Consider the following 115343-nt stretch of genomic DNA (forward strand, 5'->3'; position numbering starts at 1 on the left):
CCCATCGACCAGATTGCCGCCGGAACGTGCAGATAAATAATGCGATAGCTCTGCCCCTGCTGATAGTCTGCAGGCGCAAAACCAAAGCCCCAGATCCATCCCGTTATCAGTACCACCGCGCTGGCAATCGCCAGCCACGGGATAAACCAGCCACAGATCTGATAGAGCCGAGGGGGCATCGCCAATTGATGAAGTGTTTTCCACATAGTTCAGTCACCAGACTCCATAAATTAAAATCCGTTGTGCCGGAGCGCCTTGCCCGGCCTGCACATCTAATTCTCGTTACTGCACGCTTATCCGTAACGCCGCGGCTGTGGCAAACGGGCTTAACGTGGCGCTGCCGACCAGCAACGCACCCAGAATCGCCATGTACCCTTCAACCGGTAAGTGCATAGAAGCCGCATCCATCGCGGCGGTCGCAAAAATCAGTAAGGGTATGGTGAGCGGGAGTACCAGCACGCTTAACAGCACGCCGCCGCGCTTTAAGCCCACCGTCAACCCTACACCCGGCGCGCCGAGAAAACCCAGCGTCGGCGTTCCGAGTAACAAGGTCAGCGCCATAATTTTCCAGCCGTACATATCCATGCCCAGCAGCAGCGCGACCAGCGGCGAGAGGATCAGCAACGGCAGACCTGTCACGACCCAGTGCGCCATCACTTTCGCCAGCACCACGGCCGGTAGCGGTAACGGCAGCAGCATCAGTTGCTCAAGGCTGCCGTCCTGCAGATCATCACGAAACAGGCGTTCCAGCGCCAGCAATGACGCCAGCAGCGCCGCAACCCAGATGATGCCCGGCGCTATGCGCGCCAGCAGCTGTGGCTCCGGCCCAATACTCAGGGGGAACAGCGTAATAACAATCAGGAAGAACCATAAAGGATTAGCAATTTCCGCACTATGACGAAACGCAACTCGCAGTTCTAAACGAAAGATTCGCCACATCATTGCGTTGCCCTCTCACTGGTCAGCGCAATGCGTCGCACTTTATCGGTCTCGACATTGAGCGGTTGGTGGGTGGTGAGAATAACAATACCGCCCTGCTCCGTATGCTGCGCCATACGCTGAGTCAGTCGCTCAACGCCGTTCACATCAATGGCGGTAAAGGGTTCATCGAGGATCCACAGTCGGGCGCGGGTCAGCCACAAGCGGGCCAGCGCCACGCGCCGCTGTTGTCCGGCGGAAAGTTGGTTCACTGGGATATCTTCATATCCGGCAAGTCCCGCCTGCGCCAGCGCAGCCAGACACTGCGCGATGTCGCCGTCATGATGGAAGAAACGCAGGTTCTCCAACGCCGAAAGCCGGGTTTTTATCCCCGGCTGATGTCCGATCCACAGTAGTTGCTGATGGTAGCTGTCCCGCACGTGATGCAGCGGTTGCTCTTGCCAGCAAACCTCCCCTGCGTCGGGACGCGCCAGCCCGGTAAGCAACCGCAGCAGAGTGGTTTTCCCTGCGCCGTTGCTGCCGGTAATTTGTACCCATTCCCCTGCGTTGACGCGAAATGACAACTCGCTGAACAGTATTCTGTCATCCCGCTCGCAAAGTAATTCTCTGGCTTCAAGCATACCTGGTTATCTACATCCTGTTAAAAGCCCGGTTTGACTTCACGCATATCAGGCAGTTTGTGCGCTATCCCTTTATGGCAGTCAATACAGGTTTGCCCGTCTTTCACGGCCTGGTCGTGCATTTTGGCCGCGACGCCTTTCTGGGCGGTTAAATCCATAAACTCGAAGTTGTGACAGTTTCGACACTCTTGCGAATTGTTATCTTTCATACGCCGCCACTCATTTTGCGCCATCGTTAAACGATGATCTTCAAATTTCTGCGGTGTATCTATTAACCCCAGTGCTTTCGCGTACAGCTCTTTACTGGCCTTGATCTTACGGATCATTTTCGGGCCCCACTCGTGTGGGACGTGGCAATCAGGGCAAGTCGCTCGCACACCACTGCGGTTGTTGTAGTGTACGGTTTCCATGTATTCCTGGTACACCGTATTGCGCATTTCGTGACAGCTAATGCAGAACTCTTCTGTATTGGCCTTTTCCATACCGGTATTAAAGCCGCCCCAGAAAATAATGCCGCCCACAAAGCCGATTAACAACAGCGTGCCGAGCGCCAGACGGCTGGGGCGACGCCACCATTGCCAGACGCGCTTAATCCAGCCTGGTTTACGGTTAGAATTTTCCATAATGACCTCTTATTTCCCGTAACCTTTCGAGGGGGTGAAGGTATTTTCAACAATCGGCGCGGCGTCAGCCTGCGGAACGTGACATTGCAGGCAGAAATAACGACGCGGCGCAACCTCAGCCAATACCTTGCCGTCGCTGTCCATAAAGTGCGTCGGACTGATGCGCGGCGCACCGGTGGTGCGATAGCTTTCCACACCGTGGCATTGCAGGCAGCGGTTAGTGTTCGTCGTCACCTGATACCCTTCAACGCTATGCGGAACCATCGGCGGCTGATTCACATAGTTCAGCGGCATGCGCTCTTGCTCTTTCGGCATGCGAATCGCCCCTTCCTGTGTTCCTGAGACTTCCGGTGACTGGCTCAGATCCACTCCGTTTGCAGCCCAAACTGCCCCACTGACTAGCAAGGCCAGCGCGGCCATCCATTGACTCAGCGCTTTAATCAGGTCATGGCTTTTCATGATTTCGCTCCCGAACTCCATCGTGTTGTTATTGTAAAAACATCCTCAGAACAGACATCCACACAGCGACCGCAGGCCATGCAATCGCGACTGGTTACCTGCACCGGACTTTGCTCATCCAGCACCGGCGCACGTAGCACATGCGGTTCCGGGCAAACATGAAAACAATCCATACAGCGGTTACATCTGTTACGTTCTTTTGCCGAAACGGTTAATGCACCTTTGCTTCCCACCACGCTATACAGCGCACCCAGTGGGCAGAGATGCCCGCACCAGCCATGCTCAACGACCAGTAAATCAAATAAAAACAGCGCGAGGATCAGCAACGCTCCGCTACCGAATCCCATTACCAGGCTACGTCCCAGCAAAGAAACCGGGTTTATCCACTCCCACAGCAGCGTACCAGTCAGCGCTGAACCGACCAGAATGACCACCAGCAGGACGTACCGTATATGGCGCGGCAGGGTCGCAGACTGATTCAGGTCAAACCTTCTGCGCAACCAGCTGGCTAAATCGGTGACCGGGTTCATAGGACAAACCCAACTGCAAAACAGTCGCTTACCGGCCAGGGCATACAGCACCGTAATGATGGCTGCCCCCGTTAACGCCACCGTCGCTGGCAGATGCCCGCTGGCCAGGCTTTGCAGAGTAATCAGCGGATCGGTGAACGGGATAGCGCCCAGCAACAGGCTGCTACTGTAGTTGCCATGCAGAATCCAAACACCAAGCCACGGGCCGCTAAGGAACATCGCCAGTATCAGAAACTGACTCAGACGACGCAGCAGCAGCCAACGATGACTCTTCCACCATCCTTTTTTTGCCTGCGCTTCACGCCCGGCATCACGTTTACGATTTGCCATTGTTCCCCTCCAGCCAACCGAAGCGGTAATGGTGTCCTAACTCCCCTTTCGCCAGCGACAACGGCAGCACTTTTATTGCTGGCTGCTCCAGTACGCAGACTTTTTCGCATTTCCCACAGCCGGTACAGGCATCGCTGTGCACGGTAGGAATAAACCGCGCATGCTTGCCGGTACGCATGTTACGGTCCAGCTCCAGGGTGATCGCCTCATCGATTTTCGGGCACTCGCGATAGCAAACATCACAGCGTAATCCCTGGTAGTTGAGGCAGTTTTCGTGATCCAGCAGTACCGCCAGCCCCATACGCGAATCGTCAATGGATTCAATTTCTCTGTCCAACGCGCCGCTGGGGCAGACTTTGGCGCACGGAATGTCCTCACACATTTCGCAGGGAATATCACGGGCGATAAAATATGGCGTACCAGCCGCCAGCCCGGAGGCCAGCGTCGCCAGCTTCAGCGTGTCATACGGACATGCCTGAACGCACTGACCGCAACGTACGCAAGCGCTGGCAAATGCCTCCTCGCTCAGTGCACCTGGCGGGCGCAACCGCACGCCGGTTGCGCGTGCGGTTTGTTGTTGCAACCCCAGCGCCACGCCAACGACGGCCAGCCCGCCCGCTGCGCGAACCATATCGCGCAGAAAGCGGCGGCGGCCATTTTGGGGTTTTGCTGACCGGGACATAACGCGTTACACCTTCGCCAGTTTTACGGCGCACTTCTTGAAATCCGTCTCTTTTGAGAGCGGATCCGTCGCATCCAGCGTCAGGTTGTTCACCAGCTGTGCGGCGTCGAAGAACGGCATGTACACCAGCCCCTGCGGCGGACGGTTACGACCGCGTGTTTCAACAATCGAAATCACTTCGCCACGACGGGAAATCACTTTGACCTTATCGCCACGACGCAGATCGCGTGCTTTTGCATCCAGCGGGTGGATAAACAGCACAGCTTCCGGGAAAGCGCGGTGCAGTTCAGGCACACGACGCGTCATACTGCCGGTATGCCAGTGTTCCAGAACACGTCCGGTGGATAGCCACAGGTCATATTCTTTATCCGGCGCTTCAGCAGCAGGCTCAAACGGCAGCGCGAAGATAACCGCTTTACCGTCCGGTTTACCGTAGAACTTGTAGCTTTCACCTGCTTTCACGTAAGGGTCGTTGCCTTCGCTGTAGCGCCACTGGGTCTCTTTGCCTTCAACGACCGGCCAACGTAAACCGCGGGCTTTGTGGTAATCGTCAAATGGCGCAAGGTCATGCCCGTGACCGCGACCAAACCAGGCGTACTCTTCGAACAACCCTTTTTGCAGATAGAAGCCCAGCTCGCGGGATTCATCATTCAGTTGATCTTCAGCCAGTTCAGTCACCGGGAATTTTGTCACTGTTGGCGTGGCAAACAGCACGTCATACAGCGTTTTGCCACGCAGCTCCGGTTTTTGTGCCAACAGCTCTTCGGGCCACACTTCTTCTGTTTTGAAGCGACGAGAGAACTGCACCAGTTGCCACAGATCCGACTTCGATTCGCCCGGTGCTTTAATCTGCTGACGCCAGAACTGTGTACGGCGTTCAGCGTTACCGTAGGCACCTTCTTTCTCTACCCACATCGCAGTCGGCAGGATCAGGTCAGCAGACAAGGCACTGACCGTCGGGTACGGATCGGAGACGATGATGAAGTTGCGCGGATCGCGCCAGCCCGGCATACGCTCCTCATTGATGTTCGGACCAGCCTGCATGTTGTTGGTACACATCGCCCAGTAGACATTGAGCTTGCCATCTTTCAGCGCGCGGTCTTGTGCCACGGCGTGCAGACCGATTTTTGCCGGAATGGTCCCTGACGGAATATTCCAGTGCTTCTCGCAGATATCGCGGTGTTTTTCGTTTGTCACCACCATGTCCGCAGGCAGACGATGGGAGAATGTACCGACTTCACGCGCGGTGCCGCATGCGGAAGGCTGGCCGGTCAGAGAGAACGGGCCGCAGCCTGGCTGGGAGATTTTGCCAGTCAGCAAGTGCAGGTTATAGACCAGGTTGTTAGCCCATACGCCGCGGGTGTGCTGGTTAAAGCCCATCGTCCAGTAGGAGATGACTTTTTTCTTCGGATCGGCATACAGCTGTGCCAGCTGTTCCAACTGATCTTTTGGTACGCCGGTCATTTCGGCGGTTTTATCCAGCGTGTACTCAGCAACGAAGGCTTTGTAATCCTCAAAGCTCATCGGTTCAGAGGCATCGGATCCCGGGTTTTTCGCCGCTTTTTCCAGCGGATGGGTCGGACGCAGACCGTAGCCGATGTCCGTCACGCCTTTACGCAGGTTGACGTGCTTGCTAAAGAAATCCTGGTTAATCGCATTGTTTTGAATGATGTAGTTCGCGATGTAGTTGAGGATCACCAGATCGGTTTGCGGCGTGAAGACCATACCGTTATCCGCCAGCTCAAAGCTGCGGTGCTGGAAAGTGGAGAGAACCGCGACGTTGACGTTAGGATCGGACAGACGACGGTTGGTGATGCGCGACCACAGGATCGGGTGCATCTCTGCCATATTCGCGCCCCACAGGACGAAGGCGTCTGCATGTTCGATATCGTCATAGCAGCCCATCGGTTCATCCATACCGAAGGTACGCATGAAGCCGACTACCGCTGAGGCCATGCAGTGACGTGCGTTCGGGTCGATGTTATTGGAACGGAAACCCGCTTTAAACAATTTGGCAGCGGCATAACCTTCCCAAATCGTCCACTGGCCAGAGCCGAACATGCCGATAGATTCCGGGCCTTTCTCTTTCATCGACGTTTTGAATTTCTCTTCCATCACGTCAAAAGCCTGGTCCCAGCTAATCGGGGTGAACTCGCCTTCTTTGTGATATTTGCCGTCTTTCATGCGCAGCATCGGCTGCGTTAAACGGTCTTTCCCGTACATGATTTTCGGCAGGAAGTAACCTTTGATGCAGTTAAGCCCACGGTTAACCGGCGCATCCGGATCGCCCTGGCATGCCACAACACGCCCTTGCTGCGTTCCGACCAATACGCCGCAGCCCGTCCCGCAAAAACGGCACGGGGCTTTGTCCCATTTGATGGCTTCTTGCTGACCGACTACCGCGCGGGCAACGCCCGGCACGCTTAACCCGGCAGCCGCCGCAGCGGCCGCAACGGCGTTAGCTTTCATAAAGCTACGACGACTGAGTTTCATGGTGTTTCCTCACCTTGCTCATCCTGCTGGTGATAAACCAGCGACACCGCCAGCACGCCCGCAACGTTGCGCACTGACTCAATTGTTTTCATTAGCGTTTCACTTTGCTCAGCTTCCACCACCACAATCAACTGACCACTTTCCACATCGCTGAGGGCAACTTCGCAACCGGGAAAGGAACGCAACTGCGTGGCGATATCGTTGATATGCTGGCTTTTGGCCTGAACGACCAGGCTGCAGACCTGCCAGTTATTGTCCATGGTTGTACTCCGCATTAATGGCTGATACCGGGCAGATAGCGACACAGGCGCCACATCCGTTACAGTCCTGATTGTCGAGCTGCGGCTGATAAATGCCGGACAGCGTGGGGCGAAAGGTTATTGCCATGGGCTCGCAGCTATCCTGACAGCGGTGACATTCAACGGACTGATGTGCGAGACAGTTTTCCCCAATCGTAAAGTTCAGATCCCATGCCCTGGTGTGGCGCGGAAGAAAAAGTGATTCGGGACAGGCTTCTGCGCAGGCATAGCAAAAGCTGCACTCGCCGTGTTTGAAATTTACGCTCGGGTAACCACCCTGGCCTCGCTGCAGGATGTCGGTTTCGCACGCCTGGATGCAGGCGTCACAACGGAGGCAATGGGCCAGAAAGTGAGAGTCTTCCTTGCTCCACGGCGGACGGATCCCTGCACTGGCGTTTCGCCAACTGCCTGTCAACATGCCTCGACGGGATAAATCAACCATGACATTGTCCTTCCATAATGACGCCCTCCCTCGGCGGGTTGAACGACATAAAAAAACTGCACTATTTATGAGTAGTTATTTTTAGCCGTAAGATATTTCAGGATGTGTTAGAGGTGCATACCCCAATTGGGGTAAATGCTGTTGCCGGATCAAAGGAGTGTTGAGTTGGCGGGAAAAAATGCGCTTTTGCTCACATTTCAATGAGTTATATAACAACGTATATAGCGACTCATTCAAAAAGATAAAGATTTCAACATTAGGATGATTCCTGGAATATATCGCTATATTGATAGTAAAGCCCTATCTAATACACCTTAAATATAAGTAAACTCAGATTAATAGATTATCTAAATATGTTAACCTGCTACAGACTCGTTCATAAGACAGAAGAAAGGAAACACTGTGAACAATAAGATGAAGACAATTGTCCCTGCCGTACTTTTCGCCGCCTTTGCCAGCACCTCTGCGTGGGCCGCCAGTAACGATACCGGCGCTCAGCCGCTGGAAAAAGTCGCCCCTTATCCTAAGGCGGAAAAGGGTATGAAGCGCCAGGTTATCCAGCTTACCCCTGAGAAAGATGAATCTACTCTGAAAGTAGAACTGCTGATCGGACAAACGCTGGAAGTTGACTGCAACCAACACCGCCTTGGCGGCGAACTGGACAGCAAAACGCTGGAAGGTTGGGGATATGACTACTACGTCTTCGACAAAGTCACATCTCCGGTTTCAACCATGATGGCCTGCCCGGACGGTAAGAAAGAGAAGAAATTCATTACTGCGTATCTGGGTGATGACGGCATGCTCCGTTACAACAGCAAGCTGCCGATTGTGGTCTACACCCCGGAAAACGTGGACGTTAAATACCGTATCTGGAAAGCAGAAGATAAAATTCAGGACGCAGTCGCGCGCTAAGTCAGGATGTGCCGGATGGCGGCGTACCGCCTTATCCGGCCTACAAACGCATAAAACAGGCCGGATAAGCGCAGCGCCATCCGGCATTGTATTTACAGTGCGATATCCGCGACGGCTTTCTGTTCAGGCTGCGGTTGTGCCTGAGGTTTCAGCTGTGGTTTCGGTGCTTCATCAGCAACCTGCGGCTTGTCATATTTCAGACCCAGAACCTCACTGGTGTACTGCAACTCTTGTTCGGTAGCCTCAACGTTACCGTTCAGCTTAGTACCATAAGACGGAATGATGGTTTTCAGCTTCGCCTGCCACTCGGGGCTGGCCACTTTATCTTTAAACACTTTTTCCATCAGATGCAGCATGATCGGTGCCGCGGTTGATGCGCCCGGAGAAGCTCCCAGCAGCGCAGCAATCGTGCCTTCTTTATCGCTGACGACTTCAGTACCCAGACGCAACACGCCGCCCTTCTCCGCATCGCTTTTGATGATCTGCACACGCTGGCCCGCCTGCCATAAACGCCAGTCTTCTTTTTTCGCCTGCGGATAGTACTCTTGCAGCGCAGCAAAACGGTCGTCGTCGCTGAGCATCACCTGGCTCACCAGATATTTCACCAGATCGAAGTTATCCAGACCCACGTTGACCATCGGCATAAAGTTCGACGTGGTGGTCGAGCTGAGCAGATCCCACAATGAACCGTTTTTCAGGAACTTGGTGGAGAATGTCGCGAATGGCCCAAACAGCACAACGCGCTTGCCATCAAGGATACGCGTGTCGATGTGCGGTACGGACATCGGCGGCGCGCCAACGGAGGCCTGACCGTACACTTTCGCCAGGTGGCGGTTGACTACGTCCGGATTGTCCGCAACCAGGAACTGCCCGCCCACCGGGAATCCGGCATAGCCTTTCGCTTCCGGAATGTCGGTTTCCTGCAACAGCTTCAGCGCAGCGCCACCGGCACCGATAAAGACAAACTTCGCCTTGATATCATGTTCCGCTTCGTTATTTTTCAGATCGGCGACCGTGACCGTCCAGCTATTGTCGGCATTACGCTTAAAACCGCGCACTTCGGTGCTCAACTGCAGCGCAAAGTTGGGCTTTTTCTGCAATGAGGTAATCAACTGGCGCGTGATTTCGCCGTAGTTCACGTCAGTACCAATCTCGGTACGCGTTGCTGCGACTTTCTGTTTTGGATCACGACCTTCCATGACCAGCGGCGCCCACTCTTTAATCTGCGCGTGATCTTCAGAATAACGCATACCGCGGAATAACGTGCTCTGTTGCAATGCGGCGTAACGGGCACGCAGGAAGTTGACGTTCTCGTCACCCCAGACAAAACTCATGTGCGGAACGGTAGTGATAAACGAGCGTGGTTCATGCATCACGCCATTATTAACCTGATATGCCCAAAACTGGCGGGAAATCTGGAAGGCTTCGTTAATGTCGACTGCCTTTTCAATGCTGATGCTACCGTCTGCCTTTTTAGGCGTGTAGTTCAGCTCCATCAGTGCGGAGTGTCCCGTTCCGGCGTTATTCCAGCCATTTGAGCTTTCCTGCGCTACACCATCCAGTCGCTCAACCATGGTCATTGACCATTGCGGCTCCAGCTCCTGTAAATAGGTTCCCAGCGTGGCGCTCATGATGCCGCCGCCAATCAACAGTACATCCGTTTCCTGCTCTTCCGCCGCTTTCGCTTTTGCCGCCATCGAGACAACATTCAGCCCTACAGCCATGGTGAAGAGCATGGCAGTCACTTTTTTCATAATGTTAATGCCTTACTTTTAGTATCGCTTTTTTGCTTTTAATGCAGGTGAAAATCGAGCGGTATCAACGGTAACACTTAAGTAAAAATAATTAAATATTGTTTATAAATTATATTTAATTATTAAAAATGTTATTAATACGTTGATAGTTTATATGGTTATTGACAATCATTTCTGGAAACCAGTCCGTCAGACGGGTACTATGCTGCGCTTTGCTATTCACCGCACGGATGCCTGTCGGTCTGCTGTATCAGGCCATTTTTGACCTGAGTGTAACTATGTCTGCAACTCAACATTCCTCTGTCGCAGTCGCGGAAAACGCGACCCGTGCCGTGCTCCGCCAACCCCGTCTGCTGGTTCGCGAAACACTGGCCGGTGTGGTAACCGCCCTGGCGCTGATCCCGGAAGTGATTTCGTTTTCCGTTATCGCAGGCGTTGATCCTAAAGTCAGTCTGATCGCCTCCGTCGTACTGTGCCTGGCGATGTCCTTTTTAGGTGGTCGTCCCGCAATGGTTACCGCCGCTGCAGGATCGGTTGCGCTGGTGATTGGTCCGATGGTGCATCAACACGGCGTGCAATACATCCTGCCTGCAGTGGTGCTGGCCGGAATGATTCAAATCCTGTTTGGTGTATTGGGAATGGCACGTCTGATGCGATTCATCCCTACGGCCGTGATGACCGGATTTGTCAACGCACTAGGTATTTTGATTTTCTTTGCCCAGGTCCCTCATTTCTGGGGGAAAAGCCCGCTCATCTGGGGGCTGTTTGTCCTGACGCTGCTGATTGTGCTGTGGGCTCCGCGGTTTATTAAAGCAATCCCCGCACCGCTTATCGCCATCGTGCTGCTGACCGTGTTCACTGTCACCAGTGGGCAACTGTTACCGACCGTCGGTGACGAAGGTTCGATGAGCGGCGGCCTGCCGGGTTTCACCCAGTTGTTGGTTCCGCTCAACCTGCAAACGCTGGCAATTATCTGGCCCTGCGCGCTGAGTATCGCTTTTGTTGGTTTGATGGAGTCACTGTTAACCGCCCGTCTGGTGGATGACCTGACGGTGACGCCGTCGAATAAAAATCGCGAGAGTGCCGGGCTGGGGATAGCCAATATTCTGGCCGGGTTTTATGGCGGCATCGCCGGGTGCGCGATGATTGGTCAAACCATCGTTAACGTCGAGATGGGCAAAGGACGCAGCCGCGTCTCGACGGTTGCCGCCGGACTGATATTACTACTGTTAGTCACTGGGTTAAGCGAAGTGATGGCAGAAATACCCATGTCGGTGCTGGCGGGAATTATGGTGATTGTGGCGGTAAAAACCTTCAGTTGGCACAGCATCCAGCCCGCCACGCTGAGGAAACTCCCCGTCACTGAAACGCTGGTGATGCTGATGACCGTCGCTGCCACGGTGTCCACCGGCAACCTGGCGATTGGCGTGGTTGCCGGGGTGATTGCAATGCTCATTCTGCCGCGTATCGTCAGAGGCAAACGCGCGACTACATCAGAAACAGCGTTGCCAGACCGAGAAAAATAAAGAATCCCCCGGTATCGGTGATAGCCGTAATCATGACGCTCGAGCCGACCGCCGGGTCGCGCCCGAGCTTCACCATCGTCATCGGAATGATGACCCCCATTAATGCTGCCATCAACAAATTAAGCATCATCGCCAGGGTCATTACTCCGCCGAGCGCCATGTCATCGTACAGCCACCAGGTAATACCGCCCATAATTCCGCCCCATACGAGGCCATTAATCACTGCCACGCCCATTTCGCGCAGGATCAAAAACGTCAGGTTCCCCGGCTGAATATTTTGTAGCGCCAGCGCTCGAACGATCATGGTGATGGTTTGATTCCCGGTATTGCCGCCAATTCCCGCCACAATTGGCATCAGCGAGGCCAGCGCCACCAGTTGCGAAATCGTATGTTCAAAACCGTCGATCACCCGCGAGGCGATAAAGGCGGTACAGAGGTTAACGGCCAGCCACGCCCAACGGGTTTTTACCGCTTTGGTAACGGGCGCAAACACATCCTCTCCGGCGCTTAAGCCCCCCATTCGACGCAAATCGGTATCAGTTTCTTCATAAACCACATCGACGATCTCATCGATAGTTAAGCGGCCCATCAGCTTGCCTGAAGGGTCAACGACTGCAGCACTGACCAGGTCGTCACGTTCGAAGGTACGTGCAGCGTTTTCAGCGATATCGTCCGGAGAAAAGGTGAGCGGGTCATCTTCCATCACCTCGCTGACTTTGCGTTGCACATCATTGAGCAGAATACAGGTTAGCGTCAATTCGCCAACCAGCACTTTATTGCGATCGGTCACGAAGAGTTTATCGGTGTTCTCCGGCATTTTGCCCAACCGTCGCAGGTAGCGTTGCACCACTTCCAGCGTCACGTCCGGACGCACGGTGATGACTTCGAACTCCATAATCGCGCCGACGCGATTCTTCTCGTAATGCATTACCTGGCGGACACGCGCCCGCTCTTCGGCTGGTAACGTCGCCAGCAACCGTCCAGTGAGGTTACGCGGGAGATGCTGCACCAGATAAATCTGTTCATCGATATCGAGATATTGCAGCGCATCCAGTATTTCGCGGTCACTCATCTCATCGATCAGGTCGTCCCAGACGTTTTCAGACGCCTCAAGCAGGACGTTACCACGCTTTTCACTTTCGACCAGTCGCCACAGGGCGTGACGCTCTTCTGAAGGTAATGCTTCGAGGGTATCGGCTAAATCGGGAGGCGGCAGGTGGGCGACCAGCGCCCCTACCTCAGCAATATCGTCGGCTAACGTACCGACGTCATATTGCTCAGCCAGGGTAAGCTTGCCCAACAGTGTTGAAATAATGGCTTTATCAGTGGTCAGCAGCCAGATAAGGCGCGCACGCTCTTCATCACGCAGCCTGGCGCTGTTTTTGTTTATTACGGACATTAATCATAAATCCATGATATGAAATATCATTAATCATGATGCCGATTTATGTAAATAACAATAAACAGTGCCGCCGGGTGGCTAAAAAACCGGCGGCACGTGGGATCAGGCTGTGCGAGCCACCGCGTCACGCGAGGCGGCTTCACGTTCATCGCCCAGCAGTTCACTCAACTGTCCGTTACGCATTTCCAGCAGACGATCGGCGTGAATAAAATAGTGATCGTCGTGGCTAATGGCGAAAATGGTTTTGCCCATTTCCTGCATCAAAGGCAATAGCACCTGATAGAACTCCCGGCGGAAATGGGGATCCTGATCGGCAGCCCATTCGTCCAGCAGAATGATGTCGCGCTCCTCCGCCAGAGCCAGCAGCAGCGCCACGCGTTTCTTCTGCCCTTTCGACAGTTTCAGATTGAGGATACGGCCATCGCTCAGCTCCAGCTTGTGCCCCATCTTCAGATGTTCCAGCCACTTCGCCACCAACTGCGGATTAGCCTCTTTACCTTCCGGCCCCAGCAGTTTGTCGAACAGCCAGACGTCAGTAAACACGGCGGAGAATAGCTTGCGGTAGTCTTCCGGTTTTTCAACGGCAACGGCCTTACCATCAAGCAATATTTCGCCTGACTGCGGCTGGTATAGACCGGTCAGTAACATCGCCAGCGTAGATTTCCCGCTACCGTTACCGCCAATCAGAAAGATCAGTTCACCGCGATGAATCGTCAGATTCACTGGTCCAACGGAGAAGGCGTTATCCTGATAGTGGAATACCACGTTACGTAACTCCAGCGTCTGCCAGTTCGGAAACGCATTTGGACGCGGGAATTCGGCCTTAAAGGGCGCCAGGGCAAACCTGTTCAGCTTGTTGAAGGCCACCTGCGCGGTGAGCAGCGTCGGTAGCGCGCCAACGGCAGAGAGCAGCGGCGTGCGCAGAAATAGCAGGGTCAGAGAATAGGTCGCCGCCACGGCAGTATCGGCCCATCCCAGACTGTTGGCCATCCAGAACACCAGGCCAATGGCGCCCAGCATCATAATGTTCGACCAGTTTACCGCGCTCAGGTGGAAAGTATCGGCGCGAATAATATGGTGACGGTACTCTTTGGCATCCGGGACATACATCTGATTAAAGATATGCTCGGCACGCTCACGGTTGAGCGTCAGCTCTTTGCGCCCTTCCAGTACCGTCTGATAATCGTTGTACAGTTTGTCTTCGGTTTCACGCAGGGTGGCCATGTGTTTATACACCCGCGCCACCAGCACAAATCCGCCCCAGATGGTGATTGCCATCCAGATTGCCGTCACCAGCAGCATTTTAGTCGACAGCATCGCCAGATACGCCGCCGACCCAACGGTCAGAATAATTCCCTGCACCAGTTCAGGCAGACGAACAAAGGCGATGGTGATGTTGCGGATGTCGCTGGTTAAACCCGCCAGCAACGAGGCGCTGCCAAGCTGTTCGATACGCTCGACGTGGGTGTCCAGAATCCGTTTGATAAATTCGCTACGCAGTCGGTAGACAAAGTGGTGTCCCAGCGTGGTGAGCGCCAGTTGTGAACCGAGGGTGACGGCCATCAATAACAGCAGCAGGCCAAGAAACTCCGGTAGCACCATCAGAGTGGTGTCGACCGTTTCAATCAAACGCTGGTTGATAAACGCAATCAGCCCAATCCCCAACGCGGCGCTGGCGAGGCTGAGCGCCATCACGCTGATAAATGGCCAGCGATACTGCCGCCAGACAAGAAGTAAAAGTTCCATGCGAACAACCCGGGCAAGTAATAACAGCCCGCAGTTTAAACATCTCTTCGCTGACAGCAATAATAATTCTTATTTTTATTCTTTTTTACCTGCCTGACGAAACGTCAGATTGTAACGACAGTCTCCGGTCAACGGATGATACCCCGTTTTAAGCGGCTGGATCCCATGATAAAACAGCCGCGAATTACCGCCCCACACCACGACATCGCCATGCTCCAGCAGCAAACGCTTTAAAGGGTCATTACGGCGCAATCCGCCAAATTGAAAGATGGCCGGTAGCCCCAGCGATACAGAGACAATCGGCGCCCGCAGGTCGGGCTCGTCTTTATCCTGATGTAAGGACAGTTTTGCCCCTGGCGTGTAGCGGTTAATCAGGCAGGCATCGGGTTGAAAATCAGCATAGCCCGCCGCCGTCGCCGCCTGTTGACACAGGTCAGCAAATGCATCCGGCAGCGGCGGCCAGTGCACGCCGGTGAGTGGATCAAACGGAGAATAAAGATAGCCATGCTGATCCGTCGTCCAGCCCAGATGGCCGCAGTTGGTCATTGCCACCGACATCGTATAGCCGCCGGGCGTTACCATCTGACGAAACGGCGACTGTCTGGCGACAGCCGCTATCGCCTGCAGTAAAGTGGGTGCAGAGTCAAAAGCGAAACGTCGCAGAATAACCGCACCTGAAGCCAGCGGCTCCTGCCAGGGTTTAGCATCCGCAAAAAGATCGAGCATTATGTTTCCTCGCCAGTAGTTTCCCGTTGCAGTAACTGCGCCTTGCGCGCAATACCCCATCGGTAGCCCGAAAGTGCGCCATCACCACGGATCACCCGGTGACACGGTATAACAATCGCCAGTTTGTTGGCCCCACAGGCACTGGCCACCGCGCGTACCGCCTTCGGTTTGCCGATGGCGCTGGCCAGCTGTTGGTAGCTCATTGTTTCGCCGCACGGAATTGCGCGCAGCGCCTGCCACACCTGCTGCTGAAATGCGGTGCCCCGGATATCCAGGGGTAGCGATAGCGACGCATCACGCGAGTTGATCGCGGCGATCACTTCGCGCACGTGCTGCTGAAAATCGGCATCTGCAGGAACATCCTGCGCGGCGGGAAACAGCTCATGCAGATCCGCAACTAACGTGGCGTCATCATCACCAAGTAAGATCGCACAGATACCCCGCTCGCTTTCTGCCACCAGACAACGACCCAGAGCGCAATCTGCGAGGGTATAGCGTACAAAAACGTTGTCGCCACCTTTACGAAATTGCTTTGCGGTCATGCCTAATGTCTGATCCGCTTTGCGGTAATAGCTGCTGCTGTCGGGGAATCCGGCGTTGAGAATCGCCTGCGTAACCGGAACACCTTTCGCCAGAGCATCGCGCAGACGGCGGGCACGCCAGGACTGCTGCCACGCTTTCGGGGTCATGCCTGTCGTAGCTTTGAACAAGCGATGTAAGTGATACGGGCTCATTGCCACCTGTTGTGCCAACTCGTCCAGCGTAAGAGGTGACTCTTGCTCCAACAACTGGTAGGCGCGGGCAATTTTGTCCAGTCGATGCTGTTGCGCGCTGTCTTTATCCGGCTGGCAGCGCTTACAGGGGCGAAACCCGGCAGCCTGCGCCTGCTGAGCATCAGAGAAAAAGCAGACATTTTTGCGCAGCGCATGTTTTGCCCGACAGGACGGACGGCAGAAAATACCGGTGGTCTGGACGGCAAAAACAAAATGACCGTCGGCGTCGGCGTCACGAGCCAAAACGGACTGCCAACGGTCATCGTCAGTGATGCGTAAACGATTTTTCATTTCGGACTCCTTTGTTAAGCATAGCGCTTAGCGTCAGTGTGTCCCCATAGCCGGATACAAAAACCCGCAATCTTGCTTTTTAATTTTTTCCGCTGACCAGAAAGCTTGTGAACTGCGGCGACATCCAGGTGTTAAACCCTTCGCCCTCTTTCATAATCATATAGACCGCCAGCCCTTCACGACGCACAACTTCTTTGGCCTTTTCCGGGCCGAGCACCATCAATCCAGTATCCCAGCCGTCAGCTTCCAGCGCCGTTGGCGCAATGACCGTTACGGACACCAGGTTGTGTTCAATCGGACGACCGGTTTGCGGATCGATAACATGGGAAAGACGCTTGCCATCCAGCTCATAATAGTTACGGTAGCTGCCGGAGGTGCTAATGCCATGCCCGTTAATGTCTACAATCGCCTGCACCGCGTTTTCACGATCGGTCGGTTTCTGAATTGCGACACGCCACGGATGCCCTTCAGCATTCATACCGCGGCTGTTTAGCGCGCCGCCAACTGAAACCAGATAACGGGCGATCCCTTCCTGCTCCATTAATCGAGCCAAATGATCGGCGGCGTACCCTTCGCCAACGGTAGAGAGATCCACATACAGATCCGGCAAGTCTTTTTGCAGGTAGTTCTGATGCGCTTCATTCACGACCTTCAGATGTGAAAGTCCGGTTTGCGCTTTTGCAGCGTCAATTTGCCCTTGGGTGGGAATATGCAACGGTTGCTGATCCGGGCCAAAGCCCCACAGGTTGACTAACGGCCCCACGGTGATATCCATAGCCCCATCGGTTTTTGCACCAATGCGTAGCGCCGAGGTCACGATATCCGCCATGGCGTCGCTAACCGGCCATGGTGACAAACTATTCGATAAGTTAAAGCGCATCAATGCAGAGTCATTTTTATAAGTGGAGAGCAGTTGATCATCGGCATCAAGCTGAGTCTGGATCTTCACCTGTAGTTCTGCGGCGCGTTTTGCATCGACGCCCACGACACTGACCCGCCAGAAAGTGCCCATGGTTTTACCTTCCAGAACGGTGGCTGGCGTTGTGGTCTGAGCAGGTTTCGGGGCTTCATCGCACCCGACAAAAAAAATCGTCACCGCCAGCAGCGCTGCGCGATAAAATTTCATTTCCATACGTAATTATCCTCATGCGAACGCGCGCAAGAGTACACCAAAAATCGTTGTTTGTACGGCGGAAAAACAGCATTAAAAAAGGCCCCGCAGGGCCTTTGATAACAATAAATGTAGATTAGAACTGGTAAACCAGACCCAGCGCTACGATATCATCGGTACCGATACCTGCGTCACGGGTGAACTGATTGTCATCCAGCAGGTTGATTTTGTAATCAACATAGGTGGACATGTTTTTGTTGAAGTAGTAAGTCGCGCCAACATCAACATATTTCACGATGTCTTCGTCGCCATAGCCACGGCCCAGGTCTTTACCTTTAGACTGCAGGTAAGCCACGGACGGACGCAGACCGAAGTCGAACTGGTACTGAGCAACCGCTTCGAAGTTCTGTGCTTTGTTAGCCCAACCCAGGGAGCCTGCACGCGTTGCGTTGTAGGTCTGAGTGTACTGAGTTGCAAAGTAGAAGTTGTTCGCGTCGTATTTAATACCACCGGTATAGGTTTCAGCACGGTCGCCGGTACCGAAGTTCAAACGGTTCTGTTCGTCGGTACGTTTGGAACTGGTGACTGCAGTACCCAGAGAGAAGCCTTCGCCGATATCATAAGTGATAGATCCGCCAACGCCGTCGCCATTCTGACGCAGTGCTTCACGACCGTTGTTGGTCACGCCAGTGAAAGTTCTGCCGGTATCGTCTTCGCCACTCACGCTACCGTTTTTACCCTGGTACTGAATGGCAAAGTTCAGGCCATCAACCAAACCGAAGAAGTCGGTGTTACGGTAGGTCGCGAAGCCGTTACCACGCTGCTGCATGAAGTTGTCAGAACCGTAGGTGTCGCCGCCGAATTCCGGCAGAACGTCGGTCCAGGACGTTACATCGTAAACTACGCCGTAGTTACGACCGTAGTCGAATGAACCCACGTCTGCGAATTTCAGACCCGCAAACGCCACACGGGTCCAGGCGTTGTTTTCATTTTCTGCGGAGTTACCCTGAATCTGGTATTCCCACTGGCCGTAACCGGTCAGTTGGTCATTAACCTGAGTTTCGCCTTTGAAGCCGATACGCATATAGGTTTGGTCACCGTCAGCGCTTTTGTCATTGGAGAAATAGTGCAGACCGTCGACTTTGCCGTACAGGTCTAATTTGTTGCCGTCTTTGTTATAAATTTCAGCCGCATTCGCTGCGCCTGCTACCAGCAGTGCTGGTACCAGGAGGGACAGTACTTTAACTTTCATGTTATTAACCCTCTGTTATATGCCTTTATTGCTTTTTTATGCCACTGCATACTGATTAAGGTCATTAACCAGTCGGCAACTTCATTCTCCGCAAAAACACAGAATAATCCAACACGAATATGATACTAAAACTTTTAAGGTGTTTCATTTATCTGCATAGATGTTTCAAAATATTAATACAAGGGAACTTTTTTAAAATCAAAAAATAGGCAAAATAAGCACAAATAATCAAGAATCATATTGATGCTATTTAAAATCAACAAGTTACAAGAAAAAATCTTATAGCACTGAATGACAAAAAAAAATCTTCACTCGCAACTAAAATAGACCCGCTATCATCATTAACTTTATTTATTACCGTCATTCATTTATGAATGTCTGTTTACCCCTATTTCAACCGAATGCTCAGCGTTCGGTTTTTTTTTACCCTTCTTTACACAAAACTTACCTTTCTGTGCTACCGATGCAAAACTATAACGACTATTAACTATCTCATAGCACTGCGCTCAGATATAAGCCTGACAAATAATTGATTGTTATTTAATGCTAAATGTATACTTTCCGTACGAATATTTGTACCCGCCGTTATCCACTGTACACCTTTGCACCGTCACGGGTGCAACCAAATGAGGCGTAAAAAATGCAACCTCTGCCGCGCGGTGTAAGTGTGGTAATTCATACATTACCCTTTATACTGCCCCTTCATCTTTCGCGTCGTTTAACAGGTCATAAACACGAATGAGTCAGTCTGACACAACGGTTTCCACCCGATTCTCCCTGTTGCCAGGAAGTATTACCCGTTTCTTCTTATTACTGATCGTTGTGCTGTTGGTGATGATGGGTGTTATGGTCCAGAGCGCCGTCAACACCTGGTTAAAAGATAAGAGCTATCAGATCGTCGATATTACCCATGCCATTCATAAAAGGGTCGATACCTGGCGATACGTGACCTGGCAAATCTATGACAATATTGCCGCCTCAACCAGTTCGCCGGGTGCAGAAGGGCTGCAGGAAACGCGTCTGAAACAAGATGTCTATTATCTTGAGAAGCCACGCAGAAAGACCGAGGCGCTGATTTTCGGCTCGCATGACAGTTCTACATTGGAAATGACCCAGCGCATTTCAACATATCTGGATACGTTGTGGGGCGCAGAGAATGTCCCATGGTCAATGTATTACCTGAATGGTCAGGACAACAGCCTGATCCTAATCTCGACGTTACCGCTGAAAGATCTTACCTCCGGTTTTAAAGAATCGACGATTGGGAATATTGTCGATTCCCGGCGCGCTGAGATGCTGCAACAGGCTAATGCGCTAGATGAACGTGAAAGCTTCTCTTCATTACGCCGTCTGGCCTGGCAGAACGGGCATTACTTCACGCTACGCACGACCTTTAATCAGCCAGGACATCTGGCAACGGTTGTCGCCTTTGACCTGCCGATTAATGACTTGATCCCGCCCGGTATGCCGCTGGACAGTTTCTATCTGGAACCTGATGCCACCTCAACGACCGAGCACCTGAATGAAAAAGAGTCGCCTGACAGCGTCAGCATTAATTTCAACAACAGTAAAATTGAGATCTCTTCGGCGCTAAACTCAACGGATATGCGGCTGGTATGGCAGGTTCCGTTTGGCTCATTGCTGCTCGACACATTGCAAAGCATTCTGCTACCGCTTTTGCTGAACATTGCGTTGCTGGCCCTGGCGCTATTTGGCTATACCACTTTTCGCCACCTCCCAGTCCGTTCCACCCAAGTGGCGCCAAACCTTGCGGCAAATAATGAACTGCGCGTTCTTCGCGCAATCAACGAAGAGATTGTTTCCCTTCTGCCGCTGGGATTACTGGTACACGATCAGGAAGCAAATCGTACGGTTATCAGCAACAAAATTGCCGATCACCTGCTGCCGCATTTAAATCTGCAAAACATTACCAACATGGCAGAGCAGCATCAGGGAATCATTCAGGCCACCATCAATAATGAACTGTATGAAATCAGACTGTTTCGCAGCCAGACCTCCCCGAGAACGCAGATCTTTATCATTCGTGACCAGGACCGCGAAGTGCTGGTCAATAAGAAGCTGAAACAAGCGCAGCGGCTGTATGAGAAAAATCAGCAGGCCCGCGCGGCCTTTATGCAGAATATTGGCAGCGCGCTGAAAGACCCCGCGAAAACGTTGGCTGCCAATGCCGCCGCGCTCAATACACCGGACAGCCAGAAACTGGCAAATCAGGCCGACGTTCTGGTGCGAATGGTGGACGAAATCCAGCTAGCCAACCTGCTGGAGAACGATGCCTGGAAAGGTGAATCCACACTGTTTTCCGTGCAGGCATTAATTGACGACGTAGTTCCGGAGGTTCTGCCAGCCATTAAGCGTAAGGGGCTGCAGCTACTGATTAAAAATCACCTTAGCGCCCATGATGAACGCCGTGGCGATCGCGATGCCTTGCGCCGTATTTTGCTGCTGTTGATCCAATATGCGGTAACCACCACGCAGATTGGTAAAATCACGCTGGAAGTCGACCAGGATGAGTCAGAGGCTGAACGCCTGACCTTCCGCATTCTGGATACCGGGCAAGGCGTCACATTGAATGAAGTTGATAATCTCCATTTCCCGTTCATCAATGACACGCAGGGCGATCGGTATGGCAAAGCCAACCCTCTGACGTTCTGGTTGTGCGATCAGTTAGCCCGTAAGCTTGGCGGACACCTTAATATCAAAGCGCGGGAAGAACTTGGAACACGTTATATCGTCCATGTTAAAATGCCGCTGCACGATCAACATGCTGATAGTGAAGAGCGCCTGTTGGATGACGTCTGCGTAATGGTTGATGTCACCTCAAATGACGTACGTAGCATTGTATTACGTCAGTTGGAAAACTGGGGGGCAACTTGCATCACGCCCGATGAACGGTTGAATAGTCAAGAATATGATCTCTTTTTAACGGATAATCCGTCTAATCTTACTGCTTCAGGCCTACTTTTAAGCGATGATGAGTCTGGCGTGCGGAAAATTGGCCCTGGCCAACTGCGCGTTAACTTTAATATGAGCAATGCTATGCAGGAAGCTGTCCTTGAGCTGATTGAAGAGCAACTGGCGCAAGAAGGGTTCCAGGAACTCCCCCTCGGCGGAGATGAAAACGCCGAACTTCATGCCAGTGGTTACTACGCTCTCTTTGTAGACACAGTACCGGATGATGTTAAGAGGTTGTATACTGAGGCGGCTATCAGCGATTTCGCTGCGTTAGCCCAAACGGCCCATCGCCTGAAAGGCGTGTTTGCCATGCTTAATCTGGTACCCGGCAAGCAGTTATGTGAAGCGCTGGAACATCTTATTCAAGAGAAAGATGCTCCAGGTATAGAAAAATACATCAGCGACATTGACGTTTACGTCAAGAGCTTGCTGTAGCAAGGTAGCCCAATACATGAACACTATGAACGTAATTATTGCCGATGACCACCCGATTGTACTGTTCGGTATTCGTAAATCACTTGAGCAAATCGAGTGGGTAAATGTTGTCGGCGAATTTGAAGACTCCACTGCACTGATCAACAATTTGCCTAAGTTGGATGCGCATGTGTTGATTACCGACCTCTCCATGCCGGGAGATAAATACGGTGATGGGATCACGTTAATTAAATATATCAAGCGTCATTTCCCGAGCCTGTCGATTATCGTTCTGACCATGAACAACAATCCGGCTATTCTGAGCGCGGTACTGGATCTCGATATTGAAGGGATCGTACTGAAGCAAGGTGCGCCAACCGATCTGCCTAAAGCGCTTGCCGCACTGCAGAAAGGTAAGAAATTCACCCCGGAAAGCGTGTCTCGTCTGCTGGAAAAAATCAGCGCCAGCGGCTACGGCGACAAACGTCTGTCACCGAAAGAGAGTGAAGTTCTGCGTCTGTTTGCCGAAGGTTTCCTGGTTACTGAAATCGCGAAAAAACTCAACCGCAGTATTAAAACCATCAGCAGCCAGAAAAAGTCGGCAATGATGAAACTCGGTGTGGAAAACGATATCGCCCTGTTGAATTACCTCTCTTCCGTAACGCTGAGTCCCTCAGACAAAGAGTAATTCTTTTAACACCAAAGTGCCTGATGGCACGCCGTTTATCAGGCCTACGAATGACACTGCGTGGTGCGTGTTCCGTAGGCCGGATAAGGCAAGCGCCGCCATCCGGCATCTGTTATTCCCGCGCCTTCCTCACCCTTTCCGCATAGACCGTCAGCGTTTGCTTCAATACATCCAATGTCACTGGCTTAGACAGACAGCTATCCATACCCGATTCCAGGCAACGCTGCTTCTCTTCGGCCAGCGCGTTGGCCGTCACGCCGACAACCGGCAGCGTTAACCCTAACTGGCGGATACGCTGGGTCAGGCGATAACCATCCATGTTTGGCATGTTGACGTCACTCAGCACAATGTCGATATGATTTTTGCTGAGCACATTGAGCGCATCCACACCGTCATTCGCGGTTTTACACTGATATCCCAACGATCCCAATTGATCGGCCAGTAAGCGCCGGTTTATAGGGTGATCGTCAACAACCAGGATCATCATGTCATCGTTCGTCGCACCGGCTTTATCCGGGGTTGGCAACGCCGTGGAGAGCTCTTCACTCCCCAACTCTACACTGTAGATATGTGCCAACAGCGCAGGCAGTTCGTGCGGTGACGCCACGCTGTGTACCCATTCTCCAGGCTCTCTTTCCAGCGGAATGCCAATATGTCGGCGGCAGAAAATCACCGCTGCTCGCCCCTGCCAGGCCTGTTCCAGCACATCGTCGGCCACCAACAGGTCATCCGCATCGGGCTGTTGTCCCTCATATCGCAGCACCGTCATCCCATTGCGCGTCAGGCTGGATTCGAGAAAATGGTACAGTGACGCATTACGTACTGCCAGCCAGCAACGCGTGCCAGCCAATCCTTCAACACCCTTTTTCAGCGGATACTGTGCGCCATAAAGCGGAATACGCAGCGTAAACTGGCTCCCCATTCCCGGCTCGGAATCGACGGAAATATCCCCATCCATCATGCTGATCAGTTTTTCACAGATCGCCAAACCAAGTCCCGTACCCTGGAAATTACGCTGTACGCCAGTCCCCACCTGGAAGAAAGGATCGAACAACCGAACCACCTCTTTGGCAGGGATCCCTACACCCGTATCACGCACTCGAATGCTCAGGTAGTCGCCGCTGCACTGCACGTGCAACACAATACAACCGGTATCGGTAAACTTGATTGCGTTACTCAGTAGATTAGAAATCACCTGTTGTAAACGCATCGGATCGCCATTCAGCGCCACAGGCACATCCGGATCGATAAAGCAGTACAACCCCAACTGCTTGCGGACCACCAGCGGCAAATAGTTAGCCGTAATATGGTTCATAACTTCACGCGGTGAAAACTCTCGCGGTTCAATCTTCAGCTGTTCAGATTCAATCTTTGAGAAGTCGAGAATATCGCTGATAATTTTCAGCAGCAGGCTGGAAGAGTTATTCATCGCCGTTACCAGACGATCCACCCCACTCGGTAACTCTTTGGTTTGCAACAAATCAAGGTTACCGATAATGCCATACAGCGGTGTACGTAGCTCATGGCTCACCGTCGCAAGGAACATCGATTTTGACTGGCTAGCCTGTTCCGCCGCCTGTGCCATCTCCTGCAACGACTCTTCCATTTTAACGCGCGCACTGACATCAACAAGGACACAAATTGCCACGTTTTCATTACGATAGCGCGAGTGCACAAAGCTGATTTGCAGATTGGTATTGTTGCTGGTCAGCACATCAACAAAATTGACCTGTTGGCCGCAAATAATTTGCGTTAACCGCTGACGGTCTTCATGCGTCAGCATGTTCAGATAGGTGTGCGCCAGTTCGTTACTCAGGATATTAATGCCATCCATCGTGCGCAGAATACAAATACCTACCGGCGCAGAAGCCACGATTTTACGGTTAAACTGCTCATGTTCTTCCAGCCGCTGAGCATCACTTTCCGCTGGAATAAAAATGCGCCGTTCATACATGCGCGTGAGCATAAACAATGCCGCCCCGACCAGCACGTTCAGCAAGATAGCGTTCAGGATCATCATGCGGATCCGCTCCAGTACCAGGTCGACAGGAACGGAGTACACGATGCTCAGGGAGGACGGAGGCAGATTTTTCTTCAATACCAGCTCGCGGAAACCCGGCGTGTAACCAAACCAGGAGCGCTCCTGCATCCAGTGGGGCTCAGCCTTAATATTCCCTTCAGGGCCGGTGAGAGAAATTAGCGCATGGCCATTTTCGTCGAAGATGGTCACGCCCATCGGTAAACTGCCCGGCGTGAAGAAATTCTCCATGCGAATAGGTTGCTCTACGCCCAACAGCGCCTGGAGACGATTGGCGAGGTAAACCGGCGTCAGTGCATAGAAATACCCTACTCCCGGACGCGGTCCCTGGCTAATCCAGAACAAGTTGTTGCCGTTTTCTTCTTGCGTAGCATTGCGATACTTAATAATGCGCTCATGCAGAGCCTTCAGGGCCTCGTCTCGTTCGACGGGCATATCACGCAAACCAAAATTGGCCATACAGAGGTTGTCGCTGCCGATCAGGAACACTCGATTTAAATCATAAGCGGCGGAAAAGTTGTCGCGCCAATAGCGCATAAACCATGCCAGTGATTCCAGAGAACCTCGCCAGGCGTTGCCCATTACGGAACAGTCGGAGTCGGCAAACAGCGGCTCAAAATTAGGCACGACGGTTTTATCGTCTCGCGCCCGCAACGACATCACGCCGTTTTCCGCCGTTAAGCGATTTTCGGCAATATATTTCAGCTCTTTAATCACATCAGAGGTGCGCTGAATGTAACGTTGGGCCTGATCGGAACTGAGATTAAGCTCCTGATGGATTTCAGACTCTCGCTGGTGCAGCGCATTCACAATGTAGAACACGGAGGCAAACGCAATCAGACACCAGATAACGAGCGCCAACGCTCTGAACAGGTAGCGTGAGACTTTTAGGGTTGAATGAACGGAAGCAAGGTATTTCAAAGGGGCGAAGCTCCGCCTCAGGGCATTAATAGAGTGTGGTTAAGGTAGCGGTAAATGTCCGGCGTCGCAATGCCCTCTCTTTACGGGAATATGATACACCGCTCTGAAACCATTGTCTTAACCCGTGATAATCGTCGTTTGCCTGAAAAACACTGCACGGATGTCAGAATGCGCGACCTGAGATGGCTGGCTCGTCGGTTATACCCACGACGATTACGCAACCAAATGATCATGATGGCCATTCTGATGGTCATCATTCCGACGATATCTATAGGCTATATCGTAGAAACTGAAGGCCGTTCAGCAGTCTTATCTGAAAAAGAGAAAAAACTTTCATCGGTGATAACCCTGCTAAACGATGCGCTAGGCGACCGCTTCAGTCACTACCCTGACCTGCCGCGTGAAGCGCGTATTCGCGCGCTTAATCATGAGTTGGGCCCCGTCACCGAACGGATTACGCAGGCGTTTCCCGGCATTGGCGCAGGGTATTACCACAAAGCGCTGGATGCCATTATCACCTATGCCCCCTCTGCGCTCTACCAAAGCAACGTCGGTATTACCATCACCGAGGATCATCCCGGACGCGAAGTGATGAGTAGCAACTCGCCAGTGGTCTATTCAGGGCGACAAGTACGCGGCGATATACTCAACTCCATGATCCCCATAGAGCGCCAGGGTGAAGTTATTGGCTATATCTGGGCCAATGAACTGACGGAAGATATCCGCCAACAGGCCTGGAAAATGGACGTCAGAATTATTGCTGTCCTGGTTGCCGGGCTCATCTGTAGCCTGCTGCTCATCGTGCATTTTTCACGCCGCCTCAGTGCGAATATCGACATTATCACCGATGGACTCTCAACGCTGGCACAAAAAACGCCTGCCCGATTGCCTGAACTCCCCGGCGAGTTGGGACAAATCAGCCGTAGCGTCAATGCGCTGGCGCAAACGCTACGAGAAACCAAAACCCTTAACGATCTGATTATTGAAAATGCTGCCGACGGCGTGATTGCCATCGACAGACAGGGTGACGTCACCACCATGAACCCGGCGGCAGAGCAGATAACCGGCTATACGCTGCATGAACTGGTTGGACAGTCTTACGCGACGCTCTTTGCCAACACGCAGTTTTATAGTCCGGTACTGGACACCCTTGAGCACGGTACTGAACATGTAGCCCAGGAGATTAGCTTTCCGGGACGTGAACGCACTATTGAAATCAGCGTCACCACGAGCAGGATCCATAACGCCCACGGCGAGCTGATTGGCGCACTGGTTATTTTCTCCGATTTAACCGCGCGTAAAGAGACCCAGCGTCGGCTGGCGCAAACTGAAAGGCTTGCCACCTTAGGTGAGCTGATGGCCGGCGTCGCACATGAAGTGAGAAATCCGCTGACCGCAATCCGTGGCTACGTCCAGATCATCCGCCAGCAAACCTCTCTGCCGGAGCATCAGGAATATTTATCTGTTGTGCTTAATGAAATTGATTCCATCAATAAAGTTATTCAACAACTGTTAGATTTCTCGCGACCGCGACAAAGCCAGTGGCAACAGATCCAGCTCAATGCGCTAATTGAAGAAACGCTAATTCTGGTGCAAACCGCTGGCCTTCAGGCACGGATCGCCTTTATAACGGAATTAGATCCCAGCCTGCCGCCGATCGTCGCCGATCGCGAGCTTCTCAAACAGGTGGTCCTCAATATTTTAATCAATGCGGTACAGGCGATCGCTGCACGAGGAGAAATTCGCACCTGGCAATACTCTGCCTCGCAACAGGCCGTGATGATTGAAGATAATGGCAACGGTATCGAACTCGCCATCCAGAAGAAAATATTCGATCCCTTTTTTACGACAAAAGCATCCGGCACCGGACTTGGACTGGCGCTGAGCCAGCGCATCATCAACGCGCATCAGGGGGATATCCACGTAACCAGCCAGCCTGGCTGCGGGGCGATATTCACCCTGATGTTGCCTCTTAACCCGCAGGGAAATCCGTCAGAATGAAAACGACCTACCGTATTCTCATCGTGGATGATGAAGACAATGTTCGCCGTATGCTTGCTACAGCATTTTCCCTGCAAGGGCATGAAACGCATTGTGCCAGCGACGGGAAAGCTGCGCTGAGCCTGTTTAGCGAAACGCAGCCAGATGTGGTGCTGATGGATATTCGTATGCCGGAAATGGATGGCATCGACGCACTGAAAGTCATGCGTGCGCAGCAACCACGGATCCCCGTCATTCTGATGACCGCCTACGCCGAAGTGGAAACCGCAGTAGAAGCTCTGCGCAGCGGCGCATTCGACTACGTGATTAAGCCCTTTGATCTCGACGAGCTAAGCATGGTGATTCAACGCGCATTGCAACTGCAGGAGATGAAACAGGAAATCCGCAATCTGCATAAAGCGTTGAGCACCAGCTGGCAATGGGGACATATTCTGACCAACAGCCCACGAATGATGGATATCTGTAAAGACACGGCGAAAATCGCCCTCTCACAGGCAAATGTCCTGATAAGCGGTGAAAGTGGCACAGGAAAAGAGCTGATCGCCCGCGCCATTCACTACAACAGCAAACGCGCCAACGGCCCGTTTATCAAAATCAACTGTGCCGCCCTGCCGGAATCGCTGCTGGAAAGCGAGCTGTTTGGTCACGAAAAAGGCGCGTTTACCGGGGCGCAGACGTTGCGCCAGGGGTTGTTCGAACGCGCTCATCAGGGAACGTTATTGCTTGATGAAATTGGTGAGATGCCGCTGGTGCTGCAGGCCAAACTGCTGCGTATTTTGCAGGAGAGAGAGTTTGAACGCATCGGCGGGCACCAGACCATTCGCGTTGATATTCGTATCGTCGCCGCCACTAACCGCTGCCTGCAAACGATGGTGAAGGAAGGAACGTTTCGCGAAGATCTGTTTTACCGACTCAACGTTATCCATCTGACTTTGCCTCCCTTACGCGAGCGTCGGGAAGACATTGCCTTATTAGCGAACCATTTTTTACAAAAATTCAGCTCTGAAAATCAGCGAGATATTATCGAGATCGACCCGACGGCGATGTCGATTCTCACCGCCTGGCCCTGGCCGGGTAATATTCGCGAACTGTCAAACGTCATCGAGCGTGCAGTTGTGATGAATACCGGCGCGGTGATCTTTGCCGACGATCTCCCCGACCCGTTCCGCAGCCCGGTTAGCGCAATGACAGAGACAAAACCAACTTACTCCGGGGAACGCAATCTGAAAGAAGAGATTAAGCGTGAAGAAAAACGCATTATCCTCGAAGTCCTCGATAATCAGGACGGCAATCGTACCCGCACGGCGTTGATGCTGGGGATTAGCCGTCGCGCTCTGATGTATAAATTACAAGAGTACGGCATCGACCCATCGGGTTCCTGATACGCTAATTTGCTATGCAGAATTTTGCACACTGCGCAAAACTCTGCATAGTCCCCTCATCTTCCCCCCAGCAAAATAAGAAAAATTATCATTTAATTTCAATGCGTTAAATAATCTCATTTCACCTTTATCATTCTGGCACCCTGCTTGCAATTCCCTGAACGTACCCAAAATGGAGTATGCAAAAAGGGAAACATAATGAAAACAAAACTGATTACCTTACAAGACGCTGCGGGCTTCTTTCGTGACGGCATGACCATCATGGTCGGTGGTTTTATGGGGGTTGGCACACCACCTCGTCTGGTTGAAGCCCTGCTGGAATCCGGCGTCCGGGATCTGACGCTAATTGCTAACGATACCGCCTTTGTCGATACCGGTATCGGCCCCCTGATCGTCAATGGGCGGGTCAGCAAAGTGATTGCCTCACACATTGGCACCAACCCGGAAACGGGTCGCCGCATGATCGCCGGTGAAATGGACGTTCAACTGGTTCCGCAAGGTACCCTGATCGAGCAAATCCGCTGCGGCGGCGCGGGTCTTGGCGGCTTTCTGACGCCCACCGGCGTCGGCACCGTCGTGGAAGATGGCAAACAGACCATGACGCTCGAGGGTAAAACCTGGCTGCTTGAACGCCCATTGCGCGCCGATTTAGCGCTTATTCGCGCCCACCGGGCTGACATGCTTGGCAACCTCACCTATCAGCTCAGCGCCCGTAACTTTAACCCTCTAATTACTCTCGCCGCTGACATCACGCTGGTTGAACCGGATGAAATGGTTGAAACAGGTGAGCTGCAGCCTGACCAGATTGTTACCCCCGGCGCCGTTATCGACCATATCGTCATTCCACAGGAGAGCTAATCATGGATGCTAAACAACGTATTGCGCGCCGTGTGGCGCAAGAGCTTCGCGATGGCGATATCGTTAACTTAGGTATCGGCCTGCCAACCATGGTAGCCAATTATTTGCCCGCGGATATTCACATTACGCTGCAATCCGAGAACGGTTTTCTGGGACTGGGTCCTGTCACCACCGCGCATCCTGACCTGGTGAACGCGGGCGGTCAACCGTGCGGTATTTTGCCGGGCGCGGCGATGTTTGATAGCGCCATGTCATTTGCGTTGATTCGCGGCGGTCACGTTGATGCCTGTGTGCTTGGCGGGCTGCAGGTCGATGAGCAGGCTAACCTCGCCAACTGGGTGGTTCCCGGAAAAATGGTACCCGGCATGGGTGGCGCAATGGATCTGGTAACCGGTGCGCGTAAAGTCATTATCGCCATGGAACATTGCGCGAAAGACGGCTCAGCGAAAATCCTGCGTCAATGCACCATGCCGCTTACTGCGCAACATGCTGTGCACATGCTGGTCACTGAGCTTGCCGTATTTCGCTTTATTGACGGCAAGATGTGGCTGACTGAAGTCGTCGAAGGATGCGACATCGCCACGCTGCGTGAAAAAACCGAAGCCCATTTTGATATTGCCGACGATCTTCGCATCCTGCGAGGTGACGCATGATTGGCCGCATCGCTCGCTTTATGACGCGGGTGGTCAGCCGCTGGCTGCCCGATCCGCTGATTTTCGCCATGTTGTTAACGTTGCTGACCTTTGGCATCGCGTTATGGTTAACGCCGCAGACGCCCATCAGCATGGTGAAGTTCTGGGGTGACGGTTTCTGGAACCTGCTGGCGTTTGGTATGCAGATGGCGCTGATCATCGTAACCGGCCATGCGTTAGCCAGTTCCGGGCCGGTGAAAAGCCTGCTGCGTACGGCGGCATCTGCCGCCAAAACCCCCGCACAGGGCGTAATGTTGGTCACTTTTTTTGGTTCGGTGGCCTGCGTGATTAACTGGGGATTTGGTCTGGTGGTCGGGGCGATGTTCGCCCGCGAAGTCGCCCGTCGGGTACCGGGTTCCGATTATCCGTTATTGATTGCCTGCGCTTATATCGGGTTTTTGACCTGGGGTGGCGGTTTCTCTGGCTCAATGCCTTTGCTGGCGGCAACGCCCGGTAACCCGGTCGAGCACGTAGCGGGCCTGATTCCTGTCGCGGATACTCTCTTCACCGGCTTCAATATCTTCATCACCGTGGCGCTAATTGTGGTGATGCCGTTCATTACACGCATGATGACGCCAAAACCTTCAGACGTGGTGAGCATCGATCCAAAACTGTTACTGGAAGAAGCAGATTTTCAGAAGAAACTGCCGCCAGATGCGCCACCATCTGAAAAACTGGAAGAGAGCCGCATTCTGGCGCTGATCATCGGGGCATTAGGCATTGCCTATCTGGGCATCTACTTTGCCGAGAAAGGTTTCAACATCACCATCAATACCGTCAACCTGATGTTTATGATTGCCGGTCTGCTGCTGCACAAAACGCCGATGGCCTATATGCGCGCGGTCAGCGCTGCCGCACGGAGCACCGCCGGAATTCTGGTGCAATTCCCCTTCTACGCGGGCATTCAGTTGATGATGGAGCACTCCGGTCTCGGTGGGCTCATTACCGAGTTTTTCATCAACGTTGCCAACAAAGATACCTTCCCGCTGATGACCTTCTTCAGTTCAGCACTGATTAACTTTGCCGTGCCATCCGGCGGTGGCCATTGGGTTATTCAGGGACCGTTCGTCATGCCTGCCGCTCAAGCTCTGGGTGCCGATCTTGGCAAATCTGTCATGGCCATCGCCTACGGAGAGCAATGGATGAATATGGCACAGCCGTTCTGGGCACTCCCTGCTCTGGCCATCGCCGGATTGGGGGTACGCGACATCATGGGGTACTGCATCACCGCCCTGCTCTTCTCCGGCGTCATTTTTGTTATTGGATTGACCTTGTTCTGACGGCAACCTCTTATTTAAAGGAACTGAAAAATGAAAAACTGTGTCATCGTCAGCGCGGCTCGTACCGCAATCGGCAGTTTTAACGGCGCACTGGCAACTACGGGGGCCGTCGAGCTTGGAGCAACCGTCATTAGAGCCGCTCTTGAACGCGCTCACCTTGACCCACAGCGCGTGGACGAGGTGATTATGGGCAACGTGTTGCAGTCAGGGCTCGGGCAAAACCCGGCGCGTCAGGCATTATTAAAAAGCGGTCTGTCCGACACCATTTGCGGCTTTACCGTTAACAAAGTGTGCGGCTCTGGTCTGAAAAGCGTGGCGCTTGCCGCCCAGGCAATCAAAGCGGGACAAGCCCAGGCGATCGTCGCGGGGGGGATGGAAAACATGAGCCTGGCCCCCTACCTGTTAGACGCGAAAGCCCGTTGGGGATATCGCCTTGGCGACGGGCAATTGTCTGACGTCATTCTGCGCGATGGACTGATCTGCGCCGAGCATGGTTACCATATGGGGATCACCGCAGAAAATGTTGCCAAAGAGTATGGCATCAGCCGCGAAATGCAGGATGAACTGGCTCTGCAGTCACAGCGTAAAGCCGTTGCCGCAATCGAATCTGGCGCATTTCAGGCTGAAATCGTGCCCGTGAGCGTGTCATCACGGAAGAAAACCATAATTTTTGATCGTGACGAATTCCCCAAAGCTGACTCGACGGCAGAAGGTCTCGCCGCCTTACGTCCTGCCTTCGATAAAGCAGGAAGCGTCACCGCAGGTAACGCTTCAGGGATTAACGACGGCGCGGCGGCATTAGTGATAATGGAAGAGTCTGCGGCACTGGCGGCAGGGTTAAAACCGCTGGCGCGGATCAAAGCCTGGGCCAGCGGCGGCGTGGCACCTGCTATGATGGGAATGGGGCCGGTTCCAGCCACCCAAAAAGCGTTACAACTGAGCGGGCTGCAACTGTCCGATATCGATCTTATTGAAGCCAACGAAGCCTTTGCCGCGCAGTTCCTTGCCGTCGGCAAAACGCTGGGGTTCGATCCGCAAAAGGTTAACGTCAACGGCGGGGCAATTGCGCTGGGACATCCTATTGGTGCCAGCGGTGCGCGAATTCTGGTTACGCTGCTACATGCGCTACAGGCACGGGATCAAACGCTTGGACTTGCCACGCTGTGCATTGGCGGCGGTCAGGGAATCGCGATGATCGTGGAGCGCATGAACTAAAAAAAAGGGCCGGAGTTCTCCGGCCCTTCTTATTACGTTTTAATTACTCTTCAGCGTCATCCGCTGCATCGTCATCGCTTTCCGCTTCAGGCGCGATATCCTCGTCACCTTCAGCTGCACTTCCGTCAATGGAGTCGAGCTCTTCATCATCAACCGGTTCAGCAACGCGTTGCAGACCCACAACGTTTTCGTCTTCCGCAGTACGGATAAGGATAACACCCTGGGTATTACGCCCTACCACGCTGATTTCCGACACGCGAGTACGTACCAGCGTACCTGCATCGGTGATCATCATGATCTGGTCGGTATCTTCAACCTGTACTGCGCCAACAACGGAGCCATTACGCTCGGTGACTTTGATGGAGATAACACCCTGCGTGCCACGAGACTTGGTTGGGTATTCGCTTTCCGCTGTACGCTTACCGTAACCGTTCTGCGTGACGGTCAGGATTGCCCCTTCACCGCGTGGAACGATCAGGGAAACAACGGAGTCTTCACCGGCCAGTTTGATCCCGCGAACACCGGTCGCCGTACGACCCATCGCGCGAACTGCGTTCTCTTTAAAACGCACCACTTTACCGGCAGCAGAGAACAGCATAACTTCGTCATTACCGGACGTCAGATCAACGCCAATCAGTTCGTCGCCTTCGTTCAGGTTGACGGCGATAATACCGGCAGAACGCGGACGGCTGAATTCGGTCAATGCCGTTTTCTTCACGGTACCGCTGGCGGTTGCCATGAAGACGTTGACGCCCTCTTCGTACTCGCGTACCGGCAGAATTGCGGTGATACGTTCGTTCGCTTCCAGCGGTAGCAGGTTAACGATTGGACGTCCACGCGCACCACGGCTCGCTTCCGGCAGTTGATAAACCTTCATCCAGTACAGACGACCACGGCTGGAGAAGCAGAGGATCGTGTCATGGGTGTTGGCCACCAGCAGGCGGTCGATAAAGTCTTCTTCTTTAATGCGTGCTGCAGATTTGCCTTTACCGCCACGACGCTGCGCTTCGTAATCGGTTAACGGCTGATATTTCACGTAGCCCTGATGAGACAAGGTCACGACAACATCTTCCTGGTTAATCAGATCTTCGATGTTGATGTCAGCGCTGTTCGCGGTAATTTCGGTCCGACGAGCGTCACCGAACTGTTCACGAATCAGCTCCATCTCTTCACGGATAACTTCCATCAGACGATCTGCGCTGCCCAGAATGTGCAGCAGTTCAGCGATCTGTTCCAGCAGCTCTTTGTATTCGTCGAGCAGTTTTTCGTGCTCAAGGCCGGTCAGTTTCTGCAAACGCAGATCCAGAATAGCCTGAGCCTGCTGTTCAGTCAGATAGTACTGACCGTCACGCACGCCAAATTCCGGCTCCAGCCATTCAGGACGCGCGGCGTCATCACCAGCACGTTCCAGCATGGCGGAAACGTTGCCCAGTTCCCACGAACGCGCAACCAGCGCGGCTTTCGCTTCTGCCGGGGTCGGCGCACGACGGATCAGTTCAATGATCGGATCGATGTTCGCCAGCGCAATTGCCAGCGCTTCAAGGATGTGCGCACGGTCGCGGGCTTTACGCAGTTCAAAAATAGTACGACGAGTTACGACTTCACGGCGGTGACGTACGAACGCGGCAATAATATCTTTCAGGTTCATGATCTTCGGCTGGCCATGGTGCAATGCAACCATGTTGATACCGAAGGAAACCTGCAATTGGGTCTGGGAGTAAAGGTTGTTCAGAACCACTTCCCCGACCGCATCGCGTTTCACTTCAATCACGATGCGCATACCGTCTTTGTCAGACTCGTCACGCAGCGCGCTGATGCCTTCTACGCGTTTGTCTTTTACCAGTTCGGCGATTTTCTCGATCAGGCGCGCTTTGTTTACCTGATACGGAATTTCGTGGACGATGATGGTTTCACGACCCGTTTTGGCATCTGCTTCGACTTCCGCGCGTGCGCGAATGTACACTTTGCCACGACCGGTACGGTAGGCTTCTTCGATACCACGACGACCGTTGATGATCGCTGCAGTCGGGAAGTCCGGACCCGGAATATGTTCCATCAGCCCTTCAATGCTGATGTCTTCATCGTCAATATATGCCAGACAGCCGTTGATCACTTCAGTCAGGTTGTGCGGCGGAATGTTGGTCGCCATACCTACCGCGATACCGGACGAACCGTTCACCAGCAGGTTAGGAATTTTGGTCGGCATGACATCAGGAATTTGTTCGGTGCCGTCGTAGTTATCGACGAAATCAACCGTTTCTTTTTCCAGGTCAGCCATCAGCTCATGGGCGATTTTCGACATACGGATTTCCGTATAACGCATCGCCGCTGCGGAGTCGCCATCGACAGAACCAAAGTTACCCTGACCATCTACCAGCATGTAACGCAAGGAGAATGGCTGCGCCATACGAACAATGGTGTCGTAAACGGCGATATCACCATGAGGGTGGTATTTACCGATTACGTCACCAACGACACGGGCAGATTTTTTATAGGCTTTATTCCAGTCGTTGCCCAATACGTTCATGGCGTAAAGTACGCGACGGTGAACCGGCTTCAGGCCATCTCGGACGTCTGGCAGCGCACGGCCAACAATGACCGACATCGCATAATCCAGATAGGAGCTCTTCAGCTCTTCCTCAATGTTGACCGGTGTAATTTCTCTCGCAAGGTCGCTCATCTAACCGCTATCCCTCTACTGTATCCCGGATTCAAAGGTCGCAAATTATAACACATACGTGAAGATTCAGGTAAATGGATTCCCCCTGACAGAGGCTTTATTCATCCCGTCAGGCTGATATACTCATTTGCATCGCAAATTTAGGAGTAGAAGCCCCAATGAATGCCGAAAAACCCCCGGTTACTCACAACGTTGACCATGAAGAAATTGCCAAGTTTGAAGCAGTCGCGTCACGCTGGTGGGATCTTGAGGGTGAATTTAAGCCACTGCACCGTATTAACCCGCTGCGTCTGGGCTACATTACTGAACGCTCAGGCGGCCTGTTTGGTAAAAAGGTTCTCGATGTCGGCTGCGGCGGCGGCATTCTGGCGGAAAGCATGGCGCGCGAAGGCGCAACCGTCACCGGGCTGGACATGGGCTTTGAACCGTTACAGGTCGCAAAACTGCATGCGCTGGAGAGCGGCATCCAGGTGGAGTACGTACAAGAAACTGTCGAAGAACATGCGGATAAGCATGCGCATCAGTATGACGTTGTGACCTGCATGGAAATGCTGGAGCACGTACCAGATCCGCAGTCGGTGGTCAGGGCCTGCGCCAGACTGGTTAAACCGGGCGGCGAAGTCTTTTTTTCCACGCTTAACCGCAACGGCAAATCCTGGCTGATGGCGGTGGTCGGAGCGGAATATATTCTGCGGATGGTGCCGAAAGGCACGCATGATGTGAAAAAATTCATTAAGCCCGCTGAACTGTTAGAGTGGGTTGACCAGACCGTGTTGAAAGAGCGTCATATGACCGGCCTGCACTACAACCCCATCACCAACACCTTCAAACTCGGTCCGGGCGTTGATGTGAACTATATGGTGCATACCACCGCCAAAAGCGAATAAACCTGCGCTCATGGCCTTATGACGCTGGATTGTAGGCCGGATAAAGCGCGCCAGCGCCGCCATCCGGCACGACTCCGGGCTTTGACGCCTGATGGCGTTTCGCTTATCAGGCCTGCGTTATTACGCATCGCCTACTAATCCTGAGTAGTACCGGTACAGCAATTTTTGCGCCAGATCATAAGAACTTTCCTTACCTTAGATGAAGAAATCAGCACTCGATCAAAATTTCTATTTTTTTTCTCAATTATTGACATCCCCGCCAGGCCTTATAAGACGCGCACTTAGCGATTCTCACCCTTTTGCAACCTCAATTTAACCTCAAAATCAACTCTTGTGCTGAAAAGAATCCCTACTAGAATACTCACCATATAGCGTCTATTTTATCAAACAACCCCTACATATAGTATTTATCCACAGACTTAGTCACAACATGACTCTGTGGATAATATGGGGGATATTTTTTCTTTCACGGACAGGTAAAAAACCACATGAATCAGAGTCTGCTGGTGACAAAGCGTGATGGTAGTACAGAGCGCATCAATCTCGACAAAATCCACCGAGTTCTGGATTGGGCGGCAGAAGGACTGAATAACGTATCGATCTCTCAGGTCGAGCTGCGCTCCCACATTCAGTTTTATGACGGTATCAAGACCTCCGATATCCATGAAACAATCATCAAAGCTGCCGCCGACCTGATCTCCCGCGAAGCGCCGGATTATCAGTATCTGGCCGCCCGTCTGGCGATTTTCCATCTGCGCAAAAAAGCCTACGGCGAGTTTGAACCGCCAAAACTGTTTGACCATGTCGTGAAAATGGTTGAAATGGGCAAATACGACAATCATCTGCTGGAAGACTACACGGAAGAAGAGTTCAAGCAGATGGACTCGTTCATCGTACACGATCGTGATATGACCTTCTCCTACGCTGCGGTGAAGCAGTTAGAAGGCAAATATCTGGTGCAAAACCGTGTTACCGGTGAGATCTATGAAAGCGCACAGTTCCTCTACATTCTGGTAGCAGCCTGCCTGTTTTCTAACTATCCGCGTGAAACACGTCTGCAATATGTAAAACGTTTCTACGACGCTGTTTCTACGTTCAAAATCTCGCTGCCGACGCCGATTATGTCCGGCGTGCGTACCCCAACGCGTCAGTTCAGCTCCTGCGTACTGATCGAGTGCGGCGACAGCCTTGACTCCATCAACGCAACCTCCAGCGCGATTGTGAAATACGTTTCTCAGCGTGCCGGTATCGGCATTAACGCCGGTCGCATCCGTGCGCTGGGTAGCCCGATTCGCGGCGGTGAAGCGTTCCACACTGGCTGTATTCCGTTCTACAAGCATTTCCAGACTGCGGTGAAATCCTGCTCTCAGGGTGGCGTACGCGGCGGTGCAGCCACGCTGTTCTACCCAATGTGGCACCTGGAAGTTGAAAGCCTGCTGGTCCTGAAAAACAACCGTGGCGTCGAAGGCAACCGCGTTCGTCACATGGACTACGGCGTACAAATCAACAAGTTGATGTACACCCGCCTGCTGAAAGGCGGCGACATCACCCTGTTCAGTCCGTCCGACGTTCCGGGCCTGTATGATGCGTTCTTCGCCGATCAGGACGAATTCGAACGTCTGTATACCCAATATGAAAACGACGACAGCATCCGCAAACAGCGCGTGAAAGCGGTTGAGCTGTTCTCACTGATGATGCAGGAACGTGCCTCTACCGGCCGTATTTACATTCAGAACGTGGACCACTGCAACACCCACAGCCCGTTCGATCCGGTTGTCGCGCCAGTGCGCCAGTCCAACCTGTGCCTGGAAATCGCCCTGCCGACCAAACCGCTGACCGACGTTAACGACGAAAACGGTGAAATCGCTCTGTGTACGCTGTCCGCATTTAACCTGGGCGCTATCGAAAGTCTGGACGAACTGGAAGAATTGGCCGTACTGGCGGTACGTGCGTTGGATGCGTTGCTCGATTACCAGGATTATCCGATTCCGGCCGCCAAACGCGGTGCGATGGGGCGTCGTACGCTGGGTATTGGCGTTATCAACTATGCCTACTGGCTGGCGAAAAACGGTAAACGCTACTCTGACGGCAGCGCCAATAACCTGACTCACAAAACCTTTGAAGCGATTCAGTATTACCTGCTGAAAGCGTCTAACGAGCTGGCGAAAGAGCAAGGCGCATGCCCGTGGTTTAACGAAACCACCTATGCGAAAGGCATTCTGCCGATCGATACCTATAAAAAAGACCTGGATGCTATCGTCAGCGAATCCCTGCATTACAACTGGGAAAGCCTGCGCGAATCAATTAAAACTCACGGTCTGCGTAACTCCACGCTCTCCGCTCTGATGCCGTCCGAGACCTCTTCGCAGATCTCCAACGCCACCAACGGTATTGAACCACCACGCGGTTACGTGAGCATCAAAGCATCGAAAGATGGAATTCTGCGTCAGGTCGTGCCGGACTACGAACACCTGCACGACGCATATGAACTGCTGTGGGAAATGCCGAACAACGACGGCTACCTGCAGCTGGTAGGTATCATGCAGAAATTTATCGATCAGTCGATTTCTGCCAACACCAACTACGATCCGTCGCGCTTCCCGTCCGGAAAAGTACCGATGCAGCAGTTGCTGAAAGACCTGCTCACCGCCTACAAATTTGGTGTCAAAACGCTGTATTATCAGAACACCCGTGACGGTGCGGAAGACTCTCAGGACGATCTGGTACCGTCCATTCAGGACGATGGCTGCGAAAGCGGCGCATGTAAGATTTAATCTTTTGCCGGGTGGCGTAGCGCTTACCCGGCCTACAAATTAATTCGCGGTATTGTAGGCCGGATAAGCAAAGCGCATCCGGCAGTACATTCCAGACAGGATTCACATCAATGGCATACACCACTTTTTCACAGACGAAAAATGATCAGCTTCTGGAACCGATGTTCTTCGGCCAGCCGGTGAACGTCGCCCGCTACGATCAGCAAAAATATGACATCTTTGAAAAACTGATCGAAAAGCAACTCTCTTTCTTCTGGCGTCCGGAAGAAGTCGATGTTTCTCGCGATCGTATCGATTTCCAGGCACTGCCGGAACATGAAAAACATATCTTCATCAGCAACCTGAAGTATCAGACGCTGCTGGACTCCATTCAGGGACGTAGTCCAAACGTCGCGCTGCTGCCGTTAATCTCGATCCCTGAACTGGAAACCTGGGTGGAAACGTGGGCGTTTTCTGAAACAATCCATTCCCGCTCCTACACTCATATTATTCGCAATATCGTTAACGATCCGGCGGTGGTGTTTGACGATATCGTCACTAATGAGCAAATCCAGAAACGCGCAGAAGGTATTTCCAGCTACTACGACGAATTGATCGAGATGACCAGCTACTGGCATTTGCTCGGTGAAGGTACGCATACCGTTAATGGCAAAACGGTTGTCGTAAACCTGCGTGAGCTGAAGAAGAAGCTGTATCTGTGCCTGATGAGCGTCAACGCGCTGGAAGCGATCCGCTTTTATGTCAGCTTCGCCTGCTCCTTCGCATTCGCCGAACGTGAACTGATGGAAGGCAACGCGAAAATTATTCGTCTGATCGCCCGCGACGAAGCCCTGCATCTGACCGGTACTCAGCATATGCTGAACCTTCTGCGCAGCGGTGTAGACGATCCGGAGATGGCGGAAATTGCCGAAGAGTGCAAACAAGAATGTTACGACCTGTTCGTACAGGCCGCGCTGCAGGAAAAAGAGTGGGCGGACTATCTGTTCCGTGATGGCTCAATGATTGGCCTGAATAAAGACATTCTGTGCCAGTACGTTGAGTACATCACCAACATCCGTATGCAGGCTGTCGGACTCGATCTGCCATTCCAGACACGCTCTAACCCGATCCCTTGGATCAATACCTGGCTGGTGTCTGACAACGTCCAGGTCGCACCGCAGGAAGTGGAAGTCAGCTCTTATCTGGTCGGCCAGATCGATTCGGAAGTTGATACTGACGATCTGAGTAACTTCCAGCTCTGATGGGCCGCGTGACTTTGCGCATCTCTGGCACACAACTGCTGTGCCAGGATGAACATCCTTCCCTACTTGCCGCACTCGAGTCGCACGATGTTGAAGTCGAATATCAGTGTCGTGAAGGCTACTGCGGCTCCTGTCGTACCCGCCTGGTGGCGGGACAGGTTGACTGGATTGCAGAACCTCTGGCCTTCATTCAACCGGGTGAAATATTGCCCTGCTGTTGCCGGGCAAAAGGCGATATTGAAATAGAGCTGTAGTGTTTAGTGGACTTCATGCGCGGAGACCAGTACCACGTTTCCGCGTTTTTTCATCTGTATGATATACAGCGCCCCAGCCAGCACCACCAGTAAAGCCCCAACCAGATAAATCGCCCGATACCCCACGCCTTCAACCATCATCCCCATGATAAACGCCCCAATCGCCATTCCCGCGTCCATCGCATTGAAAAACAGCGAATTGGCAACACCGATTTTGTGCGGTTCCACTGAACTAATAATTTGTGTCTGAAATACCGGCGTAACCGAACCGTAACCAATACCGATTAATCCACCGGAAATAATCATCATGATGCTGCCGTTGGTATAGCCCAGCGCTACCAGCCCGGCAGTAAAGGCGAACAAGCACGGATAGACCACGTATTTCGGCCCTTTTTTATCACAAATATTGCCGGTAAAGGTTCGACAAATCATCAGGCAAATGGCGTAGCACAGCAGGAAGTTACTGGCCGCCGCCATCAGATCTAACTCCCGGGCATACAGTGCCAGGAAGGCTGAAACGCCTGCGTAAGAGAAGGTCATGAAAAACGTCACCAGTGCGAAAGGCAGCGCGGCGCGATCAAACATTGCCGCAAACCCGAGCTTCGGTTTAGAGCCGTCAGCATGGCGAATGACCGGCGGCACCGCGACAATAAAAGACAGAATGATACCCAGTGCGGCAACCGCGCTACACAGCCAGAATGCCTGAGTAAAAGCCTCCCAGCGCGCCATGTTCAGGCCCACCCACGGCCCCACAACCATTGCCAGTCCCATTGCTAGCGAGAAAAAACTGATGCCCTCCCCACGTCGGGAGGCCGGTATCAGCCGCGTGGAAATCGTTCCTTTTACCGTGGTAATAACGCCAAACGTCACACCATGAAGCACCCGAATAAACAGCAGTGATTCAATTGATTGGCAAACAGGATACAGCGCGGTGACCACCAAAAAGGCCAGAGAAGAGAGCATCAGAATCGTTTTATTCGAATATTTTCCCACCCATTGTCCCGCAAACGGACGTACAACAATTGCGGCCCCCAAAAAGAAGGTGACGAGCAAGCCTGCCTTATCAGGGGTGGCATGCAGGCGATCCGAAATATAAATCGGTAATAGCGTGAGCAAAACATAAAAAACGAAGAATATAATGAAGCTGATAATCGTTATTGCCCAAAAATCCTTCGTCCACAGTTTTTCTTTCATATTCGACAACCTTGTCCAGACGGCGCACGCAGGCAACGCTCAGCACAACTGAACGACGGACAAGTGCGTCAAAATGTGAGTTAAACACCAGAACATTAGTATAAATAGGCTCATGATATTAGAGAAATTAATCGTTTTAATATTGTTAATTAGAAGAAACTAATGACACTAACCCAGATCCACGCCTTGCTTGCCGTGCTTGAGTTCGGCGGTTTTACCGAAGCCAGCAAGCGGCTGTACATGACCCAGTCCGCCGTGAGTCAGGCAATTTCAGCACTAGAGGAAGAGCTGGGCGTTGATATTTTAATCCGCGAACGCCGCAAAGACATTCAACTCACCCCGGCGGGAAACCGGATCGTGCCACGCCTGCGAGCCATCGTGTCAGAAACCAACGCGGTGAAAGAAATTGCCGAACAGGAACGACAAAACCCAGCCCGAACCCTACGTATCGGCTGTTTTCCCAGCGCCTGCGCCTGCATTTTACCAGGCATCATCCGCCACTTTGAACAGCAGCATCCGCACATCAAAATTATCCCCTTCGAAGAGAACAGCCCGGCGATCGTTGATTCCCTGCGCAGCGGGGATATCGATGCTGGATTTGTGCATTTCCCGGTAAATGGCATGTACTGCGTACCGGTCTACCGCGATAAATTTACCGTGGTGGTTCCCGAAAGCCACCCGCTGGCAGTCACTAGCACGATTTCAGTGGAGCAACTAGTGGGAGAACCGCTGATTATCAGCAAAGGTCGCTATGAATTAAGCATCATGACGCTGTTTAAAGAGAAAGGAATTGAGCCGGTCATTAAATACGAATTTAACCATCCGGATACCGCGATGAGTTTTATTCGTCAGGGACTGGGTATTGCGTTATTACCGGAGTTAACGCTGAAAGCCGTTGGCGGGGAGATACGCTCAGTGGCGCTGGAGCCGACGTTCTATCGACAGATATCGTTACTGGCAAAAGAGCCGCCAGTGGACGGCAGCCCTTTATTTCTCCTGCAGGCATGTAGGAAAACGTTAACAGTAGACGGCCTTATCTAGCAGTTAATAACGTTTCGTCCAATAAGGCCTGTGACCGGAGGTGCATCACAGGCCTTATGCCATTACTCTTTATTCAGGAATTTCACTGCTTTGTCGGGGAAGTCGGTGAACAGCCCGTCAACACCCGCTTTGTTATAAAGAATGTCATACAGCTGGTTTACGTCAGTGGTGTAATCCGGCAACTGATCGGCGCGAACGGTATAAGGATGCACCACCATCTTATTCTGATGTGCGTCCTGCACCATGCCAGTTAACGAGATATTGCCCTTCTTCGACTTCTCATCAATCAGCATGTGGTAGTCCGGCCCAATGCCGTCCGCATACTGCGCAACCTGCTTCATGGCACCCGGTTTAAACATCCAGTCGTAGTTGTAATTAACCCAACTGCCGTCTGGCTTTTTCTCCTGAGTTTCATTCCAGTCAGTGTACGCAATCAACTGTACCAGATTGAGATCCATCCCCATCTTCGGTTCCAGTTCATTCTTAATGCGCTTTAACTCTGCGACATCAAAACACTGCAGATAGACCTTATCGTTCTTGTCGGTGTACCCGTACTTTTTCAGTACTTCCAGCGTTTTAGCCGCAATGTCTTTCCCTTCCTGATGATGGAACCACGGCGCTTTCATTTCCGGGTAGATGCCGATGTTTTTACCGGTTGAATGATTTAATCCCTGAACGAACTCAATCTCTTCTTCGAAAGTGTGCACACGGAAATCAGATTTACCCATCGGGAAACGCCCCGGGTAGGTCTGGACCTTTTTGCCATTTTCGATATCAAAGCCTTCGGTAAATTTCAGCGACTTAATCTCATCCAGCGTAAAGTCGATAGCATAGTAACGCCCATCTTTACGCGCACGATCCGGGAAACGCTCGGCAACATCGGTGACGCGGTCAAGATAGTGGTCATGCAGGACGACCAGATGGTCGTCCTTAGTCATCACCAAATCCTGTTCCAGGTAATCCGCTCCCTGAGCATAGGCCATCGCTTTCGCAGGTAACGTATGCTCCGGTAGATAACCGCTGGCGCCACGGTGCGCAATCACGATTTTATCTGCGGCAAGCGCCGCGCTGCTCACAACCATACCTGCCAGCATCAGCGCCACGCTGAGACTTTTCAATGTGGTTTTCATCTATTAGCCCCCGTTACGCTTGAGCTGCATCTCTTCGTGATGGCGTTTTTCGCCAATCATGACGACTACCAGCAGAATAACCGCCAGCACGCTACCACCAATCATCACCATAAAGCCGCCGTCCCAACCGAAGAAGTCAACGGTGTAGCCGACAATGGCGCTCGCAGCCACAGAACCGCCGAGATAACCGAACAGACCAGTAAAGCCAGCCGCCGTACCTGCCGCTTTTTTCGGTGCTAGTTCCAGCGCATGCAGACCAATCAACATGACCGGGCCGTAGATCAGGAAGCCGATGATAATCATACAAGCCATATCTACGTTCGGGTTGCCTGCCGGGTTCATCCAGTAAACGATGGTCGCAATCGTCACCAGCGTCATAAAGAACACGCCGGTCGCACCACGGTTACCACGGAAGACTTTATCCGACATCCAGCCACACAGCAGCGTGCCCGGAATCCCCGCATATTCATACAGGAAGTAGGCCCAGGATGATTTATCCAGTGCAAAATGCTTCACTTCTTTCAGGTAAGTCGGCGACCAGTCCAGGATGCCGTAGCGCAGCAGATAAACAAACACGTTGGCGATAGCGATGTACCACAACAGTTTGTTCGGCAGTACGTACTGCATGAAGATCTGCTTCGCAGTCAGCTCTTCTTCCGCTTTCTCGTTGTAATCGTCCGGATAATCGTTCTTGTACTCTTCGATTGGCGGCAGACCACAGGACTGCGGAGTGTCACGCATCAGAGCAAAAGCAAACAGCGCGACGACGATCGCACCGAAAGCAGGCATGTACAGCGCCGCTTTCCAGTCATTGAACCAGGCCATACCCAGCAGGAATAACAGAGGAGGCAGACCGCCACCCACGTTATGCGCACAGTTCCAAACGGAAACGATGCCGCCACGCTCTTTCTGCGACCACCAGTGCACCATGGTACGACCACACGGCGGCCATCCCATCCCCTGGAACCATCCGCAGAGGAACAGCAGCACAAACATAATCGCAATGCTCGATGTCGCCCACGGTACAAAGCCCATAAACAACATCACTGCCGCAGCCAGTATCAGACCCGCAGGCAGGAAAACGCGCGGATTCGAGCGATCCGAAACGGACCCCATAATGAATTTCGAAAATCCGTAAGCAATGGAGATACCGGACAACGCAAAACCCAGATCGCCACGCGAGAACCCCTGCTCAACCAGATACGGCATCGCAAGGGCAAAGTTCTTACGTACCAGATAGTACGCGGCATAACCAAAGAAAATCCCCAGAAAAATCTGCCAACGTAATCGACGATATGTCGGGTCGATCTCCGCTGCAGGTAAACGCGCCGTGTGTGACGCTGGTTTAAAAATGCTCAACATAGTGTAGCCTCCGTGGCCGTCTTTCATTCGAAGTAAACACTGCAGTTCGTCATTACTACCCTACCGCTCCCAGTGTGGCCGCGATGTTAAGGAAAGATACATAACAAAAATGTGAAACGCAGCACATATTGTTACAGATTTATGACAAATGTTCATAAAGGCGCACGAAATCACGTTTCATTTTCGAATAATGAGCGATTATGCGCGAAATCAAACAATCCATGTTTTTTATGTGGCTAAATGATAAAAAACGAACTGTGAGGAAAAACAATGAAAACTCGCGACTCGCAAACAAGTGACGTGATTATCATTGGTGGAGGAGCAACAGGTGCAGGGATCGCACGCGATTGTGCGCTGCGCGGGTTGCGCGTCATCTTAGTGGAACGCCACGATATCGCCACAGGTGCGACCGGGCGCAACCACGGCCTGCTGCACAGCGGTGCACGCTACGCCGTCACCGACGCTGAATCTGCCCGTGAGTGCATCAGCGAAAACCAAATTCTGAAACGTATCGCCCGCCATTGCGTTGAGCCAACGGACGGTCTGTTTATTACCCTGCCGGAGGATGAGCTCTCCTTTCAGGCGACCTTTATTCGCGCCTGTGAAGAGGCAGGGATTCGCGCAGAAGCAATTGACCCTAAGCAGGCACGTATTATCGAACCTTCCGTTAACCCACAGCTGATTGGTGCGGTAAAAGTGCCGGACGGCACGGTTGATCCTTTCCGCTTAACCGCCGCCAACATGCTGGATGCGCGTGAGCATGGCGCGGTTATCTTAACGGCGCATGAAGTCACGGGACTTATCCGTGAAGGGGCAACGGTTTGCGGCGTTAACGTGCGCAATCATCTGACGGGCGAAATGCAGTCCCTGCATGCACCAGTTGTCGTCAACGCCGCCGGGATCTGGGGTCAACGCATTGCGGAATATGCCGATCTGAGCATCCGTATGTTCCCGGCTAAAGGTTCGCTGCTGATTATGGATCATCGGATTAACCAGCATGTCATCAACCGCTGCCGTAAACCGTCTGATGCCGATATTCTGGTGCCAGGCGATACCATCTCATTGATCGGTACCACCTCGCAGCACATTGATTACGATGATATCGACAGCAACCGTGTCACCGCAGAAGAAGTCGACATTCTGCTGCGTGAAGGCGAGAAACTGGCACCGATTATGGCAAAAACGCGCATTTTACGCGCCTACTCCGGCGTGCGTCCGCTGGTGGCCAGCGACGACGATCCCACCGGTCGTAACGTCAGCCGTGGGATTGTACTGTTCGATCACGCAGAGCGTGATGGACTGGAAGGGTTTATCACCATTACCGGCGGTAAACTGATGACCTACCGCCTGATGGCGGAATGGGCCACCGATGCCGTTTGCCGTAAGCTGGGCAACACCCAGCCTTGCACAACCGCAGACACCGCGCTGCCTGGCTCACAGGAATCTACCGAGCATACGCTTAAACGTGTGATCTCATTGCCCGCGCCACTGCGCGGCTCGGCAGTCTACCGTCACGGCGATCGCACCCCGGTGTGGCTTAGCGAAGGCCGTCAACATCGCAGCCTGGTCTGTGAATGCGAAGCGGTCACCGCAGGCGAAGTGCAATACGCCGTCGAGAATTTAACCGTCAACAGCCTGCTGGATTTGCGTCGCCGTACCCGTGTTGGAATGGGGACCTGCCAGGGCGAATTGTGTGCCTGCCGCGCCGCAGGTTTGCTGCAACGTTTTAACGTCACCACCGCTGCACAATCTATTACCCAGCTTTCCGACTTCCTCAACGAGCGCTGGAAAGGCGTGCAGCCTATCGCCTGGGGAGATGCGCTGCGCGAAAGCGAATTCACGCGCTGGGTCTATCAGGGATTGTGTGGTCTGGAAAAGGAGCACCAGGATGAAATTTGATACCGTCATTATCGGCGGCGGCCTGGCCGGGTTGCTGTGCGGTCTGCAACTGCAAAAAAGCGGTTTGCGCTGCACGATTGTCACTCGCGGTCAAAGCGCCCTGCATTTTTCCTCCGGCTCACTGGATTTGCTCAGCAACTTACCCGATGGCCAACCGGTGACCGATATAGAAGCGGGTTTGGATGCGCTGCGCACTCAAGCACCCGCACATCCGTATAGCACCATCGGAACGCAGAACGTTCTGGAACTGGCCCAGCAGGCGCAAAATTTACTGGAAGAATGCGGAACGCATTTGCAAGGCAACGTGCATCAGGCACATCAACGTGTTACCCCGCTGGGCACCCTGCGCTCAACCTGGTTAAGTTCCCCGGAAGTGCCGGTCTGGCCGCTGTCCGCGCAGCGTATATGCGTTGTAGGGATTAGCGGGTTACTGGATTTTCAGGCGCATCTCGCCGCGGCGTCATTACGCCAACGTAATCTCAGCGTCGAGACGGCAGAAATCGAACTGCCGGAACTGGATGTCCTGCGTGATAACCCAACCGAGTTTCGCGCCGTTAATATTGCGCGCCTGCTGGATAACGAAGATAAATGGTCGCTGCTCTATGACGCATTGCTGCCAATGGCAAAAACCTGCGACATGATAATCATGCCGGCCTGCTTTGGTCTGGCAGATGAGCGACTCTGGCAGTGGCTGAATGAGCGCCTTCCCTGCTCGCTGTCGCTGTTACCGACCCTACCGCCTTCGGTACTGGGCATGCGTTTGCACAACAAATTGCAGCGCCAGTTTGTGCGCCATGGCGGTGTGTGGATGCCGGGTGATGAAGTGAAGAAAATCACCTGTCAGGACGGCGTGGTCAGCGAAATCTGGACCCGGAACCATGCCGATATTCCTTTGCGGCCGCGTTTCGCCGTGCTCGCCAGCGGCAGTTTCTTCAGCAGTGGACTGGTCGCCACCCGTGAGGCAATCCACGAACCAATCCTGGGACTGGATGTGCAGCAAACCGCTACCCGCGCCGAGTGGTATCAGCGTGATGTCTTCGCCCCACAACCGTGGCAACAGTTTGGCGTCACAACCGATGCCGCCCTACGCCCGTCACTGGCGGGAAAAACGATAGAGAATATGTATGCCATCGGTTCCGTTCTCGGCGGATTCGACCCTATCGCCCAGGGTTGCGGAGGCGGCGTGTGCGCAGTCAGCGCTTTACATGCCGCACATCATATTGCGAAACGTGCAGGAGGTGAGCAATGAGCGACACACGTTTTGAAAGTTGTATCAAATGTACGGTGTGTACCACTGCCTGCCCGGTAAGTCGCGTCAATCCAAACTACCCTGGCCCTAAACAGGCTGGACCGGACGGCGAACGTCTGCGTCTGAAAGATGGCGCGCTATATGACGATGCGCTGAAATACTGCATCAACTGTAAGCGCTGCGAAGTGGCTTGCCCGTCAGATGTGAAAATTGGCGATATCATCCAGCGCGCACGCGCCAAATATGACACCACGCGTCCGTCGATACGTAACTTTGTCTTAAGCCATACCGATTTAATGGGTAGCGTCTCCACACCTTTCGCCCCGATAGTGAACACGGCTACGTCACTAAAACCGGTACGTCAGTTGCTGGATTACGCGCTAAAAATCGATCATCGCCGTACGCTGCCGAAATACTCTTTTGGCACCTTCCGCCGCTGGTATCGCAGCGTTGCCGCCGAGCAGGCGCAATATCAGGATCAGGTCGCCTTTTTTCACGGCTGCTTTGTCAACTACAACCATCCACAGCTGGGCAAAGACCTGATCAAGGTGTTGAATGCGATGGGAACCGGTGTGCAACTGCTGAGTAAAGAGAAATGCTGTGGCGTGCCGCTGATTGCTAACGGATTTACAGATAAAGCGCGTAAGCAGGCGGTCAGCAACGTGGCCTCACTCCGGGAAGCGATTGATGGCAAAGGCATTCCGGTGATCGCCACCTCATCAACCTGTACCTTTGCGCTACGTGATGAATATCCGGAAGTGCTGGATGTCGACAACTCAGGCCTGCGAGAACACATTGAACTGGCAACCCGCTGGCTGTGGCGCAAGCTGGATGAAGGTAAAACGCTGCCGCTGAAAACGCTGCCGCTGAAGGTGATCTATCACACGCCATGCCATATGGAGAAAATGGGCTGGACGCTCTACACGCTGGAGCTACTGAGACAAATTCCGGGGCTGGAGCTGACAGTGCTGGATTCTCAGTGTTGTGGGATTGCCGGGACTTACGGCTTTAAAAAGGAAAACTATCCGACTTCACAGTCTATTGGCGCACCGTTATTCCGCCAAATTGAAGAAAGCGGCGCTGATATCGTCGTCACCGACTGCGAAACCTGTAAATGGCAGATTGAGATGTCTACCAGTAAGCGTTGCGAACATCCCATCACCCTGCTTGCCAAAGCGTTGGGGTAACTCAGTTGCCCGGTGGTGTTTGCTACCGGGCATTTTTTTGCGTAGCCCGTTCCGCTTAATTGAATACGTTGCAGTCGGACATATTTATCTCTGATTCATCCACGCAAAGACCCCATTTCCCGCATGCAGCGCATATTAAAAGTGGATATCGTCACGCCATCTTCTCTATTAGTTGCAAGCACTATTAGTTACAAGCACCGCTAATGACAGCCAGCTACAAACGCTATTTAATTACCTGCTACGGTACGGTGACGTTTCTCACGTCAGCGAATTTATCCATGAAGTTGCCGAACGTTCCCCCCATCATAAGGAGAGGTTGATGACAATCGCAGAGAGGCTAAAACAAGAAGGTCACCACAATGGGCTACAACAAGGGATACAGCAAGGATTAGCGCAAGGAGTACAGAAAGGTACACAAGAAGAAGCCTTACGTATCGCGTGCATGATGCTGGAAAATGGAATTGATCGTGATTTGGTTCGGTTAATTACTGGGCTATTGCCTGACGATGTCACAGAATGAGTCAGATTGGGAAGGTTTGTAACCTTCCCTGTTAATAATTAAATCGTGAGCGACTCAACCACTTCGATCCAGCCGTGCTCGCTGGCAAGATCCTGATTGTTAAGCCAACGGCGCAGCATATTTAGCGCCATCATTGCGCACACTTCCTGACGAATCGACAAGCTGTAGCGATTAGCGTTCAGCCGAACGCGCAAACCATATGTCCCATTGGGGGTGGCCAGCGCAAAGTTAATATGTTCGTTTTCGAAAGCTGATATCGCCAAAGCCAGCCCGGCATAATGTTTGCTACGTCGCTCGGTTACCCAATGCGCCGTTTGAGCCAGCGTTTCTTCCTGGGGCGGAACAACTTCACTCGCCAACAACGGAGCATTAGCGCGAGAAAGCTGCAACGCGACCAGACCACCGGTAAATTGTTCGCTCAGCGTCAGGCTGTATTGCCGTTCCTGTAACGTGCGGGCAATTTGTTCGGGCAAGCCTTCCGTACCTTCGAAAATCATATTCTGTCCGGCAACTCGCTTAACTTCTGGCCACAGCGCCAGCATCGCTTCACGTTGGGAATCCGGCCCGGTCAGCTTCAGCTCAATAATCGGCATTGAGGAGCGATATCCCATTGTTACGCCCGGTGGCAAAGTCAGCGGATCCAGGCTTTGTGCCAGCTCGCTTTCAGAACGGCCAAAGGTGGTTAATCGCAGGCATAACGGGGGCTGAGCCAAAGAGAAACGCTCACGCAAACGCGGCAGAATCTCATGCTCAACCATGACTTTGAATTCTGACGGTACACCCGGTGTAAAGAACATCAGACAGCGGTTAAGCTTCAGGGCGAACCCGCACGCGGTACCCACCGGATTATTGATAAACTCCGCGCTGGCGGGAAGTTCAGCCTGTTTGCGGTTACTTGGCGCCATCACGCGGCCACGATCGCGAAAATATCGTTCCATCTCGGCGAGCCATGCTTCATGCAACACCAACCCTTCGCCTTTTGCCGTTGCCGCTGCCAGCGCGCTCAAATCATCGCTGGTTGGCCCCAAACCGCCATTAACGATCAGTACATCGGCGTGTTCGCTACGCTCACGCAAAACGGCGACTAAATCGTTAAGATTGTCACCTACCGTGTTGCGGCGTGTTAGCGGTAAACCCTGATTAAAGAAAAAATCGGCCAGCCAGGCGGCATTGGTGTCGACGATTTGTCCGTGCAACACTTCATCCCCGGTGGATAGCATCTCCACGTTTAACATCGTGTTCTCCTGCTTTTATGATGAAAACACTATAACGCATGGAGGGGGGAAGGCGCGACTGAACGCCGCGCCAGAAATGTTAGAAGCTGGCGTTAACCCCAACGTACGGGCCATCAGCAATTGCGTTATCACGGTTACCATCTTTACCTGCCAGGTTCAGGTAACGATAACCGGCTTCGATGCTCAGCGGACGCATAATGGTCAAACGCGCACCGGCATTTGCTTCTTCATAGCTGTCGATACCGCTGGAAAGCGAATCAGGAGAGTAATAGTACTCACCAAACAGACGAATGCTGTCGCCGATCGGCCACTGTAAACCACCACCGACAGCCGCAGCATAACCTTCATCGCCATCGTTTGGATTGGTATAAACACCTTTACCACCAACGGTCGCCAACAGTGGACCCAGCGGGATATTCAGCCCCAGGCCCAGCCCAGCAACATCGCCGTCGTCATCATTATGCATCCAGTTGCCGCTGACGGCCAGACCGGTGGTCTCAGTACCCATACCGAATCCAAGGTTGGTGTAGTCTTCGCCAGCCTGACCGTTGATGCTAATCGCGTTTGCCGAAGCAGAAACAAACAGCATTCCGGCAAAACCCAACAGTAAACTTTTTTTCATTTTCTATCCTTTCCTGCAAGAATCAAAACATAGCCCCAAAACCGGTGAATTGTACTGTCAGATGACGAGGAATCAATGAGCTAAAAAAGCGATGCAAGACCATATTGTAACTAAATACTACTTAATGAGATTAGATAAGGTTAAATTTTTGTATGTAATCTATCATTCGCATCCCTGAACGCCATTTTCAACAACAATCAATTTTTCCTCGCCCGTACGGACTTAATCGTCGATGAAGCGTTTTTTCTCCAGCCAGCAAAAGGTAAGATAGGTGGATGATGGAATTCTTAATACCCGCCCCTGCAAGGACTTGACCTATGCGCCAAAGAACAATTGTTTGCCCATTAATTCAAAACGATGGCTGCTATTTACTCTGCAAAATGGCTGACGACCGCGGTGTGTTTCCCGGTCAGTGGGCGCTGTCTGGCGGTGGCGTTGAGCCGGGTGAGCGCATCGAAGAAGCTTTGCGCCGGGAAGTGAGAGAGGAGCTGGGCGAGCAGCTGGTGTTATCAGAAATTACGCCATGGACTTTCAGTGACGATATTCGTACTAAAACGTACGCGGATGGCAGCCAGGAAGAGATTTATATGATTTATCTCATCTTCGATTGTGTGGCAGCTAATCGTGAAGTGAACATTAACGAAGAGTTCCAGGCGTTCGCCTGGGTTAAAGCGGAAGATCTTGGCACCTACGACTTAAATATCGCCACACGTAAAACGTTAACCTTGAAAGGGTTACTGTAAGTCCCCCGAGTTTAAACGTAATATAAACAATGATCACATTAGCGGTATTGCTCTCAGCATTCAGCAACAGAGAACAATACCGCCATAATGACTAAAAACTCTTTATATTCAAACAAATAAACCACTCCCCACTGTCTTTGTTATTATCTCCCAAACCTTAAACCCTTAAGGATAAATTAACCTTCGGCCATTAACCTTTGTAGCCTGATGAAATAATTAACGACGCCCCTGTTTAGTCCTAAAAATAAAACTTCGGTAGCGTTAAATGGCTTGAAGGAATAATGATGTCTGACTTTTTGCCTTTCTCTCGCCCGGCAATGGGTGCTGAAGAGCTTGCCGCTGTAAAAGCGGTGCTGGACTCTGGATGGATAACCACTGGCCCGAAGAACCAACAGTTGGAAGAAGCCTTCTGCCAGCTCACAGGAAATCAACACGCCGTCGCCGTCTGCTCTGCCACGGCGGGTATGCACATCACACTGATGGCGTTGGGCATAGGTGCAGGCGATGAGGTCATTACGCCGTCGATGACGTGGGTTTCTACCCTCAACATGATTGTCCTGCTGGGTGCGACGCCAGTCATGGTCGACGTCGACCGCGATACGCTGATGGTCACACCTGAGCAAATTGAAGCCGCCATTACCCCACGAACCAAAGCCATTGTTCCAGTACATTACGCAGGCGCCCCCGCCGATCTTGACGCGATTTATACCATTGGCGAGCGTTATGGCATCCCGGTAATAGAAGATGCGGCCCATGCCGTAGGGACATTGTATAAGGGCCGTCATGTCGGTGCGCGCGGTACGGCAATCTTCTCGTTTCACGCCATCAAAAATATCACCTGTGCAGAAGGTGGACTGATTGTTACCGACGACAGCCAGCTTGCCCAGCGGCTTCGCAGCCTGAAGTTTCACGGTCTGGGCGTTGATGCTTTTGATCGACAAACCTATGGCCGGGCACCGCAGGCCGAAGTGCTTGCGCCAGGATACAAATACAACCTGACGGATATCAATGCCGCTATTGCGTTGGTACAGCTGAATAAGCTGGAGCAACTGAATTCACGCCGGGCGCAAATTGCCCAGCAATATCAGCAGGCGCTGGCTGATACGCCATTTCAACCGCTGGACCTGCCCCGGTGGCCGCACGTTCATGCCTGGCACTTATTCATCATTCGTGTTGACGAAACCCGCTGCGGGCTGAGCAGAGATGCCCTGATGGAAGCGCTGAAGACTAAAGATATCGGCACCGGTCTGCATTTTCGTGCAGCCCATACGCAAAAATATTATCGCGAACGCTTCACTACCCTTTCGCTCCCAAATACTGAATGGAACAGCGCGCGCATCTGCTCGCTGCCGTTATTCCCAGACATGACCGAAGCGGATACCCAGCGGGTCATTACGGCACTTCGCGAGATTGCAGGACAATAACCATGTTTGAAGCAGCACCAATCAAAAAAGTCTCGGTGGTCATTCCCGTTTTTAATGAACAGGAAAGCCTGCCAGAGTTAATCAGACGCACCAGCGCCGCCTGCGAGAAATTGGGTAAAGACTATGAAATTCTGCTAATCGACGACGGCAGCAGTGACAATTCCGCTCAGTTGATGATGGACGCCTCTCAGGCACCAAACAGCCATATTGTTTCTATTTTGCTGAATCGCAATTACGGGCAACACTCGGCGATTATGGCCGGTTTCAGCCATGTCACCGGGGACTTGATCATCACACTGGATGCCGATTTGCAAAACCCACCGGAGGAGATCCCTCGGTTGGTCGCCACAGCAGATGAGGGGTTCGATGTGGTGGGCACGGTGCGCCAGAACCGGCAGGACAGCGTATTTCGTAAGACCGCCTCACGAATGATCAACCATCTGATCCAACGAACCACCGGTAAAGCAATGGGCGACTACGGCTGCATGCTACGCGCCTATCGCCGTCACATCGTCGATGCCATGCTGCATTGCCAGGAGCGCAGCACCTTTATCCCTATTCTGGCCAACATTTTTGCCCGTCGCGCTACGGAGATCCCGGTACATCATGCAGAGCGCGAATTTGGTGACTCCAAATACAGCTTCATGCGTCTGATCAACCTGATGTATGACCTGGTGACTTGCCTTACCACAACACCGCTTCGCATGCTGAGTCTGTTAGGCAGCGTGATCGCCGCCACGGGCTTTACCTTATCAGTCTTGCTTGTTGTTCTGCGCCTGACGCTCGGCCCACAGTGGGCAGCGGAAGGGGTATTCATGCTGTTTGCCGTCCTGTTTACCTTTATCGGCGCACAGTTTATTGGCATGGGTTTACTCGGCGAATATATCGGTCGCATCTATAACGATGTCCGCGCCCGCCCCCGCTATTTTGTTCAACACGTTATCCGCCCACAAACCACGCAGTCAACCGAGGAAAACCGCGCATGAAAGCCGTCGTATTTGCCTATCACGATATGGGATGTCAGGGTGTCCAGGCCTTGTTGGATGCAGGTTATGAAATCGCTGCCATTTTTACGCACACCGACAATCCGGGTGAAAAAGCGTTTTTTGGATCTGTTTCCCGCCTCGCAGCCAGCGCCGGTATTCCGGTTTACGCCCCGGACGAGGTTAATCATCCCCTGTGGATTGAGCGCATTAGCCAACTGGCACCCGATGTTATCTTCTCGTTCTACTATCGCCATTTACTGAGTGATGAGATCCTCAGCCTTGCCCCTAAGGGTGCATTTAATCTGCACGGCTCGCTACTGCCGAAATACCGTGGCCGCGCGCCGCTGAACTGGGTACTGGTCAATGGTGAAACCGAAACCGGCGTCACGCTTCACCGGATGGTCAAACGTGCGGATGCGGGCGCCATTGTCGCCCAGCAGCGGGTTGCTATTTCGCCCGATGATGTGGCGTTAACGCTGCACCATAAGTTGTGCCAGGCTGCGCGTCAGTTACTGGAAGAGACGCTGCCCGCGATTAAAACGGGAGATTATGCAGAACACCCCCAACAGGAAGCAGAGGCGACCTGTTTTGGTCGCCGTACGCCGGAAGATAGCTTCCTCGACTGGAACAAACCAGCCGCGGAGTTGCATAACCAGGTACGCGCCGTCAGCGATCCATGGCCGGGCGCATTTAGCTATGTTGGCACGCAAAAATTCACCGTCTGGTCGTCACGTGTTTGCAAAAATGACCGCGCAGCCCAGCCAGGAACCGTCATCTCCGTTTCTCCTTTGCTGATCGCCTGCGCTGATGGCGCACTGGAGATTATTACCGGGCAAGCTGGCGATGGTATTGCCATGCAGGGGTCACAGCTGGCGCAGGTTCTGGGCCTGGTACCAGGTTCTCGCCTGAACAGCCAGTCAGTTACTACCGCTAAACGCCGTACTCGCGTGCTGATCCTTGGCGTCAATGGCTTCATTGGTAACCATCTGACCGAACGTCTGTTGCAAGAAGACAATTACGAAGTGTATGGACTCGACATTGGCAGCGATGCCATTAGTCGTTTTCTGCAGCATCCACGATTCCATTTCGTCGAAGGCGATATCAGCATTCACTCCGAATGGATTGAATATCATGTGAAAAAATGCGACGTCGTGCTGCCGCTGGTAGCGATCGCCACGCCAATCGAATATACCCGCAACCCGCTGCGCGTGTTTGAGCTCGATTTTGAAGAGAACCTGAAAATCATTCGCTACTGCGTGAAATACCGTAAGCGCATCATTTTCCCGTCAACCTCCGAAGTCTACGGCATGTGTACCGACAAAGTTTTTGATGAAGACAGCTCGAACCTGATCGTCGGTCCGGTCAATAAACCACGCTGGATCTACTCCGTTTCCAAGCAGTTGCTGGACCGCGTAATTTGGGCATACGGCGAAAAAGAGGGATTGCGCTTCACCCTGTTCCGTCCGTTTAACTGGATGGGACCGCGTCTGGACAGCCTTAACGCCGCGCGTATCGGCAGCTCACGCGCCATTACTCAATTGATCCTCAATCTGGTGGAAGGTTCACCTATTAAGCTGATTGAAGGCGGTAAGCAAAAACGCTGCTTTACTGATATTCGCGATGGTATCGAAGCCCTGTACCGCATCATTGAAAACGAAGGCGGACGCTGCGATGGCGAAATTATCAACATCGGTAATCCGGAGAATGAGGCCAGTATTCAGGAACTGGCAGAAATGCTGCTTACCTGCTTTGAAAAACACCCATTACGCAACCACTTCCCGCCGTTTGCCGGTTTCCGTGACGTCGAAAGCAGCAGCTACTATGGTAAAGGTTATCAGGACGTTGAGCATCGTAAGCCCAACATTCGTAATGCAAAACGCTGCCTGAACTGGGAGCCCACCATTGAGATGCAGGAAACGGTAGAAGAGACGCTGGACTTCTTCTTACGCAGTGTGGATATCACGGAACACACATCATGACCAAAGTAGGCTTGCGCATTGATGTCGATACTTTCCGGGGGACGCGCGAAGGTGTGCCCCGCCTGTTGGAGACATTGAACCGGCATAACGTTCGGGCAAGTTTTTTCTTTAGCGTTGGACCTGACAACATGGGGCGCCATCTCTGGCGTCTTGTGAAGCCACAATTTCTGTGGAAGATGCTGCGTTCAAACGCAGCATCGCTCTACGGATGGGATATATTGCTCGCGGGAACCGCGTGGCCGGGAAAAGAGATTGGCCAGGCCAATGCGGCGATCATTGCGCAAACCGCCCTGATTCATGAAACCGGTTTGCATGCCTGGGATCACCATGCCTGGCAAGCGCGAAGCGGAAACTGGAATGATAAACAGCTGATTGATGATATTTCACGAGGCATTACCGCCCTTGAAGCCATCATCGGACAACCGGTTACCTGTTCTGCGGTTGCCGGATGGCGTGCCGACAACCGCGTCGTCGAGGCAAAAGAAACGTTCCATTTACGCTATAACAGCGACTGTCGGGGAACGTCGTTATTTCGTCCTGTACTGGCGTCCGGGAAAACAGGTACGCCGCAAATTCCCGTCACGTTACCAACATGGGATGAAGTGGTTGGTCAGGAGGTCCAGGCGGTGGACTTCAACGCTTATATTCTCTCCCACATCCAGATGAGCAGAGGAACACCGGTGTACACCATTCATGCGGAAGTTGAAGGCATCGCCTTTCATCAGAATTTTGACGAGCTGCTTACTCGCGCCGCCGACATGGGGATGACATTTTGCCCGCTTGGCGAGCTGTTACCAGACGATATCAGCACGCTGCCAACAGGGCAGATCGTGCGGGGAAAAATACCGGGCAGAGAGGGATGGCTCGGCTGCCAACAACCGGTGAGTGCGACACAATGAAACCTGCTGCCCGCTACACTCTGGCCTGTATCGCGTTTATTGCGCTGTATTTTATTCTCCCTATCAACAGTCGCCTGCTCTGGCAGCCTGATGAAACGCGCTATGCCGAAATCAGTCGGGAAATGCTGACGTCCGGCGACTGGATCGTGCCGCACTTTTTAGGACTCCGTTACTTCGAAAAACCGATTGCCGGATATTGGTTAAACAGCATCGGACAATGGCTATTTGGTGCTAATAATTTTGGCGTCAGAGCGGGGGCTATTTTTGCCACCTTGCTGACGGCGCTACTGGTAGCCTGGCTTGCCATGCGGTTATGGCAGGATAAGCGTACCGCCGTACTCTCTTCTGCTATCTTTTTAACGTTCTTTTCAGTTTACAGCATCGGTACCTACGCGGTACTTGATCCCATAATTGCGCTTTGGCTGATGGCGGGCATGTGCTGTTTTTGGGAAGGCATGCAGGCCACCACCAGAACGCGCAAAATCATCGCTTTTTTGCTGTTAGGGTTAACCTGCGGCATGGGCGTGATGACTAAGGGCTTCCTTGCGCTTGCCGTTCCTGTGCTCAGCGTACTGCCGTGGGTTTTCGCACAAAAACGCTGGAAAGATCTCATACTCTACGGTCTGCTGGCGGTTATCGGCTGCGTCGTGATTGTGCTACCGTGGGGAATAGCGATTGCCCGGCGTGAGCCGGATTTCTGGCATTACTTCTTCTGGGTTGAACATATTCAACGCTTCGCACAGGATGATGCCCAACACAAGGCTCCCATCTGGTACTACATTCCGGTATTCGTGGCTGGCGCATTACCATGGCTCGGGCTGCTCCCCGGCGCGCTGCGTACGGGCTGGCGTGAGCGGGATGTTCCGCGCAGCGCGCTGTACCTGTTAAGCTGGATTGTCATGCCAATCCTGTTTTTCAGCATCGCCAAAGGAAAACTGCCGACCTATATTCTTTCTTGCTTCGCCCCGCTGGCAATATTAACGGCGCGTTTCGGCCTGCAGGCCGCGGAAAAAGGCTCCGCCGCACTGCGTGTGAATGGCTGGATCAACGTGCTGTTCGGCGTGACCGGCATTGTCGCCACATTTATTGTTTCCACATTGGGTCCGTTAAAGACGCCGGTCTGGTCGCATATCGAAACGTATAAGGTGTTTTGCGCGTGGGGCATTTTTATCACCTGGGCACTGTTCGGCTGGTATACGCTAAATAACCGCGAGAAGAACTGGAAATTCGCCGCGCTGTGTCCGCTGGGACTCGCGCTGTTGTTTGGTTTCTCAGTCCCTGACCGGGTGATGGAGTCTAAACAGCCGCAGTTTTTTGTCGAGATGACTAAAGAGTCGCTGGAGTCGAGCCGTTACATTCTCGCCGACAACGTTGGCGTTGCCGCAGGGCTGGCCTGGAGCCTGAAACGTGACGACATCATGATGTACGGCCAAACGGGCGAGTTAAAATATGGCCTCAACTACCCGGATGCTCAGGGGCGTTTTGTTAGTCGGGAAGACTTTGCCGACTGGTTAGCGCAACATCGTCAGCAAGGAAATATTACGCTCGTGCTCACGATTGATAAGGATGAAGATATTAATCAACTCGCTATCCCTCCCGCTGATTACATTGATAATCAGGGGCGACTGGTCCTGATTCAGTATCGGCCAAAATGATCTGGATAGCCTTAGTTCTCGCCAGCCTGCTCAGCGTCTGCGGCCAGCTATGCCAGAAGCAGGCGACCCGACCGGTGTCCGTTCGTGCGCGAAAACGCCACGTCACGCAATGGATTGGGCTTGCTCTGGCAAGCCTCGGTCTGGCCATGCTGCTATGGCTGGCGGTACTGCAGAACATTCCTGTCGGCATCGCCTACCCCATGCTGAGTCTTAACTTTGTATGGGTGACGCTGGCCGCGTGGAAAATCTGGCGCGAACCCGTCACTACACGCCACTGGCTGGGAGTTGGGCTGATCATTACCGGCATCTTTATTCTTGGGAGCGCAGTGTAATGGGCATCTTTTGGGGATTATGTAGCGTTATTATCACCTCCGCAGCCCAGTTGAGCCTCGGCTTCGCAATGGATAATCTGCCGCCAGTGATGCAGCCGCTGGCGTTCATCTCCGCCGTATTCTCTCTCAGTATTGGAGCGTTTGCTTTATCTGCCGGGCTGGCAGGCTATTTGCTGTCGGTTATATGCTGGCATAAAGCCCTGCACCAGCTCGCGCTGAGCAAAGCTTATGCCCTGCTCAGCCTGAGCTATGTGCTGGTTTGGGTTGCATCAATGATTCTGCCCGGCTGGCAGGGAACATTTTCAGTAAAGGCGCTGGTTGGGGTACTGTGCATCATGGCGGGTTTAATGACGATTTTTCTGCCTGCAGACAAGCACCGGCGCTGAGCTCATTTATCTGCCGACAGTCGTAACAGGCGCTCCCATTCGTCACATATGTACTGTCTGGCATCGATTATTTTAATCACGCGGGATGCATCACGATTAACACAATACTGCGCATCTTTCAGCGGTGACAGAAGATCGCCAGGTTTAACCCGCTCGAAAGATTGCGCCTCAGCGAGCATCTTAAGCGAACCACCACTATCGCAAAGTACGATATAGAGCCTCCCTGCTTTCTTGTGACAGCAAGACTTCTTCACATGCCATTCCATAGCGCACCTTTTGTTAAAAAATTTCACAATAGGTTACACTTTAGCAGATAAACAAAAGGACAATAGCTGCGGAATGACAAAAATGAGAAATGTAATTAATGCTTTCTTAATGTTAATGATGAAGCACTTACCCAATCCGACAACGCACGACGCGAGATTTTAATCCCTCCGGCTTTAAGCTCGGGTGGCAATGTCAACCAACATACCGGTTGCTGAAAGCGGGCCAGCTTATCTTTTACCCACTCTGCCAGATTAGTTTCTCCAGCATTAGCGTCATACTCAACGACCGCCACCGGGCGATGGCCAAATTCTTTGTCTTCTATCGGCACAATAAAGGCCTGCAGAACATGTGGGTGTGCGGCAATCACGCGTTCCACCTCTTCCGGCTGTATGCCTTCCCCGCCGCTAAAGAACAGATTGTCCATACGACCGACAATGGTTAACTTGCCGTCCTTCAACACGCCGCGATCGCGGGTTGCAAACCAGCCTTCAGCGTTCACTAAAGGCATAAGCTGTCCGTTACGCCAGTAACCTTGCGCCATGCTGGCGGCTCGTAGCCAAACTTCGTCATTAACGATCCTGACTTCCCGCCCTGGTAAAGCAGAGCCCACATCCGCCAGGCCATCTGCCTCTTTCGCACAAACCGTAGAAGCAAACTCCGTCAATCCGTAACCGCACCAGCAACGAATCCCCTGTTCACGCGCCTGTTCCGTCAACTCAACAGGAATTGCCGCACCGCCCAGCAGCACCGCTTTTAGCGTGACTGGTGTGTTATTAACAAGTAAGCGCCACAGTTGCGTGGGCACCAGTGAAGCGTGAGTGCATCCAGCCAGCATTTGATCCAGCGGCTGTTTGTCGCGCACGGTCATTCGCGCTCCGGCGAACAACCATCGCCACAAAATGCCCTGCCCGGAAACATGAAACAGCGGCAATGAGAGCAGCCAGTCATCCTCAGCACCAAACGGCATTAATGACAGTACGCCCTGCGCGCTTGCCAGATGCGCCTGACAGGTATGCACCGCCGCCTTTGGTAATCCGGTAGAACCTGAGGTTAACGTCATCGTGCTCAAACGCTCGGGCAACCATGCGGTGGCGTGATCGCCTGGCAACGACTGCATCTGTAACAGGCTGAGTTCCGGGAGTGCGATAGCAGCCTCCAGATCCAGCGCAAAACGTAGCGTTAAGTCCGGGACCAGCGCATCAAGCAGCGACTGAGGCAACTGTGGGTTCACAGGTAAAACCCGCGCCCCACACTGCAGCAGCGCGAGCCAGGCCAGCAAAGCGCGCGGATGATTCCAGGCGCGAAGCAGGACGCCATCGCCTTCTTCCACGCCCTGAGCGGCAAAACCGCAGGCCAGATGGTCGATGCGCGCGCAGAGCTCGCTCCAGCTTAATACCTCATCGTTGAGGCGTAAGGCTGGCGCCTTCGCACGAACCTGTCGCCAGTTACGCCACGGCCAGTCACTGGGTTGTATCAGGCCCGATAAGCTCACGCTATCGGGCATTTCCTGCTTGATCATAGCAGACGTTCCAGCGCATCAACGTCGATACACGGCAATGCACTACCCGGCCAGGTGCGTACCTGCTGGCACTGCATCAGGCTCAGGGTATCCAGACCCGGGATGGTTTGCGGCGTCAACCAGGCGGCAATTCGCGCCAGCTGGGTTAAGCCCAGACTCGACTCGATTGACGAACTGATAACGGCAGTAAGACCAAGCGTATGCGCCGCTGCCACCTGTTCACGGACTTTATCGAGACTGCCGGTCAGCGTAGGTTTGATAACCACAGCCTTGACGCCCTCTTCGGCTTCGAAGGTGAAATCCGCTTCACGCAGACTTTCATCCCAGGCGATGGCAATGCCGGTTTCACGCGCGAAGGCACGAGAATCATCACGGGTTTTGCACGGTTCTTCGAGGAAGGCAATGCGTCCACGGTACTCCGGATTAACGTATTTCGCGAACTGCTGAGCTTTCAACGGCGTCCAGGCCCGGTTGGCGTCAAGTCGCAAATGCAGCTCCGGGATCGCCTCAAGTAACAGATTGGCTACCATGCCGTCGCGAACCGCTTCATACAGACCGACCTTAATCTTCGCCACTTTTTCGCCCGGCATGTCCGCCAGTTGCAGTACCAGATCGTCAGGATCGCCCGTACACAGCGGTGCAGCACGATAGTCTGCGTCCTGTGGCAATACGCCAGCCAGTTCGGCCAGCGCACAGCTTACGCCAAAGGCGACCGAAGGCAGTTGCGGTAAGGAGGCATCCCCTTGCAGCCAGCCTTTCACCCAGGCCAGCAACTCGGTTTGCGCTTCTTCCCAGCTTTCCTGACTGAAGCCCGGCAGCGGGGAGATTTCTCCCCACCCTTCACGCTCACCGTCACGAAGACATACGTATAACCCGTCACGCGTTTTTAACCGCCTGTCGCGCAGAATCACCCCCGCGTCCATGGGGATCTGCCAGCGGTATACCTGCGCGCTACGCATTACGGATTCCGTTTGAATTTGCTGAAATCAGGCTGACGTTTCTGGTTAAAGGCGTTACGGCCTTCCTGACCTTCTTCCGTCATGTAGAACAGCATAGTGGCGTTACCTGCCAGCTCCTGCAGACCTGCCTGACCATCACAGTCGGCGTTCAGTGCAGCTTTCAGGCAGCGCAGCGCCATTGGGCTGTTTTGCAGCATTTCGCGACACCAGCGTACTGTCTCTTTTTCCAGATCCGCCAGCGGAACCACGGTGTTGACCAGCCCCATATCCAGCGCCTGTTTCGCATCGTACTGACGGCACAGGAACCAGATTTCACGCGCTTTTTTCTGACCGACGATGCGCGCCATATAGGAAGCGCCCCAACCGCCGTCGAAGGAACCGACTTTAGGACCGGTCTGACCGAAGATGGCGTTTTCAGCCGCAATGGTCAGGTCACACATCATGTGCAGCACATGACCGCCGCCAATGGAGAAACCTGCAACCATCGCCACGACCGGTTTCGGACAGGTACGAATCTGACGCTGGAAGTCCAGCACGTTCAGGTGATGCACACCGGAGTCATCCTGGTATCCGCCGTAGTCGCCACGTACCTTCTGATCGCCGCCTGCGCAGAACGCTTTGTCGCCAGCACCGGTCAGAATAATTACGCCGATGTTGTCATCATAGCGGGCATCCGCCAGCGCCTGGATCATCTCTTTCACAGTGACCGGACGGAAGGCATTGCGTACCTGCGGACGATTAATGGTGATTTTTGCGATACCGTCGGTGGATTTCTCGTAAAGAATGTCGGTATAGCCTTCAGAGCAATCGTGCCATTCTACTGGTGCGTAAAGCATTGTTTCATCAGGATAGATCATAAAATGTCCTATAGTCAGCGACGCAGAATCTGAGCCAGACAGTCCACTACACCCGCGGGGTTGTCCCGATGCGCGTTGTGTCCGGCATTACGAATCACATGGTTTGGTACTGATATTTCCGCCGCCAGAGCGCGGAATTTATCGTCACGTTCACCACATAAATAATAAAACGGAAATGTGCACGTCGTGAGTTGCGCACGTAAATCAGGTTGTACGGCAAGCGAGGTGGCCTCCAGCATTGCCGCCAGCGTTTGCCCATTATTCTGGCTACGCAGAGCGACCAGCGCCTCTCTTTGTACCGTGTTCAGCGAGGAAAAAACGGGCTGTTGATACCAGTCATTAAACACCTCACGTAGCGGCTCTGCGCGAAAACGCGCAGCCCAGCGGCCATCCGAGAGACGACGCTGAACGCGCGCCTCTTCGCCTTGCAAGCCTGGATGTCCACCTTCAACCACCAGACCACAAAGCCCTGGCATCTCCTGACAGGCCGCCATCATCGCGACTCTGCCACCAAGAGAGTATCCCACCAGCCAGTAGTTGTGTATGTTGTAACTAAGTAGAGTATTACGCAGCAAAACGTTTACGTCATCGAATCCGCTCACGCTGATGTCAGCAGAGCCACCGTGTCCCGGCAGATCGATGTATAGCCGCGAATAATCCTGAAACGCTTCGCCGACCGTCTGCCATTCCCGACAATCGCCAGAGAAACCGTGCAGGAAAACCAGCCAGGGAAATCCCGTCTGGCCCTCTTTCGCCTGCGCATGCAGGATCATAGATGACTTACCTTCGCCAGCAGTTGCTGCAAGGTTTGCGCCCCGTCAGTTTCATTCACCACCAGCTCAATCACCGTGGCCGCAGGAGTACGCCAGGCGTTAGTCAACGCGCTCTCCAGTTGCTCCCAGTTTTCCGGGCGCTGGTATTTAAGGTTAAACATGGCGGCAGCATGCTCGAAATGTACGTTCTGCGGCATCAGATAGAACCGTTCGCGTTCGCTGGCTGGCGTCGGCAGCAGAGAAAAAATCTGTCCGCCGTTATTGTTGACCACTATCAGGACAAACGGTGCAGAAACCTGGCGCAATAACGCCAGCGCATTCAGGTCATACAATGCAGATAAATCGCCAACAATCGCCAGCGTCGATTTCGCGCTGGCACGCTGTACACCTGCTGCCGTTGACAGCAGGCCGTCAATACCGCTCGCGCCACGGTTGCTATAGACCGGGTAACCAGCCGGAAGCTGCGACAGCGCATCAATCAGGCGTACCACCAGACTGTTACCCACGAACAGCTGCCCCTGCTCCGGCAAGTATTCACGAATACGGTGGGCTAATTGCGCTTCACCAAACGCCTCACGACGGGCTTCTACCGCCTGCCAGGCCAGTTGCGCCAGACGAGGGATTTCCACGTGCCAGGGCTGACGTTTCTCCGCCGGATGCAGCTCCAGCCAGTCGCCAACTTTCGCCACCAGCCTGCGGCCACGATGGTGAGCCGGATCGAGGCGGCCTTCGATATTATCGACAATCCAGTATTCCTGCGGATCGCAGCTGGCCTGCCATTGCAGGAGTCGTTTTCCGGTCAGGCTGCTGCCAAGCTGCACCACAATCTGCGCCTGCTGTAACTCAGCTACCGCTTTCGCATTTCCCAGCCACAGGTCGGCGCACGGCAGCGGTTGTCCGGTTTGCGACAGAACATCACCAATCAGCGGCCAGCCTAACGTCTGCGCCCACTGCGCAACCTTCTTACCTTCTTCAGCGCTCATGCGGCCCGCAATGACTACGCCGCGTTTTTGTCGCCAGAAAAACCAGTCGCGCTGTTTGTCGCTTTCCAGCCGACGCGCTTCTCGCAGCCAGGGTTTATCGTCCTGCCACCAGTCGCCGAGGCGCTGCTGCCAGGCAATCCCCGTTTCGTCCATATCGCCATACAGCGGTTCCGCAAACGGGCAATTGATATGAACCGCCCCGCTATGCAGGGTTGCTAACGCATTATCAATAGTGGACACCAGCCAGCTTGCCGGAATGTCCTGAGTCGGACGCGGTAAAGAGAGCGTTTGCGATGGATGCGAGGCAAACATTCCGGCCTGACGAATCGCCTGGTTCGCACCACAGTCGATAAGCTCTGGCGGTCGGTCTGCCGTAAGTAAAATTAGTTTTTCACCGGTCAGGCCCGCTTCAATCAACGCGGGATATAAATTCGCCACCGCGGTACCGGACGTCACAATCACGGCGACAGGCTGACGGCTAACTTTTGCCAGACCTAAGGCCAGATGCCCAAGGCCACGCTCGTCAAAATGGGTGTGATGGATGAATGCGGGGTTTTCCGCTGCCGCCAGCGTCAACGGTGTAGAACGAGAGCCAGGGGCAATGCAGACATGCCTGACGCCGTGGCGAGTGAGTGCTTCCAGAATGACCGCCGCCCAGCGTCGGTTAAATGCGCTTACTGACATGAGATTGTCCGGTATCAATATTGCGACACAGTATAAAGAATCGAATAAATGGATTTTTGATATGAGTCGGTAATGTGTGACTCATTAGGCTTCCATCTGTAATAAAGTACGTAAACCCGCCGCTTTGTTGTCTATTTCTTGCCATTCCTGCTCAGGATCTGAACCACGTACGATCCCTGCCCCGGCATACAGGCGCACCACGTTTGCGCTAATTTTCGCCGAACGTAGTGACACGCAAAACTCACTTTGGCGCAGTGAAAGATAACCCGCAGAACCGGCATACCACTCACGTTCAAAGGGTTCATTTTGTTGGATGAATTCACGCGCCAGCTCTCGCGGAATACCGGCGACAGCCGCCGTGGGCTGGAGTTGCATCAGGCAAAGCGTATCGTCGGCCTGATTCAGTTCCGTCCAGATGCAACGGCGCAGGTGCTGCACTTTACGCAGCCTGAGCACCTGTGGCGGCAGCACGTCGAGAGTTTGCGTACAGCCTTGCAGGCGCTGGCAAATATCTTCAACCACCAGCATATTCTCACGCTGGTTTTTATCATCTTTCATTAGCCATTCACCCAACTGCCAGGCCCGATGATCCTCTGGATGATTGGCCACGGTTCCGGCCAGCGCCTCGGTGCGCAGCGCCGTGTCTCGCCGCCGATACAGACGCTCAGGGGAAGAGCCAAGAAAAGCGGAGTCGGCAGAGAATGCCATAAAGAAATGGTAGCAGTTCAGGTTTAAGCGACGGCTGGATGCCATCACGGCCGCGGCATTAACCGGCTGAGAAAACTGTAAGTCGGTCGCCCGCGCCAGCACGACCTTATCGAGGTCTTCTCCTGCGATCGTTTGGGTGGCGAGTTTTATCAGATTTGTCCAGCCCGCTTTATCTGGCCAGTTCTGTTCTCCCGTCAAACTGAGACGCAACGCGGGTAGCGGCTTAACATTGGCGAGCGATGAGATAAACGCCAGCGCCTGCGCGGCGTCGTCACGTAACGATACGTCGCTGTAGAGATGTAAGCGTAAGCTCGCCACTCCGGCGCAACGTCGCCACTCCAGCCGCGGCAGCAGCAAATTGCCACGCTGTGGCTCAAAGGCATTCAGGCCCCAGATGCGCAGGTCGGGATGATTATCATGCTGGTGTAAAAATTGCTGGGCCGATTCCAGCGAGGAAAATGCGGCGACGGCCCCTAATACGGCGGCCTCTTCGTCGCCGTTACGCTGCTGCCAGTAAAACTGGGGCCAGACGGGTTGACTGGCCAGCCATCCTAAAGCGTCAAACGCATCATTCAGTGGGAAAGGTATATCGTAAATACGAATTCCAGGTGCGGCTGGTATCTCTTGCGACAAATGACGCATCAGACTTTCCAGCGCAGTAGTGATTGAATGCACGCGGACCTCTCCCTGTTAAAAACCTCACATTATACGGGGTACTGAGCAGAAAAAGCAGTACCCCCAGTTAGGGAGTACGTACAAATGCGATGACAGAACGGAATTTATCGCCGTGCTAACAATAATCCCATCACTAAACCGACTGTGGCGCCAACGCCGATCCCGCGCCAGGGTTTTTCGTGCACATAATCATCCGCCCGACAAACAGCTTTTTTCGCACGGTAATAGTAGCTGTCAGAAGCATGGCTGACGCGATTTCTCACCTCTTCTAACGCCCGTTCTGCCCGCGCTTTTAACTCAAGGTATTTTTGATCTGCTGGGTCGCCAGAAGAACGCAGCACCTCTTCCAGCGTTTCACTTAATAATTCCAGATCATCATCGATACGTGATTCATAAGAATGAAAAGACATTATATTCTCCCTTTCAATTGACGTACCCGCTAACTATAGACAACCTGGACTGTTTGCGCCTGTTTACGCCTGATGTGCTTCCCGCGCCATTCCGACGTGTGGAATACCGTCTTCGTCATAGATATCCGTTACCGGAACAAAGCCAAAGCGCGCATAGAACGATTGCAGATGCGCCTGCGCGCCCAGATATAACGCCTTGTGTGGCCAGTGTTGCGCGCAGGATGCCAGCGTCTGGGCCATCAGCTGTTGCCCCAGTTTTTCACCGCGCAGCGCTTCGCTTACAATCACCCGACCAATCACCACCGGCTCCAGCTCGTCATCGCTTTTCAGAATCCTCGCATACGCCACCAGCTCATCGTTATGCCAGCCCAGAATATGGCGATTCTCTCCAACCAGGTCATCGCCATCCACATCCTGGTACGGACACTGTTGCTCAACTACAAACACCGCGCATCGCAACTGAAGTAGTGCGTACAGTTGTTGGGTACTCAGCTTTGCATGGTGGAGATCTTGCCAGTGAATCATTGTCTGCCCCTATGTTGTGATAACCTGAACACCCTGCCTTATTGATGGCGAAAAGTGTAACGCGAAGATGGAATTACTATTTTTAGGCACGTCAGCGGGAGTCCCCACTCGCTCACGCAATGTAACGGCAATTTTACTGAATCTGCAACACCCGACTCAGGCGGGGCTGTGGCTTTTTGATTGTGGTGAAGGGACGCAGCATCAGATGCTCACCACCCCTTTCAATCCAGGAAAACTCGATCGTATTTTTATCAGCCATCTGCACGGCGATCACCTGTTTGGTTTACCGGGACTACTGTGCAGTCGCTCAATGGCCGGCAATGTCCAGCCTCTGACGCTTTACGGGCCAAAAGGGTTGCGAGAGTTTACCGAAACCGCATTACGTCTGAGCGGCTCTTGGACCGATTATCCGATGGAAATTGTGGAAATCACCGCAGGTGAGATTGTCGATGACGGCCTGCGTAAAGTCACGGCGTACCCGCTGGCGCATCCGCTGGAGTGCTACGGTTTTCGCATTCAAGAGCATGACAAACCCGGTGCGCTTGACGCTAGCGCCCTGAAGGCAGCAGGTGTTAAAGCGGGCCCGTGGTTTCAGGATTTGAAAGCCGGGAAAACTATCGTGCTGGAGGATGGACGTACGATCCACGGCGCCGACTTCCTCGCCCCGGCCACCAGGGGAAAATCAGTCGCTATTTTCGGTGACACAGGACCCTGCGCGTCCGCCATTGAACTGGCTCGAGGTGTAGATGTCATGGTACACGAAACCACGCTGGATGCCTCAATGGAGGAGAAAGCGAACAGTCGCGGGCACAGCTCAACCCGACAAGCCGCACAGCTGGCGCTGGATGCCGGAGTGGGACGCCTGATCATGACCCACGTTAGCTCACGCTATGATGAAAAAGGCTGTCAGCGTTTGCTTGAAGAGTGCAAAGCGATTTTTCCAGACACGGAACTGGCTCACGATTTCGCCATTTTCAGCGTTTAACGCTTTATTTTTCCGCCTCAGTGCCGATAACAGTGGAAAGGCTGGCTTTCACACTGAGGACAGGATGAACAATTTCCAGAAAGATATTGATGACAGGACAAACCTAACCCTGTCTAACCGTTTTGAACTGCTGCTATTTCGCCTCGGCAAATCTGTTGAGGAGCAGAAATCAGAGCTATTTGGCATCAACGTATTCAAGCTGCGTGAAATCGTGCCGATGCCGACCTTTACACGTCCGGCTGGTATGAAGGCCCCGCTGCTGGGTATGGTTAATATTCGCGATCAGGTGATCCCGGTGATTGACCTGCCCGCCGTCGCGGGCTGTAAACCAGAGACCGGACTCAACATCCTGTTGATCACAGAATATGCCCGCAGCGTCCAGGCGTTTGCGGTGGAGTCAGTGGAAAACATTATGCGCCTGGACTGGCAACAGGTGCATACCGCCGAGAAAGCCGTCAATGGTCGCTATATCACCAGTATCGCTTGCCTGGACGACAACAAAGAGACCAACAACCTGGCGCTGGTGCTCGACGTTGAGCAGATCTTGTACGACATCGTACCGGCGAACCACGACCTGCGCGCAACCGATCTGAAAACCAATAAATTCAACATCACGCCGGGTGCGGTGGCGATTGTGGCAGATGATTCAAAAGTGGCCCGCGCAATGCTGGAAAAAGGGCTTAACGCCATGGAAATCCCGCATCTGATGCATGTAACGGGCCAGGATGCGTGGGAAAAAATACAGCAGCTTTCCGCAGAAGCACTGGCGGAGGGCAAGCCTATTAGCGAGAAGATCGCCCTGGTACTCACCGATCTCGAAATGCCGGAGATGGACGGTTTTACGCTTACCCGCAAAATAAAAACCGACGAACGCCTGAAGAAGATCCCGGTCGTTATCCACTCTTCGCTTTCCGGTAGTGCGAACGAAGATCATGTTCGCCGAGTAAAAGCGGATGGCTACGTGGCCAAATTCGAAGTCAATGAGCTTTCTTCAGTGATCCAGGAAGTGATGGATCGCACAGCAAAAGGCATCAGCGGTCCGCTGGTGAGCCGTCAGCTATTGAACTGACCGTATTTCACGCATAAAAAAACCCGCCGAGGCGGGTTTTTTCGTTACTGCATGTAGCCTTACATCAGCGGAGTCGCTAACTGCACAATGCTGATCAGCGGTTGCGGGTAAATACCCAGCACCAGTACCAGCAGGGCAGAAATCAGCACCACGATACCGCCCGCGCTGTACTGCCAGTTGGATGGCGCATCTCGGTTCAGCTGTTGCGGTGCGCTCAGGTACAGGCTCACGGCAACACGCAGATAGTAGTACAAACCAATCGCCGAACCGACCACCACAGCGGCAACCAGCCACCACAGGTTAGCCTGCACACCGACTGCCAGTACGTAGAACTTACCGATAAAGCCCAGCGTCATCGGGATACCGGCCAGAGACAGCATCATTACCGTCATCACTGCCGCGAGGATCGGACGATGCCAGAACAGACCACGGTAGGAGAACAGAGAGTCCGCATCCGGGCCGCGGTACGGGCTGGACATCAGGCTGACCACACCGAACGCGCCGAGGCTGCTGAACAGGTAACCGGCCAGGTAAACGCCAACCGCTTCCATCGACATCTCGCCGCTCTGCAGAGCAATCAGCGCCACCAGCAGGTAGCCGAGATGAGAGATAGAAGAGTAACCGAGCAGACGTTTAATATTGGTCTGGCTCAGCGCCATCAGGTTACCGAAGATGATGGAAGCAAAGGCAATCACGCCCAGTACGATACGTACCGCTTCGCTATCCCCTACCGGTGCGTACAGGAACAGACGCATCACCACGCCGAAGATAGCGATTTTGCTCGCCGTCGCCAGGAAGGTGGAAACCGGAGCCGGAGCGCCCTGGTAAACGTCTGGCGTCCACAGGTGGAACGGAACCAGCGAAAGTTTAAAGCCGAGGCCAACAATCATCAGACCGAAGCCCGCCAGCAGCAGCGGTTCGTGCAGCATGCCGTCGCCGAGGCTCTTACCGAGCGCAACAAACGACAGATTGCCAGACTGCGCGTACACCAGCGCCATACCGAACAGCAGGAAGGAAGACGCTGCGGCAGACAGAATGGTGTATTTGATACTGGCTTCCAGCGAACGTTTCTGACGGAACGCATAGCCAACCAGACCAAACAGCGGCAGAGAGATCAGCTCAATACCAAGGAACAGCGCCGCCAGATGGTTAGCATTAGCCAGCAGAATACCGCCGAGTGCGGCAATCAGCACCAACAGGTAGAACTCTTCCCGGTTGTCATCGTAGCCTTCCAGCCACGGGTAAGCAAAGGTACAGGTGGCAAGACTCGCCAGCAGCACCAGTCCGGTGTAGAGCATGGCGAAACCGTCAACCCGCATCAGCGGGGTGACGTCCATGGCGCCAGCCTGGCCAACAAACCAGAGCGAAACCAGCGCGGCGTTAAGCCCAATGACCGATAACGTGGCATTGAGGAAGTGATTGCGTCGCCACGCAATGGAGAGCATCACAACCACCACCGTCAAGCCGACGATCAGCAGCGGTAGCAGCGCAATCAGGTGTTGTGGAGTTATTGTCATGGCGATTTACGGCCTTGTAGTAGTAACGGAATTAACAAACCACTGCTGGATGTTGCTCATCGCAGAATGCGAGGTATCCAGAATCGGCTGCGGATAAAAGCCAAGCAGTACCAGAAGCACGACCAGCAACAGGATGATAAACAACTCACGCAGCGACATCCCTGGCAGTTCAACACTGGCAATCTGGCTCTTCGCTTTACCGAAGTAAGCGCGATGCAACATCGCCAGCGAGTAAACAGAGGCAAACACCAGACCAAAGGTCGAGATCACGGTAATGACCGGAACCACCTGGTAGCTGCCGAACAGAATCATAAATTCGCCAACGAAGTTACCTGTACCCGGCATACCCAGCGTACACACGGCGAAGAACATTGACAGCGCAGGCAACCATTTCATTTTGCCCCACAGGCCGCCCATCATACGCATATCACGCGTGTGCAGACGTTCGTACAGCTGACCACACAGAATGAACAGACCGGCTGCGGACAGACCGTGCGCGATCATCTGAATAACCGCACCCTGGTAAGCCAGCTGGCTGCCGGTGTAGATAGCAATCAGTACGAAGCCCATGTGCGATACGGAGGTGTAAGCAATCAGGCGTTTGATATCGTACTGATTAAAGGCCATCCACGCGCCGTAGAAGATACCGATAACACCCAGCCACATTGCGATAGGTGCAAACTCCGCCGACGCGTTCGGGAACAGCGGCAGAGAGAAGCGCAGTAGACCGTAAGCCGCGGTTTTCAGCAAGATCCCCGCCAGGTCAACAGAACCTGCGGTCGGCGCCTGGGAGTGCGCATCCGGCAACCAGCCGTGCAGCGGAACCACCGGCATTTTCACCGCGAAGGCGATGAAGAAGCCCAGCATCAGCAGATATTCCACACCGTGGGACATCGGGGTATTCAGCAACTCTTCATAGTTGAAGGTCCACACACCGGTCGCTTTATAGTGCACAAACACCAGCGCCAGGATGGCAATCAACATCACCAGACCACTCGCCTGGGTATAAATGAAGAACTTGGTCGCCGCCGTGATACGCGTTTTACCGTCAGAGGCTTTATGCCCCCACAACGCGATCAGGAAGTACATCGGCACCAGCATCATTTCCCAGAAGAAGAAGAACAGGAACATGTCGATGGCAAGGAACACACCAATCACGCCGCCTAAGATCCACATCAGGTTCAGATGGAAGAAGCCCTGGTATTTTTCGATTTCATTCCAGGAGCAAAGTACCGCCAGAACACCGAGCAGACCGGTCAGCACTACCATCAGCAGCGACAGACCGTCGATAGCCAGATGAATAGAGATGCCAAAACGTGGGATCCACGGCAGGACAAACTCAGACTGCCACTGCGGAATGCCAGCGGATTGCGTCAGTGAATAGCCGCCCTGCAACCACAGTTGCAGGCCAAGCGCCAGCGTCAATCCCATGGTAATCAGCGCGATCCAGCGCGGCACCTTCACGCCAAAGCGTTCGGTCTGCCAGCACAGGAAGCCACCGATAAAGGGAATTAATATTAGCCAGGGTAGTAACATGGCGATCTTTATTCCTTGTTAAAGTCCCATCAGGACCTGATTTTCAACGAATTCTCAAACAGAAAATTCACTTCGGATTGCGGCTTTTTTTGCCCGGTGGCGCGAACGCTTACCGGGCCTACAGATTCCCGTAGGTCGGATAAGCGCGAGCGCCATCCGACATCAACCCCACAATCCTCAAACTCAACGCAGTACCATCAACAGTGCCAGCACAACGACGGCGCCGATGCTCATTGATGCGACATACCAGCGCAGATAACCGTTCTCGCTCAACAACAGGCCTTTACCTGCAAAGCGGGAAAGGATCGCCGGAATGTTCATCATTGAGTTGAGCGGATCGCGTTTCAGCAACCAGGCAACACCCAGGAACGGCTTGACGAACACTTTGTCATACAGCCAGTCGAAGCCCCAGGCGTTATACCACCAGGTACCCAGCAGGCGGCCCGGCGCACTGTTGGCAATCGATGTCACAAGCTGGCGTTTACCCAGCCACAGCCATGCTGCGATCAGGATGCCCGCAATCGCTACGATACCGGAGGTAATTTCCAGCGTCATGACGCGACCATGCTCAAGCTCGGTCGTCGCAGGCAGTACACCCTGCAGCGGCGGCACAATCAGCGCGCCAACGAAGGTGGACAGGATCATCAGCACAATCAGCGGCAGATGATGGGTAATCCCCTTCCCTGCATGAGCGTGAATTTGTTCTTTACCGTGGAACACGATGAAAATCATACGGAAGGTATACAGAGAGGTCATGAACGCACCGACCAGACCTGCGACCATCAGATTAATATGACCATTCGCCATTGCACCGGCCAGAATCTCATCCTTACTGAAGAAGCCAGCGGTAATCAGCGGCAGAGCCGACAGCGCCGCGCCACCGATCAGGAAGCAGAGATACACCAGCGGAATTGACTTACGCAGTCCGCCCATCTTGAAGATGTTCTGTTCGTGGTGGCAAGCCAGGATAACCGAGCCGGATGCCAGGAACAGCAGCGCTTTAAAGAAGGCGTGCGTCATCAGGTGGAAAATCGCCGCATCCCACGCCTGTACACCGAGAGCCAGGAACATATAACCAATCTGGCTCATGGTGGAGTACGCAAGAACGCGTTTGATGTCGGTCTGTACCAGCGCAGCAAAACCCGCCAGCACCAGAGTGATGGCACCGATAATCCCCACCAGGTGCAGGATTTCTGGGGTCATCAGGAACAGGCCGTGCGTACGTGCAATCAGGTAGACACCGGCAGTAACCATCGTCGCAGCGTGGATAAGCGCAGAGACAGGCGTCGGGCCGGCCATCGCATCAGCAAGCCATGTTTGCAACGGCAACTGCGCAGATTTACCGACCGCACCGCCCAGCAGCATCAGGGTTGCCCACATCAGCATGTTGTTACCATCTGCAAAGTGCGCAGGCGCCAGTTCCACCATTTCGCGGAAGTTCAGCGTGCCCAGCTCGTTGTAGAGGATGAACAGCGCGAACGCCAGGAATACGTCACCAACACGGGTTACCACGAAGGCTTTCATTGCCGCAGCGCCATTCTTCGGATCGGTATAGTAGAAACCAATCAGCAGATAGGAGCACAGGCCCACGCCTTCCCAGCCGAGGTACATCAGCAGCAGGTTATCCGCCAGCACCAGAACCACCATGCTGGCGATAAACAGGTTGGTGTAGGCGAAGAAACGAGAATAGCCCTCTTCTCCGCGCATATACCAGGAGGCGAACATGTGGATCAGGAAACCGACACCGGTCACCACGGAGAGCATGGTCAGCGACAGGCCATCCAGCACCAGGTTAAAACCGATGTTGAAGTCGCCGACTGACATCCAGGTCCACAGCGGCTGGCTGTAAGCCTGCTGGCCATTGGCAAAGAAATCAACGCCAACAAACGCAGTCACCAGCGCGGCCAGACCGATCGACCCGACACCCACGGTAGCGGACAAATTTTCTGACCAACGACCACGGGAAAACGCCAGTAATACAAAGCCAATAAATGGCAGAATAATGGTTAAGGCAAGCATGTTCATCCACGCATCTCACTTACTGAATCGATGTTCAGGTTCTGGCGACGGCGATGAAGTTGCAGCAACAGCGCAAGTCCAATGCTCGCTTCCGCAGCCGCAAGGCTGATGGCGAGAATGTACATCACCTGACCATCGGTCTGGCCCCAGTAGCTTCCGGCGACCACAAAGGCCAGCGCGGAGGCGTTAATCATGATTTCCAGCCCGATCAGCATAAACAGCAGATTGCGGCGGATAACCAGACCAGTCAAACCCAGGACGAATAAAATCGCAGCGAGGATCAGTCCATGTTGTAAGGGGATCATGCGTGCTCCTCCGTTTTTCTTTTCGCGCGGTCATCAGTGCGATTGCTCAGCACTTCACCTGAACGCTCTTCGCGCCCCACGTGGAAGGCCACAACCAGGCCCGCCAGCAGCAGCATCGAAGCCAGTTCGACCGCCAGTACATACGGTCCGAACAGGGAAATACCGACTGCTTTCGCGCTAATTGGCGTCCCGTCGATGCCCTGATCGTTTACGCCCAGAATCGCGTAAACAATGACCACCAGCATGATGGCCGACAGAATCGCCGGACCAATCCACACCTGAGGTTTCAGCCACTGGCGTTCCTGTTCAATTTCAGAACCACCGAGGTTGAGCATCATTACCACGAATACGAACAGCACCATGATAGCGCCCGCGTAGACGATAATTTCCAGCGCACCGGCGAAGTAAGCGCCTAACGAGAAGAACACCCCGGAAATCGCCAGCAGCGAAATAATCAGATACAGCAGTGCGTGTACCGGATTGGTGTGGGTGATCACCCGCAAGGTTGCGAGAATGGCTATCAGGCCACAGATATAAAAAGCGAACTCCATTGCCCCTCTCCTTACGGTAACAGGCTCTTGACGTCGATAGGCTTGGCTTCGTTCTCTGCTTCGCCCTTATCTTTGCCGTCGATTGCCATACCTGCCATCCGGTAGAAGTTATATTCCGGGTATTTGCCCGGACCGGAGATCAGCAGATCCTCTTTCTCGTAAACCAGGTCCTGGCGCTTGTACTCACCCAGCTCGAAATCTGGAGTCAGCTGAATAGCCGTTGTCGGACAGGCTTCTTCGCACAGGCCGCAGAAAATGCAGCGTGAGAAGTTAATGCGGAAAAACTCCGGATACCAGCGGCCATCTTTGGTCTCTGCTTTTTGCAAAGAGATACAGCCTACCGGACACGCTACCGCGCACAGGTTACAGGCAACGCAGCGCTCTTCACCGTCTGGATCACGAGTCAGAACGATACGACCACGAAAACGGGGCGGTAGATAGACCGGCTCTTCCGGGTACATCTGCGTTTCGCGTTTCGCGAACGCATGCAGGCCGATCATCCAGATACTGCGTACCTGGGTGCCGAAACCTACGAACAATTCTTTTAAGGTCATGGTCTTTGTGTCCCTTATTGCGCCTGCCAGAGAATGACAGCCGCCGTTACCAGCAAGTTGACGAGCGTCAGCGGCAGACAGACTTTCCAGCCGAAGGACATTACCTGGTCATAACGAGGACGCGGTAACGACGCACGAATCAAAATGAACATCATCATGAAGAACGCGGTTTTCAGCGCGAACCAGACGAATGGTGGTAAGAACGGGCCATGCCAGCCACCGAAGAACAGGGTAACCATCAGTGCAGAAATGGTGACGATACCGATGTACTCACCCACAAAGAACAGACCGAATTTCATACCGGAATATTCAATGTGGTAACCGTCGGCCAGTTCCTGCTCGGCTTCTGGCTGGTCAAACGGGTGACGGTGACACACCGCCACGCCCGCGATGGCAAAGGTGACAAAACCAAAGAACTGCGGAATAACGTTCCAGATATCAGCCTGGTTGTTGACGATGTCGGTCATGTTAAATGAACCGGCCTGCGCCACCACGCCCATTAGGGAAAGTCCGAGGAACACTTCGTAGCTCAGGGTCTGCGCAGACGCACGCATCGCACCGAGCAGGGAGTATTTGTTGTTACTGGACCAGCCGGCGAACAGCACCGCGTATACCGCGAGGCCCGCCATCATCAGGAAGAACAGGATCCCGATGTTCAGGTCAGCAACCACCCAGTTCGGACTCACTGGCACGATGGCGAAAGCCAGCAGCAGCGAGGTGAAGGCGATCATCGGTGCCAGGGTAAAGATGACGCGATCCGAGAATTTCGGGATCCAGTCTTCTTTAAAGAACATCTTGATCATGTCCGCAACCAGCTGGAGCGAACCGCCCCAGCCAACACGGTTCGGTCCGTAACGGTTCTGGAACAGACCCAGCAGACGACGTTCGCCAAAGCTCATGAATGCCCCGCAGGTGACCACCACCAGCAGGATCACCACAGCTTTGAGAATGCTCAGCAGGATCTCAATCAGATCGGGTGTAATCCAACTCATTGTTGTGCCTCCTGCAGATCCTCAAGACGCGCACCTGCCAGAACCGGCGCGATGCCAGGCATGCCCATCGGTAAACCAACCTGCCCTGCCGTTAATCCTTCAGCGATTTCAACCGGCAGCGTAACCGTGTTGCCATCGTAGCTGAAAGAAACGCGCGTACCGGCATTAACACCCAACTTCGCGGCATCAGCCGGGTTGAGTTTGATGTACGGCTGCGGCATACGGGTCTGGAAGACCGGCGCACGCTGGGACATTTCGTCACTGCCAAACAGGTGATAGTAAGGCGCGATACGCCACTGACCATCCTGAGCCTGGAAGCTCGCCGGAACGGTAGTGAAGTAATCCATACCATCCGCAGAAGCTTCGATCAGGCGCACGCCCGGATCGCCATGACGCAGTTTACCGCCCACTTCATCCTGGAACTTGTTCCACGCCTGTGGGGAGTTCCAGCCCGGAGCCCAGGCAAACGGAATTTGTGAACGCGGTGCAGACGGCTGGTTGTTCCCTTCCATAGAGAAAGCGAACATAGTGTCTTTGTCCTGCGGTTGACGCGGTTCGTGTACGCTGATGTTGGCGCGCATTGCGGTACGCCCACTGTAGCGGTGCGGTTCACGCGCCAGCTTCTGTCCACGGATACGGAAGCTTGCGTCCGGCGCGGCATCTTTAATGCCCGCCAGCTGCGGCAACTTCTCAACGACCGCGTCGATAACGTGGTCGAGCTGCGTCCAGTCCACTTCACGGCTCTGCACGGTGCTGTGCAGCGAGTGCAGCCAGCGCCAGCTTTCCAGCATTACGGTGTTGCTGTCGTAGTAGGATGGGTCATAAACCTGGAAGAAACGCTGGGCGCGGCCTTCGTTGTTAATCACCGTACCATCGCTTTCGGCGAAGCTTGCAGCGGAAAGCACCAGATGGGCGTTTTCCATAATTGCCGTACGCTGATGGTCAACGACCAGTACCAGCGGCGCTTTCGCCAGCGCGGCATCAACGCGAGCGGCTGAAGCATGGCGATGCAGGTCATTTTCCAGCACCACAACAGCGTCAGCGCGGCCTGTTTCCAGCTCGGTCAGCGCATCGTCAAGGGAACCACCGCCAATCATGCCGAGGCCCATGCTGTTAACCGAGCGAGCAATCATAGTGATGCCGACGTCTGCGCCACGGCCTTTCAGCGCCTTCGCCACGTTGGCAGCCGCCTGAATCACTTCGGCGCTACCGGCGTTGGTGCCGGAAATAATCAGTGGTTTCTTCGCCCCGGCTAGTGCCTGAACGATAACGTCAATTTTGTTCTGCAGGTCACGGTCGATACCGTCAACCGCCGGCGCGTTGTTATCCAGCGCGTGGGCGATAGCGAAACCTAAACGCGCCTGATCTTCAACCGGTGCGCGATAGGTCCAAGCGGCGATATCGTCCAGACGGGTGTTATCGACGTTGGTAACGAATAGCGGATGCTTAGCACGCTGGCCGATATTAAGGATTGCTGCGATCTGCCAGTCAGCCACTTTCTGTGCCGCCGCCATTTCACGCGCTTTACCTTTCACCGCCTGACGCACTGCCAGCGCAACGCGTGCGCCGGTCTGGGTGACATCTTCGCCCAGCACCAGAACCGCATCATAAGATTCGATTTCGCGCAGAGCCGGAGTATGAATCCCGCCGTCACGCAGTACGCTCAACGCCAGTTGCAGACGATCCAGTTCGCCCTGAGCGATACCGGTATAGAAGTTATCCGCACCGACCAGTTCACGCAGCGCGAAGTTACTTTCAACGCTGGCGCGCGGGGAGCCAATACCAATCACTTTCTTCGACTGACGCAGAATATCTGCCGCGCCCTGCATCGCCTGCTCGGCGTTCAGCGTGATCAGGTCATCGCCACGACGCTGTACCGGCTGACGCGGACGGTCTTTCAGGTTCACGTAACCATAGCCGAAACGACCACGGTCGCAGAGGAAGTAGTGGTTAACGGTACCGTTATAACGGTTTTCGATACGACGCAGTTCACCGTAGCGCTCGCCCGGGCTGGTGTTACAGCCGATGGAACACTGCTGGCAGATGCTCGGCGCAAACTGCATGTCCCATTTACGGTTATAACGCTCGGAGTGCGTTTTATCGGTGAAGACGCCGGTTGGACAAATTTCGACCAGGTTGCCAGAGAATTCGCTTTCGAGCGTACCGTCTTCCGGACGACCGAAGTAGACGTTGTCATGTGCGCCATACACGCCCAGATCCGCACCATCGGCGTAATCTTTGTAGTAACGTACACAGCGATAGCAGGCGATGCAGCGGTTCATTTCGTGAGAGATGAACGGCCCCAGGTCCTGGTTACGGTGAGTACGCTTCGTGAAGCGGTAGCGACGGAAGCTGTGACCGGTCATGACGGTCATATCCTGCAGGTGGCAGTTGCCGCCCTCTTCACAGACCGGACAGTCGTGCGGGTGGTTAGTCATCAACCACTCCACGACGCTTTCGCGGAACTGCTTCGCTTCTTCGTCATCAATAGAAATAAAGGTGCCTTCGGTGGCCGGTGTCATACAAGACATCACCAGGCGACCACGCGTGTCTTCCGCGTTCTGATATTGCTTCACCGCACACTGGCGGCAAGCACCGACGCTTCCCAGCGCCGGGTGCCAGCAAAAGTACGGAATATCAAGGCCAAGAGACAGACAAGCTTCCAGCAGGTTGTCCGCTCCGTTGACCTCATATTCTTTGCCGTCTACATGAATCGTAGCCATAGTCAGCATGCTTCCAGTTGGCTCGGTCGTAACCGAGCGTTAATCGAATTTCTTATCGCGACACAGGGCTAACCCTGTGATCACCAGCGCTCTTTCAGCAGGTTCGGCTGAATACCACCAATAGCGTGGGTATTGCTGAAGGTCTGCTTGATGCCAGCTTCGAATTCTTCGCGGAAATATTTAATGGCGCTCTGCAGCGGCTCCACTGCACCCGGTGCGTGTGCACAGAAGGTTTTACCCGGGCCGAGGAAACGACACAGTTGCTCAAGTGTCTCGATATCCCCAGGCTGGCCTTCGCCACGCTCAAGCGCGCGCAGAATTTTCACACTCCACGGCAGACCATCACGGCACGGCGTACACCAGCCACAGGACTCGCGGGCAAAGAACTCTTCGAGGTTACGCACCAGAGGAACCATGCCAATCTCGTGATCGACAGCCATTGCCAGCGCGGTGCCCAGACGGCTACCTGCTTTACCAATGCTTTCGAATTCCATCGGCAGATCGAGGTGTGCTTCGGTCAGGAAGTCAGTCCCCGCGCCGCCAGGTTGCCAGGCTTTGAACTTCAGGCCATCGCGCATGCCGCCCGCGTAATCTTCGAGGATCTCACGCGCGGTAGTACCGAAAGGCAGTTCCCACAGGCCAGGGTTCTTCACACGACCGGAGAAGCCCATCAGCTTGGTGCCCGCGTCTTTGCTCTTCGAAATGTTCTGGTACCACTCCACGCCGTTCGCGAGGATAGCCGGTACGTTACACAGGGTTTCGACGTTGTTTACGCAGGTCGGCTTACCCCATGCGCCAGAGCTTGCCGGGAACGGCGGCTTGGAGCGTGGGTTAGCACGGCGACCTTCGAGGGAGTTGATCAGCGCGGTTTCTTCACCGCAGATGTAACGCCCTGCCCCAGTGTGGACAAACAGTTCGAAGTCGAAACCGGTGCCCATAATGTTTTTGCCAAGCAGACCGGCTTCGGTCGCTTCGGCGATCGCGCGACGCAGATGCACGGCTGCTTCGATATATTCACCGCGCAGGAAGATGTAACCACGGTACGCTTTCAGCGCAAACGCGGAAATCAGCATGCCTTCCACCAGCAGGTGCGGCAGCTGTTCCATCAGCAGACGGTCTTTATAGGTGCCCGGCTCCATTTCATCGGCGTTACACAGCAGGTAACGGATGTTCATGGATTCGTCTTTCGGCATCAGGCTCCACTTCAGACCGGTGGAAAAGCCCGCGCCGCCACGCCCTTTCAGGCCAGCGTCTTTTACCTGATTAACGATTTCGTCCGGTGACAGCCCGGTCAGGGCCTTACGCGCACCTTCGTAGCCGTTCTTGCTACGGTATTCGTCCAGCCAGACCGGCTGTTTGTCATCACGCAGACGCCAGGTCAGCGGATGGGTTTCGGGAGTACGGATAATGTCTTTCATTTATACCGCTCCAGCAGTTCGGGAATGCCTTCCGGGGTCAGATGAGCGTGAGTATCCTCATCGATCATCATGTTTGGCCCTTTGTCGCAGTTCCCCAGGCAACAGGTCGGCAGCAGCGTAAAGCGACCATCAAAAGTCGTCTGCCCCGGCTTGATGTTGAGTTTTTTCTCAAGCGCGGCCTGGATCCCCTGGTAGCCGTTGATATGGCACACCACGCTGTCGCAATAGCGGATCACGTGGCGACCTACCGGCTGGCGGAAGATCTGGCTATAAAACGTAGCAACACCTTCTACGTCGCTTGCCGGAATACCCAGCACATCAGCGATCGCATAGATCGCCCCATCCGGCACCCAGCCACGCTGTTTCTGAACGATTTTCAGCGCTTCAATGGACGCCGCACGCGGGTCTTCGTAGTGGTGCTTCTCGTGCTCAATCGCTTCACGCTCAGCCGCACTCAGCTCAAAAGCCTCGGTTTGTGGTTGTTGATTCTCGTGCATAATTAGCGGTCCACATCTGACATAACAAAATCGATACTACCCAGATGGACGATCAGGTCGGACACCAGGCTGCCACGTACCGCTACCGGGATCTGCTGCAGGTGCGCATAGCTCGGGGTACGGATACGGGTACGGTAACTCATGGTGCTGCCATCGCTGGTCAGGTAGTAACTGTTGATACCCTTGGTCGCTTCTACCATCTGGAAGGACTCGTTTGCCGGCATAACCGGACCCCACGAAACCTGCAGGAAGTGGGTGATAAGGGTTTCGATATGTTGCAGCGTGCGCTCTTTCGGTGGCGGCGTCGTCAGCGGGTGATCCGCTTTGAACGGGCCTTCCGGCATGTTATTGAGGCACTGCTCAAGGATGCGCAGACTCTGGCGCAGCTCTTCAACTTTCAGCATCACGCGGGTATAGCAGTCGGACACACCGCCGCCAACCGGGACCTCAAAGTCAAAGTTTTCATAGCCAGAGTACGGACGCGCTTTACGCACGTCGAAATCAATACCGGTCGCACGCAGCGCAGCACCGGTACAACCCCAGTCCAGCGCTTCTTTCTTACCGTAAGCGGCAACACCCTGCGAACGGCCTTTCAGGATGGTGTTACGCAGCGCGGCTTTCTCGTAAGAATCCAGACGTTTTGGCATCCAGTCGAGGAAATCACGCAGCAGTTTGTCCCAACCGCGCGGCAGATCGTGTGCCACACCGCCGATACGGAACCAGGCCGGGTGCATACGGAAACCGGTGATCGCTTCCACGACGTCGTAGATTTTCTGACGGTCGGTAAAGGCGAAGAATACCGGGGTCATCGCGCCGACGTCCTGAATGAACGTGGAGATGTACAGCAGATGACTGTTGATACGGAACAGTTCAGATAGCATGACGCGAATCACGTTGACGCGATCCGGCGTGGTGATGCCCGCCAGTTTCTCAACCGCCAGTACGTAAGGCATTTCGTTAACGCAGCCGCCGAGGTACTCGATACGGTCGGTGTACGGAATGTAGCTGTGCCAGGACTGACGTTCGCCCATCTTTTCAGCGCCACGGTGGTGGTAGCCGATGTCAGGTACGCAGTCGACGATTTCTTCGCCATCAAGCTGCAGCACAATACGGAACGCACCGTGGGAAGACGGGTGGTTAGGACCGAGGTTGAGGAACATGAAGTCCTCATTTTCGGTGCTACGTTTCATGCCCCAATCTTCAGGTTTGAAGGTCAGCGCTTCCATTTCCAGATCCTGTTTGGCTTTAGTCAGCTCAAACGGGTCGAATTCGGTTGCACGCGCCGGGTAGTCTTTACGCAGCGGATGACCTTCCCAGGTATGCGGCATCAGCAGACGCGTCAGGTGCGGGTGACCTTCGATATCGATGCCAAACATTTCCCAGGTTTCACGCTCATACCAGTTGGCGTTCGGGAACAGTTTGGTGAAAGTCGGTACGCGCAGATCGTTTTCAGACAAAGCCACCTTGAGCATGATATCGCGATTGCGTTCAATGGAGATCAGGTGATAGAAAACGGAAAAATCCGCGGCGGGTAACCCTTCGCGGTGCGTACGCAGACGTTCGTCCATGCCGTGTAAGTCAAACAGCATGACGTAAGGTTTCGGCAGTCTCTTTAAGAAATCGCCAACTTCCAGTAATTGTTCACGCTTGACCCAAACAACGGGTACCCCGGTGCGAGTCGCCTGAACGGTAAAGGCATCCGGCCCAAAACGGTTGCGCAGTTCGCCAATGACCGGGTCATCAAGGTGATCCCGTGTTTGCCATGCGGCGTCTTGCGCGGTTAAGTCGGTCATATTGTTCACCATTGCAAATGGTCCGTGGTGGTCGGCAGTGCTTCGCGCTATTTATGTAGTGATAAGCGAAGGAAGTGCTGCTGCCGACAGGCGCAAATTAAATCTCGTCTGGTGTACGAAGATTCGTTACAGCAATACGTTCGCCGCGTTTACGCTCGCGTTCTGACTGCATATTGGCGCGATAAACGCCCTGATCGCCAACCACCCAGGAGAGCGGACGGCGTTCTTTGCCAATGGAATCTTGCAGCAGCATCAGAGCCTGCATATACGCTTCTGGGCGCGGCGGACATCCCGGGATGTACACATCGACCGGAATAAATTTATCAACGCCCTGCACTACAGAATAGATGTCGTACATCCCGCCGGAGTTGGCGCATGCGCCCATGGAAATAACCCATTTCGGTTCCAGCATCTGATCGTAGAGGCGCTGAATAACTGGCGCCATTTTGGTAAAGCAGGTTCCGGCTACGACCATCAGGTCAGCCTGACGCGGCGATGCACGCAGTACTTCCGCACCAAAACGGGCCACATCGTGCACGGCGGTAAACGAGGTCACCATCTCAACGTAGCAGCAGGAAAGGCCAAAGTTATATGGCCAAATTGAGTTTTTACGGCCCCAGTTAACCATGTCATGCAGTTTGCCCATGAACACGTTTTTGTTAACTTCTTGTTCCAGGGGGTCGGTTACGATCTCCTGTTTTTGCAGGGGGTAACGGTCGTTCTCACCGTTAGGATCTATGCGGGTGAGCGTATAATCCATCTTAATGCCTCGCGGTTAGCGTTGACGATTAGCGATACTGTTCGTTTCCGGGTTCATACGCTCGCGGCGTGAACGCGCGGGCGTCCAGTCCAGCGCGCCAATACGCACCAGATAAACCAGACCTGCCAGTAACACAAAAATAAAAATTGCAGCTTCCACAAAGCCAATCCAACCGCTTTCACGGATAGAAGTTGACCATGCGAACAGATACAGCGCTTCAACGTCGAAGATAACGAAGAACATGGCTACCAGATAAAACTTGGCAGACAGGCGCAGGCGGGCGGTGCCGACCGAGTCGATACCTGATTCAAACGGCACGTTTTTAGATCTCGCGCGTGCGCGACCCCCTAAAAACCAGCCGCCGACGAGCATCAGGCAACACAGGCCAATGGCAACGATAAGAAAGATAGCGAATGCCCAGTGATGAGCGATGATTTCAGTGGATGTTGACATACTCATTGCTTACTCATCAAAAGTAGCGCCAAATTCTCTGCTCTTTTCGGCAGATGAACGCCACATCGATTCATGGGGAGGAATAAAAAAAACCTTACAATCACTGTGAAAAATCATTTTATACAGCTAATTGATGGGGTTTTTTACTCCTTTCTATAACCTTTTGTCAACTTTAACAAAAGTTTCCTCACATTATTTTACACTAATCCAACCTCATTAACATAAAGTGCTCTTTAGACCCATTTCGATTGCATCATCGGTCATTTTTAATGTTGTTGAATCGTGTCCGTAGTGAAGTAAAAAAGATAATACACGTCTATTTTGACAGGAATTCACCCAGATGCCTCCCCCTAAATGGGAGTATTTTCTTGATCTGTGACACGCTTTTGTTAATTCACCATAAAAAACAGCAACAATTTCTCTAGTTTTTTAACATGGAAACATTTAGCAACGCGGCTGATTATTTTTCACCCTATTGTCAGTCTGTTTTTTTACCTGCTGATTTTGTTAAGTTTTAGTATATGAATGAACAGAAATCAGTAATATTTGCATAAAAAAAGAGCCGCTGGATGTTTTTTCATCATCAGTGGCTCTTTTTTACACTTACATTTTTAAACGTTTTTTGTGACGCTTTACTCAAAGTCGCCTTCAACAATCAGCGAGTCATCTCCCCCTTCAGGGGTAAACTGATTGTATTGCCAAGGATTTTGATATGTCTGCATCGACTTAAAGATAGCCTGAGCTAATTCATTTTGCGTGGCCGGATCGCTGCACAACAGATACTCGGTATCAGGCAGAGGTGGTAATCCGTCCGCCGCACCCAGTACGCGTAAATCCGGGCTCATCATTTCTACAGGACGCGCAGTAACGCCAAGCCCTGCTTTTACCGCCGCGCGGACCGCAGGTAATGTTGAAGCGACATAAGCCAGACGCCACGGGATCTGTGCGGCATTCAACGTCGCCAGCACGATATCGCGAAACGGGCTGGGATCGTCCAGCAGAACTAACGGCACGGGTTCGCCTTTTTGCAGGATATATTCGGCTGCGCAATACCAGTGCGTCGGTGAAGTCCGCAAATTCAGGCATTCAAAATCGTCAGGGCGATTCGTGGTTACCACTAAATCCACTTCTTGCGACTTAAGCATCTCCACCATGTAAGCATTGCGTTTCACTCTTACATCAAGGGCAAGTTTCGGATAAACCGAACTAATGCGGTTAAGCAGAAATGGGAGTATGGTGTCGGCGGATTCATCAGAAGCACCGATAGTTAACACCCCCTGAAGATTGTTAAACATCAATGATGAGCATGCCTCATCATTAAATCGCAGTATTTTCCTGGCATAACCCAACAGTTGGATACCATGTTCGGTCAGCAGTTTGTTGCGTCCATGACGCGCGAACAACTCTTTCCCCACAAGTTGCTCAAGGCGCTGCATTTGCTGACTTACCGCAGACTGAGTTCGACATACTGCAGCTGCCGCAGCCGCGAAGGTATTTAGGTCGGCAACAGCAACAAAGGTTCTCAGCAGATCGAGGTCGAGGTTAATTATCGGACGATTTGCATTTATCATAGTTTTTCACTTACTCGCGGGTCATACCGGGTTAATGCTGTGCATTCAGAATCAAACAACTCCATTTGTAATGTGCCTCCCTTCAGTTTCGCTTAGTGTAACCAAGTGAAAATAAGGATGTATTTGGTTTAACAAACGAAACAATGCTCTTTCTGAGCTATTTTAAAACCCGTGATATTCATCGGAATATAGCAACGAGAAAGAGCCGTATTTTTAGCTGCCGGATGATTCTGACTAATGGAAAACATGTAAATTTTGTAAATTTAAAAAATAGTTAACGAACAATAATTTACACATTAAAAACTAACTTTTCAGTATGTTATGAACAACCAACAAACATTTGAATTATCGTAAAACTCGTACTACACACCATTTCATAGGAGTTATCTTAACCTAAAACCACTATATTTATAAGTGTTATTGCGAATAATTCCGGGCGAATTGGTGTTATGTCAGTGCAACGGTTTTCGTATTATTAGTCCACTCAATTTGATGTCGTTTAAATAATAAATAATAATTAATTAAGAATCTCTCAATTCATTAATTATGCTTAACAATGGATTCACACCGCGTCACGTAGGGATCAGACCGATAACAGAATTCGTGGATGAAACCTCAGTATTTTCGAATCCCGCCGTATCGCACAGATATCGGCTACATTTTGTTTTATAGGGCTAACTTTTTTCGACCAGACAAATCACCATACCAAAGCCAACAAAGCAAAACATAAATCATAAAAAACACAACAATCCAGATTATTACACTGTAATAATTGTATAATTTAGTTATTAAAAGTTAATTATCGCCCTCCTGCTTTCCAAAATCTTCTACTAAAGACCCTTCAAAACTCACCGTCGTGGGAGTACATTGTGCTGGGCTGACTTCCACGGCAGGGAGTGGCATTCACAGCTAAAAAGGTCAACGTTCATGTCCCCCATTGAAAAATCCAGCAAATTAGAAAACGTCTGTTATGACATTCGCGGCCCGGTTCTGAAGGAAGCAAAGCGCCTGGAAGAAGAAGGCAACAAAGTTCTGAAACTGAACATCGGCAACCCTGCGCCTTTCGGGTTTGAAGCACCAGATGAAATTTTAGTGGATGTGATCCGCAATTTGCCAACTGCGCAAGGATATTGCGATTCCAAAGGCCTTTATTCAGCCCGCAAAGCAATCATGCAGCATTACCAGGCCCGCGGGATGCGCGATGTAACCGTAGAAGATATCTATATCGGTAACGGCGTATCCGAATTGATTGTGCAGGCCATGCAGGCATTGCTGAACAGTGGGGACGAAATGCTGGTTCCTGCACCTGATTATCCACTGTGGACGGCGGCGGTTTCGCTCTCTGGTGGTAATGCCGTGCACTACCTGTGTGATGAATCATCAGACTGGTTCCCGGACCTGGATGATATCCGCGCCAAAATTACGCCGCGTACGCGTGGGATCGTCATCATCAACCCCAACAACCCAACCGGCGCTGTTTATTCTAAAGAGCTGCTGATGGAGATTGTTGAGATTGCTCGCCAGAACAACCTCATCATCTTTGCAGATGAGATTTACGACAAAATTCTCTACGATGACGCCGAGCACCACTCGATAGCGGCAATGGCCCCGGATCTGCTGACTATTACCTTTAACGGCCTGTCAAAAACCTATCGTGTTGCCGGTTTCCGTCAGGGCTGGATGGTACTGAACGGACCGAAGAAACATGCCAAAGGGTATATCGAAGGCCTTGAGATGCTGGCTTCTATGCGCCTGTGTGCGAACGTCCCTGCACAACATGCCATTCAGACCGCGCTGGGCGGATATCAGAGCATCAGCGAATTCATCATGCCTGGCGGACGTCTGTATGAGCAACGTAACCGCGCCTGGGAACTGCTCAATGATATTCCTGGCGTCTCTTGCGTAAAACCGCGCGGTGCACTGTATATGTTCCCGAAAATTGACGCCAAGCGCTTCAATATTCATGACGACCAGAAGATGGTGCTCGACTTCCTGTTGCAGGAAAAAGTACTGCTGGTCCAGGGGACGGCATTCAACTGGCCGTGGCCGGATCATTTCCGCATCGTTACGCTGCCGCGAATTGATGATATCGAAATGTCGTTGAGTAAATTTGAGCGTTTCCTGTCAGGGTATCGCCAGCTGTAACCACGCAAAGTGCTACCGGGTTTGCATCCGGTAGCACTCTCTGCGCAAAATACCGTTACTGAAGTCACTGAGTAAGGGTCGTTATGAAGCAGAGCCACTTTTTTGCCCACCTCTCCCGTCTGAAACTCATTAACCGCTGGCCGCTGATGCGCAACGTGCGCACCGAAAACGTGTCCGAACACAGTCTGCAGGTTGCTATGGTTGCTCATGCGCTGGCCGCGATCAAAAACCGTAAATTTGGTGGTCAGGTAAATGCTGAGCGTATTGCCCTGCTGGCGATGTATCACGATGCGTCAGAGGTGTTAACCGGCGATCTTCCTACCCCAGTGAAATATTTCAACTCGCAGATTGCTCAGGAATATAAAGCGATAGAGAAAATTACCCAGCAAAAACTGGTCGATATGGTTCCCGATGAGTTACGTGATATTTTTGCACCGCTCATTGATGAACATGCCTTAAGTGAAGAAGAAAGATCGATTGTTAAACAGGCCGATGCCCTGTGCGCCTATCTGAAGTGCCTGGAAGAACTCTCCGCCGGTAACAACGAATTTCTGCTGGCGAAAACACGTCTGGAAAAAACGCTGGAGTCACGACGCAGCGAAGAGATGGACTACTTTATGGACGTGTTTGTCCCAAGCTTTCACCTTTCATTAGATGAAATCAGCCAGGATTCACCGCTTTAAACGATTTTGCCGGATGGCGTCTAACGCCTTATCCGGCCTACAGATAACGTGATATCCGTAGGCCTGATAAGCGCAGCGCCATCAGGCGTTTACTGCGGCGGTCAAAACGGGAACAGCATCGGGATCATCACCACGCACACTGCCATGACAATCACCGTAAACGGTACGCCAATCTTCACGAAGTCGCTAAAGCTGTAGTTACCCGGCCCGAGCACCAGTGTGTTTACCGGTGAAGACACTGGCGTCATAAAGGCTGCGGAAGCCGCCATCGCAATCACCATCGCAAACGGATACGGCGAAACGCCCATCGACTTTGCCGCCGCCAGCGCAATCGGCGCCATCAGTACCGCCGTCGCGGTGTTAGAGATAAATAGCCCAATGGTCGCGCACAGCACGAACAGGCAGCCCAGCATCATATACGGGCCGTACCCACCACCAACGTCCATTAGCCCTTTCACCACCAGATCGACGCCGCCCGTTTTCTGTAACGCCAGCGCAAAAGGCATCATCCCGACAATCAAAATAATGCTTGGCCAGTGAATGGCTTTGTAGGCGCTTTCGGCATCGATGCAGCGGAATTTTCCCATCAGCAAACAAGCGATAATCGCGGCAACCGTATTAGGGATTTCATCGGTGAGCATTAACGCGACCATCAGTACCAGACAGAAAATCGCATGCGGCGCCTGGCTGTGCGCCGGAGAAGCTTCACTGACTTCCACAGGCATATTTAGCACCACAAAATCGCGCCCTTTTTGTCCAAGCAGCGTGATCAGCTTCCAGTTGCCCACCACTAAAATGATATCGCCCATCAACAGCGGCTCATCAACCACCGCCCCGGCCAGCGCCGTACCATCGCGCTTCAGCCCAACGACATTCAGCCCGTAACGCGTACGAAAAGCGATTTCCCGTACCGTTTTGCCGATCAATTCCGACTCAGGGATCAGAGAGATTTCGGCCATGCCCACATCAAGCGCCTGCTCGGAGAAGTATTCTCCACGCAGCACCATCGGTTCCAACAGTTGCTCAGCGCAAAATTCACGCAGGTCGACATCAGCCGCAGACATATCAATCAACAATACGTCACGAGCACGAAACTCAGAAACCCCGTTTACGTCAACGATCACGCGACGAAAGCGACGCCAGCGCTCCACGCCAATCACGTTTGCCCCGTAGCGCTCACGCAGTTTCAGGTCGTCCAGACGCTGGCCTATCATAGGAGAACCCGGGCGAATCGCCAGGCGACGCGCGCGCCCGGTCAGGCGATATTCTTTAATCAGATCGCGAAAGGTCCGGCGCTTCCAGCCGTCGCCCGGCTGCCCGGAGTCTTCACCCTTCAGCATAAAACGCATCACCAGCATATAAATTATGCCAAGTACCAACACCACCAATCCCAGTGGGGTTACGCTAAAAAAGCTAAAACCATTAAGTCCTTCACGTAACAGTTCACTGTTGACGACCAGGTTTGGCGGCGTTGCCACCAGCGTCATCATGCCGCTTATCAAGCCGGCAAAACTTAGCGGCATCATCAGGCGTGAAGGGGAAATTTCCATGCGCATGGAAACACTTAAGACAACCGGAATAAAGATGGCGACCACACCGGTCGAACTCATGAATGCACCGAGACCAGCTACGGTTATCATCAGCAACACCAGCATTTTGACTTCACTGCTACCGGCGACCTTCACCAGCCAGGCGCCCATTACTGTCGCCACACCGGTACGCACGAGGCCGTCACCGATAATGAATAAAGCCGCTATCAAAATAACGTTAGGATCGCTGAACCCTGAAAAAGCCTCTGTGATGCTCAATGTTCCACTCAGAACAAAGGCAATAATGACCAGCAAAGCGATCGCGTCCATACGCACTCTGCCAGTTGCAAACAAGACGACGGCAATCGCCAGCAATGAGAGAACCCATATCAATTCACCGTTCACAACATATCCTTGTTAAATGAGAGGGATGGACTGATTCTGCCATAAAAAAGCCCCAACAATCTGGGGCTAAATCATGATCAGGTATTTCTTATAACGACCACATTTCCGTTGGGTTGTTTGGTCACAGAAATATGTTCCAGACTGGTCAGCGAAAAATCAACCTCGTCCAGACGCGGCGTATCAGTTGGCGCGTTGACCGCGATGACATGACACCCAGCTGCCAGTCCTGAAAGCACCCCGGCGGGGGCATCTTCCACCACGGCACATTCCTGCGGCGCCAGGCCCAGAAGCTGAGCGCCTAACAGATACGCGTCTGGCTCTGGTTTCCCTCTTTTTACCCGCTCGGCGGTGACAAACACTTCAGGAGCAGGAAGCCCAGCAACACGATGGCGCGCCCGTGCGACCGGCATAGAGCCTGAGGTCACAATCGCCCATGGAATACCCGCTTTATTGAGATGGTTGAGTAAATCAACAGCCCCAGGCAGCGCAGTGATCCCGGCGGTTTCTGTCGCTTCGATCTGCTCCAGACGGGTAAACTCCGCGGCGATCTCTGCCTCAGATTTGCCCACCATAAAGTGTCGCAGGGAGGTAATGGCCTGCTTGCCATGAATAAAGCCGAGCACTTCGGCGTGATCGAGGCCAAAACGATCGGCCCAGTTGCACCACGCACGCTCTACTGCGGGTAGGGAATCGACCAGCGTTCCATCCAGATCAAACAGAAAACCTTTGCACTGCACGCTCGCCCCCTCAGGCATTAATGATTTGGTTAATTTCATTCGCGCTCAGGTGATACTGGCGCGGGCAAGAGTGCCAGACATTCAACATACGCTGATATTTTTCCCACATCGGGGTCTGGGCGTTGAAGCCATGCGTACCCGCATCAAAGTGGGTATAGCGACCTTCCACATTCACCATAAAGCGAACGTATCCGAGGAAACGGGCTTCCGTTGCGGCGTCAAAACCGAGGAAAGTCACGCGGCGCTCATCAATAGCCTGTGCATCCTTAAGATTAGTCCAGGACACATGTAATGCGTGATACATCTCCATAATATCGATAATCGTACGACAGGTTTCTTCCGTCAGTTCACCAAACTCACGATCCAGCTCACGCATCTGCAAGCCGTAACCGCGTTCAATAATCGTTTGCAAACGACGATAACGCTCGGCGTTAGTTGGGTCGAGCATAGTCATCATTTTGTACTGATTCGACAAAATCAGACGTTGAGCGTTGGTCATTTCCATTTGGGACTCCTGTATCACTACTACTGCGATGAAAAAAAAGAAGGCATCTTGTGCCTTCTTTTATATGCGTAATCAGGGGTCAATTACAAATCATCAAGGAAAGTTTTATCCAGTTGTTTGAAGGCGCGCTTAAGCGTGTCAGCCAGCGCCTGGTAATCCGGCTTTCCTTCTACCGGAGAGAGCGCCTGTCCGGCTTCTTGCAATTTACCCCGAACTTCGTAGAACCAGTTGAGTATTGAAGGCGGCAGCGGCGTTACGGAACGTTTACCCAGCCACCACATGCCCTGCATCGGCAGGCTGAGCGCAAACAGCGCGGTCGCCACGGCCGGTCCCAACTGTCCCCCTAGCGCAATTTGCCAGCATAAGGTGAAGACGGCGATAGGCGGCATAAAACGGATTGCGTAACGTGTCATACGGATCACACGGTTCTCTACAAACACGGGCGCGAGGCGCTTTTCCATTGGCCACGTCTTCGCGTAGTGCTGCCCCCGGCGAAACAAGCTAAAAAAATTGACGGAACGATTATCCGGTGTCGACATGGCGGTTACCTCAACTTCACATATAAAAATTAAAAAAATTGTGCAAAACAACAACTACAAGGGACATCGTTCAAAACATTTTGTCTTTGATACCCACATTCAGGTATCCTGTGCCGGCCTGTAAGGCCTTTAGTCCAAAATCATTGAGTCGTCAAATTGACACATAGTATGCCATTGGCTGAAAAATACGCAAAATGACATAGACTCAAAGGTATTTATTCCATCGTGCCCAAAAAGACCATGGCGCATGATGTTAATCATAAACGTCGGTGTCATCATGCGCTACGCTCTATGACTCCCTGACGTTTTTTTAGCCACGTATCATAAATAGGTACTTCCATGTCGAGTAAGTTAGTACTGGTTCTGAACTGCGGTAGCTCCTCACTGAAATTTGCCATCATCGATGCAGTAAACGGTGAAGAATACCTTTCTGGTTTAGCCGAATGTTTCCATCTCCCAGAAGCACGTATCAAATGGAAAATGGATGGCGGTAAACAAGAAGCGGCTTTAGGTGCAGGCGCCGCTCACAGTGAAGCGCTGAATTTTATCGTTAATACTATTCTGGCACAAAAACCAGAACTGTCTGCTCAGCTGACTGCGATTGGTCACCGTGTTGTTCACGGCGGCGAAAAATACACCGGCTCTGTAGTTATCGACGATTCCGTTATTCAGGGTATCAAAGATGCAGCCTCTTTTGCACCGCTGCACAACCCTGCACACCTGATCGGTATCGCTGAAGCGCTGAAATCCTTCCCGAATCTGAAAGACAAAAACGTGGCCGTATTCGACACCGCGTTCCATCAGACTATGCCGGAAGAATCTTACCTCTACGCCCTGCCGTACAGCTTGTACAAAGAACATGGCGTTCGTCGTTACGGCGCGCACGGTACCAGCCACTTCTTCGTCACTCAGGAAGCGGCTAAAGTGCTGAACAAACCGGTTGATGAGCTGAACATCATCACTTGCCACCTGGGCAACGGCGGTTCTGTATCTGCTATCCGTAACGGTAAATGTGTTGATACCTCCATGGGTCTGACCCCACTGGAAGGTCTGGTGATGGGTACGCGTTCCGGTGACATCGACCCGGCGATCATCTTCCACTTGCACGACACCCTGGGCATGAGCGTTGACCAGATCAACAAAATGCTGACCAAAGAGTCCGGCCTGCTGGGTCTGACCGAAGTCACCAGCGACTGCCGCTATGTTGAAGATAACTACGCGACTAAAGAAGACGCTAAACGTGCAATGGACGTTTACTGCCACCGTCTGGCGAAATACATCGGTTCTTACACTGCGCTGATGGATGGTCGTCTGGATGCCGTTGTCTTCACCGGTGGTATCGGTGAAAACGCCGCGATGGTTCGTGAACTGTCTCTGGGCAAACTGGGCGTTCTGGGCTTTGAAGTAGACCACGAACGTAACCTGGCCGCACGTTTCGGCAAATCTGGTTTCATCAACAAAGAAGGTACCCGTCCTGCGGTGGTTATCCCAACCAACGAAGAACTGGTTATCGCGCAAGACGCGAGCCGTCTGACCGCCTGATTTCACACCGCCAGCCTAGCTGGCGGTGCTGTTTTGTAACCCGCCTGAAACGGGCGGTAACGAAAGAGGATAAACCGTGTCCCGTATTATTATGCTGATCCCTACCGGAACCAGCGTCGGTCTGACCAGCGTCAGCCTTGGCGTGATCCGCGCAATGGAACGCAAAGGCGTTCGTCTGAGCGTCTTCAAGCCGATCGCTCAACCGCGTGCCGGTGGCGATGCGCCAGACCAGACTACCAGCATCGTCCGTGCTAACTCTTCTCTGCCAGCCGCTGAGCCGCTGAAGATGAGCCACGTTGAATCTCTGCTGTCCAGCAATCAGAAAGATGTGCTGATGGAAGAGATCATCGCGAACTACCACGCGAACACTAAAGACGCTGAAGTTGTCCTGGTTGAAGGCCTGGTCCCAACCCGTAAACATCAGTTCGCGCAGTCTCTGAACTATGAAATCGCGAAAACGCTGAATGCAGAAATCGTCTTCGTTATGTCTCAGGGCACCGATACCCCGGAACAACTGAACGAGCGTATTGAACTGACTCGCAGCAGCTTCGGTGGCGCGAAAAACACCAACATCACCGGCGTAATCGTTAACAAACTGAACGCACCGGTTGATGAGCAGGGCCGTACTCGCCCGGATCTGTCCGAGATTTTCGATGACTCTTCCAAAGCGAAAGTGATCAAAGTTGATCCGGCTAAACTGCAAGAATCCAGCCCGCTGCCGGTTCTGGGCGCGGTGCCATGGAGCTTCGATCTGATCGCTACCCGTGCAATCGATATGGCGCGTCACCTGAACGCCACCATCGTTAACGAAGGCGATATCAACACCCGCCGCGTGAAGTCTGTGACTTTCTGCGCACGCAGCATTCCGCACATGCTCGAGCACTTCCGTGCTGGTTCTCTGCTGGTAACATCTGCCGATCGTCCTGACGTGCTGGTTGCAGCATGCCTGGCGGCCATGAACGGCGTAGAAATCGGTGCCCTGCTGCTGACTGGCGGCTATGAAATGGACGCGCGCATTACCAAACTGTGCGAACGTGCATTCGAAACCGGCCTGCCGGTATTCATGGTCAACACCAACACCTGGCAGACCTCTCTGAGCCTGCAGAGCTTCAACCTGGAAGTTCCGGTTGACGATCACGAGCGTATCGAAAAAGTTCAGGAATACGTTGCTAACTTCATCAACGCTGACTGGATTGAATCTCTGACCGCAACGTCTGAGCGCAGCCGTCGTCTGTCTCCACCAGCGTTCCGTTATCAGTTGACCGAGCTGGCGCGTAAAGCGGGCAAACGCGTTGTTCTGCCGGAAGGCGACGAACCGCGTACCGTTAAAGCGGCAGCCATCTGTGCTGAACGTGGTATCGCAACCTGCGTACTGCTGGGTAACCCGGATGAGATCACCCGCGTTGCGGCCTCTCAGGGCGTTGAACTTGGCGCTGGCGTAGAAATCGTTGATCCAGATGTGGTTCGCGAAAGCTACGTTGCTCGTCTGGTCGAACTGCGTAAGAACAAAGGCATGACCGAAACCGTTGCCCGCGAACAGCTGGAAGACAACGTCGTTCTCGGTACCCTGATGCTGGAACAGGACGACGTTGACGGTCTGGTTTCCGGTGCCGTTCACACTACTGCGAACACCATTCGTCCACCGCTGCAGCTGATCAAAACTGCACCGGGTAGTTCCCTGGTGTCTTCTGTGTTCTTCATGCTGCTGCCGGATCAGGTTTACGTTTACGGCGACTGCGCGATCAACCCGGATCCAACCGCAGAACAGCTGGCAGAAATCGCTATTCAGTCCGCTGAATCCGCGATTGCCTTCGGTATCGAACCGCGCGTTGCGATGCTCTCCTACTCCACCGGTACCTCTGGTGCAGGTAGCGACGTAGAGAAAGTTCGTGAAGCGACTCGTCTGGCGCAGGAAAAACGTCCTGACCTGATGATCGACGGCCCGCTGCAGTACGACGCCGCCGTTATGGCTGACGTTGCGAAATCCAAAGCGCCGAACTCTCCGGTTGCAGGTCGCGCTACCGTGTTCATCTTCCCGGATCTGAACACCGGTAACACCACCTACAAAGCGGTACAGCGTTCTGCCGACCTGATCTCCATCGGGCCGATGCTGCAGGGTATGCGCAAGCCGGTGAACGACCTGTCTCGTGGCGCGCTGGTAGACGATATCGTCTATACCATTGCACTGACCGCGATCCAGTCTTCCCAGCAGCAGCAGTAATCTGCCGAGTGTGCCGGATCTCTTATCCGGCAACACATCTACTTATCAAACCGGAAATAGCTGATATTTCCGGTTTTTTTATGTCTGTTTCCCCTTTGGCATAATCTGAAATATTTGCCTGAATGCGCTGCATCAATGAATAACTATTCTTCTGTTCGCATACTTACCCTCTTTGCGTTGCAACAGGGATAGTCTTTCATGTCAGCAGTAACAGAATCACAGCCAGCCAAAAAATGGGCGATGCCCGACACGCTGGTGATTATTTTTTTCGTCGCCATTTTAACCAGTCTGGCGACATGGGTTGTTCCCGTCGGGATGTTCGACAGCCAGGAAGTGCAATATCAGGTTGATGGACAAACCAAAACCCGTAAGGTGGTTGACCCCCATTCCTTTCGTATTCTGACCAATGAAGCTGGTGAAGAGCAGTATCACCCAGTTAAGTTCTTTACCACCGGAGATGAAAGTCCTGGCCTGATGAATTTTCCGTTCGAAGGCTTAACCTCCGGCTCGAAATTCGGCACTGCGGTCGGCATCATTATGTTTATGCTGGTCATTGGCGGCGCATTTGGCATCGTTATGCGTACCGGCACCATTGATAACGGCATCCTGGCGCTCATCCGCCATACGCGGGGCAACGAGGTCCTCTTTATCCCAGTGCTGTTTATTCTCTTCTCCTTAGGCGGCGCGGTGTTTGGCATGGGGGAAGAGGCGGTTGCCTTTGCCATTATCATCGCGCCGCTGATGGTCCGGCTAGGTTACGACAGTATCACCACCGTTCTGGTTACCTATATCGCGACTCAGATTGGTTTCGCCAGCTCATGGATGAACCCATTTTGCGTGGTGGTCGCGCAAGGCATTGCGGGCGTTCCGGTGCTCTCCGGCTCAGGTTTGCGTATCGTGGTGTGGGTCGTTGCCACAATGATTGGCCTGACCTTCACGCTGGCCTATGCGGCGCGCATCAAAAAGAATCCGCAGCTGTCGCGCGTGCATGAATCAGACCGTTTCTTCCGCGAACAGCAGGATGAAGTCATTGAGCGCCGCTTCACGCTCGGCGACTGGCTGGTGCTGATGGTGCTGACGGGCGTGATCGTGTGGGTCATCTGGGGCGTTATCGTCCACGCATGGTTCATTCCTGAGATCGCCAGCCAGTTCTTCACCATGGGACTGTTGATTGGCATTATCGGCGTCGTGTTTCGGCTCAACGGCATGACGGTCAATATTATGGCATCTTCATTTACCGAGGGTGCGCGGATGATGATTGCTCCTGCCCTGCTGGTTGGTTTTGCCAAGGGCATTTTACTGCTGGTCGGTAATGGAGAGGCGGGTGAAGCCAGCGTGTTAAACACGCTGCTGCACAGTATTGCCAACGGCATTAGCGGTCTGGATAACGCCATAGCAGCGTGGTTTATGCTGTTGTTCCAGGCGGTGTTTAATTTCTTCGTCACCTCCGGCTCCGGTCAGGCAGCGTTGACCATGCCGCTGTTAGCGCCGCTGGGCGATCTGGTTGGCGTCAACCGTCAGGTTACCGTGCTGGCCTTCCAGTTTGGCGACGGATTCAGCCATATTATCTATCCGACGTCGGCATCTCTGATGGCTACGTTAGGTGTTTGTCGGGTGGATTTTCGTAACTGGCTGAAGGTAGGTGCTACGCTGTTGGGGCTACTGTTTATTATGTCCAGCGTGGTGGTGATTGGTGCGCAGATAATGGGTTACCATTAAAAAGCGCACGTCCGGCCTACTCGATTTCTCGACGCAGTAGGCCGGATGAACAGAGGTTACTCAGCTTCTTCCTGCTTTTCGGCTTTCGCCCCTTCATTCTTGGCGTTGCGGGTCATCCACAGCGCCAGGGCTTTCAGCGAGTCCGGGGTGAACTCGTCGCAGCGCGCGGTAATTTCTTCCGGCGTCAGCCAGCAAACTTCACTGACCTCTTCTTCCTGAAGCGCAAACGGTCCGTGGGAAACGCAGCTAAACAACCCGCCCCATACGCGACAGTTCTGGTCTTCAAAGTAAAACTGACCATGCTCGGCAAACGGCACGCCCGCAATCCCCAGTTCCTCTTCTGCTTCACGACGCGCTGATTCCAGCATCTGCTCGTCAGCCTGAACCACACCGCCTGCGGTGGCATCCAGCATACCGGGCAAAAAATCTTTTGTCTCAGTGCGACGTTGAACCAGAATTTTGCCCATACCATCATGCACAACGATATACGTTGCACGATGGCGTAAGCGTTGCGCCCGCATTTGTTCCCGGCTGGACTGTGCAATGACTTCGTTGTCTTCATTCACAATATCCACCCATTCAGTACTTGCCAAACGACGCTGTTCCACCATCAGGAAACCTTCTTTTTTCTGGCGCTCTTACGGCGCGTTTATGTTTGTGGGGTAAATTACGGATTAATCTCGACCTGTGCAATAACACTTTGATCATTGAGTGCCATTACGCTGAGAACATTATCATCCAGAATCCCGTAACTTGCCGCAAACCCCCCTTTAGGGATGCTTACCGAGCCGGGATTGAAATGATAGATATCCTCGCGCAGCTCAGCAACCGGCAGATGAGTATGCCCATAAACCAGAACATCGCCCGCATTGAGCGCCGGCATATTTTGCGGGCCAAAAAGATGTCCGTGCGTCAAAAAGAGTCGCTGGTTTTCTGTCAGAATTTGCTGCCACGGCGCAGTCATCGGAAAATGCAGGAGCATCTGATCCACTTCGCTGTCGCAATTACCACGCACCGCAATAATTCGCGATGCCTGTTCATTCAGCCGTTCTGCAACCTGTGCAGGTGCATAGCCTTCTGGAAGCGCATTACGCGGCCCGTGGTTTAAAACATCACCCAATATCACCAGCCATTGCGCACCATTTGCGTTAAACAGTTCGAGCACGCGTTCCGTGGCTGGCAACGAACCATGAATGTCCGATGCGAACATCAGTTTCATCACTCACTCCTCGTTGAAAAGTACCTTGTAATGATACTGGATTACGGCCCGTTTTTCAGCAGGAACGCTTCGCGGAAAGCGCGATAAAACGCTGTACTGAAGCGCGCTGCCACTGGAAGGTGGCGTATTCCGCAAGCGCTTCCGGAACCTCATCGCCATTCAGGACCAGGCGATTAAGCATTAGCGCTAAATCACAGTCAGCAATACACCATTCGCCAAATAAGTTCTGCTTACCGTGGCTCAGTAAACTTCCGGCAGTAGCGAACAATTTTTCCGCACTGGCTTTTCCCGCTTCGCTTAACGGTCCTTTCTTGACGCCAGCAAAAACGACATCCGTTGAGCGTTCTTCACGGATAGGCATTAAATCGCTGCGGATCCACGCCTGAACCTGGCGCGCCCGCGCGCGTTTTTGCACATCGTGCGGATAGATACGTTCCCACTGTGGCGGTGCAAAGCTCTCTTCCAGGAATTCCGTAATCGCTGATGATTCGCTCAGTTCAAAACCATCGATCTCAAGAACCGGTACGCGGCGCGTCAAGGCGTAACCTTGCCATGAAGGTTGCAAATGTTCTCCACTGTTGAGATCAACGGTTTTCAGCGTAAAAGGCAGCCCTTTCTCTTGCAGAGCGACATAAACAGACAGCACGTAAGGGGAGAAAAAATTGGCATCTGACCACAGCGTAATTGCAGGTTTGCTCATAATGTCCTCTGAAGTGTATTAGCTTGCCTTCAAAATATAGAGTCTTTCTCTCGCTGTCACTTGATGAAAACTCAAGCACGCCAACAGGCTCTATACTTGTTATGACCCGGTTCATGACAAAACGGATGCTGAAAATGATCGATCTCTATTACACGCCATCGCCAAACGGTCACAAAATCACGTTGTTTCTTGAAGAGGCGCAGCTGCAATACCGTCTGATTCATGTCGATATCAGCAAAGGTAGCCAGTTTCACCCCGATTTTCTGCAGATCTCACCGAACAATAAAATCCCGGCCATTATCGATCATGCCCCGGTGGACGGCGGAAGGCCCATCAGCTTGTTTGAGTCCGGAGAAATTTTACTCTATCTGGCGGAAAAGAGCGGTAAGCTGCTCAGCGGTGAATTGCGCGAACGCCACACCACGCTGCAGTGGCTTTTCTGGCAGGTCAGCGGTCTGGGTCCTATGCTGGGGCAGAATCATCATTTCAGTCATTACGCTCCGCAAACGATCCCTTACGCCATTGAAAGATACCAGGTTGAAACCCAGCGCCTGTACAACGTGATGAATAAACGTCTGGAATCGTCACCCTGGCTGGGAGGCGATCACTACAGCATTGCCGACATTGCAAGCTGGCCGTGGATCCACGCCCATCAGCGTCAGCGCATCGACCTCGACAACTACCCGGCGGTCAATAACTGGCATGAACGCATTCGTACACGTCCCGCGACTGAACGCGCCATGCAGCACGCACAAAGCGAGAAGCGATGACGCAATTCGGTTCTCGTGTATCATGCAAAGGTTCATACATGGAGGAAACCTGCAATGTCACAACCTGACGCTATTATTCGTATAAAAAACCTTCGTCTGCGCACTTTTATCGGCATCAAAGAAGAGGAGATCCTTAACCGCCAGGATATCGTCATCAACATTGCCATTCACTATCCGGCAGACAAAGCCCGTACCAGCGAAGATATCAACGACGCGCTGAATTATCGCACAATCACCAAGAGCATCATTGCCCACGTGGAGGGTAACCGCTTCTCATTGTTAGAAAAATTAACTCAAGATGTGCTCGATATCGCACGCGAACATCACTGGGTCACTTATGCTGAAGTGGAGATAGATAAACTTCACGCATTGCGTTACGCCGACTCAGTTTCTATGACGCTGAGCTGGCAGCGCTAAAATGTAACCCGGGAGGCGACATGCAGATTCTGATTACCGGCGGTACTGGCCTGATTGGACGTCATCTGATCCCCTGCCTGCTGGAACTGGGGCATCAGATAATTGTAGTGACACGTACCCCTGATAAGGCTCGTCAGATTCTCGACTCTCGGGTCACGTTATGGAAAGGACTGGAAGAGCGGCAACATCTCAATGACATTGATGCCGTGATTAACCTTGCAGGAGAACCTATTGCCGATAAACGCTGGAGCGCACAGCAAAAGGAACGCCTGTGCCAGAGCCGTTGGGGCATTACGCAGAAACTGGTCGATTTAATCAATGCCAGCGAGATGCCGCCCTCAGTGTTAATCTCCGGTTCCGCTACCGGTTACTACGGCGATTTGGGCGAAGTTGTGGTTACGGAAGAAGAGCCACCGCATAACGAATTTACCCATAAGCTGTGCGCCCGCTGGGAGCAAATTGCCAGCACTGCGCAAAGCGACAAAACCCGCGTGTGTATGCTGCGTACCGGCGTGGTACTAGCCTCTGCTGGCGGTATTCTGGCGAAAATGGTCCCGCCGTTTCGTCTTGGCTTAGGCGGCCCAATCGGTAACGGACGACAGTATATGGCCTGGATCCATGTTGATGATATGGTCAACGGAATTATCTGGCTGCTGAATAATGATCTACGCGGTCCCTTCAATATGGTTTCGCCATACCCGGTGCACAATGAGCAGTTTGCCCACGCGCTGGGACACGCTCTAAACCGCCCTGCCATTCTGCGCATTCCCGCCACCGCTATGCGGCTGCTGATGGGCGAGTCTTCGGTGCTGGTCCTCGGCGGGCAGCGAGCATTGCCCAAACGCCTGGAAGCGTCCGGTTTTGCATTTCGCTGGTACGATTTAGAAGAAGCGTTGGCGGATGTGATCCGATAATCCCGTAGCTCTATTCACGGTCGCTGTTGTGGTGGTAAGGTTATAGGCCAGATTTCCGCAATGGCGACGTTATGGCGATAATTTCGACTCCCCGACTTACCCTCTCCTTATTTAAATTTTCTGACTGGTCATTTTTCCAGAGATTACGTGAATGCCCGGAAGTCATGCGCTATATGGGTGATATTGCCCCAGCGAAAGACACGCGTCTGTTATTCGCCAGACGTCTGGCTGCACAGCATACTTTTGTCATCCGCGAGCATAACAAATCAACACCTCTCGGTGATATTGGTCTGCAAATCAGCCATTTATACCCACACGAGGCCGACCTCGGCTACGCCATTTTGCCAGAAGCTCAGGGGAAAGGGATTGCCAGCGAAGCCGTGACGGCAGTGTGCCAGTACGCTTTCGAGCGCACGGACGTCACGGCGATAAACGCTTACGCACTCGCGGAGAATAAGGGTTCTGTTCGTATTCTGGAAAAAACGGGGTTTGTGCGTACCCAGGTACTGGAAAAGGCGTATGAGATTGATGGCATCGCCTACGACGACTGGGTGTTTCGGCTGGAGCGCGACGCGCTAAAATTGTAAGCCCGGAAAATGTAACGCCTCCGGGCAGGTGATTTACTTCAACGAACCTTTGAGGAACTGCTGCAAACGTGGGCTTTGCGGATTACCGAATACCTGCTCCGGGTCGCCCTCTTCCTCAATTTTCCCCTGATGCAGGAAAATCACGTGCGTGGAAACATGACGGGCAAACCCCATTTCGTGAGTCACCACCACCATGGTTTTCCCCTCTTCGGCCAGCTGTTGCATAATGCGCAGCACTTCACCCACCAGCTCAGGATCTAGTGCCGATGTGGGTTCATCAAACAGCAACACTTCCGGCTCCATCGCCAGCGCACGGGCAATGGAAACACGCTGCTGCTGACCACCGGACAGATGCACCGGATATTTGCCCTGCGCGCGCTCATCAATGCCCACTTTAGCCAGATACTTCACCGCACGGTCGCGGGCTTCCTGTTTGCTCAGCCCCAACACCTGGATCGGCGCTTCCATGACGTTTTCCAGCACCGTCATGTGGCTCCACAGATTAAAGTGCTGAAAGACCATCGTCAGACGCGTGCGCAGCAGGCGCAGCTGATTTTTGTCCGCAACCTTGAGCTGACCGTCTTTGTCGCGCACCAGACCAATATTCTGACCACTGACTACAATCGACCCGGCGCTTGGTTTCTCAAGAAAGTTAATGCAGCGCAGGAAGGTACTTTTACCGGAACCTGACGAGCCAATAATACTGATAACATCACCCGCGTTGGCCTGCAGCGACACCCCTTTCAGCACTTCATGTTCGCCGTAGTGCTTATGTAAATCGATAACGTTTAATTTATTTTCAGACATCGTGTTACTCGAATCATTTAGAGGATACATGCTGCAACCAGCGTTTTTCCGCTTTACGGAACAGACTGATCAGGACATACGAAATAATCAAATACAGTACAGCGGCAATACCGAAGGCGGTAAACGGCTGATACGTTGCCGAGTTGATATCGCGGGCGATTTTCAACAGGTCTGGTACCGTTGCGGTAAACGCCAGCGCCGTGGAATGCAGCATTAAAATGACTTCATTGCTGTAAGCCGGCAACGCAATACGCAGCGCGGAAGGTAAAATAATGCATCGATACAGTTTGAATGACGAGAAACCGTATGCGCGAGCAGCCTCAATCTCACCGTGAGGCACAGAACGGATAGCCCCGGCGAAAATCTCAGTGGTATAGGCGCAGGTATTCAGCGTCAACGCCAGCACGGTGCAATTCAGCCCGCTGCGGAAAAACGCGTTGAGGAAGTCCGTGCCTTTGACGATCTCCAGCGTATACATCCCGGAATAAAACACCAGTAGCTGAACGTACAGCGGCGTGCCACGAAAAATATAGGTGAACAGCCAGATAGGAAACTGGATAAATTTATTACTGGAAACGCGGCCAATAGCCAAAAAGAGCGCAAGTATTCCGCCCATCACTACTGACGAAATCAAAAGCCACAGGGTGATAGCGACGCCAGTGTAGCGATATCCGTCGGTCCACAGCAGGGACTTCCAGTATTCCTGAATAATCTCGATCACAGGTCAGCCCTCTTTACACCCACGGAATAGCGGCGCTCAAGGTACAGCAGCACACCATTAGAAACAGTGGTAAACACCAGATAGATGACCCCGCACACGACGGCAAAATAGAACGGCTCCCAGGTACTCTTCCCGGCAAGCTGGGTCGCTTTCACCACGTCTTCCAGGCCGAGCAGCGACACCAGTGCCGTAGCCTTAAGAATAACCTGCCAGTTATTACCTATTCCCGGTAAGGCATAACGCATCATCGCCGGGAACATAATGCGACGAAATATTTGTGAGCTGGTAAAGCCAAACGCCGTCGCGGCTTCAATATGGCCTTTTGGTACAGCCATAAACGCACCGCGAAAAGTTTCGGTAAAGTAGGCACCGTAGATAAATCCAAGGGTGATAATGCCCGCAACCATCGGATCGATATCAATCTGGCCGATACCGATGGCATCGGTAATGGTATTCAGCGCGATTTGTAATCCGTAGAAGATGAGCAGCATTAAGACCAGATCGGGCACGCCGCGGATTAGCGTTGTGTACCCTTCGAAAATAAGCCCCATTGCCCGGCTTTGCGACAGCTTTGCTGCTGCGCCGACAAGACCTATCAGAACCGCCAGTACCACCGAGCTGAGTGCCAGCTCCAGCGTAACAATTGCGCCCTGTAAAATTACACCTGAAAAGCCATACAACATGCTGCCTGTCCTGTCGTGTGTGGTGGAGTAGTAAGCCTCTTTTGATATTTTGTCTCGTCACTTTATGCCTGATGGCGCTTCGCTTATCAGGCCTACAAGCTTTCGTCGTAGGCCTGATAAGGCGCAGCCGCCATCAGGCAATAAGTCGATCAAAAATCTACGGGCTTTATCAGCACCTGCGGTAATTAACCGCCGTAAACATCAAAATCGAAGTACTTTTTCGCCAGCTTCTCGTAAGTACCGTCAGCTCGCATTTCGGCAAAGGCTTTGTTCAGCGCTTCGCGCAGCTCGTTATCGTCTTTGCGCAGCCCCATACCGGTACCCACGCCGAACAACTTCTCGTCTTTCACAGACGGACCGCCGAATTTGTAATCTTTACCGACTGGCTGTTTCAGGAAGCCTTCGCTGGCCGCGACTTCATCCTGGAACGCGGCGTCAATACGCCCGGCAGTCAGGTCAGAATAGATATTGTCCTGCCCCTGATAAGAGACAATCTCAATACCTTTTGGCGCCCAGTGTTCGTTGCCGAACGTTTCCTGGGTGGTGCCCTGCAGCACACCAACACGTTTACCTTTCAGCGACTCAATGGTCGGCTGAATAGCTGAATCTTTAGCGACAACCAGACGCGAGTCGGCTGCATAAAGCTTGTCAGTAAAAGCGATTTCCTGCTGACGTTTTTCAGTAATGGAAAGCGAGGACATGATGGCATCGATTTTCTTCGCTTTTAGCGAAGGGATCAGCGCGTCCAGCGGGTTTTCCACGAAGGTACATTGCGTATTAATACGTTTGCACAGCTCTTTAGCCAGATCGATATCAAAACCGACTAATTCACCCTGGGCATTTTTCGATTCGAACGGCGCATAAGTAGGATCGGTACCGATACGAATTTTTTGCGGAATGGCTGCAAATGCTGCGGTAGCACTGGAGAAAGCCAGAACCAGAGAAAGAGACAACACCAGTTTTTTCATAACTATCCTCAACAGACTGTCTTTTATAGGGGATCTTTACAGGACCAGGTGCAGTTATCGTGCCATTAATCAGGCCGACAAGGCAAAGCATTCTACCCTGCCGGCGGTATTTATTTGCATGAAAAGCGCTTAAGTATGCACTCATGCTTATTAAGTCAGCTATAAAAGCACCAAAACAGTGCACTGAATGTATTATGCACCGTAATGGTTACCCGCAATGGTGCAGTCAATTCCCCACGCCGCTGTATTAATCGCCGTAGACATTAAAATTAAAATATTTGCTCGCCATTTTGTCGTAGGTGCCGTCTTTGCGCAGTTCACCCAGCGCTTTATCAAAAGCGGCTTTCAGCTCGGTGTCATCTTTGCGCAAACCAATCCCGGTTCCGTCGCCAAAGTATTTTTTATCTTTCACCGAAGGACCTGCAAAGTCGTAGTCCTTACCGGCAGGTTGCTTCAGGAAGCCTTCGCTGGCCGCGACCTCATCCTGCAACGCTGCGTCGAGACGGCCCGCCGTCAGATCAGAATAGATAAGATCCTGGTTCGCATAAGCCACCACATCCACGCCTTTACTACGCCAGTTGTCATTGGCATAGGCTTCCTGAGTAGAGCCTTGCAACACGCCAACGTGTTTACCCTTGAGGGAGTCCAGAGTCGGTTTAATTGGGGAACCTTTCGCGGCGATCAGCCGTGAGTCTGCTGCGTAAAGTTTGTCTGAGAATGCAATCTCTTGCTGACGCTTCTCGGTGATAGAAAGCGAGGAGATAATGGCATCAATTTTTTTCGCTTTCAGCGACGGGATCAGCGCATCAAAGTCGCTGGCAACCCAGGTACATTTGATCTGCATGCGCTTACACATCTCATTTCCCAGATCGATATCAAAGCCGACAAAGTCGCCTTTGGCATCTTTAGAGGAAAAAGGTGCATACGTTGTATCTGTACCAATACGAACCGTCTGCGGAAGTGCTGCGTAGCTGGCCGCGGTGGCGGAGAGTCCTACCAGCAAAGACAAAGCAAGAACCTTCTTCTTCATACATAACCCTCAAGTGGCGTAATTTTATTATGTTTTACGTTGTGTTGTGTGTTTGCAGACTTTTTCAAGCAGGTCTTATGCCATTTTCGCGTCGATGAGGATATTCGACGTTAAATATGTTAATAAAACGTTGCAATAATGTCCTGATTTTGAAGATAGCAGGTCTGACGGTTGAACCGCAGCGTTTCGTTGAGTTTTAACGAATTAAATGTTGAGGATATGATCGCGGTTACAAAATTGCCCTGAAACAGGGCAACGGATATTTCTTTGCACGCTGATGGAACGGCTTACGCCCCTTGCCAGCGGGTGAACAGGTCCTGCGGAAGGGTAATATCAAACTGGTCAAGCACGCGATTAACCGTTTGATTAATCACATCATCGAGCGTTTGTGGACGATGATAGAACGCCGGGACTGGTGGCATAATCACTGCGCCAATTTCTGCCGCCTGAGTCATGAGGCGCAGATGCCCCAGATGCAGCGGCGTTTCGCGTACACACAGCACCAGCGGACGACGTTCTTTCAACACCACATCTGCCGCACGGGTAAGCAACCCATCGGTGTAACTGTGGACAATGCCGGAAAGGGTTTTGATTGAACACGGCAGGATGACCATGCCGGCGGTCTGAAAAGAGCCGGAGGAGATACTGGCGGCGATATCGCGCGTATCATGATTCACATTTGCCAGCGCCTGCACGTCACGCACAGAGAGGTCCGTTTCCAGTGCCAGCGTCTGCCGGGCAGCGGCACTCATCACCAGATGGGTTTCCACATCGGTAACGTCACGCAAAACCTGCAGCAGGCGCACGCCGTAAATTGCCCCGCTTGCGCCAGAAATACCAATGATGAGTCGTTTCATGTGTAATAGCCCTTACTTGCTCAGGGCCGACTTTGCAGGAAATTACGGTGAGTTGCAAGCAAGGGTGCAGGTTGCGCCCTTGCTTGCGAGCAAACATTAACCTTCGTTGTGCATTTCAAGGTTTTCCGCTTCGTTCTGACGCAACACCGCTTTGGCATCATCATTACGCAGGGAGTCGAGGAAATCGAGATATTGCTGGTCGACGTCTTTGGTGACGTACACACCGTTAAACACTGAACATTCAAACTGCTGAATATCCGGATTCTCAGCACGGACAGCTTCAATCAGATCGTTCAGGTCCTGGAAGATCAGACCATCTGCGCCGATTATCTGGCGAATCTCGTCCACTTCACGACCATGCGCAATCAGCTCCGTCGCCGTAGGCATATCGATGCCATAAACGTTCGGGAAGCGAATTTCCGGGGCGGCAGAGGCCAGATACACCTTCTTCGCTCCGGCTTCACGCGCCATCTCGATAATCTGTTCTGAAGTGGTCCCGCGCACGATGGAGTCATCCACCAGCAGCACGTTTTTATCACGGAATTCCGCACGGTTAGCGTTCAGCTTACGGCGCACTGATTTACGGCGCAGCTGCTGGCCCGGCATGATAAAAGTGCGTCCCACATAGCGGTTTTTCACAAACCCCTGACGGTACGGCTTACCGAGAATACGGGCAATTTCCAGCGCGATATCGCAGGAGGTTTCCGGGATTGGGATGACTACGTCGATGTCCAGATCTTCCCACTCACGGGCAATTTTTTCGCCAAGCTTAGTCCCCATATTCACACGGGCGCTGTAGACAGAAATCTTGTCGATAAAGGAGTCAGGACGAGCGAAGTAAACGTATTCAAACAGACACGGATTGCTCACCGGGTTATCAGCACACTGACGGGTAAACAGCTGGCCTTTTTCGGTGATATACACCGCTTCGCCAGGGGCTACGTCGCGCAGGAATTCAAAGCCCAACGTGTCCAGCGCTACGCTCTCAGACGCCACCATGTACTCGGTACGTCCATCGCCAATATCACGTTTGCCCATTACCAGCGGACGGATACCGTTAGGGTCGCGGAAGGCAACCATACCGTGACCGATAATCATCGCCACGCAGGCATAGGCGCCGCGAATCTGGCGGTTGGTTGCCGCAATGGCAGCAAAAATATTGTCGGCCTCCAGCGGGTAATGGCGGAAGTTATCCAGCTCGCTGGCGAAAATATTCAGCAGAATTTCAGAATCTGAAGTGGTATTGATGTGGCGGCGCTTTTCTTCAAACAGCTTTTTACGCAACTCATGCGCATTGGTCAGGTTGCCATTATGGGCAAGAGTGATGCCATACGGTGAGTTGACGTAAAAAGGTTGAGCTTCGGAGGCGCTGGAGCTGCCAGCCGTTGGGTAACGCACATGACCGATGCCCATATTGCCCTGCAAACGCTGCATATGGCGCGCTTCAAAAATATCGCTCACCATTCCGTTTGCTTTACGCAAGCGGAAGCAGTTGTTGGCATCAATGGTGATGATGCCCGCAGCATCCTGACCACGATGCTGGAGCACCGTTAACGCGTCATAAATCGACTGGTTTACCGGCATAACACCGGCGATACCGACAATACCGCACATACGTCTTTTCCTCGTTCAGCAACGACCCAAAGTTTATACTTTGGGCAAGAAACTTGACGAGCTTTGCAGATAGTCAAAGAACCATCTGATGATGAAACTGAACTGCGGAATCAGCTGCGACTTACCCCAGTCTTCACTTTTCGACAGACCGGTAAAGGTATCGAGAAAGAACAGTATGGCGGCAACGATCAACGCTCCACGCAAAGCACCGAAGCAGATCCCCAACACCCTGTCGGTACCCGACAGTCCTGTTTTCTCTACCAGTTGGCCTATCACAAAGTTAACGATAGCGCCGACGATAAGTGTCGCGATGAACAGTATCGCGATAGCAATCCCATTTCGAACCAGTTCGTCTTCAAAGCCCGTAAACCAGACAGACAGGTAAGTGTAGTAATGGCTGGCGACAAAGAAAGCACAACCCCAAGTCACCAACGATAATGCTTCACGAACAAAGCCACGGATCAGGCTAACCAGACAGGAAAAACCAATCACCGCGATAATGGCGTAATCAATCCAGACCATATGTGTCCCACGATTTTACGCCCTGTCGTCCTGTTCGGGGCGCATTCTAACAGAAAAAGAAAACGTTTGCGTAGGGATTTCCTTTCCACGCGTAAATAAAAATGGCGCTGAAAAAATCTTCAACGCCATACCGTTTTATGCCTCTTCGGGCACTGCCGGATAGCGGTGAAAACACCGTATCCGGCCTGAATAAAAGCTGCGCCGTAAACAGCGCAATCCCTTAATTAGGGGTGTACCCCATCACGACGCCACTCAGACCAGAGATCTTCTGCAGCTCGCCCAGCGAGTTCTTTAGCTTATCTTTGGAGGCGTCCGGCCCGACGAGAATGCGGGTTATTTTACCCTGCACCGGCGTTGACGGGGAAGTATATACCCGGAAGCCCGCGCCACGAAGTTTACCCACGATCTCATTGACCTTATCCGCATTTTTCAGCGCACCAAGCTGTACAACGTACGCTTTACCAGTCGGCGCTGGCGGTTCCTCAACAGCCGGTTTCGGCGCTGGGGCGGGCGCAGGCGTCGGAGCGACGGCAACAGGCTGCGGTTTCGGTTTAGGTTTCGGTGGTTCCACAGGCGCAGGGACAGGATCTAATTCCGCGCTGTTTGCCGTCGTCAAACGTGATGGATCCAACGATGGCGCGGCAGCATCACCCGCACGCACCTCTTCTGCCGCCCCTTCCGGCGGCTGAGTCGGCAGCGCCTGCGTTGCTGCAGGCATCATGTCTGGTTCATCGCGATCACCGGGTTTAGGCACCAGTGGGATCGCTGCAAATTCATCCTGATAATGCTTTTTCTGCCCGTCAAGCAGCCCGGGAAGCACAATTACCCCGAGCGCGACTAGCACAATTGTGCCGACTAATCGATTCTGAAACTTACTCGCCACCGCTTCTCCCCACGTCTATTACTTCCATGACATGTGCGACAGTGTGAAAGGATCCACACACCAACACGGTATCTTCTGGCTTCGCCTCAGCAAGTGCTGCAGACCATGCCTGCGCCACGCTGTCATAAGCGTTGCCTTTGCCCAGGTGCTCCAGCAGTTGTTCTGCCGTTGCGCCACGCGGCCCTTCCAGGGGCGCACAGTACCAGACGTCAACCACGCTTTTTAACCAGGCTAACGTACCGGCAATATCTTTATCATGTAGCATACCGATAACCGCAAGTACACGCCCGCTTTTCACTAACTTTTTCAGACGTCCGGTCAGATACTCTGCCGCATGCGGATTATGGGCAACATCGAAAATCACTCGCGGCGACTCGCTCACAATCTGGAAGCGCCCCGGTAAAATCGCGCGTTCGATGCCGTCACGAATCGCCTGCTCGCTAACGTTCAGCCCGCTTGCGCGCAGCGCGGCCAGTGCGGTAGCAGCATTAGGTTGTGGCACCTGCGGCAACGGCAAATGCGCCAACGTTCCATGAGCATCCGTAAACGACCAGTCGTTCTCAGTGACCGCATAGCGCCAGTCCACGCCGCAGCGTTGCAAAATCGCCCCGCACTCTTGTGCGACATCCGCGATGGTGTAAGGCATTTCAGGTTCGCCGACGATAGCCGGTTTCTCTGCACGGAAAATGCCCGCCTTCTCACGACCAATACTTTCGCGATCCGGGCCCAGCCAGTCAGTATGGTCAAGCGCAATACTGGTGACTACAGCGACATCGGCATCGACGATATTGGTGGCGTCAAGGCGGCCGCCTAATCCCACTTCCAGAATAACAACATCCAGTTGGGCCTGTTTAAACAGCCAGAGTGCCGATAACGTACCGTATTCAAAGTAAGTCAGGGAAATATCACCACGAGCGTCTTCAATCTCAGCAAACGAGGCGGTATGGGCTGATTCCGGCAGTTCCCCCCCCTGCACGCGTACGCGTTCAGTGTAACGCACCAGATGAGGCGAACTGTACACCCCAACTTTATAGCCTGCCGCAGTCAGCACAGACTCCAGCGTACGACAGGTCGTGCCTTTTCCGTTGGTTCCTGCCACCGTAAACACAAATGGCGCGGGTTTCAATACACCCAGTTTGCGCGCTACCTGGCTTACGCGTTCAAGGCCAAGATCGATGGTTTTACTGTGCAGGTTTTCCAGATAAGAAAGCCACGACGCCAGGGGCGACGCGGCTTGAGGAATACGTTTATTGTCCATGATGCCTGTAATTTTATTACGTAGATTAAAGCAAAAGGCAGCGCCAGTTGGCCCTGCCCTTTTTTACTCGTCGTCTTTCAAGCTGCAGGTGTGTTGGCTGCTCTCGCTCACCCGAATCACTTGCCCGTGCAAGCTCATCCGGGTTCACTCTCTTGCCGTCTTCCTGCAACTCGAAATCCATAGAGTAAGTTATCAGGCTTCTGATTCCTGATCGGGTACCGGAGATACCACCTCGCCTTCACGCGGCTCATCCGGATTCGGCGCAGGAAGATTCATCAGCTTCGCCAGGATGCTTGCCAGTTTCAGGCGCATTTCCGGACGGCGGACGATCATATCGATAGCGCCTTTTTCAATCAGGAACTCGCTGCGCTGGAATCCCGGCGGCAGTTTCTCACGTACGGTTTGCTCGATAACACGCGGACCCGCGAAGCCGATCAGTGCTTTCGGTTCTGCAATGTTGAGATCGCCCAGCATCGCGAAGCTTGCGGAAACACCACCCATTGTTGGGTCGGTCAGTACAGAAATATACGGTAAACCGCGTTCCTGCATTTTCGCCAGCGCAGCAGAGGTTTTTGCCATCTGCATCAGAGACATCAGCGCTTCCTGCATACGCGCCCCGCCAGAAGCGGAGAAGCAGATCAGCGGACAGTTGTCTTCCAGTGCCTGCTCAACGGCACGGACAAAACGCGCACCGACCACAGAGCCCATGGAGCCGCCCATAAACGCGAACTCGAATGCCGCAGCAACGACCGGCATACCATGCAGCGTGCCTTTCATCACCACCAGCGCATCTTTCTCGCCGGTTTCTTTCTGCGCAGAAGCCAGTCTGTCTTTGTATTTTTTAGAGTCACGAAACTTCAGCACGTCTTTCGGCTCAAGCTCGCTACCCAGTTCCACAAGAGAACCTTCATCTAACAGGCTATGCAGGCGATTGCGCGCCGACATGCGCATATGATGGTCACACTTCGGACAGACCTCAAGATTACGTTCCAGCTCAGCACGGTATAAAACCTGACCGCAGCTATCACACTTGGTCCACACCCCTTCAGGAATGCTTGCCTTGCGGGTGGGAGTAATGTTGCTTTTAATTCGTTCAATCCAGCTCATTGGTGACCTTTCTGCCTGAACCCTAGTCAGCTTTGTTATAAGGGGCGCATAATGCCATTTTTGCCCCTAACAGACCATGAATGTTGCACATTAAAACATAACAGCCC

103 protein-coding genes (1 of these 103 running past the window's edge) are annotated in these 115343 nt (G+C 52.9%); 38 read left to right on the forward strand and 65 right to left on the reverse strand.

The annotated features are described in order from the left end of the window. The 10 genes from OGV74_RS14650 to napF form a co-directional block, all read right to left on the reverse strand. A protein-coding gene (locus tag OGV74_RS14650; protein ID WP_032949675.1) for a heme ABC transporter permease crosses the window boundary here: on the reverse strand, positions 1–206 show its 5' portion. Its footprint begins 532 nt before the window's first position; 206 of the gene's 738 nt are visible here — the first part of the coding sequence; the start codon lies at positions 204–206; the stop codon falls past the left edge of the window. A 76-nt stretch (positions 207–282) separates the two neighbouring features. After that, the gene (gene ccmB / locus OGV74_RS14655) at positions 283–942 is read right to left on the reverse strand and encodes a heme exporter protein CcmB (RefSeq protein WP_003027542.1); all 660 of its coding nucleotides are present in this window, start codon (positions 940–942) and stop codon (positions 283–285) included. After that, positions 939–1559, reverse strand: coding sequence for a cytochrome c biogenesis heme-transporting ATPase CcmA (gene ccmA / locus OGV74_RS14660; protein WP_003027545.1), 621 nt, complete (start codon positions 1557–1559; stop codon positions 939–941). Before ccmA ends, ccmB begins: the two co-directional genes overlap by 4 nt. A gap of 20 nt (positions 1560–1579) precedes the next feature. After that, positions 1580–2182, reverse strand: a complete 603-nt coding sequence (gene napC / locus OGV74_RS14665; protein ID WP_003027548.1) for a cytochrome c-type protein NapC — start codon at positions 2180–2182, stop codon at positions 1580–1582. Positions 2183–2191: 9 nt separating this feature from the next. Further along, entirely contained in the window at positions 2192–2641 is a 450-nt protein-coding gene (gene napB / locus OGV74_RS14670; protein ID WP_003027550.1) for a nitrate reductase cytochrome c-type subunit, read from the reverse strand. After that, positions 2638–3501, reverse strand: a complete 864-nt coding sequence (napH, locus tag OGV74_RS14675) for a quinol dehydrogenase ferredoxin subunit NapH (protein ID WP_086504355.1) — start codon at positions 3499–3501, stop codon at positions 2638–2640. Before napH ends, napB begins: the two co-directional genes overlap by 4 nt. Next, a complete protein-coding gene (gene napG / locus OGV74_RS14680) occupies positions 3488–4183 on the reverse strand; it encodes a ferredoxin-type protein NapG (protein ID WP_003027555.1) in 696 nt (231 codons plus the stop codon). Before napG ends, napH begins: the two co-directional genes overlap by 14 nt. A gap of 6 nt (positions 4184–4189) precedes the next feature. After that, complete coding sequence (napA, locus tag OGV74_RS14685; RefSeq protein WP_086504356.1) at positions 4190–6676, reverse strand: nitrate reductase catalytic subunit NapA; 2487 nt, start codon at positions 6674–6676, stop codon at positions 4190–4192. Further along, positions 6673–6936, reverse strand: coding sequence for a chaperone NapD (napD, locus tag OGV74_RS14690; protein WP_003027560.1), 264 nt, complete (start codon positions 6934–6936; stop codon positions 6673–6675). The genes napA and napD overlap by 4 nt, the downstream gene beginning before the upstream one ends. After that, entirely contained in the window at positions 6926–7417 is a 492-nt protein-coding gene (gene napF, locus OGV74_RS14695; RefSeq protein ID WP_003027564.1) for a ferredoxin-type protein NapF, read from the reverse strand. The genes napD and napF overlap by 11 nt, the downstream gene beginning before the upstream one ends. Positions 7418–7831: 414 nt before the next feature. On the opposite strand from napF, the gene eco reads away from it, so the two are divergent. Further along, positions 7832–8329, forward strand: a complete 498-nt coding sequence (gene eco, locus OGV74_RS14700) for a serine protease inhibitor ecotin (RefSeq protein ID WP_032950908.1) — start codon at positions 7832–7834, stop codon at positions 8327–8329. Between the two features lie 92 nt (positions 8330–8421). On the opposite strand, the gene mqo is transcribed toward eco, so the two are convergent. Beyond that, positions 8422–10083, reverse strand: a complete 1662-nt coding sequence (gene mqo, locus OGV74_RS14705) for a malate dehydrogenase (quinone) (protein ID WP_016150680.1) — start codon at positions 10081–10083, stop codon at positions 8422–8424. A 278-nt stretch (positions 10084–10361) separates the two neighbouring features. On the opposite strand from mqo, the gene OGV74_RS14710 reads away from it, so the two are divergent. Beyond that, positions 10362–11609: a SulP family inorganic anion transporter gene (locus OGV74_RS14710; protein ID WP_086504965.1), complete on the forward strand. Its 1248-nt coding sequence runs from the start codon at positions 10362–10364 to the stop codon at positions 11607–11609. On the opposite strand, the gene mgtE is transcribed toward OGV74_RS14710, so the two are convergent. From mgtE to OGV74_RS14740, 6 genes are all read right to left on the reverse strand, one after another. Further along, positions 11572–13008 (reverse strand): magnesium transporter, encoded by a 1437-nt coding sequence (gene mgtE, locus OGV74_RS14715; protein WP_003027576.1) that lies wholly within the window; start codon positions 13006–13008, stop codon positions 11572–11574. The two genes, OGV74_RS14710 and mgtE, sit on opposite strands and share 38 nt — an antisense overlap. 105 nt (positions 13009–13113) lie before the next feature. Continuing rightward, positions 13114–14757: a multidrug ABC transporter permease/ATP-binding protein gene (locus OGV74_RS14720; RefSeq protein ID WP_003027580.1), complete on the reverse strand. Its 1644-nt coding sequence runs from the start codon at positions 14755–14757 to the stop codon at positions 13114–13116. Positions 14758–14832: 75 nt separating this feature from the next. Next, the gene (gene alkB, locus OGV74_RS14725; RefSeq protein WP_003027582.1) at positions 14833–15483 is read right to left on the reverse strand and encodes a DNA oxidative demethylase AlkB; all 651 of its coding nucleotides are present in this window, start codon (positions 15481–15483) and stop codon (positions 14833–14835) included. Beyond that, on the reverse strand, positions 15483–16547 hold the full coding sequence (ada, locus tag OGV74_RS14730) for a bifunctional DNA-binding transcriptional regulator/O6-methylguanine-DNA methyltransferase Ada (RefSeq protein WP_286521031.1): 1065 nt from the start codon (positions 16545–16547) through the stop codon (positions 15483–15485). The genes alkB and ada overlap by 1 nt, the downstream gene beginning before the upstream one ends. Before the next feature lie 79 nt (positions 16548–16626). Further along, positions 16627–17679, reverse strand: coding sequence for an FAD:protein FMN transferase ApbE (apbE, locus tag OGV74_RS14735; RefSeq protein WP_086504358.1), 1053 nt, complete (start codon positions 17677–17679; stop codon positions 16627–16629). Positions 17680–17794: 115 nt separating this feature from the next. After that, on the reverse strand, positions 17795–18910 hold the full coding sequence (locus tag OGV74_RS14740; protein ID WP_086504359.1) for a porin OmpC: 1116 nt from the start codon (positions 18908–18910) through the stop codon (positions 17795–17797). A 738-nt stretch (positions 18911–19648) separates the two neighbouring features. Here OGV74_RS14740 and rcsD point away from each other — a divergent pair. Continuing rightward, entirely contained in the window at positions 19649–22318 is a 2670-nt protein-coding gene (gene rcsD / locus OGV74_RS14745; protein WP_086504360.1) for a phosphotransferase RcsD, read from the forward strand. 16 nt (positions 22319–22334) lie between these two features. Further along, a complete protein-coding gene (rcsB, locus tag OGV74_RS14750) occupies positions 22335–22985 on the forward strand; it encodes a response regulator transcription factor RcsB (RefSeq protein ID WP_003027592.1) in 651 nt (216 codons plus the stop codon). Between the two features lie 112 nt (positions 22986–23097). Here rcsB and rcsC read toward each other — a convergent pair whose 3' ends face one another. Further along, positions 23098–25944 carry a two-component system sensor histidine kinase RcsC gene (rcsC, locus tag OGV74_RS14755; RefSeq protein ID WP_086504361.1) on the reverse strand — a complete coding sequence of 949 codons (2847 nt, stop codon included), beginning with the start codon at positions 25942–25944 and terminating at the stop codon, positions 23098–23100. A 168-nt stretch (positions 25945–26112) separates the two neighbouring features. On the opposite strand from rcsC, the gene atoS reads away from it, so the two are divergent. The 6 genes from atoS to OGV74_RS14785 all read left to right on the forward strand — a co-directional run bounded on the left by atoS (position 26113) and on the right by OGV74_RS14785 (position 33372). After that, positions 26113–27945 (forward strand): two-component system sensor histidine kinase AtoS, encoded by a 1833-nt coding sequence (atoS, locus tag OGV74_RS14760; protein WP_286521035.1) that lies wholly within the window; start codon positions 26113–26115, stop codon positions 27943–27945. After that, complete coding sequence (atoC, locus tag OGV74_RS14765; RefSeq protein WP_048218299.1) at positions 27942–29327, forward strand: acetoacetate metabolism transcriptional regulator AtoC; 1386 nt, start codon at positions 27942–27944, stop codon at positions 29325–29327. Before atoS ends, atoC begins: the two co-directional genes overlap by 4 nt. Positions 29328–29525: 198 nt before the next feature. Beyond that, positions 29526–30185, forward strand: a complete 660-nt coding sequence (gene atoD / locus OGV74_RS14770) for an acetate CoA-transferase subunit alpha (RefSeq protein ID WP_086504362.1) — start codon at positions 29526–29528, stop codon at positions 30183–30185. Between the two features lie 2 nt (positions 30186–30187). Beyond that, entirely contained in the window at positions 30188–30838 is a 651-nt protein-coding gene (locus tag OGV74_RS14775) for a 3-oxoacid CoA-transferase subunit B (RefSeq protein ID WP_048218305.1), read from the forward strand. Beyond that, positions 30835–32157, forward strand: a complete 1323-nt coding sequence (locus OGV74_RS14780; protein ID WP_048218308.1) for a TIGR00366 family protein — start codon at positions 30835–30837, stop codon at positions 32155–32157. Before OGV74_RS14775 ends, OGV74_RS14780 begins: the two co-directional genes overlap by 4 nt. A gap of 30 nt (positions 32158–32187) precedes the next feature. After that, on the forward strand, positions 32188–33372 hold the full coding sequence (locus tag OGV74_RS14785; protein ID WP_086504363.1) for an acetyl-CoA C-acetyltransferase: 1185 nt from the start codon (positions 32188–32190) through the stop codon (positions 33370–33372). 43 nt (positions 33373–33415) lie between these two features. Here OGV74_RS14785 and gyrA read toward each other — a convergent pair whose 3' ends face one another. Further along, on the reverse strand, positions 33416–36052 hold the full coding sequence (gyrA, locus tag OGV74_RS14790) for a DNA topoisomerase (ATP-hydrolyzing) subunit A (protein WP_044701169.1): 2637 nt from the start codon (positions 36050–36052) through the stop codon (positions 33416–33418). Between the two features lie 158 nt (positions 36053–36210). On the opposite strand from gyrA, the gene ubiG reads away from it, so the two are divergent. From ubiG to yfaE, 4 genes are all read left to right on the forward strand, one after another. Beyond that, the gene (gene ubiG / locus OGV74_RS14795) at positions 36211–36939 is read left to right on the forward strand and encodes a bifunctional 2-polyprenyl-6-hydroxyphenol methylase/3-demethylubiquinol 3-O-methyltransferase UbiG (RefSeq protein WP_003027601.1); all 729 of its coding nucleotides are present in this window, start codon (positions 36211–36213) and stop codon (positions 36937–36939) included. A gap of 488 nt (positions 36940–37427) precedes the next feature. Beyond that, positions 37428–39713: a class 1a ribonucleoside-diphosphate reductase subunit alpha gene (gene nrdA, locus OGV74_RS14800; protein ID WP_003027604.1), complete on the forward strand. Its 2286-nt coding sequence runs from the start codon at positions 37428–37430 to the stop codon at positions 39711–39713. 110 nt (positions 39714–39823) lie between these two features. After that, on the forward strand, positions 39824–40954 hold the full coding sequence (gene nrdB / locus OGV74_RS14805; protein ID WP_003027605.1) for a class Ia ribonucleoside-diphosphate reductase subunit beta: 1131 nt from the start codon (positions 39824–39826) through the stop codon (positions 40952–40954). Then, positions 40954–41208: a ferredoxin-like diferric-tyrosyl radical cofactor maintenance protein YfaE gene (yfaE, locus tag OGV74_RS14810; RefSeq protein ID WP_003027609.1), complete on the forward strand. Its 255-nt coding sequence runs from the start codon at positions 40954–40956 to the stop codon at positions 41206–41208. The genes nrdB and yfaE overlap by 1 nt, the downstream gene beginning before the upstream one ends. A 3-nt stretch (positions 41209–41211) precedes the next feature. On the opposite strand, the gene OGV74_RS14815 is transcribed toward yfaE, so the two are convergent. Next, positions 41212–42402 carry an MFS transporter gene (locus tag OGV74_RS14815; protein WP_286521037.1) on the reverse strand — a complete coding sequence of 397 codons (1191 nt, stop codon included), beginning with the start codon at positions 42400–42402 and terminating at the stop codon, positions 41212–41214. 162 nt (positions 42403–42564) lie between these two features. On the opposite strand from OGV74_RS14815, the gene OGV74_RS14820 reads away from it, so the two are divergent. Next, positions 42565–43443 (forward strand): LysR family transcriptional regulator, encoded by an 879-nt coding sequence (locus tag OGV74_RS14820; protein ID WP_086504364.1) that lies wholly within the window; start codon positions 42565–42567, stop codon positions 43441–43443. A gap of 62 nt (positions 43444–43505) precedes the next feature. Here the strand turns inward: OGV74_RS14820 and glpQ are convergent, their stop codons facing one another. Together glpQ and glpT are read right to left on the reverse strand one after the other, a co-directional pair. Continuing rightward, positions 43506–44573: a glycerophosphodiester phosphodiesterase gene (gene glpQ / locus OGV74_RS14825; RefSeq protein ID WP_003027612.1), complete on the reverse strand. Its 1068-nt coding sequence runs from the start codon at positions 44571–44573 to the stop codon at positions 43506–43508. Between the two features lie 3 nt (positions 44574–44576). After that, positions 44577–45935: a glycerol-3-phosphate transporter gene (glpT, locus tag OGV74_RS14830; RefSeq protein ID WP_032949686.1), complete on the reverse strand. Its 1359-nt coding sequence runs from the start codon at positions 45933–45935 to the stop codon at positions 44577–44579. A 270-nt stretch (positions 45936–46205) separates the two neighbouring features. Between glpT and glpA the strand changes: the two genes are divergently transcribed. The 4 genes from glpA to OGV74_RS14850 all read left to right on the forward strand — a co-directional run bounded on the left by glpA (position 46206) and on the right by OGV74_RS14850 (position 50790). After that, entirely contained in the window at positions 46206–47834 is a 1629-nt protein-coding gene (gene glpA / locus OGV74_RS14835) for an anaerobic glycerol-3-phosphate dehydrogenase subunit A (RefSeq protein ID WP_086504365.1), read from the forward strand. Beyond that, on the forward strand, positions 47824–49083 hold the full coding sequence (glpB, locus tag OGV74_RS14840; protein ID WP_086504366.1) for a glycerol-3-phosphate dehydrogenase subunit GlpB: 1260 nt from the start codon (positions 47824–47826) through the stop codon (positions 49081–49083). Before glpA ends, glpB begins: the two co-directional genes overlap by 11 nt. After that, positions 49080–50270, forward strand: a complete 1191-nt coding sequence (gene glpC / locus OGV74_RS14845) for an anaerobic glycerol-3-phosphate dehydrogenase subunit GlpC (RefSeq protein ID WP_086504367.1) — start codon at positions 49080–49082, stop codon at positions 50268–50270. Before glpB ends, glpC begins: the two co-directional genes overlap by 4 nt. A gap of 319 nt (positions 50271–50589) precedes the next feature. Then, entirely contained in the window at positions 50590–50790 is a 201-nt protein-coding gene (locus OGV74_RS14850) for an Rpn/YhgA-type helix-turn-helix domain-containing protein (protein WP_086504368.1), read from the forward strand. A 38-nt stretch (positions 50791–50828) separates the two neighbouring features. On the opposite strand, the gene OGV74_RS14855 is transcribed toward OGV74_RS14850, so the two are convergent. Together OGV74_RS14855 and OGV74_RS14860 are read right to left on the reverse strand one after the other, a co-directional pair. Beyond that, positions 50829–52025 carry a nicotinamide mononucleotide deamidase-related protein YfaY gene (locus tag OGV74_RS14855; RefSeq protein ID WP_086504369.1) on the reverse strand — a complete coding sequence of 399 codons (1197 nt, stop codon included), beginning with the start codon at positions 52023–52025 and terminating at the stop codon, positions 50829–50831. A gap of 79 nt (positions 52026–52104) precedes the next feature. Continuing rightward, positions 52105–52647, reverse strand: coding sequence for a YfaZ family protein (locus OGV74_RS14860; protein ID WP_003027640.1), 543 nt, complete (start codon positions 52645–52647; stop codon positions 52105–52107). A gap of 317 nt (positions 52648–52964) precedes the next feature. On the opposite strand from OGV74_RS14860, the gene nudI reads away from it, so the two are divergent. The 8 genes from nudI to arnF all read left to right on the forward strand — a co-directional run bounded on the left by nudI (position 52965) and on the right by arnF (position 61051). Beyond that, positions 52965–53390: a nucleoside triphosphatase NudI gene (gene nudI / locus OGV74_RS14865; RefSeq protein WP_003027643.1), complete on the forward strand. Its 426-nt coding sequence runs from the start codon at positions 52965–52967 to the stop codon at positions 53388–53390. A gap of 284 nt (positions 53391–53674) precedes the next feature. Beyond that, on the forward strand, positions 53675–54814 hold the full coding sequence (gene arnB / locus OGV74_RS14870) for a UDP-4-amino-4-deoxy-L-arabinose aminotransferase (RefSeq protein WP_086504370.1): 1140 nt from the start codon (positions 53675–53677) through the stop codon (positions 54812–54814). Positions 54815–54816: 2 nt separating this feature from the next. Next, positions 54817–55800, forward strand: a complete 984-nt coding sequence (arnC, locus tag OGV74_RS14875; protein ID WP_016150691.1) for an undecaprenyl-phosphate 4-deoxy-4-formamido-L-arabinose transferase — start codon at positions 54817–54819, stop codon at positions 55798–55800. Beyond that, on the forward strand, positions 55797–57779 hold the full coding sequence (gene arnA / locus OGV74_RS14880) for a bifunctional UDP-4-amino-4-deoxy-L-arabinose formyltransferase/UDP-glucuronic acid oxidase ArnA (protein ID WP_086504371.1): 1983 nt from the start codon (positions 55797–55799) through the stop codon (positions 57777–57779). The genes arnC and arnA overlap by 4 nt, the downstream gene beginning before the upstream one ends. After that, entirely contained in the window at positions 57776–58678 is a 903-nt protein-coding gene (arnD, locus tag OGV74_RS14885) for a 4-deoxy-4-formamido-L-arabinose-phosphoundecaprenol deformylase (protein WP_003027653.1), read from the forward strand. The genes arnA and arnD overlap by 4 nt, the downstream gene beginning before the upstream one ends. Beyond that, positions 58675–60333, forward strand: coding sequence for a lipid IV(A) 4-amino-4-deoxy-L-arabinosyltransferase (arnT, locus tag OGV74_RS14890; RefSeq protein ID WP_086504373.1), 1659 nt, complete (start codon positions 58675–58677; stop codon positions 60331–60333). The genes arnD and arnT overlap by 4 nt, the downstream gene beginning before the upstream one ends. Next, positions 60330–60665 (forward strand): 4-amino-4-deoxy-L-arabinose-phosphoundecaprenol flippase subunit ArnE, encoded by a 336-nt coding sequence (gene arnE / locus OGV74_RS14895; RefSeq protein WP_003027661.1) that lies wholly within the window; start codon positions 60330–60332, stop codon positions 60663–60665. Before arnT ends, arnE begins: the two co-directional genes overlap by 4 nt. Continuing rightward, the gene (gene arnF, locus OGV74_RS14900; RefSeq protein ID WP_086504374.1) at positions 60665–61051 is read left to right on the forward strand and encodes a 4-amino-4-deoxy-L-arabinose-phosphoundecaprenol flippase subunit ArnF; all 387 of its coding nucleotides are present in this window, start codon (positions 60665–60667) and stop codon (positions 61049–61051) included. Before arnE ends, arnF begins: the two co-directional genes overlap by 1 nt. Positions 61052–61053: 2 nt before the next feature. Here arnF and pmrD read toward each other — a convergent pair whose 3' ends face one another. The 9 genes from pmrD to OGV74_RS14945 form a co-directional block, all read right to left on the reverse strand. Beyond that, a complete protein-coding gene (gene pmrD / locus OGV74_RS14905) occupies positions 61054–61317 on the reverse strand; it encodes a signal transduction protein PmrD (protein WP_048218323.1) in 264 nt (87 codons plus the stop codon). Positions 61318–61412: 95 nt separating this feature from the next. Then, entirely contained in the window at positions 61413–62837 is a 1425-nt protein-coding gene (gene menE, locus OGV74_RS14910; protein WP_086504375.1) for an o-succinylbenzoate--CoA ligase, read from the reverse strand. Beyond that, positions 62834–63796 (reverse strand): o-succinylbenzoate synthase, encoded by a 963-nt coding sequence (menC, locus tag OGV74_RS14915; RefSeq protein ID WP_086504376.1) that lies wholly within the window; start codon positions 63794–63796, stop codon positions 62834–62836. Before menC ends, menE begins: the two co-directional genes overlap by 4 nt. After that, positions 63796–64653, reverse strand: a complete 858-nt coding sequence (menB, locus tag OGV74_RS14920; RefSeq protein ID WP_003027671.1) for a 1,4-dihydroxy-2-naphthoyl-CoA synthase — start codon at positions 64651–64653, stop codon at positions 63796–63798. Before menB ends, menC begins: the two co-directional genes overlap by 1 nt. A 14-nt stretch (positions 64654–64667) precedes the next feature. Further along, on the reverse strand, positions 64668–65426 hold the full coding sequence (menH, locus tag OGV74_RS14925) for a 2-succinyl-6-hydroxy-2,4-cyclohexadiene-1-carboxylate synthase (RefSeq protein WP_003027673.1): 759 nt from the start codon (positions 65424–65426) through the stop codon (positions 64668–64670). Continuing rightward, positions 65423–67093, reverse strand: coding sequence for a 2-succinyl-5-enolpyruvyl-6-hydroxy-3-cyclohexene-1-carboxylic-acid synthase (gene menD / locus OGV74_RS14930; RefSeq protein WP_003027675.1), 1671 nt, complete (start codon positions 67091–67093; stop codon positions 65423–65425). Before menD ends, menH begins: the two co-directional genes overlap by 4 nt. Before the next feature lie 84 nt (positions 67094–67177). Further along, positions 67178–68476, reverse strand: a complete 1299-nt coding sequence (menF, locus tag OGV74_RS14935) for an isochorismate synthase MenF (protein WP_086504377.1) — start codon at positions 68474–68476, stop codon at positions 67178–67180. A gap of 104 nt (positions 68477–68580) precedes the next feature. After that, positions 68581–68886, reverse strand: a complete 306-nt coding sequence (gene elaB / locus OGV74_RS14940) for a stress response protein ElaB (RefSeq protein ID WP_003027683.1) — start codon at positions 68884–68886, stop codon at positions 68581–68583. Between the two features lie 63 nt (positions 68887–68949). Then, complete coding sequence (locus tag OGV74_RS14945; protein ID WP_003027684.1) at positions 68950–69411, reverse strand: GNAT family N-acetyltransferase; 462 nt, start codon at positions 69409–69411, stop codon at positions 68950–68952. A 67-nt stretch (positions 69412–69478) separates the two neighbouring features. Here OGV74_RS14945 and rbn point away from each other — a divergent pair, with 67 nt between their 5' ends. Then, positions 69479–70396 (forward strand): ribonuclease BN, encoded by a 918-nt coding sequence (rbn, locus tag OGV74_RS14950; RefSeq protein ID WP_003845091.1) that lies wholly within the window; start codon positions 69479–69481, stop codon positions 70394–70396. Between the two features lie 64 nt (positions 70397–70460). Beyond that, complete coding sequence (locus tag OGV74_RS14955; protein ID WP_003839364.1) at positions 70461–71465, forward strand: chemotaxis protein; 1005 nt, start codon at positions 70461–70463, stop codon at positions 71463–71465. Positions 71466–71524: 59 nt separating this feature from the next. On the opposite strand, the gene nuoN is transcribed toward OGV74_RS14955, so the two are convergent. The 14 genes from nuoN to lrhA all read right to left on the reverse strand — a co-directional run bounded on the left by nuoN (position 71525) and on the right by lrhA (position 88154). Then, complete coding sequence (gene nuoN, locus OGV74_RS14960) at positions 71525–72982, reverse strand: NADH-quinone oxidoreductase subunit NuoN (protein ID WP_003027689.1); 1458 nt, start codon at positions 72980–72982, stop codon at positions 71525–71527. Between the two features lie 6 nt (positions 72983–72988). Next, on the reverse strand, positions 72989–74518 hold the full coding sequence (gene nuoM, locus OGV74_RS14965) for an NADH-quinone oxidoreductase subunit M (RefSeq protein ID WP_003027692.1): 1530 nt from the start codon (positions 74516–74518) through the stop codon (positions 72989–72991). A gap of 183 nt (positions 74519–74701) precedes the next feature. Beyond that, positions 74702–76543, reverse strand: coding sequence for an NADH-quinone oxidoreductase subunit L (gene nuoL, locus OGV74_RS14970; protein WP_003027695.1), 1842 nt, complete (start codon positions 76541–76543; stop codon positions 74702–74704). Continuing rightward, a complete protein-coding gene (gene nuoK / locus OGV74_RS14975; protein WP_000612644.1) occupies positions 76540–76842 on the reverse strand; it encodes an NADH-quinone oxidoreductase subunit NuoK in 303 nt (100 codons plus the stop codon). The genes nuoL and nuoK overlap by 4 nt, the downstream gene beginning before the upstream one ends. Beyond that, positions 76839–77393, reverse strand: a complete 555-nt coding sequence (nuoJ, locus tag OGV74_RS14980; protein WP_003028059.1) for an NADH-quinone oxidoreductase subunit J — start codon at positions 77391–77393, stop codon at positions 76839–76841. The genes nuoK and nuoJ overlap by 4 nt, the downstream gene beginning before the upstream one ends. A gap of 11 nt (positions 77394–77404) precedes the next feature. After that, a complete protein-coding gene (nuoI, locus tag OGV74_RS14985) occupies positions 77405–77947 on the reverse strand; it encodes an NADH-quinone oxidoreductase subunit NuoI (protein ID WP_003028062.1) in 543 nt (180 codons plus the stop codon). 14 nt (positions 77948–77961) lie between these two features. After that, complete coding sequence (nuoH, locus tag OGV74_RS14990) at positions 77962–78939, reverse strand: NADH-quinone oxidoreductase subunit NuoH (RefSeq protein WP_003028063.1); 978 nt, start codon at positions 78937–78939, stop codon at positions 77962–77964. Next, on the reverse strand, positions 78936–81662 hold the full coding sequence (gene nuoG / locus OGV74_RS14995; RefSeq protein ID WP_003839358.1) for an NADH-quinone oxidoreductase subunit NuoG: 2727 nt from the start codon (positions 81660–81662) through the stop codon (positions 78936–78938). The genes nuoH and nuoG overlap by 4 nt, the downstream gene beginning before the upstream one ends. An 80-nt stretch (positions 81663–81742) precedes the next feature. Then, complete coding sequence (nuoF, locus tag OGV74_RS15000) at positions 81743–83080, reverse strand: NADH-quinone oxidoreductase subunit NuoF (RefSeq protein WP_003839356.1); 1338 nt, start codon at positions 83078–83080, stop codon at positions 81743–81745. Beyond that, on the reverse strand, positions 83077–83577 hold the full coding sequence (gene nuoE / locus OGV74_RS15005; protein ID WP_003028069.1) for an NADH-quinone oxidoreductase subunit NuoE: 501 nt from the start codon (positions 83575–83577) through the stop codon (positions 83077–83079). The genes nuoF and nuoE overlap by 4 nt, the downstream gene beginning before the upstream one ends. A gap of 2 nt (positions 83578–83579) precedes the next feature. Further along, the gene (gene nuoC, locus OGV74_RS15010; RefSeq protein WP_003028072.1) at positions 83580–85382 is read right to left on the reverse strand and encodes an NADH-quinone oxidoreductase subunit C/D; all 1803 of its coding nucleotides are present in this window, start codon (positions 85380–85382) and stop codon (positions 83580–83582) included. A gap of 85 nt (positions 85383–85467) precedes the next feature. Beyond that, a complete protein-coding gene (nuoB, locus tag OGV74_RS15015; protein ID WP_003028075.1) occupies positions 85468–86130 on the reverse strand; it encodes an NADH-quinone oxidoreductase subunit NuoB in 663 nt (220 codons plus the stop codon). A 15-nt stretch (positions 86131–86145) separates the two neighbouring features. Continuing rightward, positions 86146–86589, reverse strand: coding sequence for an NADH-quinone oxidoreductase subunit NuoA (nuoA, locus tag OGV74_RS15020; RefSeq protein ID WP_003028077.1), 444 nt, complete (start codon positions 86587–86589; stop codon positions 86146–86148). 626 nt (positions 86590–87215) lie between these two features. Then, positions 87216–88154: a transcriptional regulator LrhA gene (lrhA, locus tag OGV74_RS15025; RefSeq protein WP_003028079.1), complete on the reverse strand. Its 939-nt coding sequence runs from the start codon at positions 88152–88154 to the stop codon at positions 87216–87218. Positions 88155–89081: 927 nt separating this feature from the next. Between lrhA and alaA the strand changes: the two genes are divergently transcribed. Both alaA and yfbR read left to right on the forward strand, forming a co-directional pair. Then, positions 89082–90299, forward strand: coding sequence for an alanine transaminase AlaA (alaA, locus tag OGV74_RS15030; RefSeq protein ID WP_003028082.1), 1218 nt, complete (start codon positions 89082–89084; stop codon positions 90297–90299). 83 nt (positions 90300–90382) lie between these two features. Beyond that, positions 90383–90982, forward strand: coding sequence for a 5'-deoxynucleotidase (gene yfbR / locus OGV74_RS15035; protein WP_086504379.1), 600 nt, complete (start codon positions 90383–90385; stop codon positions 90980–90982). 101 nt (positions 90983–91083) lie between these two features. Here the strand turns inward: yfbR and OGV74_RS15040 are convergent, their stop codons facing one another. The 4 genes from OGV74_RS15040 to yfbV all read right to left on the reverse strand — a co-directional run bounded on the left by OGV74_RS15040 (position 91084) and on the right by yfbV (position 94697). After that, on the reverse strand, positions 91084–92916 hold the full coding sequence (locus OGV74_RS15040) for an SLC13 family permease (RefSeq protein ID WP_003028084.1): 1833 nt from the start codon (positions 92914–92916) through the stop codon (positions 91084–91086). 77 nt (positions 92917–92993) lie between these two features. Continuing rightward, the gene (locus OGV74_RS15045; RefSeq protein WP_085952518.1) at positions 92994–93671 is read right to left on the reverse strand and encodes a sugar phosphatase; all 678 of its coding nucleotides are present in this window, start codon (positions 93669–93671) and stop codon (positions 92994–92996) included. Beyond that, positions 93664–94158, reverse strand: a complete 495-nt coding sequence (locus OGV74_RS15050; protein WP_003028086.1) for a YfbU family protein — start codon at positions 94156–94158, stop codon at positions 93664–93666. The genes OGV74_RS15045 and OGV74_RS15050 overlap by 8 nt, the downstream gene beginning before the upstream one ends. An 83-nt stretch (positions 94159–94241) precedes the next feature. Beyond that, a complete protein-coding gene (gene yfbV / locus OGV74_RS15055; RefSeq protein ID WP_003028087.1) occupies positions 94242–94697 on the reverse strand; it encodes a terminus macrodomain insulation protein YfbV in 456 nt (151 codons plus the stop codon). 339 nt (positions 94698–95036) lie between these two features. Here yfbV and ackA point away from each other — a divergent pair, with 339 nt between their 5' ends. From ackA to yfcC, 3 genes are all read left to right on the forward strand, one after another. Further along, entirely contained in the window at positions 95037–96239 is a 1203-nt protein-coding gene (ackA, locus tag OGV74_RS15060) for an acetate kinase (RefSeq protein WP_003028092.1), read from the forward strand. A 76-nt stretch (positions 96240–96315) separates the two neighbouring features. Continuing rightward, complete coding sequence (gene pta / locus OGV74_RS15065) at positions 96316–98460, forward strand: phosphate acetyltransferase (RefSeq protein ID WP_003028094.1); 2145 nt, start codon at positions 96316–96318, stop codon at positions 98458–98460. Between the two features lie 198 nt (positions 98461–98658). Further along, positions 98659–100179 carry a putative basic amino acid antiporter YfcC gene (gene yfcC, locus OGV74_RS15070; RefSeq protein WP_086504380.1) on the forward strand — a complete coding sequence of 507 codons (1521 nt, stop codon included), beginning with the start codon at positions 98659–98661 and terminating at the stop codon, positions 100177–100179. A gap of 56 nt (positions 100180–100235) precedes the next feature. On the opposite strand, the gene yfcD is transcribed toward yfcC, so the two are convergent. From yfcD to yfcF, 3 genes are read right to left on the reverse strand one after another with little or no spacing between them, the layout of a single operon-like run. Continuing rightward, positions 100236–100790, reverse strand: a complete 555-nt coding sequence (yfcD, locus tag OGV74_RS15075; RefSeq protein ID WP_032949698.1) for an NUDIX hydrolase YfcD — start codon at positions 100788–100790, stop codon at positions 100236–100238. A gap of 56 nt (positions 100791–100846) precedes the next feature. Then, positions 100847–101398 carry a phosphodiesterase gene (yfcE, locus tag OGV74_RS15080; RefSeq protein ID WP_086504381.1) on the reverse strand — a complete coding sequence of 184 codons (552 nt, stop codon included), beginning with the start codon at positions 101396–101398 and terminating at the stop codon, positions 100847–100849. 55 nt (positions 101399–101453) lie between these two features. Further along, the gene (gene yfcF / locus OGV74_RS15085; RefSeq protein WP_003839339.1) at positions 101454–102098 is read right to left on the reverse strand and encodes a glutathione transferase; all 645 of its coding nucleotides are present in this window, start codon (positions 102096–102098) and stop codon (positions 101454–101456) included. Between the two features lie 134 nt (positions 102099–102232). Between yfcF and yfcG the strand changes: the two genes are divergently transcribed. From yfcG to OGV74_RS15105, 4 genes are all read left to right on the forward strand, one after another. Beyond that, complete coding sequence (gene yfcG / locus OGV74_RS15090) at positions 102233–102868, forward strand: GSH-dependent disulfide bond oxidoreductase (RefSeq protein WP_003845076.1); 636 nt, start codon at positions 102233–102235, stop codon at positions 102866–102868. A 54-nt stretch (positions 102869–102922) separates the two neighbouring features. After that, the gene (gene folX, locus OGV74_RS15095; RefSeq protein WP_003028107.1) at positions 102923–103285 is read left to right on the forward strand and encodes a dihydroneopterin triphosphate 2'-epimerase; all 363 of its coding nucleotides are present in this window, start codon (positions 102923–102925) and stop codon (positions 103283–103285) included. A 20-nt stretch (positions 103286–103305) separates the two neighbouring features. Next, positions 103306–104199, forward strand: coding sequence for a TIGR01777 family oxidoreductase (locus OGV74_RS15100; RefSeq protein WP_086504383.1), 894 nt, complete (start codon positions 103306–103308; stop codon positions 104197–104199). 71 nt (positions 104200–104270) lie between these two features. Continuing rightward, positions 104271–104786: a GNAT family N-acetyltransferase gene (locus OGV74_RS15105; RefSeq protein WP_016150708.1), complete on the forward strand. Its 516-nt coding sequence runs from the start codon at positions 104271–104273 to the stop codon at positions 104784–104786. A gap of 33 nt (positions 104787–104819) precedes the next feature. Here OGV74_RS15105 and hisP read toward each other — a convergent pair whose 3' ends face one another. The 11 genes from hisP to accD all read right to left on the reverse strand — a co-directional run bounded on the left by hisP (position 104820) and on the right by accD (position 115236). After that, positions 104820–105593: a histidine ABC transporter ATP-binding protein HisP gene (gene hisP / locus OGV74_RS15110; protein WP_003028114.1), complete on the reverse strand. Its 774-nt coding sequence runs from the start codon at positions 105591–105593 to the stop codon at positions 104820–104822. A 13-nt stretch (positions 105594–105606) separates the two neighbouring features. Continuing rightward, positions 105607–106314 carry a histidine ABC transporter permease HisM gene (hisM, locus tag OGV74_RS15115; protein WP_003028116.1) on the reverse strand — a complete coding sequence of 236 codons (708 nt, stop codon included), beginning with the start codon at positions 106312–106314 and terminating at the stop codon, positions 105607–105609. Further along, the gene (locus OGV74_RS15120) at positions 106311–106997 is read right to left on the reverse strand and encodes a histidine ABC transporter permease HisQ (protein ID WP_003028118.1); all 687 of its coding nucleotides are present in this window, start codon (positions 106995–106997) and stop codon (positions 106311–106313) included. Before OGV74_RS15120 ends, hisM begins: the two co-directional genes overlap by 4 nt. Before the next feature lie 185 nt (positions 106998–107182). Next, positions 107183–107965: a histidine ABC transporter substrate-binding protein HisJ gene (gene hisJ, locus OGV74_RS15125; protein ID WP_003028120.1), complete on the reverse strand. Its 783-nt coding sequence runs from the start codon at positions 107963–107965 to the stop codon at positions 107183–107185. A gap of 247 nt (positions 107966–108212) precedes the next feature. Next, positions 108213–108995, reverse strand: coding sequence for a lysine/arginine/ornithine ABC transporter substrate-binding protein ArgT (gene argT / locus OGV74_RS15130; protein ID WP_086504384.1), 783 nt, complete (start codon positions 108993–108995; stop codon positions 108213–108215). Between the two features lie 287 nt (positions 108996–109282). After that, positions 109283–109852: a UbiX family flavin prenyltransferase gene (locus OGV74_RS15135; protein WP_003028125.1), complete on the reverse strand. Its 570-nt coding sequence runs from the start codon at positions 109850–109852 to the stop codon at positions 109283–109285. A gap of 96 nt (positions 109853–109948) precedes the next feature. Continuing rightward, positions 109949–111466 (reverse strand): amidophosphoribosyltransferase, encoded by a 1518-nt coding sequence (gene purF / locus OGV74_RS15140; RefSeq protein ID WP_003028127.1) that lies wholly within the window; start codon positions 111464–111466, stop codon positions 109949–109951. A gap of 33 nt (positions 111467–111499) precedes the next feature. Further along, positions 111500–111988: a colicin V production protein gene (cvpA, locus tag OGV74_RS15145; protein ID WP_003028129.1), complete on the reverse strand. Its 489-nt coding sequence runs from the start codon at positions 111986–111988 to the stop codon at positions 111500–111502. 220 nt (positions 111989–112208) lie between these two features. Beyond that, a complete protein-coding gene (dedD, locus tag OGV74_RS15150; protein ID WP_003028133.1) occupies positions 112209–112871 on the reverse strand; it encodes a cell division protein DedD in 663 nt (220 codons plus the stop codon). Beyond that, entirely contained in the window at positions 112861–114129 is a 1269-nt protein-coding gene (gene folC, locus OGV74_RS15155; protein WP_003839318.1) for a bifunctional tetrahydrofolate synthase/dihydrofolate synthase, read from the reverse strand. The genes dedD and folC overlap by 11 nt, the downstream gene beginning before the upstream one ends. A gap of 192 nt (positions 114130–114321) precedes the next feature. After that, positions 114322–115236: an acetyl-CoA carboxylase, carboxyltransferase subunit beta gene (gene accD / locus OGV74_RS15160; RefSeq protein ID WP_003839317.1), complete on the reverse strand. Its 915-nt coding sequence runs from the start codon at positions 115234–115236 to the stop codon at positions 114322–114324. Positions 115237–115343 lie beyond the last annotated feature (107 nt).

It is taken from the genome of Citrobacter sp. Cf116, from assembly GCF_030336505.1.
In the GTDB taxonomy this organism is placed as follows: domain Bacteria; phylum Pseudomonadota; class Gammaproteobacteria; order Enterobacterales; family Enterobacteriaceae; genus Citrobacter; species Citrobacter freundii.

Bases quoted from the DNA above. Each gene is read 5' to 3' on its own strand.
- ccmB (WP_003027542.1), bottom strand. From the start codon at position 942: ATGATGTGGCGAATCTTTCGTTTAGAACTGCGAGTTGCGTTTCGTCAT.
- ccmA (WP_003027545.1), bottom strand. From the start codon at position 1,559: ATGCTTGAAGCCAGAGAATTACTTTGCGAGCGGGATGACAGAATACTG.
- napC (WP_003027548.1), bottom strand. From the start codon at position 2,182: ATGGAAAATTCTAACCGTAAACCAGGCTGGATTAAGCGCGTCTGGCAA.
- napB (WP_003027550.1), bottom strand. From the start codon at position 2,641: ATGAAAAGCCATGACCTGATTAAAGCGCTGAGTCAATGGATGGCCGCG.
- napH (WP_086504355.1), bottom strand. From the start codon at position 3,501: ATGGCAAATCGTAAACGTGATGCCGGGCGTGAAGCGCAGGCAAAAAAA.
- napG (WP_003027555.1), bottom strand. From the start codon at position 4,183: ATGTCCCGGTCAGCAAAACCCCAAAATGGCCGCCGCCGCTTTCTGCGC.
- napA (WP_086504356.1), bottom strand. From the start codon at position 6,676: ATGAAACTCAGTCGTCGTAGCTTTATGAAAGCTAACGCCGTTGCGGCC.
- napD (WP_003027560.1), bottom strand. From the start codon at position 6,936: ATGGACAATAACTGGCAGGTCTGCAGCCTGGTCGTTCAGGCCAAAAGC.
- napF (WP_003027564.1), bottom strand. From the start codon at position 7,417: ATGGTTGATTTATCCCGTCGAGGCATGTTGACAGGCAGTTGGCGAAAC.
- eco (WP_032950908.1), top strand. From the start codon at position 7,832: ATGAAGACAATTGTCCCTGCCGTACTTTTCGCCGCCTTTGCCAGCACC.
- mqo (WP_016150680.1), bottom strand. From the start codon at position 10,083: ATGAAAAAAGTGACTGCCATGCTCTTCACCATGGCTGTAGGGCTGAAT.
- OGV74_RS14710 (WP_086504965.1), top strand. From the start codon at position 10,362: ATGTCTGCAACTCAACATTCCTCTGTCGCAGTCGCGGAAAACGCGACC.
- mgtE (WP_003027576.1), bottom strand. From the start codon at position 13,008: ATGTCCGTAATAAACAAAAACAGCGCCAGGCTGCGTGATGAAGAGCGT.
- OGV74_RS14720 (WP_003027580.1), bottom strand. From the start codon at position 14,757: ATGGAACTTTTACTTCTTGTCTGGCGGCAGTATCGCTGGCCATTTATC.
- alkB (WP_003027582.1), bottom strand. From the start codon at position 15,483: ATGCTCGATCTTTTTGCGGATGCTAAACCCTGGCAGGAGCCGCTGGCT.
- ada (WP_286521031.1), bottom strand. From the start codon at position 16,547: ATGAAAAATCGTTTACGCATCACTGACGATGACCGTTGGCAGTCCGTT.
- apbE (WP_086504358.1), bottom strand. From the start codon at position 17,679: ATGGAAATGAAATTTTATCGCGCAGCGCTGCTGGCGGTGACGATTTTT.
- OGV74_RS14740 (WP_086504359.1), bottom strand. From the start codon at position 18,910: ATGAAAGTTAAAGTACTGTCCCTCCTGGTACCAGCACTGCTGGTAGCA.
- rcsD (WP_086504360.1), top strand. From the start codon at position 19,649: ATGAGTCAGTCTGACACAACGGTTTCCACCCGATTCTCCCTGTTGCCA.
- rcsB (WP_003027592.1), top strand. From the start codon at position 22,335: ATGAACACTATGAACGTAATTATTGCCGATGACCACCCGATTGTACTG.
- atoS (WP_286521035.1), top strand. From the start codon at position 26,113: ATGCGCGACCTGAGATGGCTGGCTCGTCGGTTATACCCACGACGATTA.
- atoC (WP_048218299.1), top strand. From the start codon at position 27,942: ATGAAAACGACCTACCGTATTCTCATCGTGGATGATGAAGACAATGTT.
- atoD (WP_086504362.1), top strand. From the start codon at position 29,526: ATGAAAACAAAACTGATTACCTTACAAGACGCTGCGGGCTTCTTTCGT.
- OGV74_RS14775 (WP_048218305.1), top strand. From the start codon at position 30,188: ATGGATGCTAAACAACGTATTGCGCGCCGTGTGGCGCAAGAGCTTCGC.
- OGV74_RS14780 (WP_048218308.1), top strand. From the start codon at position 30,835: ATGATTGGCCGCATCGCTCGCTTTATGACGCGGGTGGTCAGCCGCTGG.
- OGV74_RS14785 (WP_086504363.1), top strand. From the start codon at position 32,188: ATGAAAAACTGTGTCATCGTCAGCGCGGCTCGTACCGCAATCGGCAGT.
- gyrA (WP_044701169.1), bottom strand. From the start codon at position 36,052: ATGAGCGACCTTGCGAGAGAAATTACACCGGTCAACATTGAGGAAGAG.
- ubiG (WP_003027601.1), top strand. From the start codon at position 36,211: ATGAATGCCGAAAAACCCCCGGTTACTCACAACGTTGACCATGAAGAA.
- nrdA (WP_003027604.1), top strand. From the start codon at position 37,428: ATGAATCAGAGTCTGCTGGTGACAAAGCGTGATGGTAGTACAGAGCGC.
- nrdB (WP_003027605.1), top strand. From the start codon at position 39,824: ATGGCATACACCACTTTTTCACAGACGAAAAATGATCAGCTTCTGGAA.
- yfaE (WP_003027609.1), top strand. From the start codon at position 40,954: ATGGGCCGCGTGACTTTGCGCATCTCTGGCACACAACTGCTGTGCCAG.
- OGV74_RS14815 (WP_286521037.1), bottom strand. From the start codon at position 42,402: ATGAAAGAAAAACTGTGGACGAAGGATTTTTGGGCAATAACGATTATC.
- OGV74_RS14820 (WP_086504364.1), top strand. From the start codon at position 42,565: ATGACACTAACCCAGATCCACGCCTTGCTTGCCGTGCTTGAGTTCGGC.
- glpQ (WP_003027612.1), bottom strand. From the start codon at position 44,573: ATGAAAACCACATTGAAAAGTCTCAGCGTGGCGCTGATGCTGGCAGGT.
- glpT (WP_032949686.1), bottom strand. From the start codon at position 45,935: ATGTTGAGCATTTTTAAACCAGCGTCACACACGGCGCGTTTACCTGCA.
- glpA (WP_086504365.1), top strand. From the start codon at position 46,206: ATGAAAACTCGCGACTCGCAAACAAGTGACGTGATTATCATTGGTGGA.
- glpB (WP_086504366.1), top strand. From the start codon at position 47,824: ATGAAATTTGATACCGTCATTATCGGCGGCGGCCTGGCCGGGTTGCTG.
- glpC (WP_086504367.1), top strand. From the start codon at position 49,080: ATGAGCGACACACGTTTTGAAAGTTGTATCAAATGTACGGTGTGTACC.
- OGV74_RS14850 (WP_086504368.1), top strand. From the start codon at position 50,590: ATGACAATCGCAGAGAGGCTAAAACAAGAAGGTCACCACAATGGGCTA.
- OGV74_RS14855 (WP_086504369.1), bottom strand. From the start codon at position 52,025: ATGTTAAACGTGGAGATGCTATCCACCGGGGATGAAGTGTTGCACGGA.
- OGV74_RS14860 (WP_003027640.1), bottom strand. From the start codon at position 52,647: ATGAAAAAAAGTTTACTGTTGGGTTTTGCCGGAATGCTGTTTGTTTCT.
- nudI (WP_003027643.1), top strand. From the start codon at position 52,965: ATGCGCCAAAGAACAATTGTTTGCCCATTAATTCAAAACGATGGCTGC.
- arnB (WP_086504370.1), top strand. From the start codon at position 53,675: ATGTCTGACTTTTTGCCTTTCTCTCGCCCGGCAATGGGTGCTGAAGAG.
- arnC (WP_016150691.1), top strand. From the start codon at position 54,817: ATGTTTGAAGCAGCACCAATCAAAAAAGTCTCGGTGGTCATTCCCGTT.
- arnA (WP_086504371.1), top strand. From the start codon at position 55,797: ATGAAAGCCGTCGTATTTGCCTATCACGATATGGGATGTCAGGGTGTC.
- arnD (WP_003027653.1), top strand. From the start codon at position 57,776: ATGACCAAAGTAGGCTTGCGCATTGATGTCGATACTTTCCGGGGGACG.
- arnT (WP_086504373.1), top strand. From the start codon at position 58,675: ATGAAACCTGCTGCCCGCTACACTCTGGCCTGTATCGCGTTTATTGCG.
- arnE (WP_003027661.1), top strand. From the start codon at position 60,330: ATGATCTGGATAGCCTTAGTTCTCGCCAGCCTGCTCAGCGTCTGCGGC.
- arnF (WP_086504374.1), top strand. From the start codon at position 60,665: ATGGGCATCTTTTGGGGATTATGTAGCGTTATTATCACCTCCGCAGCC.
- pmrD (WP_048218323.1), bottom strand. From the start codon at position 61,317: ATGGAATGGCATGTGAAGAAGTCTTGCTGTCACAAGAAAGCAGGGAGG.
- menE (WP_086504375.1), bottom strand. From the start codon at position 62,837: ATGATCAAGCAGGAAATGCCCGATAGCGTGAGCTTATCGGGCCTGATA.
- menC (WP_086504376.1), bottom strand. From the start codon at position 63,796: ATGCGTAGCGCGCAGGTATACCGCTGGCAGATCCCCATGGACGCGGGG.
- menB (WP_003027671.1), bottom strand. From the start codon at position 64,653: ATGATCTATCCTGATGAAACAATGCTTTACGCACCAGTAGAATGGCAC.
- menH (WP_003027673.1), bottom strand. From the start codon at position 65,426: ATGATCCTGCATGCGCAGGCGAAAGAGGGCCAGACGGGATTTCCCTGG.
- menD (WP_003027675.1), bottom strand. From the start codon at position 67,093: ATGTCAGTAAGCGCATTTAACCGACGCTGGGCGGCGGTCATTCTGGAA.
- elaB (WP_003027683.1), bottom strand. From the start codon at position 68,886: ATGTCTTTTCATTCTTATGAATCACGTATCGATGATGATCTGGAATTA.
- OGV74_RS14945 (WP_003027684.1), bottom strand. From the start codon at position 69,411: ATGATTCACTGGCAAGATCTCCACCATGCAAAGCTGAGTACCCAACAA.
- rbn (WP_003845091.1), top strand. From the start codon at position 69,479: ATGGAATTACTATTTTTAGGCACGTCAGCGGGAGTCCCCACTCGCTCA.
- OGV74_RS14955 (WP_003839364.1), top strand. From the start codon at position 70,461: ATGAACAATTTCCAGAAAGATATTGATGACAGGACAAACCTAACCCTG.
- nuoN (WP_003027689.1), bottom strand. From the start codon at position 72,982: ATGACAATAACTCCACAACACCTGATTGCGCTGCTACCGCTGCTGATC.
- nuoM (WP_003027692.1), bottom strand. From the start codon at position 74,518: ATGTTACTACCCTGGCTAATATTAATTCCCTTTATCGGTGGCTTCCTG.
- nuoL (WP_003027695.1), bottom strand. From the start codon at position 76,543: ATGAACATGCTTGCCTTAACCATTATTCTGCCATTTATTGGCTTTGTA.
- nuoK (WP_000612644.1), bottom strand. From the start codon at position 76,842: ATGATCCCCTTACAACATGGACTGATCCTCGCTGCGATTTTATTCGTC.
- nuoJ (WP_003028059.1), bottom strand. From the start codon at position 77,393: ATGGAGTTCGCTTTTTATATCTGTGGCCTGATAGCCATTCTCGCAACC.
- nuoI (WP_003028062.1), bottom strand. From the start codon at position 77,947: ATGACCTTAAAAGAATTGTTCGTAGGTTTCGGCACCCAGGTACGCAGT.
- nuoH (WP_003028063.1), bottom strand. From the start codon at position 78,939: ATGAGTTGGATTACACCCGATCTGATTGAGATCCTGCTGAGCATTCTC.
- nuoG (WP_003839358.1), bottom strand. From the start codon at position 81,662: ATGGCTACGATTCATGTAGACGGCAAAGAATATGAGGTCAACGGAGCG.
- nuoF (WP_003839356.1), bottom strand. From the start codon at position 83,080: ATGAAAGACATTATCCGTACTCCCGAAACCCATCCGCTGACCTGGCGT.
- nuoE (WP_003028069.1), bottom strand. From the start codon at position 83,577: ATGCACGAGAATCAACAACCACAAACCGAGGCTTTTGAGCTGAGTGCG.
- nuoC (WP_003028072.1), bottom strand. From the start codon at position 85,382: ATGGTGAACAATATGACCGACTTAACCGCGCAAGACGCCGCATGGCAA.
- nuoB (WP_003028075.1), bottom strand. From the start codon at position 86,130: ATGGATTATACGCTCACCCGCATAGATCCTAACGGTGAGAACGACCGT.
- nuoA (WP_003028077.1), bottom strand. From the start codon at position 86,589: ATGAGTATGTCAACATCCACTGAAATCATCGCTCATCACTGGGCATTC.
- lrhA (WP_003028079.1), bottom strand. From the start codon at position 88,154: ATGATAAATGCAAATCGTCCGATAATTAACCTCGACCTCGATCTGCTG.
- alaA (WP_003028082.1), top strand. From the start codon at position 89,082: ATGTCCCCCATTGAAAAATCCAGCAAATTAGAAAACGTCTGTTATGAC.
- yfbR (WP_086504379.1), top strand. From the start codon at position 90,383: ATGAAGCAGAGCCACTTTTTTGCCCACCTCTCCCGTCTGAAACTCATT.
- OGV74_RS15045 (WP_085952518.1), bottom strand. From the start codon at position 93,671: ATGCCTGAGGGGGCGAGCGTGCAGTGCAAAGGTTTTCTGTTTGATCTG.
- OGV74_RS15050 (WP_003028086.1), bottom strand. From the start codon at position 94,158: ATGGAAATGACCAACGCTCAACGTCTGATTTTGTCGAATCAGTACAAA.
- yfbV (WP_003028087.1), bottom strand. From the start codon at position 94,697: ATGTCGACACCGGATAATCGTTCCGTCAATTTTTTTAGCTTGTTTCGC.
- ackA (WP_003028092.1), top strand. From the start codon at position 95,037: ATGTCGAGTAAGTTAGTACTGGTTCTGAACTGCGGTAGCTCCTCACTG.
- yfcC (WP_086504380.1), top strand. From the start codon at position 98,659: ATGTCAGCAGTAACAGAATCACAGCCAGCCAAAAAATGGGCGATGCCC.
- yfcD (WP_032949698.1), bottom strand. From the start codon at position 100,790: ATGGTGGAACAGCGTCGTTTGGCAAGTACTGAATGGGTGGATATTGTG.
- yfcE (WP_086504381.1), bottom strand. From the start codon at position 101,398: ATGAAACTGATGTTCGCATCGGACATTCATGGTTCGTTGCCAGCCACG.
- yfcF (WP_003839339.1), bottom strand. From the start codon at position 102,098: ATGAGCAAACCTGCAATTACGCTGTGGTCAGATGCCAATTTTTTCTCC.
- yfcG (WP_003845076.1), top strand. From the start codon at position 102,233: ATGATCGATCTCTATTACACGCCATCGCCAAACGGTCACAAAATCACG.
- folX (WP_003028107.1), top strand. From the start codon at position 102,923: ATGTCACAACCTGACGCTATTATTCGTATAAAAAACCTTCGTCTGCGC.
- OGV74_RS15100 (WP_086504383.1), top strand. From the start codon at position 103,306: ATGCAGATTCTGATTACCGGCGGTACTGGCCTGATTGGACGTCATCTG.
- OGV74_RS15105 (WP_016150708.1), top strand. From the start codon at position 104,271: ATGGCGATAATTTCGACTCCCCGACTTACCCTCTCCTTATTTAAATTT.
- hisP (WP_003028114.1), bottom strand. From the start codon at position 105,593: ATGTCTGAAAATAAATTAAACGTTATCGATTTACATAAGCACTACGGC.
- OGV74_RS15120 (WP_003028118.1), bottom strand. From the start codon at position 106,997: ATGTTGTATGGCTTTTCAGGTGTAATTTTACAGGGCGCAATTGTTACG.
- hisJ (WP_003028120.1), bottom strand. From the start codon at position 107,965: ATGAAAAAACTGGTGTTGTCTCTTTCTCTGGTTCTGGCTTTCTCCAGT.
- argT (WP_086504384.1), bottom strand. From the start codon at position 108,995: ATGAAGAAGAAGGTTCTTGCTTTGTCTTTGCTGGTAGGACTCTCCGCC.
- OGV74_RS15135 (WP_003028125.1), bottom strand. From the start codon at position 109,852: ATGAAACGACTCATCATTGGTATTTCTGGCGCAAGCGGGGCAATTTAC.
- purF (WP_003028127.1), bottom strand. From the start codon at position 111,466: ATGTGCGGTATTGTCGGTATCGCCGGTGTTATGCCGGTAAACCAGTCG.
- cvpA (WP_003028129.1), bottom strand. From the start codon at position 111,988: ATGGTCTGGATTGATTACGCCATTATCGCGGTGATTGGTTTTTCCTGT.
- folC (WP_003839318.1), bottom strand. From the start codon at position 114,129: ATGGACAATAAACGTATTCCTCAAGCCGCGTCGCCCCTGGCGTCGTGG.
- accD (WP_003839317.1), bottom strand. From the start codon at position 115,236: ATGAGCTGGATTGAACGAATTAAAAGCAACATTACTCCCACCCGCAAG.